Below are 115,343 nucleotides of genomic sequence, written 5' to 3' on the forward strand. Positions count from 1 at the left end.
GATATTTGATCACGACTATTCTCTCTCGAAAATGTTCGGATCGTTTTTTAATTTTGTATACGCTTTTCTTACCTTCAAATCAGATATTACATCTGATCCTACTGCTGTTCCTTATTTCAAATATCTTTAGTAACACTTTCGTTACCTTTTGCTAAACTCAGAGACTCGAACTCCTTCGTGCGCCGACCGCCGTTTCGTTGGGAGTGCAAAGGTAGATAACCTTTTTAAAACAACCAAATCTTTTTTGAAGTTTTTTTTATTCCCTTCAGCCCGTTTCCAAACCTCCAAAAATACCTCAAAGCCAATCCCAGTCTCACTTCCAATCCTATATTAAGAGCACCCCCCGTTTCCGTAAGGGAGTGCAAAGATAGAACCATTTAAAATCCTAAACAAATCTTTTTACTACTTTATCACAAATACACCTGATCACTTTTTATCATAAATCAATACCAGTACACATTACAGACCACACATATTCTTTAAAATATAAGTAAAATGCAAGAGCGGCACTATATAAATGCCGCTCTTGTACAGAAAATGGTGGTTTTATCAGTCTTACTTTTCTACATAATTAAGATCCAGGCTGAAGCTCTCTCTTATTTTATAGGTACAGAACAGGGACACTACAGCCAGTATGCACATAACTATATAACCTGCATTGATAATACCGAAGTGATTTACAAAGAATTCGAACAGGAATGTAACCGGAATCAGGAAGCCCCGGATAAAATTGGGTGCCGTAGTCGTAACGGTGGCTCTCAGATTGGTGCCAAACTGTTCTGATGCTACGGTAACAAATGTAGCCCAATACCCTACTGATAAGCCAAGGCAGAACGACAATACACCAAACTGTGCTTCTGTAATGCCTTTGCTGCCCAGGTATATAAATACAGTAATCAGTGAAGCGACATGAAATATGGCCAGCACCAGTCTGCGCGAACGGGTCATCTGTGCAATAAAACCTGCGATAACCTCCCCGATAGAAATACCAATATACGCCAGCATGATCCCTTTACCGGCACTCAGCACATCTGGACTGCCCAGCGCTTTGCCGAACTCTGGTGCCTGTGTAATGAGGATTCCGACTACAAACCAAAGTGGCAAACCGATACCGAGACAATATAAGTACCGGAACAGTCGCTCTTTTGAGGTCAGGATCATAGAGAATTTACCCCTTGCTACATGTTCGTCCGTAGCCTGCTGAAACATCGAAGATTCAAAAATGCCGACACGCAGCAGCAAGAGCAGTAAACCCATGCCACCGCCTACAAAATAAGCATTGCGCCAGTTAAAATGCTCTGCTACAAAATAGGCAGCAGCTGCACCCAGCACCCCTACTCCGGCTACGATCATGGTGCCATAACCTCTTTTATTTTTAGGCATACTCTCACTCACTAAAGTAATACCGGCACCCAGCTCTCCTGCCAGACCTATGCCTGCAATAAAACGAATGATGGCATAAGTGTTTACATCATTGACAAAGCCATTGATGATATTGGCCACCGAATACAACAGTATGGAACCGAACAATACTTTAAGCCTGCCGTACTTATCCCCTATAATACCCCAGATAAAACCACCCAGTAGTAGTCCGGCCATCTGTACATTGATCACAAACTCACCCTGCTTCCGCATCAGGTCTTCGTGTACACCAATGTCTTTGAAGCTCTGGATCCGTACTATGGAGAAGATCACCAGGTCATATATATCTACGAAATACCCCAGTGAAGCGACAAGGATGATCAGGGCTACATTTTTGGGTTTCTTAAATTGTTCTTGTGTCATAAATGTTTTTCGTTGGCTTATATTTTTTCGAAAGATACATTGTGTTCTTAAAAATACTGCATTCTCTACACAAAAAATGGGCGAGCAATACAGCTCACCCATAAAACACTAATGCTAGTGCATTATATAAACAACAGACAGATTACTTACATGCGCTTATTCAGCTGATACCAGTTTACTTTCCGGGTAAAGAACATGATGGCGGCAACCACCAGAAAAAGGGCGATACTGCCAAAGATCAGAGACATTTCTTCGAGCTGAATCAGGAAATAAATATAGGCATACAGTGCAGCAAGACCAATGGTGAAGGACAAGGCTACTGCGGGTTTATGGAAAATACTCCAGACATACATACCAATCAGTAAAATGGTGGCCAGGCTGGCTATAATATATGCAGTGTCAAAACCGGTGTATTCTGAGATGGATAACAGCAGTGTATAGAATATACATAATGCAATACCGACAAGTCCGTATTGGAGCGGGTGAATCTGTATGCGCTGCAATACTTCGATCAGGAAAAATACGGCAAAGGTGAGTGCGATAAACAGGATAGCATACTTGACTACCCTATCGGTTTTAATGTAGCTCTCATCTGAATTGGCAAAGCTTACACCGATTGTATTATTGCTCAGATTAGGTATAGATTGCTTCCACTGACGCGGATATGCCCTGGAGGCCTGGCTGAGGCTCCAGTGTGCCCGAAACCCTTTGGCATTAATCTCTGCAGTATCAGGCATACCGGTAAAGGATGGCGAGCTCCAGCTCGAACTCAGGCTTGCGTCGGTAGTGCCGGCCATAAGACTGAAATATAAATGACCGGAGCTTCGTACATTCATCGTGATATTAAAGTCCACCGTTCCTTCCGGGTTCACTTTTACAGGTGCACTCAAGCCTGAAGCACAGAGACCATTCTCCGGCACACCCGGTTGCAGGACCTGCTTTTCGGTGTTCCAGTCCAGCTGTGCTTCTTTGCTCAGGCCTTTGGTATCGCTGAGCCCGATAAGCAGCTTTGCTTCATTCCACAGCATTTTATCGGCACTCAGGCCCAAAGCCGCAAGCTGCAGGGGTTTGAAGGTTCCTTTAAGTTTAAGCTCAGACTTCATCAACTGCACTTTATATAAAGACCGTTTGCGCACCTCCGGCAGTATTTCACTGTTAACGGAGAGTTTATCTGCAATAAAATAAGCATTTGCTTTTTGTGTTATGGTACGGCCATCTTTTTGAACAATCTCATAATAAGGCACCATCAATACCGGCCCCAAAACCATTTGCTCTCCGGCCCATTGATTACTGATCTCCTGTATTACCTGCTCATGCCGCTCTGAGCGCTCTGCTACCAGCATTTTGATATAAGATACCGGCAGCAGCAAAGCCAGTACCAGTATGCTCACAATAACACCTTTCCACAAGGCACTGTTATCATTTTTTTTCGGCAGGGGATATTGTTCCGGCGTATATGTTTGTTGTGTTTCCATGATTTTGTATGATTAAACAGGTAAAATGATTATTTAATTAAGCAGCAGCTTTTGATTGTAATAAGGCTTTCTGCACGGTTTCTGTTGGTTGGGGAATGAGGTCAAACCAGTTAACAGATCCAAGCGATTGATTACTGCGTCCCCGTTTCCATGCTTGTTTAAATTTGGACCAGTACTCCGGCATGGTGAGCACACCGTATATGACGGCGATCAGTACGGGTATGGTACAGCGGCCATTGGCCAGCATAAAGCATTGCAGGCATACTTCGCCATCTTCCGTGGCATCATAGCCCAGCACTACATGTTTGATATCATGCTTTTCATAAAAGGGTAACAGATCCAGCTCATTGGCCTTAAAGAACTGGTGCAGCTGTTGTCCTACAGTACCCTCCGGTAAAGATGCCAGCTGCTCCCTTGTATAAGGAAAACTTGGTTTTCTGCGCACCAGCTTGAAATAAGGCAGCCCGATTTTATGGGCCATAAAGATGAGGATCTGCTCTCTGAGCTGATTAATTTTTGTCATAGTCCTGGTTGAATTGATATGGTGATTGATGGGTAACGTCCGTTGGCTCTGGCTCCGGGCTGAAGTAATGCTTGCGTATACTGGACAGGGAACAGAAGAAGCCTGTCAGTGCCGCTACATTAACGACCAGGAAATAAGGCAGGTCCAGATGACTGAAATCGGCACTGATCAGTAAAAGGAATAAACACAAGGTACCGTTGGAGGCAAAGAGTGTGAGCAGGAAAATAGCCTGCCATTTCTTATTACCCTCTTCCCAGATCATGTGTATGAGTTCGATACCGAAAGCCAGGGCCAGCATACCGGGAAAACCTCCTACAAGAGCGATGATAGCGACTATGGGTATCGCCTCAATACCTTTAAAGATAAAGGCGTAAATAAGACATTCCGTCAAAGCGGCGATGAGCCAGATACGTGCTGCTGTTTTCATTGTATAATGGATTAAATTTTAAATCAAAAAGCACTTTGTATTTCAAAGTAATCAGGGCAAAAAAAATCTACTGCAGATTTTTAATTATTTTTTCCAGGGCATTAATATGTGAACGGAAGGCCTTTTCTCCTTCAGCTGTAATGCTGTACATCGTATTGGTCTTTCTGCCGATAAAACCTTTTTCCACGCGGATAAATTCGTGTTCCTCCAACGTTTTAAGGTGAGAGGCAAGATTACCGTCCGTGGCATCCAGTAAGGCTTTGAGTTCATTAAAGTTCACCTCTTCGTTAACGATTAATGCACTCATGATACCTATACGGATACGGCTGTCGAAAATCTTATTCAGCTGGTCCAGTTCCTTTCTCATAATCTGTTTACCTTACGGTCATATTTAAACCACATTATAGTACCATACACGATATGCATGATACCAAATCCAAGCGCCCAAAGGTACAAACCCATATCCGGAATAAATAATGCGATGCAGCCGATAATAACTTCTGAAAGCCCCAGGTAGCGGATATCGGAAAAGGTATATTTACTGCTATTGATCAGGGTTAGTCCGTAAAACACCAGCGAAGCCGGCACAATGTAAGCGAAATGATGATTCAGTATAAAGAACAGGATAAAGCAGGCTGCTGCCCCCATAGGGATCATCATGCTCACGGCCAGTTTACGCGCGGCACCGGTAAAGGTTGCTTCTCCGGCTTTCTTGTTTTTACGCCAGGTAAAAAACAAAGCACCCAGTAAGGCAACCACAAAGGTCACTACGGCAAGAATCAGCAGTCGTTCAGACCACATGGCAGCAGCTTCCGAAAATTGCCCATTGGGCATGACGTCTACACCGGCATTAGTCACGAATGCACTCTGGTCTGTCAGCCAACCGTAGGCTACCCCACTCGCCACCAGGGCTGTAATACCGGCCCAGATACCGCTCCAGCCACTCAAAGAGAGGAAACGGGAAGACTTGTGCATAATACTGCGGATCTCGGTTAATACTTCCAGCGATTCTTGTTGGCGCTCATTCATAGTAAAGTACTTTGAAATACAAAGTTAGTTTTTAGCATTACAAAACCAAATATTTTTCAAATATTTTTTTCAGAAAAACAGGTTATCTCATCAGGACTAATTCGCCCTTCAGTTCTTTATACTCATGGGTATAGCGATCGGTATATTTGATCGTGTACATATAGACTCCACCTGGTGCAGGGGCATTCTTATAATAGCCATCCCAGCCCAGTTGCTCATGATTACTGTAGAAGACATATTGTCCGTAGCGGTTCACGATTCTCATCTCGTAAAACATGAAGTTGCAGCCCGGTGCTGTAGCAGGATAGAACACATCATTACGTCCGTCTCCGTTAGGTGTAAAGGCATTGGGTACCATAACCGTACAGATACAGTTATTGAGGGTAATGTATACAGAGTCTTTTATATCACCACAGACATTGGTATGTGTTACCACATATTTTCCGGTATAGGCCGGCAATGTTTCCGAACCGTATGCGCCATCGCTCCAGGTAAAGGTTCCGGGTACATTCGCAACCGCTGTAATCGGCGCTACACGGGACATACACATACTGGTATCATTATTAATGATGTCTACCTGGGGTTGCAGTAATGTTACGTTTACTGTATCGGAAAGGCTGCAGATACCATTGCTTGCAGTTACAGTATAGACGCCAGGCTCTTTGACCAGCTTCATACTGTTGTGCTCCCCGTCGTTCCATACATACTCCTCAATACCGGGATTACTGGCATCCAGTATAATGGACTGTCCGGGACATATGGTGGTATCTTCCGGAAGCGATAAATCGAACCGGATAAAATGTACGTGAAAGGAATCTATAAGGGTACGGCAATCATCGGTACTATATACCCAGTAGGTGCCGTCTTCATAGACGGTCTTTTGTTTACCGCTGCCGCCGGTATTCCAATGGTAACTACCGGCATACTGATCATATGCCTGCAGGACCAGGTCATGATCAAGACATACGATAGTGTCCTTCACGGAATTCATAATCGTATCCTTACCCGTACTGATCACTACATCTTCGCCCAGTCCCCAGAAAATATTTACAGAAGGTGACCAGGGCATATCCATGCTGAAAACATTGGCATTATACCCTACTGTATACTGATCCGGAGTATTCATCCGGTCTATATATTGTGTCACAGCATTATTGGCTGTATTTCTTTTAAGGATGTACAGCTTTCTGTCGGGACCGCTGCGCATATCGAGATATTGTGTGGTAATACCCGCCTGTGCTGCGGGTGATACTGCATGTACAGAATTGGCTACCGCATTGGCATCCGGCATAAGGTCCAGGTCATATTGTAAAATACCGGCTGTGGCATGAGACAGGTATAACTTGCTCTGATCGGGACTAAGGGCCAGATAGCCGGGTGTAGGTGCATTGATGGTGCGGAAATCATATACTGCTCCGGTAAGGCTGTTGAAGCGGGCGATAATAAGACCCTGCCCAAGGCTGTATAAGTGCCCGTCTTTGGCCAGCGCCATAGGTAAAGAATTGCCCAGTGCTGCTGCCGGTGCTGCGGATACGGTTGGTGTATTGCTGACCCCGTTTGCATCTATCCTGAAGGCAAGAAAATTACGGAGCAACACATCTCTGGAGCGCACAATGAGCCAATAGCTTCTGCAATCTGCTCCTTTGGCAATCGTCATGTATTCGGAAGCATCATCAGTCAGCAGTTGGTTTTTCATCCCACTCACGACTGCCCCCTTTCCATTATCCAGGGTCATATCTACTACAGAATAATAAATACGAAAGGAATTGTCTTCCAGTGCATCGCCTGAGAAAATAATATACCTGTTGGGATTGGACGGATGTCTTACCACCTGGGTACCGTAAGCGCTGGAACCGAAAGGATAACCGCCTACGATGGGACCATTGCCCTGCAAGCCATAGCTGTTGGCCATAGGCACACCATCTCTGTTCCATATACGGCTGCCCATGGTATAGAACAACAGGTGTCCGGCGGCATCGCTCACCGAAACGGATGACTCGTATGTAAGTATATTGCTCTCCTCCTGTACCGGAGGAGAGACATTGAAATTAATAGATTGTTTCTGGCCAAAATGCCAGCGATTATTTTCCTCCTGAGCACACACCCTCACCGCTGTTATACACAGCAGGATGAACAGACTAAAATAAAGGGTACGCTTCATGGTTTGCTAATGAACTACTACACAATGGGAGGTAATATACAAATTAGTTTTATGTAATGCAATAGTACTAACGTATCAATATTACATCTCCGCTTTCTATTTTTGTTTCATCGGTATAACGATTGGTGTATTTGATAGAATACATATATGCTCCGGCTTCTGCAGGCTGGTCTCTGAAAGTACCGTCCCACCCGCTCGCAGCATTGTTGGTATAATATATCTGCTGTCCGTAACGGTTATATACACGCATATCATAGAACATAAAATTGCAGCCGGGAGCGGTAACCGGAAGGAATACATCATTCCGGCCATCGCCGTTAGGAGTAAATACATTCGGGATCATAATCTTACAGATACAATCATTAATGGTTACCCTAACAGAATCTTTATACAATCCGCAGGCATTGAGGTGGCTGACTACGTATATACCACTGTGATCCGGTATCAGTACGCGGCCGGTATCACCCGTATTCCAGTAATAGCTGCCGGGTACATTAGCTTCGGCAGTTATCGGGCTGATGTTATTATTACACATCGAAAGATCGTCCTGCGGTATATCTACTTTTGGATGCGTGATACTTACGGTTATGGTGTCGGAAAGGCTGCACAGACCGCTGGAAGCCCTTACACTATACCGACCGGCCTGAGAGATGGTCTTAACGCCGTTTGCATCACCATCATTCCACAAATAGGCTTCAATAGCAGGATTGGTTACATCCAGCTGCAGGGTATTGTTTTCGCACATGGCGGTATCATCCGGCAGATCGAGAGAGAAGCGGGTAAAATGTACTTTAAAAGAGTCTATATAGGTCTGACAGTTATTGGTACTGTATACCCAATACAGCCCGTCTGCGCTAACCGATGCTGTGCTGCCATTCGCTCCGTTACTCCATTGATAATAGGCTGCATCAGCCTCCGGCGATTGCAGGTTTAAGGAAGAAGCAAAACACACTACTGTATCTTTTGTGGTGCGGGCTATCGTATCGACCTCCGGATTGACGATGAAATCGTCTCCGAAACGCCAGAAGGTATTGAGCCCCAGCGGAGGGCTCCAGGATGATACATAGTCAAATGCTGCAATATTATATCCAGCCGCCGTACCACTTAAATTAGGCTGTGGGATACAATCAATAGTTACATTATAATAAGAACTGCCAAACTCTTGTCGCAGCAGGTATATCTTGCCATCAGGCCCCCTGCGCATATCCTGAAAGGAGGTCATATAATTGGGATTCGGCGTGGGAGATACGATCTGTGCCGAGTTTTGTACGGCGGTAAGGTTAGGCATCAGCGTAAGGTCATACTGCTTCACACCGGCTGTGCCCTCTGCAGTATAGAGTTTAGTATTATCTGCACTGAGTGCGATAGGACCGAAACTGTAGGCCGGAAAAGACTGAAAACCCGATACAACACCCGTTACATTATTGAACTGTGCAAAAACTATACCACCGGTACCCATGCTATACATGGATGTACCATCGTTGCCGAAAATAAGCGGCAGAAATGCACCTATCATAAAAGCAGGCGGAGTGGTGATAACCGGTGTCGTATTGACACCATTGACGTCTATTTTAAATGCATAGTAATCTCTGACCCAGATAGCATTAGTACGAACGATAAGCCAATAACTTTTACAATCTGCCCCCTTGGTTACGGCCATGTATTCCGATCCATTGGTCATGATAGGAATGTTCTTCATTCCCGGCACAACATCACCATTACCACCATCCAGGGTCATATCTACAACAGAATAGTATACATTATAAGTATTATCCTCCTGGGCATCGCCCGAAAAAACGAAGTAGCGATTGGGATTACCGGGATGCTTGATTACCTGTGCGCCATATGCGCTGGAACCCGCTGGCTGTCCGCCGATAATCGGTCCGTTGCCCAGTAAGCCATTGCTATTGGGCATCTCTACCCCATTACGGTTCCAGATGCGGCTGCCTATAGTATAAAACTGCAATTGCCCCTGTGCATTACTGACGGCTACCGCCGCTTCGTACGACATTATATTACTCTCCTGCTGTAACGGCGGATTGACATTGAAATTGATAGACTGCTTCTTTCCGAAATGCCAGTTATTATTCTCGCCCTGGGCATATAAAAGCGGGTGACTGCAGCTGAGCAGGCACAGCAGCAGTAAGGAGTAAAGTTTATTCATGTCGATAGAGGGTTTGCAAAACAATAGGGAGTATGCTCTTAAAAGACATGTTTTCAATCATTTACGTTGGAGCTTAAAACTCATTTACCACAAAAGGGTCTGCATATATGCAGACCCTTTTGTGGTAAATGTAAATTTGTGCTTATCGTTATTTGCTTTTATCGTTTGGCTTTGCCGGCTCTTTGGGCAAGCGCCCCTGATCTTTAAGTGCTTTGTGCAGCAGGTATTCGATCTGCCCGTTGACACTGCGAAAATCATCTGCAGCCCATTTTTCCAATGCCTTATACATATCGGCATCCACTCTCAGCATAAAGTTCTTTTTATCCGGCATAGCATTCATTTTTTATTGATACAATGTTCCGGTGTTCAGTACCGGAGCCGCAGCTTTTTCACCACACAGTACAACCATCAGGTTGCTCACCATGGCCGCTTTCTTTTCATTGTCCAGCTCTACGATATCTTTTTCAGATAATTTTTGCAGCGCCATTTCTACCATACCCACAGCACCTTCTACGATTTTGGCACGTGCCGCTACGATAGCAGTAGCCTGCTGGCGTTGCAGCATGGCACCGGCAATCTCTGAAGCATAGGCCAGGTGACTGATACGGGCTTCTTTAATCACAATTCCGGCAGGAGCCAGGCGATCGGTCAGTTCCTGTTCCAGGATACGATTTACGGTATCACCACCCTCTCTCAGGGTAATGTCCGCACCTTCATCTTCCAGGTTATCGTAAGGGAAACTTCCGGCCAGGTGACGTACCGCAGCTTCACTTTGCGTACGCACATAAGAGGCATAATTGGTTACATCATAAGTAGCCTTATAAGTATCGCCAACCTGCCATACAATTACGGCACCAATCTCGATTGGGTTACCCATCTTATCGTTCACTTTCAGCGTTTGCCCCTGGAGGTTATCAGATCTCAGGCTCACCCTTACGGTGGAGAACAGTGGGTTTACAAAAAACAATCCGTTCTCTTTAACCGTACCTACATACTTACCGAAGAAGTTAAGTACACGGGAGTGGTTCGGGTTGATGATCATCAGACCCTTAAGCAGAAAGAAAAAAGCAATTACCAGTACGATGCCCAGGATTATGAACAAAGGGTTATTGGTCCCGTCGGCCCCTTCAACATTTACGAAGCAGATGACAGACAAGACGGCGCAGGCCAGGGCAGCAACAAGTGCGAGATAGCCCGAAAGAGGTTTAATAAGTTTTTCCATAATTAATTCAGTTTAATATCAATTTGATATCAAAGATAATTAACAAATTTAAAAATATAAGTTAAAGTTCTTTTAAGAATTATTTTTTCCTAGATTTGTGAAATCACAATCTAAATGTCATAACTATATGAAAATGAAAAACTTACCAACTATTAAGAGAACCCTTCTCGCCGGTTTCATTACCCTGGCCACACTACCGCTGAGCCAGACAGAATCTTATGCACAGGCTATTCCCTGCCTGAACACTGCAGTGAATAACTCGCACTACAACTACTCTATTGACAACAACCATTTCTATGACATCGGGCAAGATGGCACGGTATCTGTAGGTAGCATCAGCTTTGATAACTACTATCAGTATACTGTTTCGATCAATATCTTATACCAGACCGGCTCCAACACCGGTAGCCCGCAGGTAAACAGCTATTCGATCCAACTGCCATTCCGTTCTAAAATTGTAGGTATTACCGAATTCGGTGGCTACAAACTGGTTACAATGGTATCTCACAAGAACAATACTGAAGTACCCCTGTACCTGATCCTGAAATGTACTGAGTTTTATCAGCCACCAACCATTGAGAAGTGTTTCACACTGGACAACAACAATCCTCCGTACGGTATGTATCCACAGCATACAGTTACTGACGGACAGAACATCTATACAACAGGTTATTTTGTAGACAATAATGCCAATCCGTTGACACCTTTGCCACAGGATGATAAATCTGCTTTTGTATTGAAGTTTGACTATTATGGTGGTAACCTGATCTGTCGTCTGCACAATACTGCCAAAGTTCCAACCGGAGGATACAACTTAAGCGATATCCCGGATTATGATAATGGTATGCGCCTGCAACTGAAAGGCGATGCGCTGCTGGTAACCGCTACGGCCAATGGTAAATCCAGTGCTGATGTAGGTGGTTATGTTGATGCGATCAACTCTTCGTACGCCCGTAACCTGGTATTGAAGAAAAATACTCTGGATATTGCTGAAGATCATTCATTCGGATATAACTATTCCGGTACTTTGAGCCCGACTCAGTTTAACGGTCTGGTGAATGTGGATCTGGCTCCGTATAAAGATTATGCATACATCAACGTACTGACAGCATATCGTGACGGAGAACTGGCCATGCCTGCACTGGCTGCTGTGGATTACAACTCTCTGAAACTTATGGCATCTTCTAACAATGCCCTGGAGATCAAAACCGGCCCATATGTATATAATACAAAGACACAGCCGATGAACATCCACAATATCGGAAACCTGTCCAATACTTACTCCGTAACAGGTATCAGAAGTATGACGGATGATAAGGACTATGTTCCTTTCACCTTCGCCCTGGACGTTGATATTATGAATGGTGAATTGTACCCTGCCGGCGGTTTAAATTTCAACTACACTCCTAATGCCAGTGGTTGTGAGCCATTCTTCAACTTCAACGAAAACAGGCTGAACCCGAGTATTCCGCTCTGGACCAACCCTTACTCTTCTGTTTTACCAACTAACGGTGGCGATCTGTTACAGATGGATCTGCTGAAGTTCCAGGGCAATAATAAAGATGCCCGCTTCATCTACCAGAAATATACCGGTACACACTATTGTCACAATCCTTTGTCGGCAGATGCCAATAACGAAAGCTATGAGCAGCAATATATCCCGGTACAGGAGCAGGATATCTATCTGGACGCAACCAGCTATCCGGCAGTAGTCAATAACTACCCGGTACAGATCACTTCTTGTAATGTGAATCCGAGTATTTACTCCAAAATGCTGCAACTTGATGCTGCATTCAGCATTAAGGATGTATATCCTAATCCGAGCAGCACCGGAGACTTTACGCTTAACCTGAGCGACAACAGCGATCAGTTCCACATCCGTATCACCAATGTCATCGGTCAGGTGGTTATGGAAAAAGACCTGACAGGCTTTACGCACCAGTTACGTATCCCATCTACCGGACTGTACCTGATCGAGGTAACAAACGCCGCCGGAGCGAAACAACATACTAGAATCAGTATCAAATAGTTATACTATTTTCAGAAAAAAGCCCCCGATTTGGGGGCTTTTTATTTACTTTAGTGATTACGAAAATTTTGGATAAGATAAATTCTTATAACTTTGCAATCCTATTAAAGCATAACATGGCTAAAAACTTATTGATCGTGGAGTCGCCTGCAAAGGCGAAAACTATAGAAAAGATACTAGGAAAAGACTTTGAAGTAAAATCGAGTTTCGGACATATCAGAGACCTGGAGAAAGAAGGGATGGGTATTGATATTGAAAACGGGTTTCGACCAAAATATACTGTATCAGAAGATAAAGCGAGAGTGGTAAAGGAGCTTAAATCCCTGGCTAAGAAAGCCCAGGAGGTATGGCTCGCAACGGATGAGGACCGCGAAGGAGAAGCCATTTCATGGCACCTTTGCGAAGAACTCGGACTGAACCCACTGACCACTAAAAGAATTGTATTCCACGAGATTACCAAACCAGCCATTCAGAAAGCTGTACAGAATCCCAGAACCGTGAATATGGACCTCGTTAATGCACAACAGGCCCGTCGTGTACTGGACCGTATTGTGGGTTTTGAGATATCACCGGTACTCTGGCGTAAGCTTAGCGGAAAGAGCCTTTCTGCAGGCCGTGTACAATCGGTTGCGGTAAAGCTGATTGTAGAAAGAGAGCGTGAGATCAACCAATTCAGAACAGAAAGCAGTTACAAAATAGATGCTTTATTTGAAGCACAGGATATTAATAAAAGACTGGTTACCTTTAAAGCAGAAGGTGCCCGCATCAGCCGCCAGGAGGATGCACGTAATTTCCTGCAGAACTGTATCGGGGCTTCATTCGCAGTACAGAATGTAGAAGTAAAACCTGGCCGCAAGACACCCTCTGCACCATTTACCACTTCTACCCTGCAACAGGAAGCAAGCCGTAAACTGGGCTACTCGGTAAGCCGTACAATGAGGCTGGCACAGACACTATATGAAAACGGGTATATCACTTATATGCGTACGGATAGTGTGAACCTAAGTGAAACCGCTTTGGCCAATGCTGCACAGGCCATCGAAAGACAATTCGGCAAATCTTATCATAAAAGAAGACAATACCAGAACAAAAATGCATCCGCACAGGAAGCGCATGAGGCCATCCGTCCAACGGATATGATGATTTCGCAGATCAGCGACCAGGATGGACAACGTCTTTATGACCTGATCTGGAAGCGTACCATTGCCTGCCAGATGGAAGATGCTATTACTGAAAAAACAGTAGCGACTATCGATATTTCTACTTTACCGCAGGAAAAATTAACTGCAACCGGTGAGGTGATCAAGTTTGACGGATTCCTGAAAGTATATCTTGAAGGTAAGGATGATGAGGATGATGAAACACAGGAAGGCTTATTGCCGCCACTGAACAGGGGCCAGGTATTGCCGCTTGTAGAAATGAAGGCCACAGAGCGTTACAGCCGTCCGGCACCGCGATATACAGAGGCCAGCCTGGTTAAAAAACTGGAAGAGCTGGGTATCGGTCGCCCTTCTACTTATGCACCGACGATCAGTACGGTACAGCAGAGAAACTATGTCGAGAAGACCAGCAAAGATGGTGTCCGTCGTAATTTCAATGTCCTGACATTAGCTAAAGATGCCATTAAAGAACAGGTGTCCAGCGAGCTGACGGGTGCAGAAAAAAACAAATTATTCCCTACAGATCTGGGTATGGTCGTTACAGATTTCCTGAACGAGCATTTTCCGGACATTATGAACTATAGCTTTACGGCAAATATCGAAAGTGAATTTGACCAGATCGCTGCAGGTAAGAAGCAATGGAACCAGATGATCGGCAGCTTCTACCAGCCATTCCACGATAAGGTAGCTGATACTATGGAGCATGCCGGCAGAGCGGTTGGTGAGCGCGTACTGGGTACTGATCCGGAAAGCGGAAAGGTAATCATTGCCCGCCTGGGCCGTTTCGGTCCTATGGTACAGATCGGCGCCAGCGATGATGAGGAGAAGCCCCGATTTGCACCGTTGAAACGTACACAAAGCATCGAAACAATCAATATTGAAGACGCACTGGACCTGTTCAAACTACCATTCACCCTGGGCAACTATATGGATCAGGAGATAATGGTCGGTGTTGGTCGCTTCGGCCCTTATGTAAAATGGGGCGAGAGCTTTATCTCCATTCCTAAAGGAGAAGATCCGCTGATGGTAGATATGGATCGTGCGGTTGCGATCATTAAAGAAAAACAACAGGCAGATGCCCCTATCGGCATTTATAAAGGCATGCCGGTAACCAAGGGTACCGGTCGCTTTGGTCCGTTTATCAAATACCAGGACCTGTATATTAATGTGCCGAAAGCGTATAATTTTGAGGCTTTATCGCAAAAAGATATCGAAGAACTGATCTCTAAAAAGCTGGAAAAAGAAGCGAACCGCTTTATACAGCACTGGCCGGAAGAGAAAATTGCTATTGAAAACGGCAGATGGGGTCCATTCATCCGTTTCGGTAAAGAAATGCTGAAACTGGGCCGCAAGGCAGACGGAGAAAAATATGCTGCCGAAGACCTGCAGGATGTATCGCTGGAAGAGGTGAAGAAAATGATTGTGGCGATAAACCCACAGGCATTCGAAAAGAAAACCAAGAAAGCGGCTACAAAGAAAACAGCAACTGCCACTAAAAAGACAGCAACCAAGAAGACCGCTACTAAAAAAGCAGCTACTGGTAAAACCACAGCTCCGAAGAAAACGGCTCCTAAAAAATAATTCAATTGCTCCTTTACGGAGCAATTGTTCTGTTCACGAATACAACGAATCAGCACATGTCCATTATAAAAGTAGAAAACCTGGTGAAACAATACGGAGCCTTTACTGCGGTAAAAGGGATCAGTTTTGAAGTACAGCAGGGTACTATTTTCGGATTGCTGGGACCTAATGGTGCCGGCAAGACCACCACACTGGAGATTATCGAGACCTTAAGACCCAAAACCTCTGGTAAGGTATGGGTAGACGGTATGGACCTCGATACGCATCCGCAACAGATCAAGCAGATCATAGGCGTACAATTGCAGGCATCCGGCTTTTATCCCAACCTGAACCTTAAAGAACTGATAGAACTGTTTGCCGGCCTGTACAATGAAACAGTAGATCCGATGGAACTGCTGCGCAGTGTAAACCTGGAAGACAAGGCCCGCAATAAATTCAAGCAATTATCCGGCGGACAAAAGCAGCGTTTTTCCATTGCCACTACCCTGATCAATAAACCAAAAGTCATTTTCCTGGATGAGCCGACAACCGGCCTTGATCCGCAGGCAAGACGCAATCTCTGGGACCTGATCCGCCAACTGAAGCAGAACGGCACTACGATTGTGATCACTACCCATTATATGGATGAAGCAGAAGAGCTGTGTGACCGTGTCGCCATTGTTGATTCCGGTACCATTATTCGCGAAGATACTCCGGACCACCTGATAGACCAGTTGCTGGATTCCGGATTCCAGAGAACGAAGAAAACAAAAGAAGCAAACCTTGAAGATGTATTCCTCAACCTGACCGGCAAAGAGCTGCGCGAAGGCTGACACATACCTGAATAGCATATTATACATGAATATATTACTGGAACAGACATTTACCAGAACACAGCTGCCCGATATAGCCCTGGAAGTATTACGATTGGGCAAGGAGTACCCTGTATGGGCACTGAGCGGGCAGTTAGGTGCCGGCAAGACCACATTCACCCATGCGCTTTGTGATATACTGGGGGTAACCGATGCCGTAAGCAGCCCTACATTCTCTATTATCAATCAGTATGATTATACAGATGAGGGAGGTACAGCGCGTACGATGTACCATAGTGACTGGTACCGGCTGAATGATGAAGAAGAGGCTATAAATGCCGGTGTAGAAGACATGATCAGTCATGCAGATGGCTTATGTATTATCGAATGGTGGGAGAAAGCACCAGACCTGCTTCCGGCCCAGACCTTCTATATAAGCCTGGAAGTTTTAGACGAACAAACTCGGACAATAAAATGTTCGATAAAATGAAGAAAAAATTTGGATTTGTAAAAATCGAATCCTATCTTTGCAGTCCTTTCAGGAAAGGAATAGCGCCTTAAAACGCTTGAAAAATTTGAAACGGTATACGGGCATGGTGCAATGGTAGCATACGGGTCTCCAAAACCTTTGATCTGGGTTCGAATCCTAGTGCCCGTGCAAACACAAAAGCCCTCTGGGCTTTTTTAATTTATACATACTATGGCTAAATTTGGTTCATATATTCAGGAAGCTTACGACGAGCTGGTCCACAAAGTAAGCTGGCCATCTTGGAGTGATTTACAATCAACTACTGTTGTTGTATTGGTAGCATTGTTGGTAACGACACTGCTTATCTTCGGCTTAGACTCTGCATGTCAGGCCCTGATGAAGTTCGTATACAGTTTTGCATAATCGAAAACGTCAAGAATGAGCGATAGCGTACAAACCCAACCTGCACAAGATACCAAGTGGTATGTATTGCGCGTGGTAAGCGGTAAAGAAAGAAAAGTAAAAGAGCATCTGGATAAAGAAATCCGCATCAGCGGATGGAGCAATGCCATTATACAGGTATTATGTCCTGTTGAAAAGGTTTTTAAAGTAACCAATGGTAAAAAAGCCCTGAGAGAGAAAATCTTATTCCCGGGTTATCTGATGATCGAAGCAGTTGAAGGTAAATTCAACGATACTATGTTACAGACTATCGTTGCGGTTACTGGTGTGATCCATTTCTTAGGAAAAGAGAACCCTACCCCGCTGCGTAAATCTGAAGTGAACAAAATGTTTGGTAACCTGGATGAGGTTATGGAACAAGGCGTTCAGATGGCAGAACCATTCATCATGGGTGAAACCATTAAAGTTATCGACGGACCATTCAACGAGTTTAACGGTACAATTGAAGAAATCAGCGATGAGAAACGCAAGCTGAAAGTAAGCGTAAAGATCTTCGGCCGTGCCCAGATCGTAGAGCTGAACTTTACACAAGTAGAAAAAATAGTTTAATCTATTATATACGATATACAAAGAGCGCGCTATCCATGGATAGCGCGCTCTTTGTATATCGTATCATTTCAGTTATTATAGCTACAGATCGTTATATCGAATGGAGTGTAACGGAGTGCCATTTTACTGTTATACTATTACTGTGTTCGGTTAAAAGCGCTGTCCAACAGCTGGTACAGCTCGGGATGCATTTCCTGCAGGCGCTCCGGCCGTTGGAAGAAATACTCCGACACTACTGCAAAAAACTCTGCCTCATTCGTTGCTCCATAAGGATTAATGTCTGTGATCTCCCGCTCCCGTATTTCGCGTATGTACTCATGCATCAGGTGAATCCAGGGCTTTACATTTTCATGCTGCAGAATTTCTTCCGGGATCCCATCTGTAGCCCCATCCGATTTATCAAGCAGGTGTACAAACTCATGTATCGCCGTATTGCCCGTACTGTTTATTACAAAACCGGCCCTCAGGCTGGGAAGAGACAGAATCATGGTACGGTGCATCGCACCATCACCTACCATACCCAATACATTACGATCATCGCCATCGAGGCTATAATCCGCCGCAAAACGGTCGGGGTAGATCAATACCTCGTTCAGGTTATTATACATCCAGTTTTTGAACCGGAACAGGGGTATAATGCCTGCCGCAGCCACGAGCACCTTATCTGTTTTAGTGATCTTAAGATTACGTACCGGGGTGATGCGCACCAGTTGCAGAAAGTGATGTATCCGCTCCCGGAAGCTTTCCTGCTCGGCAGCATCCAGTTTCTGATAAAACAATACCTCCTCAAGCAGTATCCGGTGCAGCTCCTGCTCGTCCGGGATCTGCTGCGCTTTCTGCTTCTGACTTTTACGGTACACGATATTCAACCCCGTAAAGGTAGCTATAGCAATGGCCAGTACAATAATCTGATATTTTTCCATCATTTATCTATTAGGTAATGATCTGTGCCCCTTGTTTACGCACATACATGGTCTTGATCATAATAGTCTGTCCTTCGACCTTACCTTCGATATAGCCCGTATCATTAGGGTCCAGTTTAATATTCTTCACCACAGTACCCAGGCTGGCATTTACCGTAGAGCCCTTAACATCCAGCGATTTGATCAGCACCACACTATCACCATGTTCCAGCTGGTGGCCGTTGCAGTCGCGGTGCAGGTCTACACTGCCATCATTTTCATGATCGCCGGTAGCCTTAGCCCACTCCATATTATCCTCATCCAGGTACATCATATCCAGCAGGTCCGCAGCCCAGCTCTCCTGACGAAAGCGGTTCAGCATTCTCCAGGCCACTACCTGTACCGCCGGTGCTTCATTCCACATTGCCGTAGGCAAACATTGCTGCCAGTGAGCAAGCTCCAGTTCTGCTTTTTTCTCTACCTGGTTATGACAGGTTTCGCAAATATAGATCTCCCGGTCGGCACTGTTCAGCGCCGTCGGCGGCACCTCATAAACCATTAAATGATCCTTCGACTCACATAATTCACATTGATTCTGACTTCTTTCCTGTAGTTGTTGTACGTTCATTTCGTTCTATTGGTTTAAAATTTACATATCATTTTTGATCTTCTTATAGCTGGTCACAATACCCTTGATCAGCGAGGAGCTAAAGCCCTGGTGCTCCATTTCATTAAGCCCTGCTATGGTACAGCCTTTAGGCGTAGTCACCTTATCTATCTCTTGTTCGGGATGTGTATGTCGCTGCAACAGCAATTCTGCCGCACCTTTTACCGTCTGTGCCGCGATCAGTGCTGCCGTGCGGGCATCGAAGCCAATCTCTATACCGCCCTGAATATTGGCACGGATATAGCGCATTGCATAGGCTGTACCGCAAGCCCCCAGTACCGTAGCAGCATCCATCAGCTGATCTTCGATCATAATGGCAATGCCCAGCTGGTTAAAGAGGTGGGTCACAAAATCGGTCTGCTCTGTACTGGCATTGGCTGCCGACAGACAGGTTATACTTTCTTTGATGGCGATGGCCGTATTGGGCATAGCACGAAATACGGTGTATGCAGGATCTGTAAGACTTTGCAGGTCTTGCAGGCTGATGCCGGTCATGACGCTGATAATGGCATGTTGCTTAGGATCCAGCTGCGGTCGCAGGCTGTTCAGGATATCCTGTATCTGAAATGGTTTTACGGCAAACAACACCCATTGTGCATCTGCAACAGCAGTTGCGTTATCACTGGTAACAGTTATGCCGCGCTCCTGCAGGTGCGCAAGGGCAGCTGTATTTCTGCGGGTGATGGTGATCTGTTCCGGCTGCATAAAGCCGCTGGCGATAAGCCCTTCAGCTATAGCCTGACCCAGGTTGCCCCCTCCGATGATTGCAATACGATTCATGATGTGCAAAGAAACAAAAATTAAATAGCAATTTAAATTATATAGCCTGTCTGGGAATGCTTTCTCGCATTTTAGCCTAATTTTGCCAGACAAAAACAGATATATCTTGCCGCAAAAAAATGCTCCCGATCCACAACATGACGCTGACAATATGCGTCTGGCCAAAAGAATGGCTCATCTGGGCTTCTGCTCGCGCAGAGAGGCCGATGAATATATATTGAAAGGCTGGGTAAAGGTAAATGGGGTGATGACCAAGGAAAAGGGCATGCGTGTGCAGGAAAGTGATGTAATCACACTGAACGACCAGGGACAGCAGCAGCAATCTAACCGGGTTACCATTATACTGAACAAACCAGTGGGTTACGTAAGCGCGCAGCCCGAAAAAGGATACAAAGCCGCGGCCGAGCTCATCACGCCACAAAACCACTGGGCTGAAGATAAGAGCGGTATACGATACCACGAAAAGCAGGCTTATGGTCTGGCGCCTGCGGGCAGGCTAGATATAGACTCTGTAGGACTGCTGGTACTGACGCAGGATGGCCGCATAGCCAAGCAACTGATCGGTGAAAACAGCGGTGTAGAAAAGGAATACCTGGTACGTGTGGTAGGTAAGATTATACCTAAAGGACTGGAGCTGCTCAACCATGGGCTGAGCCTGGACGACGAGAAGCTGAGACCGGCCAAGGTGACCTGGCAGAACGAGGATCAGCTGCGCTTTATACTGAAACAGGGTAAGAAAAGACAGATACGCCGTATGTGTGAACTGGTGGGCCTTAAGGTGGTACACCTCAAGCGCATACGCATGGGTAACGTACGCCTGGGCACTTTACCGCCGGGCAAGTGGCGATACCTGGGTAAGGATGAAAAATTTTGACTTAAATAAAAAGGCTGCGTTTGCAGCCTTTTTATTTAAGTCAAAAGTAAAATATGATGTTTACAGTACCCTGAGGTACTCGAAGCATACTTTGGATACAACATTGTCATTTCGATATAACCGTAGAACAAGTGAAGCTCATGATGAAGTTTGTGCGCACTGAAGCAGTGTCGGGCAATCTACTTGTACTGCAACAAGAGGAGATGTCTCCATTCCGCTACGCTTCAGTCGACAGGACGAGATGGATGTGTACCCTGAGGTGCTCGAAGTGTACTGTGGATACAACATTGTCATTTCGAGGGCCTCAACAAACGGGTAATGACTCCATTCAGCGCTAGCGCACGCGCCCTCGCGTGTGCCCGCATGCGCTACATCTAGTCTTTATACTTTATAAAAAGAAAGGGCTGCACATGCAGCCCTTTCCACCTCTATAACATCCGGGTAACCGGTTCTAACTGTTCTAATTCATCGTCGGTAAACAACCGGTAGTGTACCTTAAAGGTTTTGCCCAGCGGGGTCTCGAGAGAGAAGCCTCCGGGACCAAAGCCCTCCAGTATATCGAGCGTAAAGTGAGAATACTGCCAGTATTCAAACAGGTCGCGATCTACCCAGAATTCTGCCCCATCGACATGGCCTATGAGTACATCATTCATACGCGGATAGAAGCCTCCCTTTTCGAAGCACTGGGGTTGTGTACCCTCGCAGCAGCCCCCGGCCTGGTAGAACATCAGCTCGCCGTACTGCTGCTCCAGCTGCCGTACCACCTCCATCGCCTTTTCCGTTACTGCTAGTCTTTGTACCATATCTGTTCATTTATATTATAGCATGCCACTAATCGTTGTAAACACCCACCTACAGCTGTTGTGGTGCATACAGGATAGGTGTTACATAAAGCATAATCAACCGTATAACCAATGGCTTAAAAGAAGCCGAGTTTGTTTTTGTTGTAAGAGATCAGCATGTTTTTGGCCTGGCGGTAGTGTGCCAGCATCATTTTATGATTCTCTCTGCCGATACCGGATTGCTTATATCCGCCAAACGGTGCACCTGCTGGATATGCATGGTACTGATTAACCCAGATGCGTCCGGCCTGGATCGCTCTTGGTACGCGGTACAGTTCATGCGCATCGCGCGTCCACACACCGGCACCTAAGCCGTACATAGTATCGTTGGCAATCTCAATAGCTTCTTCCTGCGTTTTGAAGGTGGTTACAGCCAGTACCGGTCCGAAGATCTCTTCCTGGAAGATGCGCATTTTATTATGTCCCTTAAACAGGGTTGGTTGAATGTAGTAGCCATTCTCCAGATCGCCACCCAGGTGATTTATATCACCGCCGGTCAGCACTTCTGCCCCTTCTTCCTTACCCAGTTTAATGTAAGAAGCAATTTTGTCTTTTTGTATCTGAGAGGCTTGTGCACCCATCATTACGGTTGGGTCCAGCGGGTTACCCACTTTAATCGCTTTTACGCGTTCGATCACTCTGGCAATAAAGGCTTCATAAATATCTTCCTGTATGAGCAGGCGCGAAGGGCAGGTACAGATCTCGCCCTGGTTCAGGGCAAACAGTACAGCTCCTTCAATGGCTTTGTCGAGGAATTCATCATCATGATCCATCACAGAGCTGAAGAAGATATTAGGAGATTTACCCCCCAGCTCCAGGGTAACAGGAATAATGTTTTCTGTAGCATACTGCATGACCAGTCGGCCGGTAGCGGTAGAGCCCGTAAAGGCCGCTTTGGACACCTTAGGATTGGTAACCAGTGCCCGGCCCAGCTCTCCGCCAAAGCCATTCACTACATTGACTACACCTGCAGGCAGCAGATCGCCGATCAGCTCCATCAGTACCATAATAGATACCGGCGTGCTCTCAGCTGGCTTCAGCACCACACAGTTACCCGCGGCCAGTGCCGGGGCCAGCTTCCATACGGCCATCAGGATAGGAAAGTTCCATGGAATGATCTGTGCCACTACACCCAGCGGCTCGTGTACGATCAGGGATACGGTATGCTCATCTAATTCGGTATGCGAACCTTCCTCTGCACGGATGACACCGGCAAAATAACGGAAGTGGTCTATAGCCAGTGGTATATCGGCTGCCAGCGTTTCTCTCACGGCCTTACCGTTGTCTATGGTCTCTACTGCGGCCAGTTGCTGCAGGTTGGCCTCCATACGGTCCGCAATTTTGTTGAGGATGATGCTGCGCTCGGTAGCGGAGGTCTTACCCCAGGTCTTAAAAGCCTCATGCGCTGCATTTACAGCCAGTTCCAGGTCTTCTTTAGAAGAGTGTGCCACTTTGGTAAATACATTGCCGTCTATCGGCGATATTACATCGAAATATTTTCCGTTGGCCGGCGGGGTCCACTGACCATTGATATAGTTGTCATATTGTTCCCAGAAGCTCGGACGATTAATAACTGTTGACATAATTTGTTGTTTTAATATTTGTCTAAGTTATCCATGTCCTTACGGAAAGGATAGCAAAATCGTATTTTAGGATAGTAAAATCGTCTAAGCACATGCTTCTGTTAAATTTTATTTCTATTATTACGTCTGGCTCAAATAATGCTTAAATTTGAGTATCACCCTATTCCCAATCTATTCATAATCAAACATATGGCACAACAACGTATTATACCGGATATTCCTGGCCTGCAATTACCGCAACAATTGAGCAGCCTGGTAGAGCACCGTACCACGTTTAATATGAATAGTTGTGAGTTCTCTATCTATGAGACGCACCAGTCTGCACGGGATGTAAAGCTGCACTTTCAGCACATGGCTTATACGGCTATGCTGCGGGGCAGAAAGGTGATGAAGCTGGAGGACAAAACGGATTACTTTGAATACCTGCCGGGAGAGAGTGTACTGGTGGCACCGGGAGAGACCATGTTGATTGACTTCCCCGATTCTGATGAGCAACCATCTCAATGTATATCGCTCAGTATCAGTCCCGAGTTTGTGGAGCATACCTTACAATACCTCAATCATCAGTATGGCAAGGTAGATGAGGAAAGCAGCTGGAATATAAGGGAGGAGGATTATTACCTGTTTAACAGCACTGCCCTGGCCTCTGCCACAAATAATATCATGCGCATTGCAATGGAAGATAATATGCAGAAGGATATTATGGCTGATCTAGCACTGAAGGAATTACTGATACGCCTGATGCAGACACAGGCACGTAAACTGGTTGAGAATAACCAGCAGCGCAAAAAAACGCCGGGCCGCCTGGCATTTGTGATAGAATACATCAAGAGTAACCTGCACCTGAAGTTGTCGATCGAAAATATTGCAAAGCTGGCTTATATCAGCAAATCCAATTTCTTCAAACTGTTCCGCCAGGAGCTGGGTATGTCTCCCAATGAATACATTCTCCAGGAGCGCATCAGCAAGGCAAAAAACCTGCTGCGCTTTAATACCAGTATTAAGGAAGTGGCCTACCAGACGGGGTTTTCAGATACCAATTACTTTATCAAATCCTTTAAGCAGGCAGAGGGCATGACGCCCAAAAGCTATCAGAATGCATTACTGATCGCGGGTTGATTCTTTAATTCAAAAATAAAAAGGTAAAGGTCAAATTGTACATAAGTACCTATGCTCAGAAAACGAATGCACATGTATTCTTTGGGCGCACATTTATAATTTATGCTACCTTTTGCCTTGATGAAAACAAAGGCATTTTGGACCCTTTTGTTGCCGGACAAAAGGACGAATAAGATATAAATAGAATGTACGACATGCGAATAGCTATATAATAATAAAGGCTACCGGATCGGTAGCCTTTATTATTATATAAACAGATGCTGTATTATTTCAACAGGTTTCTGCTGATTACGATTTTCTGCACTTCGCTCGTTCCTTCATAGATCTGAGTGATCTTCGCATCACGCATCAGGCGTTCAACGTGGAATTCTTTTACATAACCGTAACCACCGTGGATCTGAACCGCTTCGTTAGTTACTGTTTGTGCGATCTGAGAAGCAAACAGTTTAGCTGTAGCAGAAGCTACATCATAGTTCTCATGCTGATCTTTTAACCATGCTGCTTTCAGACATAACAGACGAGCTGCTTCTACGTCAGTAGCCATATCTGCCAGTTTGAAGGCGATAGCCTGGTGGTGCATGATCTCTTTACCAAATGCTTTACGCTCTTTAGAATATTTAGTAGCCAGTTCTAATGCACCGCTTGCAATACCTAATGCCTGAGAAGCGATACCGATACGGCCACCACTCAGTACTTTCATTGCAAAAGAGAATCCGAATCCGTCTTCACCGATACGGTTTGCTTTTGGTACTTTTACATCCTGGAACATGATAGTGTGTGTATCACTACCACGAATACCCATTTTATTTTCTTTAGCACCTACAGTAACACCGTCCCAAGCTTTTTCTACGATGAAAGCATTGATACCTTTGTGCCCTTTATCTGCATGTGTTTGTGCGATAACCAGGTAGTAAGAAGCTGAATTACCATTAGTGATCCAGTTTTTAACACCATTCAACAGGTAGTAATCACCCATATCTTCAGCAGTAGTGCGCTGAGAAGTGGCATCAGAACCCGCTTCCGGCTCGCTTAATAAGAAAGCACCGATTGCCTGACCACTAGCCAGAGGTACTAAGTATTGTTGTTTTTGTTCTTCTGATCCGAATTTTTCCAGACCCCAGCATACCAATGAGTTGTTTACGCTCATACATACAGAAGCTGAAGCATCTACTTTAGAAATTTCTTCCATTGCCAATACATAAGAAACGGTATCCATACCAGCTCCGCCGTATTTAGGATCTACCATCATTCCCATAAAGCCCAGCTCTCCTAATTTCTTAATTTGCTCTGCAGGAAATTTTTGCTGATCATCACGCTCAACTACACCCGGTAATAATTCTGTTTGAGCGAAATCACGAGCTGCCTTTTGGATCATCAGCTGCTCTTCTGTAAACTGGAAATTCATAAAGTAATTTTGTTTAAAAAATGTAAGCGTCTTTTTTGACGCGACAAAGATAATTCTTTTGTCTTAAAATCAAAGCAGATTCATATTACTTAATATGAATACCGCTGTATACAAAGGAAAAGGCCGCAAATATGCGGCCTTTTAATATTTTATATTGCAGGCAAAAATTATTGCTGTGCAGGAGCTTGCTGATTTTTAGCAGGAGCTTGTTGTTGTTGCTGTTGTTGCTCTTTAGCAGAAGGTTTGTTCTGTCCGATACCCAGAGAGAATGTAGATAAGATACACAGTAACATAATTGCTGTTGCAGTGTACCAGGTACCTTTTTCCATTACATCACCAGATTTCTGTACACCCATAACCTGGGTACCTACACTACCGAAAGAACCGGAAAGACCGCCTCCTTTAGGCTTCTGGATCAGAATGAAGAATGCTAATACAGCACATGCTACGATGATTAATATGATATAAAGGCTAGTCATTTTATTTTAATTCTTTTTGTAAATTTTCTATTTTCTGAGCAAAATAAACACTTTTATCTGGATTTTTCAAACATAATTTTTGATACATTTCGATCGATTCCCTGATCTTACCCTGTTTGGCATAAACAATAGCCATAGATTCGCTGACCACGCCATCTTCACGGGATATTGAATTGACCGCCATTTCGAATACTGAAGCCGGTATTTCATCACTTTCTTCTTCCAGTGCTTCGGCCAGTTTCTGTCTCTGCCACATGGCTTTCAATGCGCTCTTCTCCTGCTCTTCCTGTTGCTCGTGGCGGGTTTTATGCTGCAGGAACTGTAACCATTCTGCAAAACTCATTACCACCAATAAAGATTTATCTACATCTTCTTCATCATCTTCCTGTGCATCAATATGCGGAAAAGTCATTTCTTCCAGATCTTCTTTTTCGGGAAGGTCTGTAGATACATCAATACCCTGCTTGGCAAAATAATCTACAGCCGGGGCGTCAAAGGTCAGCTCATGCGTAAAGAAATCCTCCTCTGCAATAACATTATCTGCCACAAGAGGCTCTTCAATAACCGTTTCAGGCACAGCTTCCGGTGCATCTGCTACCTCCTGGCTGATGAGTGAGGCCCAGGTCTCTTCTTTATCTTTCCAGTAATGAAAAACCACGGGATTATAACCATATATCTCCAGCAGATCACGATTCACTACATTGCCCACTTGCTGGTAATGTGCCATTAAAGGTGCCAGGGAAAAATAAGGATAATCCTGCTCCAGTTTTCTCAAAGCAGTATTATCTTCCTGTAGCAGTAAATCGGGCTGTTGCAGCCAATGGTGTATTTGTGTTCCTGAGATCAAAATGAAAAATGTTTACCAGTTTACAAAAGCCTTATTAAAGATATCATCAGCCAGTTGGTTTCCGATGTCTTCTATAAGTTTGTTCTCTACCGATTGTAATTGTTGGTTCGCTCCAAAATCTGCAAAGCGGCTGAATGATTGCTTAAAGCTCGCTTTAGGATCCAGCTTGTTTTTAAACTCTATCTGTACCGTAATGGTCAGTCGGTTCTGTGAGGCCTGTGCCCGCTCGGCACTACCCAGACCGGAAATCGTTACATTGTAACCGGTTATCGCACCACTCAGCTCATAGTCAGCATTAAGGCCCTGAACCGGTGCCAGACCAGTCTGGGAGAGAATGCGACTCCTGATTTTGTCGGTCAGTGTAGGGCTCAGTGTAGGCACCACATTGGCCGAATTGTTCTGGAGATTCTGCACATTCATGGTCTTACCGGCAATACTGGCGCCGGTAAAAGAATATACTTTACACCCAAGCCAGAAAAAGCAGGCCATTAGAATCAGTGCAATGTTTTTGATGCAGTTCTTCATACGATTATGCAAAAGTATTTAATTTTTTCGGCATTGGCCGCAAAGCTTGTGCAGATTACACGCTGCTTACAAATGCCATTGTAAACTACCAAAGGGATAGGTATGCATACCATCCTCCTGCTCCAGGATCAGCGTACCATCGCCACTTACCGCAATTACCTTTGCCGTAAATACAGTCCCGTCCGGCATATGAGTAAAACGTACTTCTTCGCCTCTTTTGTACAGGAATTGATTGTATTGCTGTAAAGTATGTTTAAATAATTCTGGTTTATAATAGATCAGTTCATTGAGCAGGCCGCTGCGCAGATCATTAATGATCTCAAAAAGATCGTACTCCTTGCCCGATTCTGCTTTGAGGGAGGTTGCCCTGGTCAGCTCCGGGTTAAAGTCGGTCTGGTTTACATTGATGCCAATACCGATCACAGCATTGGTCCATTGCATTCCACGGAATGCATTTTCAATCAGAATCCCTACTGCCTTTTTGTCATTGACATAAATGTCATTGGGCCACTTAATATGTACTGTCCAGTTTTTACCGATGGCTTCAAAATAGCGCGCGATGGTTGCAGCCACCATCATATTGAGGTGAGCGGGTGAGCGGGTCAGTGCCCCTGTGGGCTGTACTATCAGGCTCATCATGACATTTTCTCCGGGCCGGGTATCCCATTGCTTGCCTCTTTGTCCCCTGCCCTGCGTCTGATCCAGTGCCCATACGACTTCGCCATGATGTGCCAATCCGTCCTCTGCCAGTCTTGTGGCATAGATATTGGTGCTATCTACTGTAGGTAAATAATGCAACCAATTTGGATAAGCTTTAACAGTGTTAATTGCCAAAAGATTTCTTAATTTTGGACGCAATATAAAATTAGATTTTTAATTTTCAATTTATAAACTAGTATTGGACAATAATCAATCAGGTGCGGCAGACAAAAAAGCTGTAGTAAGAAAAGCACAACAAAGAGTAACCCGGGACAGCGCCATTTTCAAAACTATCATTTCGGCCATTGAGGACAAGAAAGGAGAACGTATCGTTTCACTCGATCTGCGTAATATCGAAGAAGCGGTAGCGGACTTTTTCATTGTCTGTGATGCGCAAACACACATTCAGGTGAAAGCCATTGCGCAGCACATTGAGGAAGAAGTGCGCAAAGAATGCGGCGAAAAACCTTACCATGCAGAGCCTGGTCAGCAATGGACCCTGGTAGACTATGTAAATATTGTGGTACACGTATTCCAAACGGAAGAACGCAAATTCTACGATATCGAAAGTCTGTGGCTGGATGCTGAAAAGCAGGAGCACCCATAGCCATACGAAACACGTCATGGCCTCCCTATTACTAATACAAAACAGACAATGGACGAGCTTAATAATAAGAAGACCCCGCAACAGCCGGGGATGAATAATAACAATCAGGGCAAAAAACCAAAGACCTCTTTCTACTGGATTTATGGCATTATTTTAGCGATTATAATCGGTATGCAGTTTATCAGTCTTGGTGGCGGAAAGAATAAAGAAATTTCTTTCCTGCAATTCCAGAACGAATTTCTGCTGCAGAATAAAGTCGATAAAGTTGTTATTGTAAACAACCAGGTAGCGGAGGTTTTCCTGAAAGACTGGGCGAAAGAGAAACCGAAGCGCAATGATCGTTATGATATGCTGATGTCCAACAAGGACGGCGCATTTGATTTTGCCTTCAATATTGGTAAATACGAGGTCTTTAATGACAATTACCAGGAGGTTATGAAACAGCTGAAGGCTGAAAACAAACCTGAAGTACCGGTGTTCCTGGAAGACAGAGGTAATCCTTTTGCCTTCCTTACACAACTGATCCTGCCGGCAATCGTACTGATCGGTATACTGATCATGTTCCGCAAAATGAGCAGCGGTGGCGCAGGTCCTGCAGGTGGTGGTATCTTCAACATCGGTAAGTCTAAAGCACAGTTGTTTGAAAAAGGCACTATGGTTAATATCACCTTCAATGATGTTGCCGGACTTGACGAAGCAAAAGTGGAGATCATGGAGATTGTCGATTTCCTGAAAAATCCTAAAAAATATACTAATCTCGGCGGTAAAATCCCCAAAGGAGCCCTACTTGTAGGCCCTCCGGGAACGGGTAAAACCTTGCTGGCTAAAGCTGTTGCCGGTGAAGCACAGGTGCCGTTCTTCTCTATGTCGGGTTCCGATTTCGTAGAGATGTTCGTAGGTGTAGGTGCCAGCCGCGTAAGAGACTTATTTAAGCAGGCACGCGAAAAAGCACCATGTATCGTATTTATCGATGAGATTGATGCGATCGGCCGTGCAAGAGGCAAGAATGCGGTAATGAGTAATGATGAGCGTGAAAATACGCTGAACCAGATGCTGGTAGAAATGGATGGCTTTAGCGGAGATAGTGGTATCATTATCCTTGCAGCGACCAACAGACCAGATGTACTGGATGCGGCTTTATTACGTCCGGGTCGTTTCGACCGTCAGATCTCTATCGACCTGCCGGATGCTAAAGGAAGAGAAAAAATATTCCAGGTGCACCTTACCCCGATCAAGAAATCAGCTAACCTTGATGTGCAGAAACTGGCCATCCAGACACCTGGTTTTGCGGGTGCAGACATCGCGAATGTATGTAATGAAGCTGCCCTGATCGCTGCCCGTAACGGTAAGACAGAGGTAGATATGAAGGACTTCAATGATGCAATTGACCGTATCATCGGTGGTCTGGAAAAGAAAAACAAGATCATTCAACCAGAAGAGAAAAAAGTAATTGCTTACCACGAAGCGGGTCATGCCGTAGCAGGATGGTTCCTGGAGCACGCACACCCACTGGTAAAAGTTACTATCGTACCGAGAGGTACCGCTGCACTGGGCTTTGCACAATACCTGCCTAAAGAGAAATACCTGACCTTAACACAGGAACTGGAAGATGATATGTGTATGACCCTTGGTGGTCGTGCCAGCGAAGAAATCTTCTTTGGTAAGATCTCTACAGGTGCATTGAGCGATCTGCAACAAGTAACCCGTACTGCCTATGCTATGGTAAGCATATATGGTATGAATGACAAGATCGGTAACATTTCTTTCTATGATCCGCAAAGCGAAGGTAGCTTCCAGAAGCCTTATAGTGAAGAAACCGGCAAGATCATCGACCAGGAAGTAAAACTATTGTCAGACAAGGCATACCTGAGAGCAAAAGCATTACTTTCTGAAAAACGCAAAGAAGTAGAATTGGTTGCTGAAGAATTATTGAAAAAAGAAGTCTTATATAAAGATGACCTGGAGCGCCTGATCGGCCAGAGACCATTTGAAGATCCGCAGGACACACCGTTCTTCCCGGAAAATGGTAATACTGCCCCTCCGGCTATTGATCCGGTTACCTTTAATGCATAAGTAATCAATACATTATAAAAAAAGTTCAGGAAAAAAATCCTGAACTTTTTTTATTGCAATAAACTTTTATCTCCACCCGGTGTCTTAATATTGCAACCTGAATACTCAACCCCTAAATAATAACAGAAAATGATGAAAAGAGCCTTACTACCTCTTGCCGCCCTACTCTTATGGACAGGCACCATGAATGCACAGCAGAATAACCGCAACCAGAACCGCCCCGATTATGGCAATCAGAATCGTCCAGAATACGGTAGCCGCCCTAATCCGGATGTACAATACGGCAGACCATGTAACGGCAATTGTCTTTGTGGCGGACGTCCAGTTACTACCCGGTTTGCAATGAGCGATATGGATTTTGCCGATGCACTGACAGAGATCAATAAACAGGCATTTGATAAGGACAAACTGCGTATGGCCATATTCATCAGCAGCAATAATTACCTGTCTTCTGATCAGATTGCTGCCATCAGCAAGCGGTTCAGCTTTGAAGATGGTAAGGTAGATTTATTGAAAAGCGCTTATGCAAATTGTGTAGACAAGGGCATGTACTTTAAAGCCATTAATACCCTTACATTTTCCGCTAATAAGGATAAGGTATGGGATTATGTCAATGCGACCAATCCGAACCGCTAAGAAGGCATAACAGCACCGGTTCAGACAAGTGCTGCTATCATGATACTTACTTCAGTTATAAAAAATAAAGCGTGGTATATATACCACGCTTTATTTTTTGTTTAGGTTATTCGTTCTTATTAACCTAAATAAGATTTCAACGATCCACTGTAACGCGCTTTTTGCAGGCGTTTGATCGCTCTTTCTTTGATCTGGCGGATACGCTCTTTAGTAAGGTCGTATTTTTTACCGATTTCTTCGATTGTCGGGCCATTATCGCCTTCCAGACCGAAGTAAGAAGAGATGATTTCAGCTTCACGAACACTTAATGATTTCAGGATGCGCTGAATCTCTGCTTTCAGAGAATCTTTCATTACATCATCATCGGTATCGCTGCTGCCTTCCAGCAGGTCACCCATAGCCACATCTTCGGCTTCATGTACCGGCGCATCCAGTGAGGTGTGGCGGCTGTTGCTGCTGAAGATATTCGCAATCTCTGTTTCGCTCATTTCCAGGATGCTGGCCAGCTCTTCTGTGCTTGGCTCGCGCTCATGTTCCTGTTCGAAAGCAATATAGGCTTTGTTGGCTTTGTTATAAGTACCGATTTTATTTTGAGGCAGACGTACCAGACGTCCCTGCTCTGCTAATGCCTGCAGGATGCTCTGACGAATCCACCATACCGCATAAGAAATGAATTTAAAGCCCTTGGTCTCATCGAAACGTTGTGCCGCTTTAATCAAACCCAGGTTACCTTCATTGATCAGATCACTTAAAGAAAGACCCTGGTGTTGATATTGTTTCGCAACCGATACTACAAAACGTAAGTTGGCTTTCACCAGCTTCTCCAGAGCACGCTGATCCCCCATGTGGATCTTTTGGGCCAGTATAGTCTCTTCTTCCGGAGTGATCATCGAAATACGACTGATCTCCTGAAGATATTTCTCAACGGCCTGCGAATCTCTGTTCGTAATCTGGGTTGCAATCTTGAGTTGTCTCATATTATATAATAGATATTTTTAGAAGTAAAACGCCCGCACATTGTCTCCTGCAATTCCGGGATAAACATACAATCCTAACGATACATTTCAAAGCTTTCATATGAAATTAATATGTTAAATGTTTGTTTGTACATACATTTAATATACCGCAAAAATCGTACCGGAACGGCATCCGGCTGTCATGTTTACCTTGGCGGCGCAAAATTAACACAATTTGCAGACATTACCTTGTTAAAAAAGACTATAACTGCCACAAATAAGATTCTTTGAAAAATGAAGCGTAGATCAATCCAAAACGTTAACTTTGTCCGAATTTCAAAAAAATCTCAAAATCAATATGCAAGATCTGTATCAACATCCGGATTATTATTTATTAGACGAGTTTTTAACCGATGAACAAAAAGTAATTCGCGATTCGGTAAGGGCATTTGTAAAGAAAGATATCTCCCCAATAATTGAAGATTATGCGCAACGTGCTGCATTTCCAAGCCAGATCATTAAAGGCCTGGGAGAGCAAGGTTGTTTTGGTCCGTTTGTACCGGAAGAGTATGGTGGTCCGGGACTGGATTATATGACCTATGGTATTATGATGCAGGAGCTGGAACGCGGTGATTCCGGCGTTCGTTCTACTGCTTCTGTACAAGGGTCGCTGGTAATGTACCCGATCTACACGTACGGTTCTGAAGAGCAAAAGAAAAAATACTTACCTAAACTGGCTTCGGGTGAAATGATGGGCTGTTTCGGCCTTACCGAGCCTGATTTCGGTTCTAACCCTGCCGGTATGCTGACCAACTTTACCGATGCGGGCAGTCACGTGATCCTGAACGGTTCTAAAATGTGGATCTCCAATGCACCATTTGCAGATATCGCTGTAGTATGGGCAAGAAACCCGCAAGGCAAGATCCAGGGTCTGATTGTTGAGCGCGGTATGGAAGGCTTCACTACTCCGGAAACACATGGCAAATGGAGCTTACGTGCTTCTGCTACCGGAGAACTGGTGTTTGATAATGTAAAAGTTCCTAAAGAAAATATCCTGCCTGGCGTACAAGGGCTGAAAGGTCCTTTGGGCTGTCTGTCCAGCGCACGCTTTGGTATTGCCTGGGGTGCCCTGGGTGCCGGTATGGACTGTTATGATACAGCACTGCGTTATTCGCAGCAACGTATCCAATTTGACCGCCCTATCGGTGGCTTCCAACTGACACAAAAGAAACTGGCTGAAATGATTACTGAAATCACTAAAGGTCAGTTACTGGTATGGCGCTTAGGCCAGCTGAGAAATGAAGGTCGTGCAACACCGGCGCAAATCTCTATGGCTAAACGCAACAGCTGTGATGTTGCCATCAACATTGCACGCGAAGCACGCCAGATCTTAGGTGGTATGGGTATCACTGGTGAGTATAGCATTATGCGTCACTCAATGAACCTGGAGTCTGTAATTACTTATGAAGGTACACATGACATCCATCTGCTGATTACCGGACAAGATGTAACTGGTTTAAGCGCATTCAAATAAGCACAAACAAGTTTATAAAATTATAAAGGCCCGCAAAAATTTGCGGGCCTTTATAATTTTATAAAAATAGGCTTATCATCAGGCCTGGCCTGCATTCCCGCCAGTATAATGCATCTCATATCATGCAAAAGAAAATATTATATTTTTTTATTATTAGAAAATACACTACCTTTGCAATTCAATAGTAGGTTTCGGCCTTTACTTTAGCTGATTGTATCAATAATTTATTACTGCTCCCGCCTCAGTTCTCGCTTTAAACTACTACATTATCATTTCCGTCATTGGTCATTCAATACGATACTCTGGCGAAAGTTAAATAGTAAACAAATAAGGCCTGGCTCACAGGAGAACCAGCGTAATTCATTAATAAAAAAACAATTAATCTAAGCATGGCAGATACTTTTTCAAAAAAGGAAAGAGAGAAGAAAAAAGCAAAGAAAAAACAGGATAAGGCTGAAAAGAAAGAAGACAGAAAAACAAACAACGATAAGGGGAAAAGTCTAGAGGAAATGACTGTGTACCTGGACGAAAACGGTAACCTGACAGATGTTCCACCGGATCAGCAACAAATCAGGAAGCCAGCAGCACAGGATCACAGAAGAAATTTTGACGAAGCGCCAGACGATACAATTTATACAGGAATGGTTTCATTGCTGTTTACAGACAAAGACTACGGTTTCATCACTGAAGATAACAGCAGAAATACCGTTTTCGTACACGTAAGCAAATTCAAGGAGCCGATACAGGAAAAAGACAGAGTGTCCTTTTTCAAAAAGAAAACGCCAAACGGATACAGTGCCGTTAACGTAAAAAAAATTAAATAAGCAGTTTACAATTTAAATCAATATAACCATGCAAGAAGGTACAGTTAAGTTCTTCAACGAAACAAAGGGTTTCGGTTTCATTACACCATCTAACGGAAGCGAAGATATCTTCTTTCACTTTAGCGGATTAACCTCTGATGTAAAAGAAAATGACAAAGTAGTGTACGATACCCAAAACGGTAAAAAAGGATTAAATGCAGTTAATATAAAATTAGTTTAATATTAGTATTATTTATCCCAAAAAGGAGTAAAGCTTATGGCTTTACTCCTTTTTTATTATGTACCCTGTTAAGGGATTATGATCTGATCTTAATTACCCTCATGAATTGCAATGCTTTCATCGCCTGGAATCCCATATCCCACTCAAACCATTTAGAGGCATTATTGGGCTTATGAGGATGCTTATGATGATTATTATGATAAGCTTCACCCCAGAATACTAAATCGACAGGAAGGATGTTCTTAGAGGTATTGGTCATTTCAAAATTTTCGTAACCGAACTTATGTGCCCACCAGTTTACAATCATTCCCTGGAAGGAGCCCATTGCAATAGTAACCGGGAATAATAACCAGTACCACCATTCAGTAGCCAGCGACATATAGATTGCAAAATATATTGCTACCCAGCATAAGCGCGCAATACCACTGTGGGCGATTTTATCAAATGCCTGCCAGTCCGGAAGATTCTTTTTATACTTTTCTTCCACTACCCTTTTCCCGATATAGATATTAAAATAACTGGTTCTTGTCAGCCACATCATCATAAACGGATTAGGTTCATTATGTGGTGAGTGCGGATCTTCAGGCTTATCGGTATAGGCATGATGTAATCTGTGCATCAGCCCGTAAGTATAAGCACTGATATAGGAAGAACCCTGTGTGATGAAACAACCGAAGAAAAACAACCGCTCCCAGCCCTTTGACATCGTAAACATATTATGGGCTGCATAACGATGGTGGAATACGGATTGAAAAAATAAAGAGGTATACCAATGAATGGTAAAGAAGATCAAAAGCGCCATAAAAAATGTTGTTTTGATAGAATAGAAAACAACAGATAGATATGGTGTTTAATAGACTAAATTTTAAGTAATGAATTACAATATATTAACGCAATATAAGAAAAGGTTATTATAAATCAAATGTCATATGTCAGAAACTTATTGCGGTATGGATATATTAAGGCAATACTTTACCGGGAAACCAGTTATTCATAAGCGTAGCTGTCGATGATGCATGACGGTTTATGATCATGAGCCTTGTCTGATCTTCCAGTATACTTACATGTATAAACTCCTTTTTATAATTAAAAGCATGTTTCTGTAATACTGTATACTGCTGTCTCAATGCTGCCAGAATTTCTTTATGATTACGGGATATTATAAATACCTTGGTAACCGGCTCCTGTCTTACCCGATCGGCCTCTGCTATTGAAAAAGGAACGCCAGATCTTTTGTAGGAATAATAGCGATAGGTTTTGTTGATATAATTCAGATCCTGCTGATCGTCTGTAATAACATACCGGTAGGTCATCAGGTGATCCAGCTCTTTAGTCCAATTGGGAAACTGCCTGTCATAAATCGCTACATACTTACGTATAAACGCCTCATCTATGGGTTGCTTATCCCTGATATATGTTTTTAATACAGGATAGATTTCTTTTGCCATCGCAGTGATATACTTATTTGCATACCAGTCGTCTTCTTTTATAGTGCCATTCAGTGAATCCATAACATAAGCATTGCCCAGTGCAGTAGCCAGCACTTCGTTCAGGAGCAGTAAGGCATACTGACGGTTAGGCGAATTGGTTGCTGCAAACCAACCCTTGATATTCTGCTTCACTTCGAGCGATTGGTTATCATAAACGATATGATATATTTCATGCATAGCAACACTGAAAAAAGACTTATGATCTTTTAGTCCTACAGGTGGTTCACATACCGCAATATTGAGGAACGCACGGGCCCCAAGATGATCCGCTTCCATAGCGGGCTGCACGCATATTTCAAAGGGAACAGCAGGGTCCCATTTTGTATTGTAGAATGCAAGTCCCAGTGTAAGAAAATCAGCCAGTATTCCCTTATCAGCATAGGCCTGTAAAGATTGCTGCTGCAGCGCGAATTTATCTTTATATGGTAGCAGAATAAGTGATCTATAAACCGGAATAAACTGCTGCAATAGCTGTGCAAATATCATCAGATCATTAGCTGGCAATATACCTATCGAGCGATTCAGAAACGCCGGTACAGAGTCGCTCAACACCAGGTTTCGCTCCAGTATATCACGCGACATGAGGCCGGTTTTCATTGTTTTGGGGAATTGCGGGAAAGCGTAAGCATAGTCAATCGGCAATTGTTCAAAATGCCTGAGCCCTTCCCTGTTGGACGCGGTATTGTATGCAGACTGCTCAAAAATTGTCTTCAGTTCATTATCGGGATAATTGTCTGAGATCTTCATCATAAAATCATACGTGGCATATAATTCCGAAAAACGAACATTAAAATCAATATGTTGCTGACTGCAGGCACTATTCCCGATAAAGCCCGCACAAAACAGAATGGTAAAAATTATCCTCATATGCTGTATATAAATAAAGTCTCCAATTGGTGATAATAAATAGACAAAACGCAAAGTACTTATAAAAAAGTATACTTCTCCATAATGCTACTCCGGAAAAACACAAAACCGGTTGCAACTTAACGTTACAACCGGTTTTGATATATACTTACTTTAGGATTACATATTTCTTCTGTACTGACCACCTACTTCAAACAGTGCCTGGGTGATCTGGCCCAGGGAACAGTATTTAACTGTTTCCATCAGCTCACCGAAGATATTGCCATTTTTGATTGCAATCTCCTGCAGGCGTTTCAGGGCTTCTTCTCCATTGTTACCACTGCGTGTCCACAAGTTCTGAACATTGGTGATCTGGTATTCCTTCTCTTCTGTAGTAGAACGGATTACCTCAGCAGGGATTACCGTTGGTGAACCTTTAGAGCTCAGGAAGGTATTTACCCCGATAATAGGAAACTCACCTGTATGTTTCAGTGTCTCGTAGTACAGGCTTTCTTCCTGTATTTTACCACGCTGATACATGGTTTCCATTGCACCCAGTACCCCACCACGCTCTGTGATTTTATCAAACTCAGACAATACGGCTGCCTCTACCAGGTCCGTCAGTTCTTCGATAATGAATGAACCCTGTAATGGGTTTTCATTTTTAGCCAGACCTAACTCACGGTTGATGATCAATTGAATGGCCATAGCACGGCGTACCGACTCTTCGGTAGGCGTAGTGATTGCCTCATCATACGCATTTGTATGCAGGGAGTTACAGTTATCGTAGATCGCATACAGGGCCTGTAAGGTTGTACGGATATCATTAAAGTCGATCTCCTGTGCGTGCAGCGAACGGCCCGATGTCTGGATATGGTATTTCAGCATCTGAGAACGCTCGTTACCACCATATTTGAACTTCATTGCCTTAGACCATATTCTTCTGGCCACACGACCGATCACAGAATATTCCGGATCAATACCGTTGGAGAAGAAGAAAGATAAGTTTGGAGCAAAGTCATCGATATGCATACCGCGACTCAGGTAGTATTCTACAAACGTGAAGCCGTTAGACAGGGTAAAGGCCAGCTGCGAGATAGGATTGGCACCTGCTTCTGCAATGTGGTATCCAGAGATAGACACAGAGTAGAAGTTGCGCACACCTTTATCGATAAAGTACTGTTGTACATCACCCATTACGCGCAGAGAAAACTCGGTAGAGAAGATACAGGTATTCTGTGCCTGATCTTCTTTGAGGATATCTGCCTGAACAGTACCACGTACTGCTTTCAGCGTTCTTTCTTTAATATCATTATATACATCAGCCGGTAATACCTGGTCGCCGGTTACCCCCAGCAGCATCAGCCCCAGACCGTTATTACCTTCCGGTAATGCGCCTTGCTTACCTTCTGCTTCCTGGCCTACACCAACGTTGGCACTGTAGTATGGACGAGGCAAGCCTTTTGAAGCATAGATCTCGTCAATTTTAGCATGCACATCAGCTTCCAGGCCATTTTCTTTGATATACAGTTCACACTGCTGATCAATCGCTGCATTCATAAAGAAAGCGGTGATCGTCGGTGCCGGACCATTAATCGTCATAGACACAGAGGTCTTAGGATCAGCCAGGTTAAAGCCGGAATATAGTTTTTTCGCATCGTCCAGGGTTGGAATGCTCACACCGGAGTTACCGATTTTACCATAGATATCCGGACGATGATCCGGGTCCTGACCATACAAAGTAACGGAGTCGAATGCGGTACTCAGACGCGCAGCAGGCAGGCCTTTACTTACATAGTGGAAACGCTTGTTGGTACGCTCCGGTCCACCCTCTCCGGCAAACATACGGGTAGGATCTTCTCCTTCACGTTTGAACGGATAGATACCCGCTGCATAAGGAAATTCTCCAGGGAAGTTCTCCAGCAGAGACCATTTCAGGATTTCGCCCCAGGCTTCGAATCTTGGCACAGCCACTTTCGGAATCTGAGAGTGAGACAGGGATTCTGTATGTGTTTTAATTTTCAGTACTTTATCACGTACCTTAAATTCGTAGAATTCATTCTGGTAGTTAGCCTTTTTCGCTTCCCAGTTCTTCAGCAGTTCCATATGCTTAGGATCCAGGTCCAGGCTTACTTTATGATATACCTCCTGCAGTTCTTTGATCAGACGGTCTCTGTCTTCGATATCGGAAGACTGTAAGGTTTCGATGGTCTTACTGATACCAAACAGTTTCTGTGCTACTTCAGCCTGATCTTTTGCTTTTTTATCATAACCGCGGTTGTTCTCCGCAATCTCGCTCAGGTAGCGGGTACGGGATGGCGGAATGATAAAGATTTTCTCACTCAGTTCGCCAGAAGCAACGAAGTCAGATTTCAGATCAGCACCGGTTTTCGCTACTACAACATCCATCAGTGCACGATACATACTGTTCGTACCCGGATCGTTGAACTGAGATGCTATGGTACCATATATCGGCATAGACTCGATGTCTTTGTCGAACAGCTTATGGTTGCGCTGGTATTGCTTCTTCACATCTCTCAATGCATCGGCAGCACCACGTTTATCAAACTTATTTACCACTACGATGTCCGCAAAGTCCAGCATATCGATTTTCTCCAGCTGTGTTGCCGCACCATATTCCGGAGTCATGATATACATGCTCACATCACTGTAATCCGTGATCTGTGTATCACTCTGGCCAATACCGGATGTCTCCAGGATCACCAGGTCATACTTAGCAGCTTTCAGGATGTTTACTGCATCTTCGATGTATTTAGATACAGCCAGGTTGCTCTGGCGTGTAGCCATCGAGCGCATATATACTCTTTCGTTACGAATGGCATTCATACGAATACGGTCACCCAGTAAAGCACCGCCAGTCTTACGTTTAGACGGATCTACAGAGATGATACCGATCGTTTTTTCAGGGAAGTCCAGCAGGAAGCGACGCACGATCTCATCTACAGAAGATGACTTACCCGAACCACCGGTACCGGTAATACCCAGTACAGGCGTTTTACTTTCCGCAGCCAGGCTTTTTACTTTAGCCAGCATGGCCTGCGTTTCCGGCAGTTCGCCATAGTTCTCTGCAGCAGAAATCAGGCGGCCAATATCTTTAGGATTTCTGTCGGTAATATGTCCTACTTCACCGTTCAGCTGGTTACCGGTAGGATAATCAGATTTAGTCATCAGGTCGATGATCATACCCTCCAGACCCATAGCACGGCCATCATCAGGAGAGTAAATCTTATCAATACCGTATGCTTCCAGTTCTCTGATCTCTTCCGGCAGGATTACACCACCACCACCGGCAAATATTTTGATATGTCCGGCACCTTTTTCATTCAAAAGGTCGTACATGTATTTCAGGTATTCCACGTGACCACCCTGATAAGAGGTCATCGCAATCGCATTGGCATCTTCCTGTATCGCGCAATCTACTACCTCCTGTACACTTCTGTCATGGCCCAGGTGAATCACCTCAGTACCATTAGACTGCATCACGCGGCGCATGATATTAATAGAAGCATCATGACCGTCAAATAAAGATGCGGCAGTAACAATGCGGATTTTGTTTTTCGGAGTATACGACATAATTCCTTGTAATATATAAATTAAGGTTCCAAAAGTACGAAAAATGGCGCATATAGCGCCATTGGGATACCGAAAATCAGGTATTTGAGAATCAGGATGATCAGTTAGAAGTCATAACTCAATGTAAGACCGTAATTCTGTACCGGTGTAAGGCCAGCCCAAACCGTCCAGGGATCACGTTTCGTACCGTCGCCACCTTTACTGTAATCCTGACTAAACACAACACTAGCCAGGCCAATCCCGCACTCGGCCCCGATGCGGAAGGACTTACTTATGGCGAAGGAAATACGGTTATGCACCATACCCATAGTCCATAGATTCCTCCAGTAATATTTATTGTCACCCAGGTATGCTGATTCCGTAAAGTGATCTCTTACCCGCTCATGCCCCAGCATCACATGAAAGCTGACGCTGTAGGACACTTTACGATCTACCGCATAATATCGAAGTCCAGGATAAAACATTACCGCAGTAGAAGGAAAGGGACCTGCAAAATCTTTTTGTATGCTTAACGGAAGCACATACGCCCACTTACCAGCGGTATGCATACGCCGTTCAAACTCAATACCAGAGCCATAATACTGCCCATAATAGGTCATAGGGTCGCGAAAGAACAGATTCTGGTACTGCTGGTCTACAGGCTTAAAGGTTATACGGTTGCGTTTTGATTGGACTACTTTAGTGCTGTCCTGCGCGTGGGTAGTGACAGTGCTGCAACTACACAGCGCCAGCGCAAGTGTACTTAATTTCTGGGCGATAGTCATAATCGATCATTTCTGATAAAGACAGCCCAATAGATCACTAAGGTTGGATAGGTAAAAAAGTGTTGCGCGCCGGCATAGCCGGCGCGCAACACTAGAAATTATTATTCGTATAAAAAATTAATCCTGATTCTTCAGCTTCACCATAGTCAGGATAGTCGCTACCCCTACCAGTGGCTCATCTGTATCATCCAGCATCTCTACCAGCCATTTTACTACACCACGCTTGATCTTAGACTTAGGATTGTCTTCAGACGGTGTGGTATCATTTGGTAATTTCTGCTTACAGGTAAAGCGGATGTTGATCTTCGCACCCGGATAAACAGGTTTGGTGAAACGCAGGTCATCAATACCATAGTTGAGCAATACAGGATTCATTTCGTAGCTGTCTACAAACAAACCGGCTGCAATACTCATAATGAAGTATCCATGTGCTACCTGCTGGTCAAACATGGTACCTTCAAAATTGGTCTCTACTTTATGCGCGTAGAAGTTATCGCCACTCAGTGCTGCAAATTTATCGATATCCTCGCTGGTGATCTCGCGGCTTTCGGTGATCAGCTGATCACCTACTTTCAGTTCTTCGTAATGTTTTTTGAACGGATGAATACCGTCAATATTACCTTTAGCACCTTGCTGGTATACATTTGTAATAGCCGTAATAGTTGTAGGTGAGCCCTGGATTGCGGTACGCTGCATAAAGTGCAGGATACCTCTTACACCACCCATTTCTTCACCACCTCCGGCACGACCCGGACCACCGTGGATCAGCATAGGCATCGGAGAACCGTGACCCGTGCTTTCTTTGGCGCAATCGCGGTTCAGCACCAGGATACGGCCGTGCATCGTCGCTGCTTCCAGCGTATATGCTTTGGCGATCTGATCATCTGCCGTAATGATAGAGCTGACCAGGGAACCTTTACCCATCTGTGCCAGTGCAGCAGCTTCATCAATATCTTTATACGGCATAATAGTACTTACCGGACCAAACGCCTCGATATCGTGTACTGCCGTTTTATGGAACGGATTATCATTCAGGAATACGATCGGCGGCAGGAAGGCTCCTTTCGCTTTGTCAGCACCCTTCACTTCAAAGTTAGACAGATCACCGATAATGATGTCCTGGCTTTGTTTCAGCTGTGCAATTTTCTCCAGCACCTCTTCTCTCTGAGACTGACCGGCCAGTGAACCCATACGTACACCTTCTACAGAAGGATCGCCGATGGTAGAGCTCGCCAGGCGCTTGCCCAATGCGATCTGTACATCTTCCACCATATGTTCCGGCACCATGATACGGCGTACTGCCGTACATTTCTGACCTGCTTTTGTGGTGATCTCTCTTGCGATCTCTTTAATGAAGATGTCGAACTCCGGCATCTCAGTGGTAACATCTGTACCCAGTACCGAACAGTTCAGGGAGTCAGCCTCCATATTGAACGGAACGGCCTCATCGATCAGGCGCGGATGTGATTTCAGCATTTTACCGGTAGTCGCAGAACCTGTAAAGGTCACCGTATCTCCGTTCTGTACATGATCCAGGATACCTCTTGCAGAACCACAGATCAGCTGCAGTGCTCCATCGGGCAGGATACCGGATGCAATAATATCTTTTACAACAGCCTCGGTAAGGAAGGAAGTTATAGTAGCGGGTTTCACGATCGCCGGAACACCAGCCATCAGGTTAACCGCTATTTTTTCCAGCATACCCCATACCGGGAAGTTGAATGCATTGATATGAATAGCTACACCACGCTTCGGCACCATAATGTGGTGACCAATGAAGGTACCACCTTTGGAAAGCGGGGCTACATCACCATCTACATAAAACGGCTCGTCCGGAAACTGGCGGCGCAGGGACGCATTGGCAAACAGGTTACCAATACCACCTTCAATATCTACCCAGCTATCGGCACGCGTGGCACCGGTAAAGGCAGATATTTTATAATAGCTTTCTTTACGATCCAGCAGATACAAGGCCAGGGCCTTCAGCATTCTGCCACGCTCATGAAAGGTCATTTTTCTCAGCTTAGGACTACCTACCTTGCGGGCATAATCCATCATGGCGCCAAAATCCAGCTCTTTACTGTCTGCTACAAACAGTGCATCGCCGGTAATGGCATTATATAAAGTCTCTCCGCTATCGGTTGAGGGTACCCACTGACCGAGCGCGTAATTTTCTAATTTTATTAAAGACATATCCGGGTAATTTTCAATTATTGACCCGCAATTTACAATAAAAACAGCATAAGCAATAGTGCAGCATGCCAATAATTATATAACCTTTCTGAAAATCTGAAGCCGATAACAAATAAAAAATATCTTATCCCATGAAAGGAGTTTATTTTTGCGCCATGCTCAGAAAATCGCTGATCCAAACCTTTATCCTTGTATTCCTATCTACACTCAAGAGCCTGGCCGGATACTATTACGACTTTAACTCCCGTTGTCAGAAAGCCTATCAGGCCTATACTGCTTTTCGCATTACAGATGCCAACCAGCTCCTGGAAGCAGAATTAAAGGAGCATCCTAACAACCTGATTGCGGTATATCTGTATAGCTATGATGATGCGTTTACCCTATTGTTCCGCGGCGATCCGGCAGAGTTGAAGCGCAGGAGGAATAACCTGAGCATCCGTATGAATATCCTGGATAAAGGCGATAAAAGCTCACCCTGGTATGCCTATACCAAGGCCACATTATACTTTCACTGGGCAGCTATTAATATCCGGTTTAATGATATGACGGCGGCAGCTAATCTGTTCCGTAAATCATACAACAATCTGAAAGAGAATCAGGGGCGTTTTCCCAATTTCAAACAGAATAATATATTGCTGGGTGTAGCAGAGGGCATGATCGGTACCATACCGAATAACTATCGCTGGATGGTAAACCTGCTGGGGTTTAAAGGCTCTGTAAAAAGCGGAAATACCCGGATTGCCAACTATCTGAATGACAATAGCACAGACCTGCTTAAAGAAGAGACGATTGTTTATTACTGTTATTTCAAATCTATATTATTCAGTGAGCCGGGCATGGCTTTCGAGTACCTAGATGCCAACAAAATTGATGTCCGCAATAACCAGTTACTTGCCTTTACCAAAGCCAATATTGCATTAAACAATAACCGCTCCAAAGTGGCGATGAATGTGCTGAACAATATGAATAAAGGCAGCAGCTATATGGAGGTGCCGGCCTTCCAGTTCGAGCTGGGACAGGCAGCTTTATTCAGCCTGGATGATGATTGCATTATTTACTTCAGCAGGTTTCTGAATACAACGAAGAATAATTATTTTATAAAGGAGGCTTATCAGAAAATGAGCCAGTATTACTGGGTTACAGGCAATAAAGCTAAGGCAGATGAATATAAACGTTATTGTCTGCAGTACGGCACGGCCATCACGGATGGGGATAAGCAGGCCCTGCGCTATGCAAAAAACCCGGACTACCCCAATGCTACTTTATTGAAAATACACTTTCTCTGCGATGGGGGTAATTACCTGAGTGCCAGCCAGGTGATTAAGAATTATGACAAGGCTGATTTCAGTAACATTGCCGATCAGCTGGAGTTTACCTACCGCAATGCACAGATCTACCATGCCCTGGGGCAGCAGCAGCTGGCTATTGCCTATTTCCAGGAAACCATACAAATGGGCAGTGAACGCTCTGAGCACTATGCTGCAAGAGCCGCGCTGGAACTGGGTAATATTTATGAAGATATGGGCCAGAGTGCACTGGCTATAAAAAGGTATAACGAGTGTATCGACATGAAAAATCATGATTATGAAAACTCGCTGGAACAGAAAGCCAAAGCGGCCCTGAACCGTTTAAAATAACCCGGACAACACGGACAACATAGGGATAATAAAAATTGCGTGCATCGATGATATCAATGCACGCAATTTTTTATAAATAAATGTATGAGATCAGATTAATACAGATCGCAGGTCTCCGTTGTAATGATGCCCATTTCGGTAGTCACACGGGAAGCGGCCTTACATTTTGAAGCAGCACCACTGCCATTATCTTTAATAGAATATTCTTTTACAGTAGGCTCTGGCAATCCAGGCTTACCGGAATAAGAGATTTCACAACGACAGGTATAATCTTTAATGCAGGAGATAAAACCCAGGCTCAGCAGACCGATACCACAGACAGAGAAGGCAGCACGCAGTAAATGTTTATTCATCATGGCGATTGTTCAAATTTTCTCAAAGATAATATGCGAAATGCAGAAATCAAAATGCATTTATATGCTATTTTCGTACCCATGTACCTTTTCTTCGCCTCCATATCCGGAAAGCAGTTATAAAGAACCCGTATTATCAGCAATTACTATCAGATATTAGAAGTGCCGCCGCAGGCCGATACCGATACGATCAAAAAATCGTTTCGCAGGCTGGCGCACCAGTTTCATCCGGATAAGAATGCGGATAATGCTTTTGCTCATACGCATTTCAGCCTGATCAAGGAAGCCTATGAAGTGCTGACGGATGCCGTAAAAAGGAAGGAATATGATAAAGAATTATGGCTGCTGCAGCAGAATACAATCCGGTATACCCAGGCGATTACCCCGGAACTGATCCTGGACCGGGTACATCATGTGGCGGATGCTATTGTGTACAGGAAATCACATCATGTAATAGAAAATCACCTTACCGACTATCTCTGTTCCTTGCTGAATGACCATAACATTGCGGTGTTTCAGCAGAAAGCCGGCGAACAGCAATATACACAATGCTGTGCCGATGTGCTGGCCTTATGCACCGTGCTGCCAGAGCACCAGTGCAGGATGGTTACTGACCGGTTGGCTGCTTTATGCGCGCAGCAGGAAACGCAGCTGGAGCGCATACAAGCTTACCTCGATAGCCGTAAACATACGGATCGTTATCAGAAAAACATAGTCTGGATTATACTGGCGATTGCCATACTGTTATGTATTGCGATGTACTGGTACAGCCGTAAGGTGTAGTTACAGATCCATACGGATGCGGTAATGCTTGGGCAGGTAATTGTTCATACGGTTAGGCATCCATTTACCCCAGCCCAGCCCTACTCCTTCGTATGTAGCCACATGCCAGCCCTTGTATCCGTCACCGGTGCGTACCGATTCTTTCTTGAGGTAATGCAGCGCCTCATCACGGCTTAAGGCAATACGGGAGACACCTTCGGCAAGATGCACACTCAGTGCCAGGTCATGCTCCGGCACCAGTTCTTTGAGCATAGTACCCATTGCCGTGCCTGCTTTTTTAATATAAAATGCCCCACGCATAGATTCAACATAAGCCTTGTGTTCGGGATGCACCGCGTAGATCATATCCTGGTGCTGGAAGAGCTCGATATCTGTATTGAAATAAGCCTGCATCTGCTGCTGTAATACAGCATCCTGCTTCGCTTTGGTTTTCTGCTTAGTACTGCTCTGGTAAAGGCTATCCGTAACCAGCCCGTCATTCTTGCGCAGTACAGCCAGGAAGAAGCCCTCCCCTTTGGCCTTCCAGGGATAGAAGCGGTAACCCCAGGCTTTATGCTGCGGTGACTGCGTTTCTGTTACACCCCATTCTGCATCGCAATCTACGCGCAAGGCTGTCATATTCATTTCTGTAATGAGCCAGTCTACAATGCGCTCATTTTCTGCAACAGAATAAGAGCAGGTTGCATATATAAGTACCCCGTCTTTCTTTAATGCAGGTAAGGCATCGGCCAGGATGCGCTGCTGACGCTCAGAGCAAAGCTGTACATTACTTTCACTCCACTCATCAATAGCCTGTTCATCTTTCCGCCACAACCCGGAACCACTACAGGGTGCATCTACCAGCATTGCATCAAAGAATCCAGTAGCCCTGCCAAAATCTTTAGGATCATTATTGGTCACCCAGGTATTCATCTGCCCCCAGCGCGTCATATTCTCTACCAGTATAGATGCACGGGTTTGTATCACTTCATTCGACACCAGCAGATCATCTGCCCGGAGCAAAGCGGCCAGGAGTGTGCTTTTACCGCCCGGTGCCGCACAAAGATCTAACACTTTAAGCGGTTGGCTACGCGATACATGTTGCTGAAAAGCCTGCTCTACAAACATGGAAGAGGCTTCCTGCACGTAGTACGCCCCGCCATGAAACAAAGGGTCCAGCGTAAAAGAGGGTCTTTCCGGAAGATAAAGTCCGTTAGCACTCCAGGGCACCTGTTGTGCTGCTGAAAATGCTGATGAAGGCTTCAGTGGATTGAGGCGTACCGATACCGGCGGTGCCTGCTGATGGGCCATTACATAAGCATCCTCATTCCAGTCAGGAGCAGTATCAAAAACATGTTGCGGTAGTGATGTCATAAAATTCCGGGCAATTCATTAAAAGCAAACATTGCATGGCAAAACCATGCAATGTCCACAAAAATACGATTTAGACGGAAAATGACCGAAGCTTATACAAACAATTGCTGTCCGGGTGCCTCTTTGGCCTGCAGGCGTACCTCGTTGACCCACAGATGGGCTTTACGCGTAGGCTCCGGTATGCGATAACCCCGGAGACTATTACTGATAAGCTGTACGCTTTGCTCCATACTGATATGATGTCCCGGAGAAACAAATACCGGCTTACAGTTGCGCTTGGTGCGCAGTACTACGCCTATCTGCTCTCCCTGGTGCCAGAGCGGGCGCTGCGACAGCGGTTCATTGGCCGGTTCTTCAAACGTACCGGTGAGTCTGCTTTTGCCACAGCCCAGTGTGGGCACTCCGGCCACCAGGCCAAAGTGTGTGGCAATACCTAAACGACGTGGATGAGCAATCCCCTGCCCGTCCAGTACCAGCACATCGGGTTTGAGGTCTAGCTGCTGCCAGGCTTTCAGCAAAGAAGGCACCTCACGGAAAGCCAGTAAGCCCGATATGTATGGGAATGTTGCCTCCTCTACCACTGCAACACGCGAAACAACCTGCATCTCAGGATAAGACAACACCACGATCCCGGCATAAACGGTTGTTTCAAAACGGTTGAAAGAGATATCTGCACCACCAATATATTTAATGTCCCCTTCATAAGGACTCAGGTCGATCTGACTGCGCAGTTGTTTTTGCAGCTCCACGGCCTCGGAAGGGCTCATGCGGTCATATAAAGAAGTATGTTCCATAGCTATAATGTAATTTAAGATAAACAGATCTGATCTTTTATGCCGATCTCTTCCAGGAAATAGGCATCATGCGACACTACAATCAGCGTTCCCTTATATTCATTCAGCGCTGCTGTAAGTATGGCCATGTTCTGAATATCAAGGTTATTGGTAGGTTCATCCAGTACAATAATATCCGGCGTCTGCTGTTGTATGGTCAGGCAGCAGAGCAGCATACGCATCTGTTCTCCCCCGCTTAATACTGCACAAGATTTATGCCAATCCTCCGGGTCAAAGAGAAAACGTTTCAACCGGTTCTTGATTTCATGCTCCTGCAGTCCGGTACGATTATATTGCTGTGCCAGTTCATAAAGACTATCACTGGTTTGTACCAGGCTATACTCCTGGTCTATATAGAGCATGGTATGCGCTGCACGGTACAGCATGCCCTGCTGTGGCTCCAGCGTACCCATAATCATCCGTAACAATGTAGTTTTGCCAGAACCATTCGCACCCGCAATAGCCGTACGGGAACCGCTGACAATGGTAAAGGATAAAGGCTCCTTCCATAAAGGTTGGTCACCAAAACTATGATTGATCTCACCTGCTTTTAATAATATCTTACCCTGATGCAAATCGGTGGTGGCAAAGCCAATGCGCATCTGATCAGGATCGGGCAGATCATTGCGCAGTTCCTGCATATCCTGGCGTATAGACTGCACTTTGTCCGCATGTACATCGCCCATCTTTGCAGTACTCTTCTGTGCACTGTTGCGCAGGGTGTTCATCATAATGGTAGGCACTCCCGCTTTTTCCTGCTTTCGTTTACCCCGTGCATCCAGCTTCTGCCTTCTTTCTGCCGCCTGGCGTTCTATCTCTTTTGCCTTACGCAATTCTTTTTCTTTATGATGCACTGCTTGCTGCAGCGCTTCGAGGCCGGTTTGTTTTTGTATTTTATATTCTTCATAATTGCCACCATACAGGCTTATCCCTTTAGGACTCAGTTCTGCAACCGTATCCAGCAGGTTGAGCAAGGTACGGTCATGGCTTACCACCAGCAACGTATGACGGGTATTACGGATGTACTCATATAGCAGATTGCGACTTTCCTGATCCAGGTGGTTACTGGGCTCATCCATCAGCACAAAGGAGGCTTCATGTACGACAATACCGGCCAGGAAGACCTTCGTCTTCTGCCCGCCGCTCAGTTGTGACATAGGCGTATCCAGGCTAAATGCACCCAGCCCCCACTGCTCCAGCGCAGCGGTACATCGCTCTTCTATAGCCCAGTCATCCTGCAGCAGATCAAGGTTTCGCTCACTCATATCTCCGGCCAGTATGCTATGCAAGGCTGCAATACGATCGGCCACGCCCAGTGCCCGGGCTATGTTCAGCTCATTAAACTGACCATATACCTGTGGCACATAATAAGGCTGCTCCTGTAACTGTATGCTACCGGCCTGTGATTGCAGTCTGCCCGCAATCAATTGCAATAAGGTGGATTTGCCCACGCCGTTATTACCGACAAGGGCCACTTTCTGCTGTGTGCTGATGCTCATACTGAGCTCATCAAATAATATAGTTTTATCGGAATGCGCGTAAGTAAGTTGTTGTATAACCAACATATCTTTTCGTTTGAATGTGAACAATAGCCAGACTCCCGGCGGAAGCCGGCATTCGATATTGTAACCATAAGAAAAGATAAATTCTACATGTGTATCTGCGCTTGAAGAATAGCAAAGGTACGAATTACGGGCTAAGTCAAAAGTTAAAAAAGTTGGAGGGTATCGCTTCGCGATACCCTCCAACTGCACATGCTTGCATTATTGTTTTACTATTGTTTTATGTTGCAATTTGCCTGATCCGTTATCGATCGTCAGCATATAGTGGCCGCGCGTAAGACCCGGCGCCAGCTGCTGCAGGCGATTATTAATCTCTGCTGCCGCGCCGCGCATATCCGCTATTGATTGTCCCAGTACATTGGTTATGGTCAGGGTCCATATTCCGGTTTGTCCTGCATCCGGAACGTCAAAGTGAAGGACATCTGTAAATGGATTAGGATAAACACGCACATCAGTTCCCTGAGCGCCATTCAGCACTGTAGTTTGTTTCCAGGCCATAGGACTCATCCAGGGATGCCCTTTATGTACCAGGCTGAAATTGCCCATCTCATCTTCCTGCACAAAAGCAGTATACAGGTAATCACCGGTACTGTTCTTGCTGAGTGCCACCAGAGGCTTGCCGCTTGTAGGGGCGCTGCTATTAGGAACCTCAAGGTAGTCATTCATGGATACCAGTCCGCCTAAATCATTGATCTGACAGGCCACATAATCTTTCGGACCACCGGCAAAGCCAACAAAATACTGGCTACCCATAGGATGATAGGCTACAGAAGGATTGATTCCGGGAGTAAATCGAGGAGCAGGTCCGCCGATTATGCCGTTATTGACCGTCCAGCTGGGATCGGTAGGTAAACTCACCAGGTCTTTGTATGTACGCACATATACCCTATTATCCGTGCGTTCATTCCACGTATAGCTCCAGCCTGGTGCTGCAGATACATCCGGTGCATCCAGCACCAGGTGCGCTTCATCTACAATACCCGAAATGCCCGAGGGTTCTATATTGAGATCGGTAAGCCCGGAAAAAGATCCCGACATCAGGTCATTAAAAGTGGTCATGCCTTCTATAAAAGTGGCTTCTGACAATCCAAGATCAGTATCTCCTTCATATACCTCTTCACAGGAAGCACGAATCACCCTGCTGAGGTAGGCAAAATGCAGGTATTCTGTACCGCTGCCCGGGTCTTTACGGAAAGCGACATCGGCCAGGTTTCCTTTGGTGGAGATAATATTGGTTGGCCCTACGGTAAGGGTTCCCGTATTGAAGTTAAATGCTTTGGAAAACAAGGCAGTATTATTATGCCCCCATACCACAACCGCTTTAGTGGCATCGTGGTTTATATCAATACTAATGCGATCAAAGAAGGAACAACCGGTGGAGAGTGCTACCGGCGGGCCTGTAGGCGTAAGGGAGCTCGGATGCACCCAATGGTACATCTGGTAATAATATTGTGCATATGGCCGGCATTCGTCCAGAGAATCACCGCCGCAGGGCATAGCATATACAACCATAACATTCTCCTGACAATTGCCATGCATGGCTACTGCAGAGATATTGGCCGCATTGGGCATTGCCACCGCCAGGAGGCCGATATAGCTGCCTGCAGGCTCTATCAGTCCGAGCGAAAAGCCGCCACCATCGGCAGCACTGGCACCGGAAGGGGTCACATACATATCATGCGACCAGGAAGCTACAGAAGCCGTGCCGCTCATGTAAGGCGGTGCGTATAGCAATGTAGTGAAAACGGAGGAGGTAAAGAGGTATTTGATATTATTATCCAGGTAGTACATAGGCCCCAGTGGCGGAGCAGGAAAGGTCGTTTCGGTAGAGGTGGAACTGTTGAATACCTGTGCGTGTGCGGAGTGTTGCAGCATCATACTGCACATCAGAAGTGCATAACTACATATGCGGGCATAGTAGGTTTTCAGGGTGCCGGCGGCTACCCTGCGATGGGATGGGTGTGTCATAAACATAGTGTTTAAGGTGATTGATAAGGATTGAAGTATGCATAATCTTTATTAAACAGGTGTAGTAGCCGGAAAATATATGGTGTTGGTTTGTATCCGGACCGGTGAAACAATTCATTATTCACAAATATATGATAAATAAAAAATTAATACAATAGCACTATATGATTACACATATACCTCAATTTTCATTAGAAAAATTTACTTTTGTGCCCATCCTTTACGGCTATCCAATTCAATAAACAGACAGATGTATACGCAATCGAAAGTCAATACCGGAACCCGCATCGGGTCTATGCTTTTAGACCATTTTATCATGAGTGCGGCTGCTATGATCCTTACCCTGCCGGCTGTGTTTATGAATTTCTTTTCGGCCTTTAATGCTGCCCATCCCACACCAGGATTTGGTATTTCCGGCCCTTCATTTTACCTTTCCCTTATCGGCTTTGCCCTCTACCTTTGTAAAGATGTGTTTCAGGGAAGGAGTCCGGGTAAAAGAATAACCAAGCTGCAGATTGTACACTATAAAACCGGTGCGATTGCCAGTCCTCTGAGGACGGTTGTGCGCAACCTGTTTTGCATCATCTGGCCTGTAGAAGTGATCATCACTTTAATCAACCCGGGCCGAAGACTCGGTGATCTTGTTGCCGGAACCAGGGTGGTTAATTACGATCCGGCACAGCATCCCAAATCCAGAACGAAACTGTCTCAATTACTTATCTCTCTGTTACTGGCATATGGATTTATGCTGGCTATTGCTATGCCTTTCCGCACATTTATGAGCAATATCGGAAAAGCTCCTTATATCGAGCAGAGCTATAATGAACAAACCAGCAAAGCACTGGAAGCAGTGTTTACCGATAGTCTGGGCGACCGGATGAGCACAACGGTACGCATTTACGACAAAACTACGGGCAGTAACCTGAAGTATATTTATATTGTGCATAAGCTCAAACAAAATGAGCTTGAAGATGATGAACGCCTGCAGCAGCTCCGTGCGGTTACACATACTTTACTGAATACAGTGTATCCGGATAAAACATTTACCGGACAGGAAATGTTTCTGTATAAAGACAATTATTCTATGAAGAGTATAGCACAAAACATAGGCAATAACAGTAATTAAGATACCCTCAATTACCAAACAATATTTCAATAAACATATAATGACCGAAGCGCAAAGAATACACATCAAAGAAGAGAATATAGCCCGCATCCGTGACAAAGGTTATCGTTTTATAGAATGGCTGCCGGTGATGGAAGCACCTGCCATGCGTTCCCTGAGCGATATCAAAGGCAGAATGTCGGTGATGAATGCCCTGATCAATATCTCGTTCGAAGCACCGGTAAAAATCATTAAGGACTGGATCAGTCAATCGGGTCTGGATGCTCATTTGTCGGAATGGGAAAAAGCTGTGCTGGAAAAGAAAGAAGAAGAACTGAGCAATGTGGAGTTCAATACCCTGCGCTGGTACCTGGAAGGTTTATGGGCGCTGATGTGGGCTACACAGATGATCGACAGTCTGGAGGAAAAGGAATGGTGCGGTGATGAAATGGCTACCCTGCTGCCTAACCTGGAAGAAGGAGAAACCAATCAGAAGATAGAGGCCTTGTCAGCATTAAGAACGGAAGCCGAACTGTATACCATGCTGGATTATTACTATCGTATACACTGGTACTGTGTAGATGAGCGCATTAAAGAAAACGAGGCACCGGTGAATGAAGGTCTTGTCTACGAACGCCGCAAGGCGCTGGAATGGCTGATGAATAAGGATGTGGACTGGGATCATGTGGAGATGGGAACGTAGATAAGCCAGAAATGTGACTTACGCCCTTCAAGAGATCAAGTTTTTTTTGCCAATATAAAAAGAATAAAGCCGCGCTGCCATAGGCAGCGCGGCTTTATTCTTTTGGTAAATAATATCTTCCTAAAAGATCACCATTGTTGCATTAGCCGACAAGGATGCCTGTGCCCAGCTGAGGGTAATAAAACCATTTGGTACCGGACATGCAGGTGCCGGCGTACCTAAACTGTTCGTATTCGGAAACGTAATACCAGATACTAATTGTCTGTAGGTACCATTTACATCCAGAAACTCCATTTTCAGCGATTCCAGATCCTGGCCAATAGAGTTGATAGTTGTCGTACCGGGTGCCGCCATCACATCTCCGTACCAGGATACGCCGCAACGGAACGTACAGCCGGTCAGGTTAATAATCGTCAGGGTATTGGCCTTTGCCGTTACAAAAGCGCCGCAGGAAACTATTGCAGCCATTAAAAACTTTTTCATAAATTAAATTCAGAAGGGTTAAAATGATAGCCAAATATACAACAATTCACCTAAAAGTGATTTAAAGATTCTGTATACATGTATTTCCCAAAAAAGTGTTCTCAAATCCTCGGGTGAATGTAATTTTTCATTTCTTTTTCATTATCTTAACATTTTATCATAAAATACAATTTACTACTATGCATCATTATGGTATGAAACATATCCTACTCTCAGGGCTTTGCCTGTCTGCAGCAGCCTTGTTCCCTGCCCACGCTCAGAAAAAGCTGCTCAATTCCGGAGAATTGATCAATAGCGGTGTTACTGCGTACGAAGAAGGTGAGTATAAAAAAGCTATTGCGGCATTTGAACAGATCCAGGAAGGTGATACCAATTACTATGCTGCACAATATGAACTGGCACTCTCTTACCTGGTCGACAGCCAGTATGAAAAGTCAATAGCCTTAAATAAACAATTACTGAAATCTTACCCGCAGGAAGAGCGGCAGATTTTGCTCAATATTGGTGTAGGTTACTCGAACCTGGGTAATAAAGAAAAAGCGATTGCTTATTTCGACTCTACACATGTGCGCTACCCGAACGATCACAGACCTTTTTATGAAAAAGGGGTTGTATACATTCAGAACAAGGAATACGACAAAGCTATAGAGCAACTACAGACAGCCTTGCTCTATAATCCTATGCATCCGAAATCGCATCGCCTGCTGGGTACGATTTACGCCCTGCAGGGTCGCTTAACCGAAGCCATGATCGCGATGCAAGGTGCATTATCAAGTACCGGAGATGTGGACGAGGCTCGCTCCCCTATCCTGATACTGGGAACTATTGCCTCAATGAAGGATGATGCCGCAGGATATTACCGTGACAAAAAACCGGCATACCGCCACGAATTATTTGATGAGATTGACGAACTGATCTCTTCCAAACTTGCACTGGGCAAAGACTTCAAAGTATCTGGCAAAATAGATGATGCGATTATCCGCCAGATGCAGGTGATCTTTGAGAAACTGCAATATGATGAGCAGGATAATAACTTCGTGATGCAATACTATGTACCCTTTCTGCTGAATATCCGCGAGAAGGGCCTTTTTGATGATTATATGCTGTTCCTGTTTTCTGGTTATGGCATTGCATCTGTAGACAAACATGTTGACGGTAAGCGAGGCAAACAAAAGCTGGCATCTATTACTGATATAATAGATCCCTATCGCAGAATGATCCTGGGTACACGCGAACTGAACTACAAAAAACGTACGCTGGACAAGGTAAATTACCTGCTCATCGATGGCATGTTCGTAGAAGGCAAACCTGCCGACATTATGTTTACCAAATTAAAAGAAGGACATATGAAGGCCTATGAAGGCCATATGCTGCGTGCAGAAGGAAAATTCAATGCCAATACAAAAAAAGAAGGCCTCTGGAAATATTACCATCCGAATGGCCAATTGCGCATGGAGGAAACATATACAGACGGAAATGCCAAAAATGGTCAGTTCGTACAGTACTATACCAACGGTAATATGGAGTATAGTATTAACTACGACAAAAATCATTCATTCCATGACCGGACCGATTACTGGTACAACGGCCAGGTGGCCTCTACCCAGGTAAAAGATAAGGACGGGAATTTTAAAGTAACCTACCTGCATCCGAATGGAAGGGAACACTATACTATGGTTTATGATAAATCTGATGCGGATAAAGCTATAGACGGATCATACAAGGTATATTTCTCCAATGGCAAACTGGAGAAAGAATACTCCATCAGAAACAATAAACTGGACGGTATCTATAAAGAGTATTATGAAAACGGTAAGTTGAAACTCGATGCACAGTATGTACTCGGGAAGTTGAACGGAACGTATAAAAAGTTTTTCAAAAGCGGGCATCCGGATATGGTGTACGAATACACTAATGGTGAACGCGATGGTCTGTGCCAGGATTTCTACGATGAAAAAGAAAGCTATTTTACCCAGCAGTATAAAAACGGCGTACCTCATGGATTGCTGGAGCGCTACAATAAAAACAAGGTAAAATATGCAACGGTTAATTTTGATAACGGTTCACCCGTTGCTGCTGAATACAAAAACCTTGAAGGAAAGGTAGTCTATACAGCTGCGGATAAGAATGGCCTTACCTTACTGGAAGCCTACAATGAATATGGTGTTAAAATAAAATCGACACCACTGAACAAGAAGGGGCAGAATCATGGATTAATGAAGACATACCAGGAATTTGGTGGCATAGAATCAGAGATCCCGTATACCAATGGTGTTATAGACGGAACGAGTAAATATTATCATTCGACCGGGGCACTGGCTTATGAGAAGACTACCGTTAATGGAGTAGACGAAGGTCCCTATACCTCTTATTCAGATGCCTCAAAACTATCCCGCCAGGGTTATCTGCATGAAAATGAATTACAGGACGGGCTTCAAAACTATTTTTCAAACGGTAAAGTATCGAAAAGCAATTTCTTCAATGCCGGAGAACGCTCCGGTCCGGAGGTATCGTATTTCTATAATGAAAAAATTGATTTCATACAGTATTACGACAAGGACATGCTGCTGGGTGTAACCCAATACGACACCAGCGGCAAATCGGCTGCCAGAATAGATTTCCCGAAAGGACAAGGTGTTTATGTGCTTCGCTTCCCAAGCGGAAATACGCGCATCACGGTGCCGGTTAAGTATGGCAGCTTTAATGGCCAATACCTGAAATACCTGGATAATAAAACAGTAATCGAGCGCAGCAATTTTGAACAGGGGCAACTAGAGGGCTTATCAGAAAGATATCACCCCAATGGTAAACCATGGATTACTGCAATCTACCACAAAGGTGATCTGAACGGCACTTTAAAGAGATATGATGTTGCCGGAAATCTGATAGAAACAAACGAATATATAGATGATGAACAGAGCGGCCCGACTAAAGTTTATTGCGGAGAGCAATTGCGCTACCTCTTCAATACAGCGAATGGTGAGCGACATGGCGAATCGATTATTTTCGGAGAACAGGGTAAAATAGCAGGCTTGCTATACTATGACCGCGGCTTGCTTATCGGTTATGCTTATCTGAACAAGGATAATACAAAAGCACCCATGATTCCGATTACAAATGGTACGGCTATTGTAAAAACGTTTTATGCAGACGGAACTAAAGCAATGGAATTTAACTGGGCTAACAATTTGTATGAAGGTGTACAGAAACTTTATTTCAGTAATGGAAAACTTGCCGAAGAAAGAACCTTCAAAAAAGGAATGTGCGACGGCCTGTACAACAGATGGAATGAAGACGGTTCGAAACTCGAAGAATCATTCTACAAAGATGATATGCTGCAGGGAATGAGAAAGGAATACGATAAGAAAGGCAATCTTTTATGTACCACTAATTTCATCGATGGTCTGCAGCACGGCAAAATGCAGATCACAGATGGTACAGGTAAGATGAAAGAAGTGCTTTACTATTACGGCCTGGCCGTACAATAATTTTTATGGAATATAAGCCCTGGCTAGTCATTACATCAGCCAGCCAAGGCAAAACAATACACATATGAAACAAATACTGATCCTTTTACTATGCGCTGTAAGCAGTAACCTTTCTGCACAATCGACAGAAGAGCTGTTTCAGAAATATAATGGAGAGATAGGGGTTTACACAAAAGACTATCATCATGTAAACATATATTATGAAAAAGGTGCGCTAAAAGCCAGCATGGATGTGGAGCAAGAGATTATGCTGATTGATGAAACACGGGCAGCCGCGCTTTCGGTAGAAACAGTACATGACAGCTACTTCTCTACATTAGACAAGCTTGAAGCGGCTACTCTTATACCCACTGCAAAAGGATTTAAAAGCATCCCTACGACCAATATTAAAACAAGCCCCGGCACCTCGGGACATGTATTTTACGATGATACCAAGGAAAAGGAAATTTACTATAACAACCTCTCCAAGGGTAATAGAACCTCTTTAAAATATACACAGCACTTCCGCGACATCTTCCTGATGTCTAAAGTGTTTCTGCAGAACTACCTGCCTACTGAGCACGAGGTAGTCTCTGTTACCTTCCCCAAAAGTGTAAAGATCTCTGAGATCTTTAAGGGCACAGAAGCGCCATGGCTGCAAAAAACAGTAAAAGAAAACAAGCAAACGATCACTATAACCTGGGAGGGCAGACAGGTACCTAAAGCAAAGTTTTACGCTGATGCCCCAGCGGTGTACTATTACCTGCCGCATGTATTCTTCCTGGTGCAGGAGTATACGGCATCCAATAGCGACAAGCCTGTAAAGGTATTGAGCAATGCTGACGATCTGGGTCGCTTTCTGTTTGACAAAGTAAAAAACATAAACAAGACTACAGGCACCGATCTTAAGGCCAAGGTAAAAGAACTGACTACAGGCATTTCCAATGACAAAGACAAGGCCAGGGCTATATTTGAATGGGTACAGGAGCACATCCGGTATATCGCGTTTGAAGACAGCTTAGGCGGATTTGTGCCCAGGGAAGCCGATGTCGTATTCCAGCGCAAGTTTGGCGACTGTAAAGACAAGTCCAGCCTGCTGGTGATGATGTGCCGCGAAGCCGGGCTGGATGCGCGTTATGTCTGGATCGGCACAAGAGACCTGCCCTACTCGCTCAAACAAACTCCAATGCCCGGTGCATTTAATCATATGATCGGTGCGGTGAAGATTGAAGGCCAATGGGTGTTCCTGGATGCAACGGACAATGTTACCCCATACGGAAGTGTACCCTATTCATTGCAGGGCAAAGATGCTTTTATTGCTCATGATGGTACAGATTACGAGATCGTAACCATACCGGTGAAGAATGCTTCGGGAGGCATTATCCGCGACAGCAGTTATGTGCGTATCGAGAATAATATGCTGACTGGTGTAGTGCATTCAGACTTCAAAGGCTATGCTGCCTGGGAAGTACAGCAACACCTGATGTACATGAGCGAAAAAGACAAAGAGAAAGTCTTTTCGGCCATTACCTCAAGAGGCAATAATAAGTACGCTCAAAAATCATTTGACTATGTGCTGGAAAAAGACAAACAGAAGTCTCTGCACATTAATGCTTCTTTTGAATTGAAGGATTATATCAAAAGCGTTGGTGATGATTATTATATCAATATGCACCTGCTCAAGCCTTTTGTAGACGGAAAGATTGAAACCCAGACACGCAAGGCTCCGGTGAATTTTGATTTCAATCAAACACTGCAATACACGGTTGTGCTGGAGATCCCGAAGGGATACAAAGTATCTTACGTACCCGAAAATGAGGAGCACAATTTCAAAGGCTTGGGTGCCTATCGTGTCAGTTACCAGCAAAATGGAACATTGCTGACCCTGAAAAGTGAATTCACCTTCGAGAAACTGATGATTGAAGAAAGCCAGTTTAAGGAATATAATCTTATGATTGCCGCTTTGCAAAAAGCATATAAAGAAACTATAGAACTCAGTAAAATCAAATAAAACAAAAAACACATCTGAATATGAGGAAGATACTGCTGCACTGCGCATCCGCATTCCTGTTGTTACCGGCCTTTAGCTATGCTCAGTTATCGTGGACCGAAAAGCCTCCCATGCATGAGGTACCTAAAGAATTTGCACAAGAATCGCTGATTTTTATGGAAGATGCCCGGGAACTGAATTACAAATTTGACAGTAAAACCAAAGATTTCTTTCTGTACCGGACTATTCACCGTATCGTCAAACTACAGGACGAGAAAGGCTTAGAGGCTTTTAATAAAATGGTGATAGGACCATCGCGCTCGGGAGAGATTGTGGATCTTAAAGCCCGCACGATCAAGGCAAATGGGAAGGTTTATGAAATAAAAAAATCAGACACCAAGACATCTAAGGATGAATATGGCAATACCCAATACCACGTTGCTTTTGAAAATGTAGCGGTGGGCGATGAGATTGAATTCATCTACGAAGAAAAACGCGCCGTCAACTCGTTTGGCTCAGAACTGTTTCAGTTCGGTATACCGACCGTTTCCTCATCTTTTGTCCTGTCCACGCCCGACCATATTAAGTTTGACTGTAAAGGCTATAACGGCTTCCCTACCCCAGTCTTCAAGGAAGATGAGCAGGGGAAAACGGCTACATACAAGGCTTCATTCGCCAAGATTGATGCGCTTAAGGATGAAAAATATGCCGATCCTGATCCTAATGCCAAACGGATTGACTACAAAATAAGCTATATCAATGACGGGCAAAGGGCGAACACCTGGGCCGATTTAGCAAAAGGAATCTACACCCAATTGTACACTCCTACCGAGAAGGAGCAAAAGGCCCTGGAAAAATATATCAAATCGCTGAACATTACGGTTGATATGCCCGTAGACCAACGCATTATTAAGCTGGAGAAAGTGATCAAAGAACAGTTTGTCGTTAACGAAGAGCTGACTGATGAGGCTTATGAGCGGCTTGATTATATGATTGAGAAAAAGACGACTACAGAGCGTGGCATCGTTAAATTGTTTGCCAATGCATTTGACCTGCTGCAGGTAAAGCATGAGGCGGGCATTACCGCCAATCGGTTCAAATATGAACTGGATGAAGAAATGGAGCTGTGGAACTACCTGGATATATACATCTTCCACTTTCCGGAAACCAAAAAATTCCTGTTACCTACTGCCACCACTATGCGCTACCCTGCACTAGGTGCGTATGTAGAGGGCAATAAAGCCTTGTTCTGTAAGCGGGTATCTCTGGGTGGTGTTACCTCTTCGGTGCAGGTATTCAGAGAGGTCCCCTGCTCTAAAATAGAGGATAATATTACTGCTCTGGTGGCTACCGTTAACTTTAATGAGCAAGACCTCTCTCCGCAGATCAAGATGTCCCATTCCTTTACAGGTGCCTCATCTATAGGAATGAGGGAAAATGTAACCCTGGTACCTAAAGAGAAAGAAAAAGAACTGGTAAAGGCGCTGATGTTTGTTGCGGATGAAGAGAGTGATATATTAAGCTACCAGTTCAACAATAAAGGGCTGGAACACTATACAGACAATAAGCCTGTGGAGATTGTAGCAGAGATCAAGGCCGATAAACTTATCGAAAAAGCGGGCAGTAAATACCTGTTTAAGCTAGGCGATATTATAGGTCCGCAAATGGAAATGTACCGGGAGGAGAAACGTATTCTGCCGATTTCGATCGCATACCCGCATGTACTGAAACGGGAGATCATTGTGCATGTACCACAGGGCTACAAAGTCTCCAATCCCAATGCGGCAGACTTTAAAGTTACCTATGGTCAGCAAAAATATGGCTTCATCTCCTCGCACAGCATGAAAGGTAATGTACTGACCGTAGTGATCGAAGAATTCTATGCGCAACCGCGTTATGATGCAGCTGAGGTAGAAGATTTCCGTAAAGTGATCAATGCTTCTGCGGACTTCAACAAAGTAACACTGGTCCTGGAAAAGATTTAGGATTATATTTCATTGATATAACAATAAAGCCCTTCCGATCGGAAGGGCTTTATTGTTTATAATGTATCAGGATTAAGCTAAAGTGATGCTATCATCCAGGTATACGTCCTGGATTGCATTCAGCAGCTCAACGCCTACTTTCATATCTTTCTGGAATGCTTTACGGCCAGAGATCAGACCCATACCACCGGCACGTTTGTTGATCACTGCTGTAGTTACTGCTTCAGCCAGGTCAGATGCACCTTTAGACTCACCACCGGAGTTGATCAGGCCTGCACGACCCATGTAGCAGTTAGCCACCTGGTAACGAGCCAGATCGATCGGATGATCTGTAGTCAGTTTGCTGTAAACATCTTTATGTGTTTTACCCACTTTAATCGCGTTGTAACCGCCGTTCAGTGTAGGTAATTTTTGTTTGATGATATCTGCCTGAATGGTAACACCCAGGTGGTTAGCCTGTGCTGTTAAATCCGCTGCAGTGTGGTAATCAACGCCATCTACTTTGAATGCGTTGTTACGCAGGTAGCACCACAGTACTGTAGCCATACCCAGAGAGTGTGCATATTCAAATGCTTTAGCCACTTCTACGATCTGACGATTGCTCTCAGGAGAACCGAAATAGATAGTAGCACCAACCGCTACAGCACCCATTTCCCATGCGTTCTTGATAGAACCGAACATGATCTGATCAAAGTTATCAGGGTAAGAAAGGAATTCGTTGTGGTTGATCTTAACGATAAACGGAATTTTGTGCGCGTACTTACGGGCAACAGAACCCAGTACACCATATGTAGAAGCAACAGCGTTACAACCACCTTCGATAGCCAGTTTCACGATGTTTTCAGAATCAAAATAGATTGGGTTTGGTGCGAAAGATGCACCAGCGCTATGCTCAATACCTTGATCCACAGGCAGGATAGATACATATCCGGTATCTGCCAGACGGCCGTTACCTAAGATAGTTTGCAGGCTGCGTAAAGTCTGTACATTACGGTTAGACGGCATCCAGATATCCTCTACATGTGATGGTGATGGAGCGTGTAACATAGACTTATCAATAGTCTTACACTCGTGATTCAATAATGAATCGGCGTCGGCGCCTAATAACTCAACTATTTTGTTGTTTGCCATAATGATGTTGTATGGTTAAAATTGGTTTTCTAATTTGGCTGCAAAAGTAGTAAAATATGTTAATATTATCAAATAACAAAAATCAGAAGGAAATAATTCCCCCCTCATGACGTACTTTACCATCTGCTACTAATGTCCGCAAGGCCTGTATGACCTGTTCGCGGTGAATATGCCTTAGCTGCTGCAGTAAATCACTCAGCGGCAACGGTGCCTCCCGCTTCAGTACTTCAAGCAGGGTATTATTTATAGATGCATTGGTATGCACTTCCTCAGAGCGATGCTTCTGACAATTATCACATTGTCCGCAATCTGCTACATCTTCCTGTCCGAAATAGACAGACAATAATCGATTACGACAGGTCTCTTCATTCTGTATAAAATCAGCCATCTCCTGTACCTGGCGCGACAATGCTGCTTTCATTTTACGGATGGCCGGCTCGTTCAGGTTAAGGTATGGGAATGGAATACGGTTATGCAACCAAAGCATATAACTGCCTACAATTGCCGGCTTATACTCCAATACACCCAGGTCCTGCAGCTGCCAGAGCCTGTCTTCCAGTATGGTCTTATCGATATTCAGTGCTTTGGCCACTTTAAAAATGGGCACTGCTGTTTCGAAATTATAGATACTACCATAGTGGCGCAACAGGGTCTCCACTACAGGATATAAAGTTTTATAGTTTTTTTCGAGATAATTTATAGTATCCCTGTCAGTGGTAAACCTTATTGTATACTGGGTTTGCGCGTTTTCATTCCACTCCATAAACCCTTCCCGCTCCAGTATTTTTATGGAACTGACAGTGGTGACCATGTCCAGTTTGAAACGGGTTACAAACTCCGTAATATCAAATGCAAATACCTGTTCATTTCCGGTGTGCAGGTGTATGCCCAGGTAATCGGACAGGTGCTGGTATACCGCCTTTACCTGCGATATAGGCGGGAACTGTATTTCAGGCAGATCCAGCAGGTAATTGATATCGGTTGTATGATAAAATAACTGTCCTCTTGCTGCCTCTCCGTCACGACCGGCACGACCTACTTCCTGGTAATATTGTTCTATACTTGTAGGCAGGTCGTAATGCAGCACCAGCCTTACATCCGGCTTATCAATACCCATACCGAAGGCCGTTGTTGCGGTCATGACCGCATCTGTTTTTTCCAGCCATTGGTGGTAGGCAAAATCCTTTTCCATCTTGCGCATACCGGCATGATAATGGTAAGCAGGCAATCCAGTACGGTCCTTGACCATTTGCATACATTCTACGGTACGCTTGCGGGTTTTGCAATACACAATGCTGCTGCCGCCAGCCGTAACGAGTGCTTCGGTAAGGGCCACAGGTTTATTCTCTGTATAATCAATATGATAGGACAGGTTAGGCCGTATCACAGACTGGGTAAAGGTTTGCGGTTGATGCAATTTTAATTGCTTACAGATATCTTCCTGCACAGCAGCCGTAGCTGAAGCGGTAATGGCCAGCACGGGCACTCTGGGAAATAACTCCCTGAACTCTGCTATGTTGCGGTAGGCAGGACGAAAGTCATGGCCCCACTGAGAAATACAGTGTGCCTCATCTACTGCAATAAACTGTACCGGCAACTGTATCATCAATTCTCTGAACGTCTCGCTCTGCAAGCGTTCCGGAGCAACATATACCAGTTTATACCGCCCGTCTGCGACCTCATCCATCAGTTGCGCCAGCAGTAAGCGATCAAGCCCGGAGTGAATGCTCACTGCAGGAATATTACGCTTATTCAGCGCCTGTACCTGGTCTTCGATCAGGGCGATCAGTGGGCTGACCACTATAGTAATACCCTCAATATTCATTGCAGGCACCTGGTAACAAAGAGACTTGCCTGCACCGGTCGGCAACATGGCAAATACATCCCTGCCCGCTAATACGGACTGGATAATCTCTTCCTGCATGGGACGGAAACCGCTATACCCCCAATACTGCTGTAGCGTTGTCAATACATTCATAAAACACTTTTGCGCGCGCCTGGCGCTGCTTTGATCTCAAAATTCGGGGGCCGAATGTGCAAAAATATTATTATTTTTACCAATACAACGTATTCTGTATAAAACTTATTCTGTAACACCTCAAAGTTTATATGTTATTAATACGTTAACTATAAATAATTCACAAAGTGTCCTGTTTTATAATCGTAACTTAGAAGTGGAAATCAAATAGATGTGCGCCCAATCGGCCATTCCGCAGATCACGCCTCTTTTTTGATCCTCCACAGATTTGACCTGAATTTGACATTGTGAAGCTGTAAACCGAAGTGTTTCCCCATACTAAAGAGCCTCTGTTGATGAAGAGCAACATACTCTGGCTATCTTATGTAGCATTATTTTAGTGCCTTAAGTGTGAGCACACCCCAACGAGCTGTACTGATATTTTTCCATTCCCGGAGTATCTATTGTATGAAGAGCCGCAATACGCACTCCTTTCCAATTTGTTTGATATTGTTATATCCAACCTTAAAAACAATACAAACCGGCATAACCCATCATGCCGGGCGAGGACCAATTTTCAACACGTAATATAACATCTTAAAAAAAGACACGTTTTGGCATGGCGTATGCTGCCATCTGCTTTGCTCCTGCTTGCAGCAGGTAATGCTTTGTCTAAAACGAACACCTACACACTTATTTAATATGTTGTGGCATGATCTCTTGTGCATTATTTTAACCAATTCATCTTTTTTAAATGCCAAATCATGAAAAAATTTACAACATGGGCTTCCATCCTGGCTATATGTCTCTGGATGATCGTGCCCCAGTACAGCAATGCGCAAACCAGCGCCTGTACCTTCGTAAGCCCTGCAGTAGAGCTTAATTATACAAATACTGACATTAACGGTAACTGTGTGGTCAATGTGGACCTGAGTTTCACCATCAATATTAATAACGGTAATAAATATACGGTACTGCACTTATGGACAGAAGCCGGATACCCAAACCCTTCTTTCCCTTACGCAGTAAGTAACCCTCCTAAATCCAGTCAGGGCGGAGGTAATGGTGCCCTGGACAATGCCCTGGCCACTATTATTATCAATCGCAATACTAACCCTGCTACACTTTTAAGCACCTACGTTAATGACCCGACAATTGATGATAATATATTACCATGTATCAACCAGGTAAAAGACGGAGCCGATGGCCTGATCCTGAATGTAGCTGATGTAGGTAATGGTAACTACTTCTATCAGATCAAAAACCTGACCCTGTTGTATCCCGGAGGCTGTAACCAGGCGATTAAATTCAAAGGCGATGCCTGGTCTTCCAATGCGGCTTCTTTAAATGTACAATGTACGATGCTCGGATTTACCTACCTGTCTAATGTCCCTACTATGGATGCAGTACAATTATGTCAGAAAGGATCTCAACAGGCACAATACAAATTCACAGTATCTACCGCATTACCCGATTACTCTATAGACTATAGTGTGGATGTATATGCCGATGTGGACAGCAGCGGAGACTTTAACCCATTCATAGACAATGTGCTGATTCATTCTTATTCTGCAGCTTCCCTGCCGGATGTAACTATGACAGATGCCTATTCCGTTCCATTTACTGTATTCAACTGGTCTCCTACGAAAAACAATAATCCATTGTTCTTTATCCTGGGTAATATTAAGGTGACTAATACCATAACCAATACATTTACCACATACGGTAATACTATTATTACTACTACCGTGCCTGACTGTTCTATTGTATTACCGCTGGACAATGTAATCATTACCGGTAAACGCGATGGTAACTGGAACAGACTGTTCTGGAAAGTGCCCACTGACGATACCCGCTATGCCATCGAAAAAATGACCGAAGGCAGCAGCACCTGGAAACAGATCGGTATTGAAAAAGTGAAAGAAGGCACCGAAGTAGGAGGATATGAACAATATGCCTATACCGACATGGAACCTCAAACGGCTTTATACCGTGTAAGAGCATTTAACCCAGACGGACAATACGGATATTCAAATGTAATCAAACTGGAACGTAATGCAGCACCTATGGACCTGCATATATTCCCTAACCCGGCCCCATCTACATCTGTTCAGATGGTCGCAGACTTGCCGGAAGGAGAAACTGCCAATATTGCTGTAATAAATCCATTGGGCCAGGTTGTGCGCCAGTTCAATAACGTACATGGTGGTACCATTACGCTGGACGACCTGAGCAGTGGTCTCTATTATATCTTTATGTACAGTGCCAATAAAGAGAAAGTATGTAAAACCCTCGCCGTTAAGTAAACCGGAAACATAACACCTAAAGAAAAATAAAATCACATAAAAACAGATAATATATATAATACATTCTCTTACTTTGACATTGGGCTAGTGCTCACAATTAATGACCCGGACAAATTAATTTCTGTCCGGGTCATATATTATCATTATATTTACGGCCGTGCAAAATTGGAAATATCGCAAAAAAATCATAACTTTGCACACAATTTTTTAGCGTAATCGCGTAGATCAATCCATGAGTAATAAGTATCCGGAATATAAGCAGCTTAACATGCCTGCCATCGAGCAGGATCAGCACCAGAAGTGGGACGCAGGTCATTTTTTTCAAAAAAGTATGGATCTCAGAGCAGGAAGCCCTGCCTTTGTTTTTTATGAAGGGCCTCCGAGCGCTAATGGTATGCCGGGTATTCACCACGTCATTTCCCGCACACTGAAAGATCTGGTTTGTCGTTACAAAACCATGCAGGGATTCCAGGTAAAGCGTAAAGCTGGCTGGGATACACACGGTTTGCCCGTAGAACTGGGTGTGGAGAAAATGCTGGGTATTACAAAAGAAGATATTGGTAAAAAAATCTCTGTAGCAGACTATAACGCAGCCTGCCGCCGGGAGGTTATGAAATTTAAAGATAAGTGGGACGAGATTACCACTAAAATGGGTTACTGGGTAGACTTATCCGACCCTTATATCACGTTTGACAATAATTACATCGAGAGCCTTTGGTGGTGTCTGGGAGAATTATACAAGAAAGGATTGCTGTACAAAAGTGTGAGCATCCAGCCTTATTCTCCTGCAGCAGGTACGGGTTTAAGTTCGCATGAACTGAACCAGCCGGGTACTTACAAAGATGTAAAAGATACCAGTGCTACGGTGATGTTCCGCCTGACCGGCGAAGCCAGAACCCAACTCGGACTGGATGCTGCAGACGAGCAGGTATATTTTATGGCATGGACTACTACCCCATGGACCTTACCGTCCAATGCGGGTCTTACGGTAGGACCAAACATTGACTATGTACTGGTAAAAACCCTGAATCCTTATACCCATGCGGAGCAAAAGGTAATCCTGGCGCAGCCGCTGGTGGCTAAATATTTTAAAGCGGAAGGCGAGAACCAATCGTTAAGCGATTGGGACAGCAGTTCCAAAATCCTGCCCTGGACGATTGAAAAATCTTTCAAAGGTAAAGAGCTGGAAGGTCTGCGCTATGAGCAGTTACTGCCTTTCGAAAGCAATAAACCAGAACTGAGCGGCGGTGACCCGTTCCGCGTGATCCTGGGTGATTTCGTAACGACTGAAGATGGTACTGGTATCGTACATACCGCTCCTGCATTCGGTGCGGATGACTATAAAGTAGGTCAGAAAAACAATATCGGTATCTATAACCTGGTGGACCGCGAAGGTAAATTCGTGGAAGGTACCGGGGAATATGCAGGCCGTTTTGTCAAAAATTATAAAGACGATCCTTATTACGAGGATGTAAATGTTGATATCTCTGTATTCCTCAAACAACATGGCCAGGCCTTTAAAGTAGAGAAATACGAGCACAGTTACCCACACTGCTGGAGAACTGACAAGCCGATCATTTATTATCCGTTGGATGCATGGTTCATCAGAACTACTGCACTGAAAGATCAGATGGTGGCCCTGAACAAAACCATTAACTGGAAGCCTAAGGCTACCGGTGAAGGCCGTTTCGGCAACTGGTTGGAGAATATGGTAGACTGGAACCTGAGTCGCAGCCGCTACTGGGGTACTCCGCTGCCGATCTGGACAGGTACTGATGGTGCGCAGAAATGTATTGGCTCTGTTGCCGAACTGGAAGCAGAGATCCGCAAGGCACAAGCTGCCGGTTACAGCAAAGACATCGTACTGCCGCTGACCGACCTGCACAAGCCGGTTGTAGATGATATCGTGCTGATTGATGATAATAATGAGCCGATGTACCGTGAGCCGGACCTGATCGACGTTTGGTTCGATTCGGGTGCGATGCCTTATGCACAATGGCACTTCCCGTTTGAAAATAAAGAAATCTTTGCCCGTAACTACCCTGCCGACTTTATCGCGGAAGGTGTAGATCAGACCCGTGGCTGGTTCTATACCCTGCATGCACTGGGTGCATTACTGAAAGACAGTGTGCATGAAGAACTGCGCAAAGCGGGTATAGAGGTAACAGAAGATAAATATCCTGGTGTTGCTTATAAAACAGTTATTGCCAACGGTCTGGTTCTGGACAAGGATGGTAATAAAATGAGCAAGCGCCTGGGTAATGTTGTAGACCCGTTTGAGACAATTGAGAAATACAGTGCCGATGCTACACGCTGGTACCTGATCACCAATGCTTCTCCATGGGATAGTTTAAAATTTGATATTAAAGGTATTGAAGAAATTCAGCGTAAATTCTTCGGTACATTATATAATACCTATCAGTTCTTCGCATTATATGCCAATGTAGACGGCTTCGCCTTTAAAGAAGCCTACATTCCGGTAGCGGAGCGCCCTGAGATTGACAGATGGATCTTGTCCTCTCTAAATACCATGATTGCATCGGTAACCAAATCGATGAATGAGTATGAGCCTACTCAGGCCGGCAGAGCGATTGAGAACTTTGTGGATGAGCAGCTGAGTAACTGGTATGTACGTTTATGCCGCCGCCGTTTCTGGAAAGGTGAGTATGAACTGGATAAGATCAGCGCGTACCAGACCTTATTTGAGTGCCTGGAAAAACTGAGCTTACTGATTGCACCTATCTCTCCGTTCTTTGCAGACTGGCTGTTCCAGAATCTGAACAGTGTCAGCAACAGATTTACAGAAGAGTCAGTACACCATGCCCTGTTCCCGGTTTCTGATGTATCGGTAATCGATACTGATCTGGAAGAGCGTATGCAGCAAGCGCAGGATATCTGCTCCCTGGTATTATCTATCCGTAAGAAAGTAAACATTAAGGTGCGCCAGCCATTACAGAAAATCCTGGTACCTGCATTTAACCAGCATGACAAAGATCAGCTGAACCTGGTGAAGGACCTGATCCTTTCCGAGGTGAATGTTAAGGAACTGGAATTCCTGACGGATGACGGATTTATTAAAAAACGCATCAAACCTAATTTCAAAACCCTGGGTAAGAAAGTAGGTGCGAAAATGAAAGCAGTAGCCGCTTATATCAATGACCTGAGTGCTGATCAGATTGCTGCATTAGAGCATCACAAGCATATAGCAGTAAACATTGAGGGTACAGAAGTGATTGTGGATATAGAGGATGTAGAGATCATCGCAGAAGATATTCCGGGCTGGTCTGTTGCAAATAAAGAAAATATTACCGTAGCTTTGGATATTTCTCTGAACAATGAGTTAACCGAAGAAGGAAATGCACGTGAGATTGTTAACCGCATTCAGAAGATCAGAAAAGAAAGGGATTTTGCCCTGACCGATAGAATATTAGTACAAATTGAAGAAAACGAGGCTATTAATAGCGCCGTTAAAAATAATATAGCGTATATTTCGGAAGAAATACTTGCAGACAAAATTGAGTTAGTTAACAACATTGAAGATGGCATCAGCATTGAGGTCAACGATTTACTGCTAGCCGTTTCTATTACTAAAAATTCGTAATTATGGCCACCAAGAAAACAGCTCCCAAAAAACCAGTAAAGGCGGCGCCTGCGAAAAAAGCAGCTGCTTCACCGAAGAAAACTGTGGCTACGAAAAAAGCAGCAACACCTAAGAAAGCAGTAACTCCTGCGAAAAAAGCCGTGGCTCCTAAAAAGGCCGCACCAGCGAAAAAAACTGTTCCTGTGAAAAAAGCAGTAGCCGCTCCTAAGAAAGCCGCACCAGCAAAAAAAGCCGCGCCGGCTCCTAAGAAAGCAGCTCCGGCTAAAAAAGCAGTAGCCCCTAAAAAAGCGGTTCCTGCTTCAAAAGCAGCTCCGGCAAAAAAAGCCGTGGCTCCTAAAAAAGCTGCTCCTGTAGCAAAAGCTGCAGAAGCGCCTAAAAAGGCTGCTCCTGCAAAAAAAGTGGCTGAAGCCCCTAAAAAAGCAGCTCCGGCAAAAGTTGTCGCAGCGCCTAAAAAGGCTGTACCCGCTCCAAAAGCACCGGTAGCACCAGCGCCTAAAAAAGTAACTCCTGCGCCAGTGGCCAAATCGGCTCCTGTCGCTGAAGATAGACAATCAAGCAAATCAAGTGCCGCTGCAGAGCCTGCTTCCAGAAAAGCAGAGAGCAAACAGCCAGCACCAATTATTGCACATCGTAAAAAGGAAAAACCATCCGCAAAAATTACCGCTCCGAGCACGACCATGAAAGAATATAATCCACACACAAGATCTTTATTAGACATGCCAGAACAAAGCACAGGTCCAGTATATCGTTACAGTGACGAGGAATTAAATGAATTCAAAGAACTGATTTTAAAACGTTTAGATACAGCAAGAGAAAACTTCGCTTACTATCAGAACCTGATTACCCGTAAGGATGAAGCTGGTGATGATGCAGACAACAAGCTGAACAGCATGGAAGATGGCAGCGGAGCGATGGAGAAAGAGCAATTGTCTCTGATGGCAGCACGCCAGATCCAGTTCATCAACAACCTGGAGAAAGCACTGGTGCGTATCGAAAACAAAACATACGGTATCTGCCGTGAAACCGGTAAGCTGATCGATAAAGCTCGTCTGAGAGCGGTTCCACACGCTACCTTAAGTATTGAAGCTAAAAATTCAATGAAAAAATAGACTTTTACATTACTTATAATAAAAGCCTGTCTGTGACAGGCTTTTATTATATACCTCCATTGCACATATTGTGATTCATGAAGAAGAAGCATATTTATACCCTTATACAGATTATTATTTTTATAGGATTGGGCCTTGGCCTGATCTACTGGCGCTATACCGAGATGAGTAAAGAGAACAAAGACGCCATGCTCTCCTCTTTACAAAACATTCAGTGGTGGGTATTGATCCCTATTTTCTTTGTCGGCTTTCTCTCCCATTATTTCCGTGCGCTGAGGTGGAAGATCCTGCTGCGTACGGTAGATATTAATCCCAGTACTGCCAACACTACCTTTGCCGTACTGATCGGCTATATGGCCAATACTGTAGTGCCCCGTCTGGGAGAAGTGGCCAAATGCACCATACTGGCAAAATATGAAAAGACAGCTCCGGAAAAGGCAATCGGTACTATTATCGGTGAGCGTGCCTTCGACCTGGTTTCCCTGGTAATCGTTATGTTACTGACCCTGGTTATGGAACGTGCAATTGCGGCACAACTGATGGACAAATACCTGGGACGTTTTCTTTATGGTAACGGCACCGGATGGAACCGGATTATGATTATCACCGGTATCCTGATTATGAGTGTTATACTGCTGCGCTACCTTTTTAAACGTATTAAAGGGTCTAAACTGGGCCAGTTATTCAAAAATCTGGGTGAGGGTATTACGTCTGTATGGAGATTAAAAGAAAGAGGCAAATTCCTGCTGTATACGGTCCTGATCTGGCTGATGTATACTTTGATGGTGTATATCGGATACCAGGCGCTGGCTGCCACTACAGGGCTTAATATGACATCTGCACTGGCTATTATTGCCTTTGGCAGCATTGGCATGATTGTTACCCCCGGTGGAATCGGAACGTACCCGCTCATTGTCTCTGCTGTGTTATTGCTTTTTGGCATTAATGAAGGTGTGGGACAGGCTTTCGGATGGATTTGCTGGTCTGTGCAAACTGTCTTAGTTTTGGTACTGGGATTACTTTCCCTCATTCTTTTACCTGTTATCAATAAGCATAAAAAAGATGGACAAACTAGCACTCATACGGCATAAAATAGTAGACAAGACTACCCTTAAACGCATGTGCTCCGGCTGGCGGGTAAACAGTCATAAGATTGTATTTACCAATGGCTGTTTTGACATTATACATCAGGGACATATTGCCAGCATATGCCAGTCGGCCTCTCTGGGCAATAAGCTGGTTATAGGTGTTAACTCCGATGCTTCGGTGAAGCGCCTGAAAGGAGAGCAACGACCGATCAACGATGCCTACAGCAGGGCTATGATACTGGCTGCTATGGAATTTGTAGATGCAGTATGTATTTTCGAGGAAGATACTCCGCTGGAGCTGATCAAGGCAGTACGACCTGATGTACTGGCCAAAGGTGGCGATTATACACCTGAAACGGTAGTGGGCAATGATTATGTCACCTCTATCGGTGGAGAGACTATTATCCTCCCTATAGTTCCGGATTTCTCCACAACTATTATCATCTCCAGGAGTAAGGGGGAATAAGCACCATAATAAATTATAGCATATTTAAGGCAGTTTCGGAATCATTCCTTAGCTGCCTTAACTCATTTTACGGCGATACAGTACATAAGCCAGTACGGCAAAAATGACATTAGGAATCCATACGGCAATAGCAGGATGCAGGCCGCTGTTGGTGGCAAAGGTTGAGGTCAGCTGCATCATGAGGATATACAGGGCACTGATGCTGATACCGAGCGCAAGGTGCGCCCCGCTCCCACCCCGTACTTTACGGGAGGCAATACAGGCTGCTATAATGACCAGGATAAACCCGGCAAATGGTTGTGCCGTACGCTTGTATAATTCAATTTCAAAATCAGATACATTCTCAGTGCCACGTGCTTTCTCACGGTTGATGTAGCCCAGCAGTTGCGGTGTAGTCATTTCCATTTTCACATTACGATCGATGGACAGATCATCAGGGGTAAAGGCATATTTTTTCTTTAACTCCGGTATACGGGTAAGGGTCTCTTTTACCCCTTCATTCTTCAGGATGACCACATTACGCAGGGTCCACTCTTTGGTAGAATCGGTGTAGGAAATACGATCAGCAGTCAGCTTCTCTTTCAGGATAATGCCATCCATCGTCTCTACGGTAAACTGAGTACCTGTCTGAGAATCGTAGGTGAAGTTCTCTACATAAATGTAGGTATCATTGGCGATCTTAAGGTGTACGTGGCCCTCTGTAGACAGCTTTTTATCAAAGAAGTATTTTCTCAGGAAATCATTCATCACCACATTAGAACGGGGAATGAGGAAGTGATTGGTCACCAGTGCAAGTCCTCCGAGTAATATGCCCCCGGCGACATAGGCCCTAAGGAAACGCTTAAAGGAGGAACCTGTAGCCAGTATCGCAATGATCTCTGTACGGCTGGCCATCTTCGAGGTAAAGAAGATGGTGGGTAGAAAGGCAAACAGCGGGAAGAGAATGGTAATAAAGCTGGGTGCTGATACCAGGAAGTAGATAAACAGCTCTCCGGTCGGCGCCTTCTTGGTTACAAAATCTTCAATCTTCTGGCTGTAGTCAATTACACATATGATGACCGCCATCATAAGGATAAAGAAGAAAAATGTCGATAAGAATTTTCCTAAAATATACCGGTCGATCTTGGTCAAAAATCTCATATGAATCTATAAATGGCGTTACAATCTTGTTTTTACAATATCTAATGCGGTACGCTTCCAGGAAGCAAAGGTACCGGCCAGTATATGCTGGCGGGCTTCTTTTACCAGGTGCAGGTAGAACGACAGGTTTTGCAGACTAGCCAGCTGCAGCGCCAGGATCTCCTTGGCCTGGAAGAGATGCCTCAGGTATGCTTTGGTGTAGAAATTGCTGAAACGGTTTTCTATACCCGCATCTATCGGGCTAAAGTCTTTTTCCCATTTCTTATTCTTAATATTCACCACACCATGTGAGGTAAACAGCATACCATTACGACCATTACGGGTCGGCATTACGCAGTCAAACATATCTACACCCAAACCGATATTTTCGATAATATTCCATGGCGTACCTACTCCCATTAAATAACGGGGTTTGTCTTTCGGTAGTATACCACAAACAAGCTCGGCCATTTCATACATATCCTGCTCCGGCTCCCCTACCGACAGGCCACCGATGGCATTACCATCTGCACCTTTGGAGGCGATATATTCGGCTGATATTTTGCGCAGGTCCCTGTAGGTACTACCCTGTACAATGGGGAAAAGCGACTGGTTATAACCATATTTAGGTTCGGTCTCGCCCATGCGTTGCACACAGCGGTCGAGCCAGCGGTGTGTCATCTCCATAGATTTGCGGGCATACTCATAGTCGCAGGGATAAGGAGTACACTCGTCAAATGCCATGATGATATCGGCACCGATACTGCGTTGTATATCCATTACTCTTTCCGGGGAGAACAGGTGTCGGGAACCGTCGATATGCGACTGGAACATGGCTCCTTCTTCTTTCAGCTTACGGTTGCCCGAAAGGGAAAATACCTGGTAGCCGCCACTATCTGTAAGAATCGGTTTGTCCCAGCCGTTGAATTTATGCAGACCGCCTGCAGCCTCGATAATGTCTGTGCCTGGTCTCAGGTACAGGTGATAAGTATTACCCAGGATAATCTCGGCCTTAATATCATTCAGCAGTTGATCCTGCATTACCGCCTTTACACTGCCGGCTGTACCTACAGGCATAAAGATCGGCGTTTCGATCACACCATGATCGGTATGCAACAGGCCCGCACGGGCACCTGTATCGGGACAAACGGCTTGTAATTCAAACTTCATATTACAGATAAAAAAAGAATGGTATATCAATAAATATAGTGAGCCGCTGTTGCGGACTCACTATAGTATATAATGTTAATCGTATTAATTGTGTACAAACTCGCCCAGATAGCGCTCAGCATCCAGTGCAGCCATACAGCCGCTACCGGCAGCAGTTACTGCCTGACGATACATTTTATCCTGTACATCTCCACAGGCAAATACACCCTGGATATTGGTTTTGGAAGTACCCGGAGTGGTCATGATATAGCCCTGATCGTCCATATCGATCACACCTGCAAACAGATCACTGTTTGGCTGGTGGCCAATCGCAACGAAGAAGGCACTCAGAGGGATCTCTGTTTTTTCGTTGGTTTTATTGTTCAGCACGCGTACGGCTTCTACTTTCTTCTCACCCAGGATCTCGTCCGTTTCTGTATTCCAGTATACCTCGATATTACTTGTTTTCAGTACACGGTCCTGCATTACTTTAGATGCACGCATTTCTTCTTTACGGATGAACATGTGTACTTTGCTACAGATCTTAGACAGGTACAATGCCTCTTCACAAGCAGTATCACCGGCACCTACGATCGCTACTTCTTTGTCTTTAAAGAAGAAACCGTCACATACGGCACAAGCTGATACACCATAACCATTCAGGCGTTGCTCGCTCTCCAGGCCCAGCCATTTGGCAGAAGCACCGGTAGCGATAATGATACTGTTTGCCTCGATCCAGGAAGACTCATCTACCTCTACACGGAACGGACGCACACTCAGGTCTACTTTAGAGATCATACCCCAACGCAGATCGGCACCCATACGACGCGCCTGATTTTCAAAATCCTTCATCATCTGAGGGCCCATAATCCCTTCAGGATAACCCGGATAGTTTTCTACATCTGTAGTAATGGTCAGCTGTCCGCCTGGTTGCAGACCGCTGTATAATACAGGTTTCAGGTTGGCACGGGATGCGTAAATAGCGGCAGTATAACCTGCAGGTCCGGAACCGATGATTAAACAGTCGATCAGTTCTGTAGTATTTTCAGTAGACATATTTTATTATTTAAACTTGGCGAAGATAATTTTTTTAGGGCAAAACAAAAAATACCTGGGTATAGGAAAATATTAGCCTGGTGTGGATAAAATCTATACGTTAAAGAAGTCAAAAGGAAGAAAAGTCAAAAGTCAAAAATTAAGTAAATACAAACTTGTCTAATAAGGTTAATGTGAATAAAGCTTATATACAAAAGAAAGTTTACCCTTCTGCCACCTTAATCCCTTTACTGAATTTCAAATAATGGAATATCAGTATGAGTAGGAATACTGTGCCATTAACAATTATAAATGACTCTGTATGACGGTCGGCAGAGGCTATAATATATATTGCTGCACCCAAGGGCAGCAGAAAAAAAGATAAAAGACGTGACCATAGATGGGATCGTACAGCTTCTGACAGATTAAAGAAAACGGGCAGAATGGTGCCACATAACCACATTGTGGTAAAGAAACTGGCAAAAATAATCAAGGCAAATAACTGCCCGCCAATATGATCAGTAATATCTGGTCGCAGCATGAGCGATAGTATTACAATACTACATAAACAACTAAAAAGGCCCGTTTTAAACCATAATTTTAAAAGGTAGATGAACATAGGATATGATTACCGGATAAAGGTATGTAATAGAGGTAACTTATTATAACCTAAAAAGACTTCACAAAAGTAAATTCCATCTCCTAACACTTTCCCAATTAACAAGATTTAAGTATTGCAAGCTACTGATAATCCGCAATTTGTCTCTATTTTTATACCACATTTCGACTATGTATTTCCACATTACGAGATGATTCCCAAACCCAGATTTTCTTACGCCGGCACCGTACCGGTAAGGGCGGTTATTACCGTTACATCATATCAGAAGAAAGATTAAGGACTATATATTTAAAACCAATAAAATTTCATCTTATGAGTACAGAACATCTGAATAACGAAGAAGCGATCAGCAAATTAAAGGAAATGGCTACCAAGATCGATATTGGTATGCTATGTACCCACACTAAAGACAGCAAGCATGTACATGCCGTGCCTATGAGTACCCAGGAGGTTGATGATCAGGGCAATCTCTGGTTCTTGTTTTCTTCTGAAAGCGAAACATTCCGCCACCTGCAAGAGGACTCTTCCATCTGCCTGCTGTATTCCGATCCGGGCAATTACAGTTTCCTCAGCATCCATGCCGATACCGAGGTGAGCCAGGAGCAGGGCCATATTGACAAATACTGGAATAAGATGGTCGAGGGCTGGTTTGAAAAAGGAAAGGAAGACCCACGTATACGCGTCATGAAAGTAAAACCCCACGAAGCGCACTACTGGGATACGAAATCCAACAAACTGATCACCTTTATGAAGGTGGCCGTCAGCGGTATTACCGGTCAGAAAATGGATGTGGGCCGCTCCGGGGATCTGAATATTTAACCATAAACCATAACCTCAAAACACTACAATTATGTCTAAACACATTGCAATATTAGCCACACATGGCTTTGAAGAAAGTGAATTAAAATCGCCCAAAGAGCATTTGGAGCAACAGGGCTGGACGGTTGATATCGTGAGCCCGCAAGAAGGCACGATAAAAGCCTGGGCCAAAAAGGACTGGGGTCCTGAATACTGGGTAGATAAAACCCTGAGCAGCGCCTCGGCCAAAGATTACGATGCACTGGTACTGCCGGGCGGCGTGATCAATCCAGATCAGCTGCGTACCAACCAGGAAGCAATTGCATTTATACAGGATTTCTTTCAGCAGCAGAAGCCCGTTGGTGCCATCTGCCACGGACCGCAACTGCTGATCAATGCTGAAGTAGTACAGGGCCGCCAGATGACTTCTGTCCAGAACATCAGCAAAGACCTGATCAATGCCGGTGCCCAATGGACGGACAATGAAGTGGTCGTAGACTCCGGACTCGTGACGAGCCGTACACCCGCAGACTTACCGGCCTTTAATGCCAAACTGGTCGAAGAGATCAATGAAGGCAAGCATGAAGCCCAACATCCGTAAACGGAATTATATCCAAATTAAAAAGCCATCTGTACCTGCAGATGGCTTTTTAATTGATGTTCAATAATATACATTACTTACGTTTACCGGTTTCGATACCGATATACTCAAAGTAGTTGCCCTTGAGCTGGTATAAAAGGTTCCTATAGGTTACATTATCTTTAGTAACCAGTGGAATGTACAGTAGCTTATACCTGTAATCGTAGGTGATCAGATCTGTTGCCCATTTGCGGGTTTCATCCAGACTGGAGATATTAAAATATATATCTATTACTTTAAGCTTTTGTGTTTTTGCTCTAAATATTTTATCCGTATCAATCAGTTTATTACCGGCAATCCGATGTGCCATTACCATTTGGCCCCTGTGCATTGTCGAAAGAATCATGTTCTCCACAGACAGGTAATAGCGGTATTTACCTATATCTACCATATAGATCAGTGATGAGAAACTACCCGGATCACCTTCACTGTATTGCGGCATACGGCAGTATATTTGTCCGCCGTCTTTCCATTGATAGATGCTTTGAAAAAAGTGCATGCTCCCACCCGTCCAGGTATCCCAGCTATAGATTCTGAAATTTCCATCTGGAGAGGTTGCTATATGCACTCCGCTTTTTTGCAGTTTGGTAAAAGTATAACTCAGCGTAGCAGGATTTTCACGAATGAAATCACTCATTTGCCGTGCAAACATTTCTGCTTTATTATCGGAATTTGTACTATATCTGTTACCATCAATTTTACTATATAAAGCAGCCAGCTGCTTTTCTTTTGTCACCATATTGGTTTTCTGAGACCAGGCATGCGTATGCAATAAACAACAAAGCAAAAAAATGTAAGAATTCTTCATCAGGGATTCGTTATGAGCAATTGATTAACTACGCAGCCCTAAATTTCGCATAAGATAATCATAATACCAAGCAAAAAGATTGCTAAGAGCGTGGAAGCCTGATTTTATCGACGCAACTCAAACCTTTTAGTTAAACACAAAATGGCCGTAAATCAAGTATTAAGTATTATCATAAAGGAGACATGAATAGCATTGTAATTTAATAAAGCAACCCGCGCCAAGGCTTAAAGCCTCTAACAAATATCTTAAGCTAAATAATAAATTCAGCAATCAGTTTACAAAGGACCATTATAAGGCAATAATGTGCAAATCAAAGGCACTTAAGCCTTCCAGATGATCTTTTATTTTCTGTGGATATCTTTGCTTCAAGGCTTCAAAATCGGAATAAAAAAGTTAATGTTCTTCGTTAATCATACACCATTCAGGACACACAATCAACTCTGTAGCCCCAAGTACGCGAAATATTTGCTTTGCAATTTCAATATACCCACTACTGGCAACTTTATTTTCGGTGAATGAAGTCCAATTAGCAAAATGACTAAACAACCCAGTTAAGCATAGAAGATCATTACTAATAGATACATATATACCATGACTATAACTATTATCCCTCTTTAGTAATGGATAGTGTAAAGAAAGGTAGGGCGTGTTTACATAATTAATTGTTTTTTTCAACTGCCATAACTCAGGATTTAAATTTACCAGATTTGCTAGAGAGAAAAGTTAAACACCTTCTTATATGTCTTATATTATTCAGGCATTTTTGACGCCTATATATCCGACAGAATTAATCAAATTATTTTTCCAATAATCATGTTTTCTATAAAAACCACCGGATTTAGCGTTCCTTTTGCGCATTGTTTGTTTTGATCAAAATTGAACATTAGCGATTCTTTCTGATCAATCTCTTATAATTTTTGGAAATATAGGATAAGTGTGATATGAAAATATCCACTAGATTAAATCCCGAAAAATTGTTCAAATTCAGATCCATTACTGAATTGATACTAGCCTTCAATACAGAAGAGAAATGTATTGATTTCCTGGAGCAAATAATATGGAAAGACACTGTTGTTTCACCGTTTGACAAAGATTCCAAAGTTTATAAATGTGGCAATCGATATAAATGCAACAAGACAGGAAAGTATTTCAATGTTAAACATGGCACATTCATGCACGGCTCCAAAGTCAGCATGCAGAAATGGATTGCAGCTATTTGGTTCTTTGTAACACACAAAGGAGGTTTATCCTCAATGCAGCTTCATAGAGAGCTTGGTTTGACACAAAAGACAACTTGAGCGATGTTGCATAGAATTAGGAACTGTTCCAAATTTGAGAATATGCATAAAATGAAAGGAGTTGTTGAGGCTGACGAAACGTATGTTGGCGGAAAGAACAGGAATCGACACCATGACAAAAAATATAAAAAAGTACAAGGCCGTAGCTATAAAGATAAAGTTCCTGTATTTGGTTTGATTGAACGTGGCGGAAAGGTAATGGCACGTGTGGTACCTTCCGTTAAGGCTGAAGATTTACAACCTATTATATGTGGAACCGTAGAATTATTTAGTACTGTTTATACAGACGAATGGGGAGCATATCACGGTCTTGGATTGACTTTTGATCATTCAATAGTCAATCATGGCCGTAAGCAATTCGAGAATGGTGATGCTCATACAAATACTATCGAAAATTTCTGGGGAAACCTAAAGAGGGGCATCATAGGTGTATACCGTGTAACATCACGGAAACATTTACAAAAGTATTTGAACGAATTTGTCTTCAAATATAATACTCGAAAAAGCAAGCCAATGGAAAGCTTGTTGCATTTACTGTCTAACTTAAAAGGGACAAAGAAGACTTATCGAGAACTTGTTAATTGTTAAATTTTTATAATAATTGAATTGAAATTAGGATTTATAAAATAACAAAATAATAACCGTAGAAAAATTACGGCAATAAAATTTTGTTTATTTTTGGAAAATATAAATTTTAATAAAATGTTAACGAGATTTTCTGTTGCTAATTTTAAGAACTTTAATAAAAAATTTGAATTTGATCTTTCAGATACTAGTGGATATAATTTTAATACGGAATGCATAAAAAATAATATAGTTAATTGTGCATTAATTTATGGACATAATGGTGTTGGAAAATCTAATTTAGCATATGCAATCTTTGATATTATTGAACACTTAACCGATGGCGATGGTAGAGATTCGGAATATGAGAATTATTTAAATGCCTATAATGATTCTGATTTTGCAGAATTTCAGTTTGAATTTTTAATAAACTCAAATAAAGTAATTTACAATTATAGAAAGACCGACTATAAAAAAATTATTTACGAAAAATTAAGTATTGATGAAAAAGAGGTTGTTCTTTACGATAGAATAAAAGATAGTAATGCCATTATCAAATTAAAAGGTACAGAAACATTAAAAAGCGAGATTTCTAACGATGAATTGTCTATACTTAAGTATATAAAAAATAATGCGGAGTTAGATGATGATTCTATAAATCAAACATTCAAAGATTTCTTTTCTTTCGTTGAAAGTATGCTATACTTCAGATCATTAAGACAAACCTCTTATATGGGTCTTGAAAGTGGCAAAAGAGATATTTTTAATTATATAATAGAACAAGGAGAAAGTGAAGAATTTGAACTTTTTTTAAATGAAGCTGGAATTAGTTGTAAGCTAGTTGTAATGGAAAATATAGAGAAGAAGACATTATATTTTGATTTTGGCGATAAGTATATTCCATTTGTAAATGCTGCTTCGATGGGAACGATAGCTTTAGCTGTTTTTTATTATTGGTTTATAAGAGTTAAACAAACAGATAAAGTTTCATTCTTATTTATTGATGAGTTTGATGCATTTTATCATCATGCACTATCCAAATTAGTTGTCAATAAGTTAAAATCCACTAATATTCAATTTGTCTTAACAACACATAATACGTCAATTCTAAGTAATGATATTTTAAGACCTGATTGTTATTTTGTTATGGATAAAGAGAGTATTTCACCACTGAGTAAAAGAACAGAAAAGGAATTAAGAGAAGCTCATAATATTGAAAAAATGTATAAAGCGGGTTCATTTGATGTCGAATAATATATTGTTTGTTTTTGAAGGAGAAAAAACAGAAGATTTAATAATAAAAAGTTTAAAAAATTCATATTTAAGTGAAAAAATCATTATAACTTCTGCTTATTGTAATACTATTTATCAATTCTATAAATTAATTTCTGGAGACGAAGATCTTGATACTTTTAATTTGCTAAAAGAAATAGAAGTTAATAAGGCAACTCTGCAGGATTTTACAAGATCTGACTTTGCAGAAATATATATGTTCTTTGATTACGATGGACATGATACTAGTGCAAGCGATGATAATATTATAAATCTTCTAGGCTTTTTTAACAATGAAACAGAAAAAGGTAAATTGTATATCAGTTATCCAATGGTAGAAGCACTAAGGCATATTTCTGAACCTGAAACTAATTTCAAAGATTTAAAAGTCGAATGTAAAGTGAATATAAACTACAAAAAAGTTGTTCACGATACTTGTATGAAATGTTATAGTCAATATAAGAAATATGATGAGGAAACTTGGAATAGTGTTATATGTTTACATTTAATGAAAATGAATTATATTGTAAATGGCTCATATGAATATCCTAATGGTAATATTTCTCAGCTAGATTTGTTTTATAGTCAACAACAAAAGTATATTAATATTGATTCAACTATTGGAGTTTTAAGTTCATTTCCAGTCTTTCTTTTTGACTATTATGGAGAAAATTTAAAGGCATACCATTGGTTTACATCATTATCCTCAACCAAATTATTATAAATATTAAGGGACTCAAATTGAGTCCCTTAATATTTTGAAATGTAATAATGTATTATTGGATGTAGATGCCATAAATATTATACCCAGGCAGCAATCCATCCAATACACGCAGCTTTTTTACAGATTCATTTCCTTCCTGCGTCATGTAATATTCTTTATTACAATTACACAAAAAATCGAGATCCAAATTGATTTGCAGTATTCGTTCTCCAATCTCTTTCATGATATTCTCCAAATCTCCTGCAACTGTATGTTTCCCAAAAATCTGCATCCAGACCGCCATAACACTATTTTTTCTTAAAGGTATAGCAAACAATTGGTATGCAAAGACTACGATCGTAAAACGGGGTTTTCCCCGTTTTTTTGCTTTGTATGGAGTACTACCTTTATAGTCGATAAGGTAATCAAAAAGCTACTAACTGAAATGTACTTACTACAAAAAATCCCTTAACCACTCACTTCTAAAAAGTCATCCGATGAAAACAATTGCATTTTTGACGATACTACTCACCTGCACAGTCAGCTTTGCTTACGCGCAAAAAGCAAAGTCTAAAAACGAAGAAGTGCTCATTGAAAAAATTACATCAACACTCAGCCCTGTAAATGGCAAAGAAAGTGAAACGGATCGCTCCTATTCTGATCAATTGTTCAAGAAGTACAAGATCAGAAATTTTGAATTTCATAAAATCAATGTTTTAGATGGCAGTGACTGTAATTTTACTTATTCCGACGGAGAAGAGCCATTCCCCCAATCGCTTGATGTAGGCGACTTTTATATGAGTAGAGATATTTATAATGAAGACAAGACTATTTATGTTCGCCCACAGTACGTAAGATATTTAAAAAACGAAAAGAACCCGATTGCCAGTAAGGTAGTAGTCGTATTTTATGTATACAAACATAGATAAAGCCCTCCTTTTACCCACTTTCAATACTAACGTTATAAAATCCTGCAAATCTGCATCCTGTCTATTATACAAGCATTAATTAAAGGATAATTAATCTGCCCCTTCCTGGCCTTTACTACGCAAACTATTCAATGGCACATCGCATAATCATAATTGCAATGTGCTGACATGTACGATATTTTACCAAGCAAGTATTTCAAATTTTTAATCCTTAAAGAATAAAGACATGAAAAAATTAATCCTTGCAATAACAATATTATTATTGCTCGCTACGTCAGTGAAAGCACAAATATGGACAACACCACAGGGAGTAAGAGAAATACCTATAGCCAATCTTTCCGATCTCGCCATTGCCTCATTTGATCAAATTGGACCTGTTATTTACTTCAATCCTGCCGGTATGCAGCAAGTCGGGCCATTAGCAGCCGCATTTTGTATGGCTCATGAATATGGGCATCACAACCTGGGTCATATCATACAAAGACTGTGGAATGCCAATAACCCATACGTACAGGCATGGCTCAATCAGAATATGGAGAATGATGCAGATGCATATGCTGTAAGCTACTGGGTAAGTCAGGGTAATAAAGCCGTAATTCAAGCAGGAGCAACAATGATGTGGATATCCAATAACATAGGAGATCAAACACATCTACCGTCTCGGATAAGGGCAAATAATATAGCCAATCTCTTCTTTCAGTTAACCGGTACCCCCTTGTACCAATGACAGGAAGGGCTTAGTAATTGATTAAACAATCGCAATACGTCAAGTATCAGACTACCTGATGTCCAGGATTTAATTATCTCTTTTACACAATTTAGAAATGTGCTAAAAAAGAGATAAAATCAAAAATCTTTCAACTAGTATAAGTGTTTAAAGTTTAGCAATTGAGTTGGTGAGGTCAATTTCCCCAACAAATCGTAACGAAAAACTGCAAAACAACTCCATAATCCTAAAATTATGACAATCATTTCACACATTCCAGTATTTGGTGAGCATTCGCAAGAAGTCGCTTTGATACAAACATTATTAGAAGAAAACGGTTTCAACCCAAATGGTATAGACGGTATTTATGGAAAGGATACCAAAAGAGCTATCATTGATTTTCAAGATAGAAACGGGTTGACGAAAGATGGCATATTAGGTAAAATTACGTTAGGAGCTATGGGTCTCAAAATTAAAACTCCTGTAAATGCCGATGGCTATGCAGTCCTTTCCTGGGAAAAACATCATCCAGAGCGCACGGAATGGTCAAAAATAGTTATCGACAAAATCAGCATACTTTGGGATAAATTAGCCCAATGTCAGGATATTACAGATTTTCACCCCGACTTTGTAAGATTGACGGCTAAGCAACAAAAAAGCGTTTGGGCAGAATTGATCTGCAATATTTGTCTGCATGAAAGTAGTTGGCAAAGAACATGTTCAGTCCCGGAGAAAAATTTCGAGAACCTTGATTCCATAACTAACCAATTTGTAAGAAGCGAAGGATTGATGCAACTATCTTACCAAGATAAAAAATCATATGCTAGTTTACCATGTGATTTCAATTGGGAAGTAGATAAAAATTTAAAAGTTGACGATCCCAACAAAACTATTTTCAATCCAAAATCTAATTTAGAATTCGGTATAGAAATTTTAGCCAACCAAATCAAAAATCATAAAAAGATTGCTTTAAGTAAGGGCTACGGAAATTACTATTGGGCCGTTTTGATTCCCGATGGAAAGTACACAAAAATACCACAAATTAAAAGTATTTTAAAAGGCATGAGTTTCTAAAAAGCATATAAGAAAGAGCCAAAAAGCCATTGCGCTTTTGGCTCTTTCTTATATGCTTCAGGCTCTGGTTGGCCAAGGAATTCTTATGGCTCATTTTATACGGCTGTTGATATTTACTGATTGATCTGTTTAATAGGATTAATACAGATCATAAATACAATCACCGTAAAGTGATTAATAAAATCGATTTCTGAAAATATAGATCTTATAAACGTTGTTGCGGGGGGGGGGGGGGGGCGGCCCCCCCGTGTTGTTTTTTATAAAAAAAAACATTTAAAAACGGTGGGGCCCCCGGGCACGCCCCCCCGCAACAACGTTTATAAGATCTATAACATAACCTCATCAGCCTAGCGGCTACGGATTTCTTTTGGTATCTGTGACAGAACTCATTTTGATCCAATGAGTCTTTCATACTCATGGAATCATTTTATTATGGGTTAATTCAATGCTTTTGATCGTGCCCACAGGGGCTATCTTTATGATCTTGCTGTCTTTGCTTACATAAAAATAGTATACACTATTGCTGCCGATAAGGAATACCTGCTCGCGCTCTCCGGTAGTGAAATTTATGGTACGATCATACTTGGCCGTACCTTTTTTGATGTGCTCCGCCTGCTTCCGGCCACCACCATAGCCCATGCCAATAAAAAAAGAGAACAGAGAGGCCGCCAGTACCCCGGCAAAAAGAGAGGAAATTTTGTCTGCGATCTGGCCTTCGGTCAGGTGCTCCTTCCCTTCAAGTCCGGCCATTTTGCGTGCGATAGCCCTGTGCTTGTTCCTCGCCAGAAAGACAGGAAAAAAATAGGAAAACAACACCAGTATGGCCACAGCAATGAATACCACGGGATGCGAGGTCAGGTCTGCAACAGGACTAAGCAGTACATCCATAATAGTAGAGTAATTGAGGATATGGATGCCGAGCGGGTAATAAAATAAGCTTTCTTTCAGGATACCCAGTACAACCAGGAAAAGGTAGCCAAATGATAAAAATTTCTGAATGCCTGCTGAAAATTTCATGATGGAATGAACAAGAATGTGCTACAGATTACGAATATTCAATTAATAAGGTTGTAAATATAGTCACTAAAAAGTGAACAATAGCTGCCTTTCATAAAAAAACCTTCATCATGTATTGTTGCGCGCTGCTTTGCGGCGCGCAACAATACAGTACACAAAAGAGTCACCTCCTCAATATTATTGCTTCGGAAAAGCCGGATCGGCCTTCACTTCTTCAATCTGCAAAGTATGCCGGGCAGTATGCGCCGCCAGGAACAGGAAATTCTGATATCCGTCAGCCTTACCGGTAGGATAATCACTGATGTGATTACGCAGATTGTCCAGGCTGGCACTTTGTATATATCCCGTTATGGCTTGCCTTGTCGTCATAAAAGCAGCCAGTGCCTCGGCTGTGCTGGCATAGTTGCCCACAGGCTGCAGCTCTTTCGGTGCCTTATACTTAGCCGAACGGTCGGTAATCATCTTGATAATATCTGCATCGGTGCTTTTTATTTCTGCCTTCCGCGCAGGCTTGTCCATATCTTTCTTGATATCAGCAAACATCTTCTTCTCTGTAGTAATAATATGCTCCAGGCATTGCGCCACAGACCATTTACCGCCACCGGGGCTAAAACTCATCTGTGCTGCGCTCAGACCAGACACCGCTTTCTCCAGGTTTGCAGTTGTCTGCCTGTAATAGCTTTCCAGAAAAGCTTTGCTGCCATCGGCTGTAGTAGCCTGTGCTTCCAGGACTGTTTTTAATTTAGCCAGCCCTGTCTCCAGATCTTTACCAATCATTTCTTCCATATTCATAAACAGCATCATCAGGTTCATAGGATAGTTCATATGTCCGCTGAAGCCCCAGGTAACCTTAGTCTGCCCTTCCCCGGCATCTGCTACAGTCATATAGGCCGGTTCTGTCGCTTCAAAAGGTTTATAAAAGCGCAGCTCATAATCGATACGCTCCCCTTCAGTAATCTTTTTGATCTCCTGCTCGCCGGTACCTACATCTTTATGATCACTTTCCCAGCGGGAGACAAAACCTACGGTGCCATCTGTACCGCGATAAGACTTCTTCATCGCCGGGTCCATACTGGCCCACTTACTATAGTTATCCTGATTTTTGAGGTAACGTATATAATCAAATACAGCCGCTTTGGGCTTCTTAATCACGACTTCCCGTGATACAGCATAATCTTTCTTTACAAATAAAGCCACCACTAGGGGTATGGCAATGATAATCAGTAGTGCAATCAGCACCTTGCGAAGTGTTTTCATAATTTGTGATTTTATGTTGATAAATGAAATGACGGTATGAATGGCTAGTACATTACTATAACACGCTCCTGAAATCACATGCTAACACATAGTAAATATACACATTCGAACTGAAACAAAGGCGTGATATATAAAAAAGGAGCGCGCCGGCTATGCCGGCGCGCTCCTTTTTTATATATCTGAATTGATTACTCTTCTTCGTCAAATTCCAGAACCTCTCTGTTAGCCAGTAACAGTTCGTACTCTTCTTTAGAACCAACTACCATCTCATTCAGTTCACGCATACCAGTACCTGCAGGAATCAGACCACCAGTAATTACGTTCTCTTTCAGACCTGTCAGATCATCGGCTTTACCGTTGATCGCAGCAGTAGACAATACTTTAGTTGTCTCCTGGAAGGAAGCTGCTGAGATCCAGCTTGGTACACCCAGCGACGCTTTGGTGATACCTTGCAGCAGTGGAGATGAAGTTGCCGGTACCGCATCGCGGAATTCTACCAGTTTCTTATCTGCTCTGCGCATCATGCTGTTCTCTTCACGGATCTCACGCAGTGTAGTGATCTGACCAGCGCTGAATTTCTCAGAATCACCAGCATCAACAACTACTTTCTTATCAAAGATCCAGTCATTTTCATCCAGAATATCATTCTTATCTACAGTATCATCTTCCAGGAAGCGGGTATCTCCAGGATCCTGAACAGATACTTTACGCATCATCTGGCGTACGATTACCTCGATGTGTTTATCGTTGATTTTTACCCCTTGTAAACGGTAAACCTCTTGAATTTCATTTACCAGGTATTCCTGTACCGCATTAGGTCCTTTGATCGCCAGGATATCGCTCGGAGTGATGGCACCATCAGACAGCGGATTACCCGCTTTGATAAAGTCACCATCCTGAACAGTGATCTGACGTGTCAGCGGCACCAGGTATTTTTTAACCATACCCTCACGGCTTTCAACGATGATCTCACGGTTACCACGTTTGATGTTACCGAAGCTTACTACACCATCAATCTCTGCTACTACAGAAGGGTTAGACGGGTTACGTGCTTCGAACAATTCGGTAACACGAGGAAGACCCCCGGTGATATCTTTGGAACGACCCATTACACGTGGTATCTTTACAATTACCTGACCGCTCTTCACTCTGTCACCCATATTGATACCAATGTGTGAGCCAACCGGTAAGTTGTATGTTTTCACTTCTTTACCATTGATCAGGATAGAAGGAATTTTGTTTTTATCTTTAGTCTCGATAACCACTTTCTCACGGTGACCTGTTTGCTCATCCGCTTCTTCACGGAAAGTGATACCTTCAATTACGTTCTCGAAATCTACTGTACCGTCGATCTCAGAGATGATAACGGCATTGAACGGATCCCATGAACAGATAATATCACCTTTCTTGATTTTCTGACCGTTTTTAACTTTCAGAATAGAACCGTAAGGGATGTTATGTGTGTTCATCAGGCGATCTTCTTCCAGATCCATTACACGCAGCTCACCGGTACGACCGATTACTACTTGTCCTTCTTCGCCTTCTTCAGTAATTGTTTTAACCGTACGCAGACCATCGAACTGAACGGTACCTTCGAACTTAGCGATTAAGTTAGACTCGATCGCTGAAGAGTTCGCTGTACCACCCACGTGGAAGGTACGTAATGTCAGCTGTGTACCCGGCTCACCGATTGATTGTGCAGCGATAATACCTACTGCATCACCTTTCTGAGTCATATAACCTGTAGCCAGGTTTTTACCGTAACACTTAGCACATACACCACGCTTAGCCTCACAAGTCAGTACAGAACGGATTTCAACGATTTCGATACCTGCTTCTTCGATAGCATTAGCGATATCTTCGTCAATTTCAATACCTGCATTAACGATCAGCTCTTCTGTGTGCGGATGATAAACATCGTGCAGTGAAGTACGACCCAGGATACGATCGAACAATGGTTCTACGATCTCCTCGTTGTCTTTCAGTGCTGATGTAGCCAGACCACGTAATGTACCACAATCTTCACTGTTGATTACTACGTCCTGAGCAACGTCTACCAGACGACGGGTCAGATAACCCGCATCCGCCGTTTTCAGGGCCGTATCCGCAAGACCCTTACGGGCACCGTGCGTAGAGATGAAGTATTCTAATACCGACAGACCTGTTTTGAAGTTAGACAAGATCGGGTTCTCGATAATCTCAGAACCGCTTGAACCACTACGACGTGGTTTTGCCATCAGACCTCTCAGACCAGCCAGCTGTTTTACCTGTTGTTTAGAACCACGGGCTCCGGAATCCAGCATCATGTATACAGAGTTAAACCCTTGTTTATCATTAGCCATTTCGGTGATCAGTGTTTCAGTTACTCTCGTATCTACACGAGACCAGATATCGATGATCTGGTTGTAACGTTCGTTGTTTGTGATCAGACCCATGTTATAGTTATCCCAAACCTCATCAACTTCTACCTGTGCATTCTCAACCAGTTTCTCTTTGATATCCGGAATGGTCAGGTCATTGATGTTGAACGATAAACCACCACGGAAGGCCGTACGGTATCCGATTTGCTTAATATCGTCCAGGAATCGAACGGTTTTAGGAATATTTGTATTTTTCAGGATTGCACCGATGATCTCACGCAGTGATTTCTTCGTCAGCAGTGCATTTACATAACCGTTTTCTTTAGGTACAACCTGGTTGAACAGGACACGACCTACAGTTGTTTCGATCAGTTTACGCTCCAGCTGGCCATCTTTACCACGTACATCAGCTTTTACTCTGATCCACGCATGCAGGGCTACTCTACCTTCATTATGCGCGATGATTACTTCTTCAGCGCTATAGAAAGTCATGCCCTCACCTTTGATGGTCTCCTCTTCATTAGTCTTTTTACCTTTTGTCAAATAGTACAGACCTAATACCATGTCCTGAGAAGGCAGGGTGATTGGTGTACCATTCTGAGGGTTCAGGATGTTATGAGAAGCCAGCATCAGCATTTGTGCCTCGAGGATAGCCGCATTACTTAACGGTACGTGTACCGCCATCTGGTCACCATCGAAATCGGCATTGAACGCAGAACACACCAGAGGGTGTAACTGGATCGCTTTACCTTCGATCATACGTGGCTGGAAGGCCTGGATAGATAATCTGTGCAGCGTTGGGGCACGGTTTAACATTACCGGGTGACCTTTCAGTACGTTTTCAAGGATATCCCAAACTACCGCTTCTTTACGCTCAACCAGTTTCTTAGCTGATTTTACGGTTTTAACGATACCTCTTTCTATTAATTTACGGATAATGAACGGTTTGAATAACTCAGCCGCCATATCTTTAGGAATACCACACTCATGTAACTGCATTTCAGGTCCTACTACGATAACCGAACGACCAGAATAGTCAACACGTTTACCTAATAAGTTCTGACGGAAACGACCTTGTTTACCTTTCAGTACATCTGATAATGATTTCAGTGCACGGCCACCTTCTGCCTTAACCGCATTTGATTTACGGCTGTTATCGAACAGAGAGTCTACCGCTTCCTGTAACATACGTTTTTCGTTACGCAGGATTACTTCCGGTGCTTTGATCTCTAACAAACGTTTCAGACGATTGTTACGGATAATCACACGGCGATACAGGTCATTCAGGTCAGAAGACGCAAAACGGCCACCATCCAGAGGTACTAACGGACGCAGTTCCGGTGGAATGATCGGCAGATACTGCATTACCATCCACTCCGGTTTGTTTTCGATACGGGTATTAGCATCACGGAATGCTTCTACCACGCTCAGGCGTTTCAGCGCCTCTTGCTTACGTTGCTGAGAAGTTTCGTTCGCAGCGGCAGCACGCAGCTCGTAAGATAAAGAATCCAGATCCAGACGGCCCAACAGATCCTGAACTGCTTCAGCACCCATTTTAGCTACGAATTTATTAGGATCTTCATCCGGCAGGTATTGATTTTCTTTAGACAGTGCGTCCTGGATATCCAGGTACTCGTCTTCAGACAATAATTGCAGGTATGTTTTTTCGCTGTCTTTTAAGTTTAATTTCTGACGGATCATTTCTTCCGCCTCGCCTGCCTGAATTACTACATAACGTTCGTAGTAAACAATGCTTTCCAGTTTTTTAGAGCTGGAACCTAACAGGTAACCAATTTTATTCGGTAATGATTTGAAATACCAGATGTGCACGATAGGGACAACCAGTTTCAGGTGACCCATACGCTCACGACGTACTTTCTTTTCAGTAACTTCTACACCACAACGGTCACAAACGATACCCTTATAACGGATACGCTTGTACTTTCCACAATAACATTCGTAGTCTTTTACTGGTCCGAAAATCTTCTCACAGAACAGACCGTCGCGCTCAGGCTTATAAGTACGGTAGTTGATCGTTTCCGGTTTTAATACTTCACCGTAAGAGCGATCCAGGATAGCATCCGGAGAAGCAAGGCTAATCGTAATCTTGTCGAAACCCGATTTTGGGCGATTATCTTTCTTTATTGCCATTTTTTATTTGAATTGAAGCGTGGAACAGTTATTCCTTGCTTTAATTATTAAATATTTTTTGTTGTTAAAAGTAAGGGTATTAAGATACGGCGGATGCGGAATCGTACCCGCCGTATTTATAACTTAGTTCTTACTTTCATTGTTCTCGAAGGTCAGTTCCAGACCCAGACCTCTCAGCTCGTGTATCAATACGTTGAAGGATTCCGGAGTACCCGCTTTAGGGATATTATCTCCTTTCACAATCGCTTCGTACGTTTTCGCACGACCTACGATATCATCCGATTTGATCGTCAGTAACTCCTGCAGGATGTTAGATGCACCGTATGCTTCCAGTGCCCATACCTCCATCTCACCGAAACGCTGACCACCGAACTGGGCTTTACCACCCAATGGCTGCTGTGTGATGAGTGAGTATGGTCCGATAGAACGGGCGTGCATCTTATCATCAACCATGTGATGCAGTTTGATCATATAGATGATACCAACTGTAGCTTTCTGGTCAAAGCGCTCACCGGTTTCACCATCATACAGATAAGTGTGACCGAAGCTAGGTAAACCAGCTTCATCGATCAGGCCTTTGATTTCATCTACAGAAGCACCGTCAAAGATTGGAGTAGCGAAGTTCAGACCCAGTTTTTCACCTGCCCATCCTAAGATCGTTTCATAGATCTGGCCAAGGTTCATACGGGAAGGTACCCCCAGTGGGTTCAGAACGATATCTACCGGTGTACCATCTTCCAGGAACGGCATATCTTCTGCACGTACGATACGGGATACGATACCTTTGTTACCGTGACGACCCGCCATCTTATCACCTACTTTCAGCTTACGCTTGATCGCCATGTATACTTTCGCCAGTTTCAATACACCTGTTGGTAACTCATCACCGATAGACAGATTGAACTTCTCACGTTTGTAACGACCCAGCTCTTCGTTATATTTAATATTATAGTTGTGTAACAACTGGTTTACCAGATCATCTGTTTCTTCTTCGTTAGTCCATCCTAATGGATTTACGTTCTGGAAGTCAACAGAGTTCAGTACTTTAGAACTGAATTTACCACCTTTACTGATTACAGGCTCACCGTATGTATTGGTAACACCGGCAGAAGCTTTATCAGCCAGTAAGATCTGCAGTTTTTCCAGTAACAGTTTTTTCACGGCTTCAGCATTCTCTCCGTGTACTTTTTCAATTTTTTCCAGATCGCTCTTCTCTCTCAGTTTCTGAGATTTATCTTTCTTAGCTCTTTGGAATAATTGTTTTCCGATGATTACACCATCAGTGCTCGGAGGTGCTTTCAGAGAAGCATCTTTCGCATCACCGGCTTTATCACCGAAGATCGCACGTAACAGTTTCTCTTCAGGAGTAGGATCAGATTCTCCTTTAGGAGTGATCTTACCGATCATGATATCACCTTCTTTTACATGCGCACCGATACGGATAATACCATTTTCATCCAGGTCTTTAGTCGCATCTTCAGAGATGTTAGGGATATCTGAAGTCAGTTCTTCTTCACCTAATTTAGTCGCACGTACTTCCAGTTCATACTCATCAACGTGAATAGAAGTGAATAAGTCCTCACGAACTACTTTTTCATTAATTACGATCGCATCCTCGAAGTTGTACCCTTTCCAAGGCATGAATGCTACTTTCAGGTTGCGGCCCAGTGCCAGCTCACCTTTCTGTGTTGCATAACCTTCAGTCAGGAAGTCACCCGCTACCACTTTCTGATTTTTGCGTACAGCAGGCTTCAGGGTGATAGAAGTACTTTGGTTCGTTTTACGGTATTTGATCAGTTTATATACTTTCAGATCGTCTTCGAAAGATACCAGACGTTGTTTGTCTGTACGATCGTAACGAACGTGAATTTCGTTTGCATCTACATATTCTACCACACCGGTACCTTCTGCATGAATTTGCGTACGGGCATCGCGGGCAGCTTTTGCTTCCAGACCGGTACCAACGATAGGCGCCTGAGGGCGGATCAGTGGTACAGCCTGACGTTGCATGTTTGATCCCATCAACGCACGGTTGGCATCATCATGCTCCAGGAACGGAATCAGAGATGCTGACAGACCTACGATCTGGTTAGGAGCGACGTCCATGTACTGAACCTCTTCTCTTTCCAGGATAGGGAAGTCACCTGTTTCACGGGATTTGATTTTATCTTCAGCGAAGCTTCCTTTGTCATCCAGAGGAACGTTCGCCTGTGCAATTTTTTTATCATCTTCCTCTTCCGCACTCAGATAAATCTGGTGTTTCAGATCTACTTTACCATTATCAACTTTACGATAAGGTGTTTCGATGAAGCCCATATCATTGATCTTAGCATGCACACACAGTGTAGAGATCAGACCGATGTTTGGACCCTCTGGAGTTTCAATGGTACACAGACGGCCATAGTGAGAGTAGTGAACGTCACGTACCTCGAAGCCGGCTCTTTCACGAGACAGACCACCTGGTCCGAGTGCAGAGATACGACGCTTGTGCGTGATCTCAGACAGCGGGTTGGTCTGATCCAGGAACTGAGATAACTGAGATGTACCGAAGAAAGAGTTGATTACAGAAGACAGTGTTCTCGCATTGATCAGATCGATCGGAGTGAACACCTCATTATCACGAACATTCATACGCTCACGGATGGTACGTGCCATACGGCTCAGACCTACACCGAATTGTGCATATAATTGCTCACCTACTGTACGTACACGACGGTTGCTCAGGTGATCGATATCATCGATCTCTGCTTTACCGTTAGACAGGCGTACCAGGTATTTAATGATAGCAATGATATCTTCTTTGCTCAATACTTTTTTAGTATTGCTCTGATCCATCTCCAGTTTACGGTTGATCTTGTAGCGACCTACTTCACCCAGATCATAACGTTTGTCAGAGAAGAACAGTTTTTCGATGATACCGCGGGCGGTTTCATCATCCGGTGCATCACTACCACGTAACTGACGGTAGATATGTTGTACCGCTTCCAGCTCAGAGTTGGAAGTATCTTTATTTAAAGTGTTGTAGATGATAGAGTAATCACCGCTCAACTCTTCTTTTTGAATGTAGATAGAATCTACACCCATTTCCAGGATAGAATCGATATATTCTTCATCCAGAACGCTGTCACGCTCCAGGATAACTTCGTTACGCTCGATAGAAACAACTTCACCGGTATCTTCATCCACGAAGTCTTCTGTCCAGGTGCGCAGTACGCGCTCTGCCAGACGACGACCGATATTAGCCTGCAGTGATTTTCTGTCTGCTTTTACCTGATCAGCCATACCGAACAGGTTCAGGATGTCTTTATCATTTTCGAAACCGATAGAACGCAGTAAGGTAGTAACCGGGAATTTCTTCTTACGGTCGATGTACGCATACATTACGTTATTGATATCTGTTGCGAACTCCATCCATGCACCTTTAAACGGAATTACACGGGCAGAGTAAATTTTGGTACCATTAGGGTGTGTACTCTGACCAAAGAATACACCAGGAGAACGGTGCAGCTGAGATACGACAACGCGCTCAGCACCATTGATCACGAAAGTACCCTGTGGGGTCATGTATGGGATATTACCCAGGAACACATCCTGAACAATAGTTTCAAAATCTACGTGCTCCTCATCGTTACAACTCAGACGCAGCTTAGCTTTTAACGGCACGGAATACGTAAGTCCGCGATCCATACACTCTTCGATAGAGTAACGTGGCGGATCGATGAAGTAGTCCAGGAATTCCAGCACGAAGATGTTGCGGGTATCCGTAATCGGGAAGTTCTCCTTGAATACGCGGAACAAACCTTCGTTGTCACGCTTATCAGGCGTGGTTTCCAATTGGAAGAAATCCTGGAATGATTGCAGCTGAATGGCTAACAGATCGGGCGTCTCCGCTACATCGTGTATCTTTGCAAAGTTAACACGACCCGACTGTGTGCGTTTTAATTGTTTCGACATAAGTAATCTAAACCAATTTATTGGGTATAAACAGAAAAATCCCATCCAAAAAAGATGTCCTTTTTGAACAGGTTTAACAATAAAATTTAATAAGTATTTTGATCAAGTTGATATTGCACGTACGTTTTCCTCTGTTTAGAGAGGACTGCAAAGATACGACCATAAGATGAATTGACCAATTTTTCTAAAATATTTTTGGATTTTCGGAAATTTAACATTTTGTTTTGTTAATAGATTTATAAAAACACACGATTTAACTAGATTTTATATAATTATTTGTTAAAAATATTAGAATATGCTCCATTTCAGCACCGCGCAGCCCGAACATCTTCATTTCATAAACCGCGTTTATAACGACAGTATACCTGCCGGACTGGCCACTGCCGACACAGAACCACTACCCTTTTCTGCCCGTGAAGAGTGGTATGAAGCGCACCAGAAAAGTGACCGCCCCGTATGGATCTTACTCAATGAAGCCGGTGAGTCTGCTGGCTGGCTCAGCCTCAGCAATTTTTATGGACGCCCCGCTTACCGCAACACCGCCGAAGTGAGTATGTACATTGCAAATGAACACCAGGGCAAAGGATATGGCAAGATGGCGCTGAACCAGCTTATGGAAATGGCGCCGGAACTGGGCATTTCCAACCTGCTGGGCTTTATCTTTGCACATAACGAACCTAGCCTCAAACTCTTTACCAGGGCGGGCTTTGAAGAATGGGGCCGCCTGCCGGAAATAGCACATATGCCACAGGCTAAGCGCACACTGGTCATACTGGGTAAAAAGATATAAACCCATCACTTTTATCGCGTTTCAAATCAATATCTTACTATCTTTGTGCCCACATTATGGACAATTCAAGAAAAATGGTAGTACCCCTGCCCGAATCTGATCTCAATAAAAAAGAACAAGTTGCCGGCATGTTTGACCGTATCGCCGGTAAATATGACTTCCTGAACCACTTACTGTCTTTAGGCATTGATAAAGGCTGGAGAAAGAAAGCCATTCGCTCTATTGAACCGATACAGCCTAAACAGATCCTGGATGTGGCTACCGGTACCGGTGATTTTGCTATTGCCTGCCTGGCCATCAGTCCGGACAAAGTAACGGGCGTAGACATCTCTGAAGGGATGCTGGCTGTAGGTCGTACCAAAATGAAGGAGAAGCAGCTGGAAGATAAGATCAGCCTGATGTACGGAGATAGTGAGCAATTGCCTTTTGAAGATAGTAGTTTTGATGCCATTACCTGCGCCTACGGTGTACGTAATTTTGAAAACCTGGAGAAAGGTTTGAGCCAGATGCAGCGCGTACTGCGCTCCGGTGGACGCCTGGCCATACTGGAGTTTTCGCATCCGAAAAAATTCCCGTTCCGTCAGCTGTATAAGTTCTACTTCCGGTACATTTTACCGACCATCGGTAAAGCCGTATCCAAAGATGCTACAGCATACACTTATTTACCACAGAGCGTTGCGGCCTTCCCTGAAGGACAGGATTTCCTTAAGATCCTGACCAAATGCGGCTTTAAGCAAGTAAAAGCACGCCCGCTGACATTTGGCATTACCACGCTGTATACCGCTGAGAAATAAAAAGAAAACAGTATATTTACCCTGTTATAACAGATACTAAAGCCTCGTCGGCTTTCGTTTTTACCATACACTGAACGTATAATGAACATACGCAATTCTTATCTCACACATCTAAGCCGGTATATTATTGGTGCTGCGGTATTATTGTTTGCCGCAAAGCAAACTGCTACAGCACAGGAAAAAGTAATGAATATGGAGGAGCACGACAGTAAGTTATATTACTTCGGGCTGACCTTCGGTGCCAATGCTTCTGCATTCAAGATTAGCAATACCAACTATTTTGTGCAGCAGGATACCTTCCAGGTGATACAACCTAAATGGGGTCCCGGATTCCATATCGGGCTGATGGGCTCTTTAAGAATCAACAAATTCATTGACCTGCGTTTTATACCTGGCGTTGTATTTGCAGAGAAAGGGATACGCACAGTGAGCCGAAGCGGCATCGTCCAGGACAACAAGATTGAATCGATATACGGGCAATTGCCCTTGCAGTTAAAGTTCAAAAGTGACCGCATACACAATTTCCGTTTTTACGGACTGCTGGGTGGCCGCTTTGATTATGACATGGCCTCCAATGCCCGCTCCCGCAGATCTGACGAAGTATTGCGCATAAAGCCTAATGATCTTTCTGCCGAGGTAGGCTTCGGGCTGGAATTCATATACCCTAACTTTATTTTCTCTCCGGAGATCAAGATCAGCCAGGGTATGATGAACAATCACTTTCCTGATAATACCATTCCATTATCCAATGCGATTGAAAAAATAAACAGCCGCATGATTACTTTTTCGATACAGATACAGGGATAGTTTCCCTTAAAAAAATATCAAATTACGACCCGGTGTATATTTCTTCTTTGTACTATACACCGGGTTATTTATTTTTGTCCGGCAGAGACAGAACCGGTGTACACAGATATTTCCTTATTCTTAAAAAAATTTGCGCACAGCAAGTACGCAAGTATTGATCAATTATGTATCCTGACTTCCACTACCTCATCCGGGGACTCTTCGGTATCGACATCCCGGGACTGAGCATCCTGAAGACATTCGGCTTCTTTGTTGCACTCGGCTTCATTTTCGGCGCACTGGCACTGCAGAAAGAACTTAAGCGCAAAGCAAAAGCCGGTTTGATACAACCGGATATCCGCATCAATAAAAAGACCGGTCAGAGTGAAAAAATCTATCCGCACCAGAGAGTATCGGATATTATTTTCGTAGCTGCTATTGCAGGCTTTATCGGTGCCAAAGTATTTAATGCACTGGAGACCTGGAGCGATTTTATTCAGGATCCTATCGGCAGCTTATTTTCCCGCAGCGGGCTTACCTTCTACGGTGGTCTGATACTGGCTACTGTAGCTCTATATTATTTCGCCAGAAAAATAAAACTGGACTTCAGACATCTTTGTGATGCGGCAGCACCAGCATTGATCCTGGCTTATGGTATAGGCCGCCTGGGTTGTCACTTTGCCGGCGACGGAGACTGGGGTATCTACAACAGTGCTTATGTAAGCCAGGCCGATGGTACGGTAAAAACAGCCACTATTGAGGAATACAACCAGGTGGCTGCCGAAAAGGGACAATATATGCAACACTTCGAAGGTAAGATTCCGCATATCTACTACCCTGCCCCATCTGTACTGCCACGCTGGTTTGTAGCGATGAACTACAAGCATAATGTAAACAATGAAGGTATGCCGATTGCCGGCGGCCAGGAGGAATATAATTCCGTATTACCGGTTGCCGTATTTCCTACTTCTGTATGGGAGTTCCTGGCTTGTGTATTCATCATCTTCCCGATATTATGGAGCCTTAGAAAAAAACTTAATGAGCCCCTGCAGCTATTCGGTCTCTACCTGATCTTTAACGGGCTGGAACGCTTCCTGGTGGAGAAAGTAAGGGTCAATACAAGATATGACCTGGGCTTTATACACCCGACGCAGGCAGAAATCATTTCCTCCTTGCTGATCCTGGCCGGTATTATACTGCTGGTTCGGAAAACGAAACAGTCCAAAGCCATTCCTGCTTAATTCATTACTAATCCATATATACCAAAGCTGCCGGGCCTTTAACAAGCTCCGGCAGCTTTGTTCTTTTACAGACCGCAGATATTTCGTATATTAGCATAAACAACAACACCCTGTATATGAGGAATTATGAAACATTATCGCAGGCTACAGATGATCTTGCCAAAAGAGGTTATACGCTGGATTTCAACCTTACAGAAGAGGGACTGTTATGTGATGGTGTGCAATGCAGCATCGCTGATTTCGTGATCGTTGAGTTCTACCGATTCGAAGGATTTTCCAGCCCCGATGACCTGGCTGTTGTCTATGCACTGGAAAGATCAGATGGCGGCAAAGGTATACTGGTAACCGGTTACGGAATATCAGCAGACGGGCCCAGCGCGGCCCTGATCAAAGGCCTGAAGTTTAAAGACGGAATGCATCCGCAATAAATAAAAAAGGTGTGTAAGCTGAGCTTGCACACCTTTTTTCTATTCTATTACGCGGGTTATAAATTTCAATCTACGTACATGTACACCTTCCAGTTCGCTGATCATCACTTTTTTAGAGGCTGCGTGTATGAACCATACCCTGTCGCCGGACACCTTTGATACAATACCGATATGACCTATGGTTTTGTAATCATCATACAGGGAGAAGAGCAATAAATCGGCTGGCTTTACCTGTTTGATGCTGATACGCTTTCCAAAACCGGCATATTGTTTCGTCGTACGGGGCACCATGATTCCGAAATGATGATACACATATTGTACCAGTCCGGAACAGTCAAATCCGCGCTTCGGATCTGTACCGCCATATACATATCGGACACCTAAAAAGTTTTCGGCATAGTTCACAATTGCTGCGCGATCTTTATTGCGGGCGGGTTGTGTCGCTTCTGCACTGCGTTCCGGTACGTTACGGTTACGTTCAGCATGTTTACGGGTACCACAGGCAGTACCAACAATCAGCCACAAGGCTGCAATCCAGATCCAGGACAATCGTTTCATATATTCGGAAGAGACCAGTTTTTCAGTTTAGACATAATACGGATGACCACCACGACCAGTACACAAAACACCATGGACCAGTCTTTGGAGACATCTGCTCGTTGCAGTAAATAATAAAGTATGCCCCCGATAGCACAAACAGTGGCATACATCTCACCATTCTTCAGCAGGGCCGGAACACGGTTACATAAAATGTCGGACAGTAAACCTCCAAAAGTTGCCGAGATCACCCCCAGCAGAATAGCATATACACTATTGGCACCATAAGCCATGCTGCGCTCTATACCCAGTATGGTAAACATACCCAAACCTATGGCATCGGAGATAAAGATAGTTTGCTTGAATTTCTCAATATTTTTCTTCGACAGGAAAACGATAAAGCTGGCCGTGAGTACCAGTGCAAGGGAAAGATAATTATTGATCCAGTTTACAGGGCCTATACCCAGCAGTACATCACGCACCGTACCGCCGCCATAGGCCATTACAAATGCAATCACCAGACCACCCAGTATATCCATCTCATTGGTACGGGCCTTAAGCGCACCCGCTACCGCAAAAACGAAAATACCTATATAGGAAATGACATCAATTACATTCATATGGGGACAATTACCGGGCAAATCTAAAACAAAAAAGAAGAAAGGCCTGCTTAAGCGAGAATCTATTTGTAATTTGCGCCCAATTAAGAAACATCGTTTATTTTATATATGAATCGTCAACAACTCAGAGCGGCCATTGTAGCCAAAAAAAGTTTTTTATGTGTAGGTCTGGATACAGACATCACCAAACTACCGGAACACTTGCTGGAGACCGAAGATCCCGTTTTTGAGTTTAATAAAGCGATCATTGATGCGACTAAAGACTATACCGTATCGTATAAAATCAACACAGCTTTTTATGAGGCTATGGGCGTGAAAGGCTGGATCAGCCTGGAGAAGACCCTGAACTATATTCCTAAAGACATCTTCACTATTGCTGATGCCAAGCGCGGCGATATCGGAAATACGGCAGATCAGTATGCCAAAACATTCTTCCACACCTACCCATTCGACAGTGTAACGGTTGCACCTTATATGGGTCATGACAGCGTTACACCATTCCTGAAATATGAGGGCAAATGGGCTATTGTACTGGGATTGACGAGCAATGCAGGCAGTGCCGATTTCCAGCAGCAGCCATTCAAAGATGGTAAGTTGTATGAAGCGGTTTTACAAACTGTTGCATCCTGGGGCACACCGGAAAATACAATGTTTGTGATCGGTGCGACCCGTATCGAATACCTGGAGCGCGTACGCCAGCTGATTCCGGACCACTTCCTGCTGGTACCTGGTGTTGGGGCACAGGGTGGCGATTTGCAGACCGTAGCCAAAGTGGCTATGAATAACGATTGCGGCCTGCTGGTGAATGTATCTCGCGGCGTTATTTATGCCGGTAGCGGTACCGATTTTGCTGCTGCTGCTCATGATGCTGCCAAAGCCTACCAGGAAGAGATGGCCGGATTATTACAACCTATTCTTTAGTTTTTATTTTTTGCAGCATACCTTATGCATATAGATATTATTTCTGTTGTACCTAAATTATTAGACAGTCCATTTGCCCATTCTATCATGAAGCGGGCACAGGACAAAAACCTGCTGGAAGTGCACTGTCACGACCTGCGGACGCATACTCCTTACCGCCAGGGACAGGTAGATGATTATCAGTTCGGCGGTGGTGCCGGTATGGTGATCATGCCGGAACCACTGGCCATATTAATCGACAAATTACAGGCTGAGCGTACCTATGCCGAGATCATATTTATGACTCCGGATGGCAAGACGTTTAATCAGTCGATCGCCAACCGTTTATCGCTGGGCGGAGATCTGATGATCATCTGTGGCCATTACAAAGGTATTGACCAGCGCATCCGCGATAAGTATGTAACCATGGAGTTATCTATCGGGGATTATGTATTGAGTGGTGGAGAACTGGCCGCTGCTGTTGTGGTTGATGCCATCGGCCGATTGATACCGGGCGTACTGAACGATGAGACCTCTGCCCTCTCCGATTCGTTTCAGGACAATCTGCTGGCACCACCGGTATATACCCGTCCTCAGGACTTCCGCGGTATGCCGGTACCTGCCGAACTGATGAGCGGCAACCATAAAGTAATTGAAGAATGGCGATACAAACAGTCCGTACAGCGCACACTGGAGCGCAGACCAGATCTGATGGGAGATGAGGAACACGGACATTAATTATAAAAAGAAAAGGGAGCTGTATCAGCTCCCTTTTCTTTTTATAATATCACTATTCTATTGGTAGGTGTTGTCTTGTTTATCGAAGTCAAACTCATGCATTACATCCGGTTTGGAGCTGATGATTTTGTACAGGGTAAAACAGGCGATACCGGCACAAAGGTAAGCCAGCAGTATGATCACGATTGTATCCTGTTGTAATAATCCGGCAATAAAGCCCCCGGCAAACTCTCCCAGTATCCAGGCCATTACAGCATAAAAGCGCCACCAACCAACCGGCAGCCCTTTTTCCTGGGCTATGCTACCGATTTTGCGGGCGAAAAAGATAATTCCAATAATCTCTAACATAGATGATAAATATTTATATCACAATGATAATAGATATTTATTAAAATTCAAATAAACTTATCCTTAAATATCAATGACGAAGCATGCGGTCAATAATCCTTACCCGTTTTGACCCGGCTGATCACGCCGGCCAAGGATATAAACGACCAGGCCCGAACCAAAATTAATTATGGTCTGGACAAATATAAGAGAAAGACCCAGCAAGAACCACAACAAACCTGTTCCTCCTGCACTTTCATACCGGAGTAAGTAAAAAAACAAGACAGAATAAGCAATTTGCACAAGCACATTAACGATTACAATATTTCTGGGACTCATGTTTCTCCATCGCTTGCCGATATAGGCAAACGTAGCGATACCGAACCAGCTGAGCAGGTATGCCCCGATAATGATGATGATATCTTCTGTCATAAATCCTAATATCTCAGAAACACTTCTGTAGCCCCGAAGCCGTATTTACTACTGTACTTATTCTCAAAAAGCCTTACTTCCTTTTTCATTCTTTTCAGCAGGGCATGTACCTCTTCTTTCAGTTTACCCGACCCTACTCCATGAACGATAATGATGGACGGCTGCTGATGGTGTACCGCATCAAGAACAGCTTCTTCGCAGGCCTGTAATTGCGCACTCAGTTTTTCAAAATTGCCGAGACCGATATAGTCATCCAGTAAGTTCTCAATGTGCAGGTCTACGGTTGTAGATAGTTTAGGTCGTTTTTTAAACTGGTATATATTGGCCGGTTTGGCTTTCGGCACCCACAGGTCCTTTGTCAGCTCTTTAGTGTCAATTATGGGGAAGTCTGATGCAATACTCCAGTGAAAGAGCGGCTGATTCTGCTCCTGTATCTGCTGTATCTTCTGGAAGATCTGTTTTGGCTTTATTTTCAACTGGTGTTCCAGCAGTTTATACTCATGCTCCTTACCCATACCTCTGATCTCGAAATCGAAATGCAGTCGCTCGTTCACCAGATCGAACCGGATATGATGCAAGTATAAATGCTGATAAGGGTAAACGGTGGTACCGAAAGAAAATTCTTTGCCCAATGCGGTAACACAATCGTATTTAAGCTTGAGGGTATATTCTGTCTGGTTGATGAAATAGAGCTTTAGCTTGGCCAGCTCCTCTTCCTGTGCATCGAAATGGTATACCGGCAAGAAGGCCATATGAAATCCGGACTCCATACCGGAATGCATTTTAGCCCCCTCTGCAGCGGACACCTGGTGCTCTGCCGGGAAATCATCTAAACTAAGCGCTCTTTTCCGTGCATTCATCTTTTTTGAAGTAAACCAATCCAGGTAAGGATGCTCCAGTTCGTCGGTAAATGCCGGGAACCGGGTGTTCAGAACTTCTACTTCAACCATCTGATCATTAATCAGTTCTACAACCTTTCCATCCTCTTTTGTATGCTTCACAATAACCTTATCACCAACGGAAAATTTCATGCTACAGTCTTTATGTTAAATTATGCGGACAAAGATACTTTATATCAGCTACATAGGCTAAAAACCGCTAAAATACTATGAAAATCAATGGTTTGGCAAAATGCTAAAATATATATAACAAATTGAAATTAAACTGTTATATTTGCCCACTTGAATAAATTTTGTTAATTAAAGTCATAACATCACTATTGGTATGCAATTAAAAGGATTGGTAAAGTTTTTTACCGCGGCCCTGATAGTCTTTTCCCTATGGAGATTATCATTTACATTCGTCGCACACAACGTAGATGCGAAGTACACTGCAATGGCATCAAAGCAGATCAATCAACAGCATCCGGAAGCTACCGGCGCTGAGAAGCAAGAGTTGATCGATAGAGCTTTCGTGCACATTACAGATAGTCTTCGTGATGAGAAAGCATTCAGTTTCTTAGGGGCAGAATACTCTTACCAGGAGTTAAAATCAAGAGAGCTCGCCTTAGGTCTGGACTTACAGGGTGGTATGAGTGTAACACTTGAAGTTGGCTTAGACGGTCTGTTACAATCCATGGCGATCAACCCTAAAGATCCGGGTTTACTGAGCGCTATCGATATCGCTAATAAAAAATACGAGCAACAGCCTGAAAACTATATCACGTTATTCAGCAACGCTTATAACCAGGTTAATCCGGGTGGCAGACTGGCATCTTTATTTGCCAAGCCAAACCAGACTGCTATCAATAGCAACAGTTCTAACGAAGAAGTACTGGCGTACATCAGAAAAGCTGCCGGTGAAGCTACCGAAAGCACGTACAAAGTTCTGGAAACTCGTATTGACAAATTCGGTGCTACCCAACCTACTATCTCTTTAGATAAAGAAAAAGGTATCATCAATGTAGAACTGGCTGGTGTTAAGAATCCTGAATCGATCAGAAATACCCTGCAGGCAACTGCAAAACTGCAATTCTGGGAAGTTTACTCTAACCAGGAGCTGGTAGCTTCTGTATTTAAAGCTGACGAAACACTGAAAGGATACTTTGCCGGTGAAAAACCTGCTGCTGATACAACCAAGAAAGCAACTGATACTGCTAAAACGGTAGCCGCTAATGATACTACTGCTGCAAAAGACGGTAGTCTGACGAGCATCCTGGGCGATACAAGCAAAGCCGGTGCTAAAGCTGGTGCTGCAAATCAGTCTTTATTTACGTACATGACGCCAATGGTTGACCAGCAAGGTCAGGCTGCTGAATCCAGCATCATTGGTCTGGTTGACCGTAAAAACAAGGATAAAGTTTTAGAATTACTGAACATGGATGTGGTAAGAAAAGAATTCCCGTCTAATGTTAAGTTCTTACTGGGCGAAAATCCATATGCTAAAGCTGGTGATAAAAAAGACAAAAACCCTAAATTAGGTGTTTATGCCATCAAAACATTACCAGGTACAGAAGATGCTAAACTGGAAGGTGATCACGTAAAAGATGCCCGCTTTGACTATCAGCAAAACGGACAGGCTGAGATCTCCCTGGAGTTTGACCCACAAGGTTCTTCTATCTGGGCTAAAATGACGAAAGACAATGTTGGTCACCCGATCGCAATCACGCTGGATGACTATGTATATTCTGCTCCTAACGTAATCAATGAAATTTCTGGCGGTCGTTCTTCTATCACCGGTAACTTTGATGTTACTTCCGGTACAGAACTGGCTAACATCCTGAAAACCGGTAAACTGCCTGCTCCTGCGAAAATCGTTCAGGAACAAGTTGTAGGACCTACCCTGGGTGCTGAGTCTATTGATGGTGGTATCAAATCATTCGCAGTTGCCTTCCTGGTAATCTTCGTACTGATGGTACTGTACTACAATACTTCAGGTATCATTGCTAACATCGCATTATTATTAAACCTGTTATTCACTTTCGGTCTGCTGGCTGAGTTCGGTGCTACGTTAACTATGGCCGGTATCGCGGGTATCGTATTAGGTATCGGTATGGCTGTGGATGCGAACGTAATTATCTTTGAGCGTATTAAAGATGAACTGGCACTGGGTGATACTTATTCTGAAGCAGTAGACAAAGGGTACAAACGTTCTTATGCACCTATTCTGGATGGTCACGTTACCTCCCTGATCACTGCGGTTATCCTGTTGGTGTTCGGTATGGGTCCTATCCGTTTCTTCGCCCTGACGCAGATCATTGCCCTGGTACTGTCCCTGTTCACTGGTATCATGGTTTCCCGCCTGATCACAGATTCTTACACTAAGAAAGGTCGTCACTTCAAATATTTCACTAAGCTTTCTGAAAAAATCTTCCATAAAGCAAACTTCAAATTCATCGAGAAAAGAAAGATCACTTATGTTATCTCTGCTGTGATTATCAGCCTGGGTATCGCCTCTTTCTTCCACGGATTTGATTATGGTGTTGAATTTGACGGTGGTCGTAGCTATACCATCAAATTTGATCAGCATCTGAAAACAGAAGATGTTCGTGAAAAACTGACTGCTCACCTGGAGAAACACCCTGTTGTAAAAACAATCGGTACCGGTAACCAACTGAACATTACTACCGATTACCTGATCAACATGCAAGGTAAAGATGCTGAAACTAAAGTACTGACTAAATTATATGATGGTCTGAAAGCAGAGAAACTGATCCCGGCTAATGTAGACCTGGCTACCTTCTCTACAAGATATGTACAAAGTACTCAAGCGGTATCTCCTACTATCTCTGAAGACCTGAAGAAAGGTGCGATCAAAGCGTCTATCATTGCGATCGTTGCGATCTTCCTGTATATCTTCATCCGATTCAGAAAATGGCAGTACTCTTTCGGTACCATCATTTCCCTGATACACGATGCGGCACTGACTATCGCAGTATTCTCTTTCGCTAAGGACTTCGTACCATTCGCATTAGAGATTGACCAGCACTTTATCGCAGCCTTACTGACCGTAATCGGTTTCTCAATGAATGATACAGTTATCGTATTTGACCGTATCCGTGAGACGTTCCGTAAGACGCCAAATGCTGATAAAACAACTGTTATCAACCGTGCGATCAACGATACTTTATCCCGTACTGTAATGACATCTGTAACTGTATTCCTGACTGCAGTAATCCTGTTCATCTTCGGTGGTGAAGTACTGAGAGGTTTCGCATTTGCAATGTCTCTGGGTGTATTGATCGGTACTTATTCTTCTATCTTCCTGGCCGCTCCGGTTCTGGTAGATATGGATAAATCTGATTCTTTACGTGAAGAAGAAGACAAAGAAGAGCGTATCAAAAATCTGAAAGCACAAGCTTAATCAGATACACATAAAAAGAATGGGGCGTTGATCATATGATCAACGCCCCATTCTTTTTATGTGTCATTTAATGGAGTATCCGCATTCAGCACAGCGATAGTCATTTTGCTTGGTGCTCCGGGAACCTCAGCAACCGAAAGGTTCTTACCCTGAGGTCCCCGAAGGGTAACGATCTACATCAAGGTAGTCCTATTAAATGTCATATATTCTTATCTTATCAGGCTCTTCATAATGCCGATGCTTTCTGCCAGTTGCTCTTTTGTCGAAGAAGCAAAACCCAGCCGCACAGCATTTTCATTATAGCCGGGATACTGATGCATTGCTCCGGCCGAAAGGTATAAGCCCCTGGCATAAGCCTGCTCCGAAAGCTTTTGCAGATCAATCGATGGATCAAATTTTGTCCATACGGTCATTCCCCCTTCTGGTATAGAGAAGTCCACCAGCCCACCCAATTCCTGTTGCAAGGCATCACAGAAATAATTCCTTCTGTCCTCATATACCGCCAATGCTTTGCGCAGATAACGTTGAATAGTACCATCGTTCAACAACTCGGCCATAGCATTATCCAGCACATGATCGCCCTGCCTGTCCAGCAATATCCGTACATTAGCCAGGTGTTCAATTACATTTTCCGAGGCCACCAGGTAGCCCATACGGAAAGCCGGTGAGAAGCTTTTGCTAAAAGAGCCGCAGTATATAACCATACCGTTCTCATCGGCACTGGCCAGGGGCACTAAAGGCCTGTGCCGGTAATGAAAGTCAAAATCATAATCGTCTTCAAAAATGATAAAGCCGTATTCATTGGCCAGGCGTAACAATTCCAGTCGGCGATCTATGCGTAAGGATACCGTTGTAGGATAATGGTGATGCGGGGTTACATATACCATCCTTACTTTTTGTTGCTTACAGATCTGCTCCAGGGCTGCAACCACTATGCCATGCTCATCTACAGGTATACCAATATGTCTGGCACTGGCATGAAGGAAATTATGCTCTGCCCGCTGCCAGCCCGGAATGCCCGAAACCACAACATCGCCCGGCCTGATCAGTGCATTGCAGACCAGGTTGATACCCATTAAGGTACCCCGCACAGACAGAATATTGGCCGCTGTTGTTTTTAATGCCCTCGTCTCATTCAGGTATGAAGACAGCGCTTCCTTATAGATTGCAGAACCATCAGGGTTACTATAGCTACCAAATTTAGTGTACAATCCGCTGCGGGTCAGCTGAGCCCGGTATGCCCGGTACAGCTCTTTGATCGGCGCCAGTTTAGGATCTGGAAAACCATCGTCGAGATGGAGCGGAACGGAGGGTACAAAAAAGTCATTATCAGGATAGGCGCTGCGGTCTACAGAAAAGCCGGCAGTCTTTCGGGCACGGTTTAGGGCCCGGTTATCCCAGTGTTTGGGTTCAGACTCCGGGATGTGCATGGAAATGAATGTCCCGCGCCCTACAAAACGCTCCAGCCAGCCCTGCATCTGCAATTCCTCATATGCTTTTGAGACAGTAATCCTGTTCAGCCGCAGGAGTTGTGCAGCCGCTCTCGAACTCGGCAGTTGTAGTCCCGGCTTTAATTTCCCTTCTCTGATCAGTAAAAGTATGGCATCAGCAACCTGCAGATACACCGGTCTGTTATCGGTATCATTGAGCAGTATGTTGCTGAACAAACTCTCTAAAATTGGACTATCCATTTTATTAATATTGGACTACAAATATAATCCAATACTATTTTATTTTTGGGATGTTTAATTGAGTACCCTATAATACACATGATGACATCAATAGAGATCAGACCCATAACCGCAGCCGAAATCCCCCTGCTTCAAGAGATCAGTCGTAATACATTTTCAGAAACATTCTCTTCCGTTAATACAGCAGAAAACATGCAGCAGTACCTGGAGCAAAACCTCTCTATAGAAAAGCTGACTGAAGAGTGGCACAATGAGCATACCCGGTTCTATTTTGCGCTGCGGGATAATCAGTTACTGGGATACCTCAAACTCAATACAGGTACCGCACAGACAGAACTGAAGGATAACCTTGCGCTGGAGATAGAGCGGATCTATGTATTGCTGGCATATCATGGGCAACAGGTAGGACAAGTATTGTTTGAAAAGGCACTGGAAGTTGCCGCGCAGGAACAGGCACAGTACATATGGTTGGGCGTATGGGAGGAAAATAAAAGAGCACTGCGGTTTTATGAGAAGAACGGATTTACGGTCTTTGACAAACATATTTTCAGACTGGGTAATGATGAGCAAACCGATCTGATGATGAAGAAAATCTTAACCCCCAAATAGTTTACACACGAACATGCATTTTAATATTCAACCCTTACTGGAAAATGAACTTGCCGTACTGACGCCGCTCCGTGAGCAGGATTTTGATATGTTATATCCCGTTGCCGCCGATCCGGCCATCTGGGCGCAGCATCCCAACAAAGACCGCTGGAAGAAGGATGTATTCCGCACGTTCTTTGAGGGAGCTATGCAGAGCAAAGGTGCCTTTATCATTACTGATAAGCATAGTGGCAGAGTCATCGGTAGTACCCGCTTATACGATTATGATGAACAGGATGACAGTATCTTTATCGGCTATACCTTTTATGCGGTATCCTGCTGGGGCAAAGGCTATAACCAGTCTGTAAAACGCCTGATGCTGGATTATCTGTTCCGTTTTGTATCGAAGGTACATTTCCATATCGGGGCGCAAAATATCCGCTCGCAAATCGCTATTTCACGACTGGGTGCAGAAAAAATCGCAGAACAGGAAGTTACTTATTTCGGAGAGCAACCGAAGCTTAACTTTGTATATCAAATCACTAAAAGTAAATGGCATAATGAACTCGTTTGACCTGATCATAAATGATAAAGAAATTGTTTCGCTGGATGATACCGTACTGTCTGAAGAGAACAGGGCTAAAGTCCTGCAACTGATAAGGGAACATCGTTTCGCTACAGAACTGCATCAGCATGGCTCACCGCTGGACAATAAAATACTACTGTATGGCAGCTCCGGTTGTGGTAAAACCATGACTGCAAAGGCGCTGGCACAGGCATTAGGTAAAAAGATACTGATCCTGAACCTGAGTAATGTGGTCTGCTCCCGTATCGGGGAGACTTCACAGAATATCAAACAGGTATTTGACCGCGCCATAAGAGATAAGGCAGTACTCTTCCTGGACGAATTTGACCAGATCGGTAAAGCCCGCGGCAGTGAGGATAAAGATGTGGGCGAGATGCGCAGACTGGTCAATACGTTAATACAACTGATCGATTATTATCCTGATACAGCATTGCTGATCTGTGCAACCAATCACCCGGAAATTATTGACTCGGCCCTGATCCGCCGTTTTCAGCTGAAGCTGCCTTTTGAAATGCCCGCTGATGAGGCACTGGATACCTACTACACCCTATTATTATCCCGCTTCCCGGAACAGTTCCGAATCATTGAACGCAGATACGGTTGCTCTTTTGCCGAGGCCAAGGATTATGCACTGGGGGTTGTGAAAGCAAACCTGATCAACGAACTGGAAGCAAAAGCGGTAATGGAAACAGAACTATGTATAACGACATAAACCATAATATAGCGCAGATAGAGGCACGCATGGCAAAAGCCTGCCAGCAAAGCGGAAGAGCACGTGCAGAAGTTAAACTCTTACTGGCCACCAAGACAGTGCCACCGGAACGTATTGCTGTGGCGCTGCAACAGGGTTGTACCCTTATTGCGGAAAATAAGGTGCAGGAACTGAAAGAAAAGTATGAGGCCCTGAAAACGATACCACATACCAATCATTTCATTGGCCATCTGCAGAGCAATAAGATTAAAGACATCCTCAAATATGAAGTGAGCTGCCTGCAATCACTGGACCGGTGGGAACTTGCCGAAAAACTGCATCAGCGCTTAGCCACCGAAAACAGGAAAATGGAAGTGCTGATACAGGTCAATACTTCTGGAGAGGAAAGTAAGTTCGGCGTACATCCAGATCAGGCAATTGCCCTTATACAAGAGGTAGCCCAACTGGACACTTTACAGATAAAGGGTTTAATGACCATAGGCCTGTTCAGTGCAGATACCAAGCAGGTACGCAAGTGCTTTCAGCTACTCCGTTCCATACAGCAGGAAATCATTGCCCTGGATATTCCTGAAGTATCTATGGATGAATTATCGATGGGTATGAGCGGCGACCTGGAAACTGCTATAGAAGAAGGTGCAACCATCATCAGGGTGGGTACAGCTGTATTCGGGCAGCGAACTACTCCTGACCATTATTACTGGAACGAACATACAACACAGATATGAATGTACACTACCTGCAACACGCGCCCTTTGAAGGATTAGGCTATATCGAAACCTGGTTAGAGGAGCATCAGCACAAGATCTCTGCTACCCGGCTTTATGAGACAAATCATGTGCTGCCGGATGCTGCTGCAATTGATGCATTGATCATTCTCGGCGGCCCGATGAATGTGTATGAAGAAGACCGGTACAGCTGGTTGAGCCAGGAGAAAGCGCTGATAAAAGAGTGTATCCGCTCCGGCAAGAAAGTGCTGGGTATATGCCTGGGTGCACAACTGATCGCGCATTGTCTGGGCGCTAAAGTGGTCATGGCAGACCATAAAGAGATCGGATGGTGGCCCGTACTACCCGACTTTGACTGTAATCTGGTGCCCTGGTTTGACGATTTATTCCGCAGTAAGCCAACTGTATTTCACTGGCATGGCGACCAGTTTGTCATTCCGGACGGTGCACTGGATCTGTTACAATCAGAGGCCAACGGCCACCAGGCATTTATGTATAACGGTACACAAGTTATCGGCTTACAGTTTCACCTGGAGCTGACGAAGGAAAGCCTGGAGCAAGTGCTGGAGCACATTCCGACTGATGTTACGGACAATCCTTTTGTACAGGACAAGGAGACTATATTGAGTAAGATCGATCACATCGGGCGCTCGAACGCTATAATGGCGGTAATCCTGGAGCAGTGGTTACATACAGCTACACCCCTGCAAACCGACAATACGTAACGATTACAGCCATTAAAAAGACGATAAACAGCATGGGTAGCATTTTATATTCTTTCCTGCGCCCATGCATGAATATGCCGGCCAGCATAATGAGCCCGAAACCCAATGCAGATACTGGTGTCAGCACTCGCGCGATGCCGGTATACCAGGGCAGGATGATGCCGATGCAGCCCAACCATTCCAACACTCCCAGTACCCTTATCGGCCATACCTGGCCATCGGGTTTGATATGTTTATCTTCAATATGCTGCTGCCTGCTGCTGAACAGCTTGCCATAACCCGGCATGATAAAAAATAGCGCCAGCAGGATCTGTAGTACCCACAAAATGGTATTCATCATAAATTAAATCGCTGTATCACAGCTTTCGGCTGCAAAATTAAGCCGGTATATGCTTATAAAGCAAATCTAAGTACAAGAGTACTTACGCCCTTCCAGGCCTCTCTCATTACCATACTCTGCCATAACTCAACCGGCATTATAGTACTTCCCGAATACAAAACTTGAGCATCCCGAAAGATATCCGGCATCATACTGCAGAAACTACGGGGAAAATTGCGCCCCAGAATATTCTATTTCGTTCATCAACAAGACTCTACACTACTTTGTAGCATCCTGAATCCTATTGATTGGTTAAGACTATCGGAAATGTACGGAGAAACAGTAGCAGAAGCCGCAGTATAGTATTCAGGAGATACTATATTATTTATTATTCTATATCTCCTGGCTTTATTTTGCATGCAGAATTAATCGCAGAACAAATTAAATGATGAAGAGATTAATTCTCTCCATACTACACACCTT

The 115,343-nt window shown here is 43.8% G+C and carries 96 protein-coding genes and 1 tRNA gene; 48 read left to right on the top strand and 49 right to left on the bottom strand.

Annotated features, from left to right (window positions below):
• Nucleotides 1-555 precede the first annotated feature (555 nt).
• The 10 genes from FTD44_RS00005 to FTD44_RS00050 all read right to left on the bottom strand — a co-directional run bounded on the left by FTD44_RS00005 (nucleotide 556) and on the right by FTD44_RS00050 (nucleotide 10,786).
• Nucleotides 556-1,785 (bottom strand): MFS transporter, encoded by a 1,230-nt coding sequence (locus FTD44_RS00005; protein WP_222164588.1) that lies wholly within the window; start codon nucleotides 1,783-1,785, stop codon nucleotides 556-558.
• Between the two features lie 146 nt (nucleotides 1,786-1,931).
• Nucleotides 1,932-3,260, bottom strand: coding sequence for a cell envelope integrity protein CreD (gene creD / locus FTD44_RS00010; RefSeq protein ID WP_222164589.1), 1,329 nt, complete (start codon nucleotides 3,258-3,260; stop codon nucleotides 1,932-1,934).
• A gap of 37 nt (nucleotides 3,261-3,297) precedes the next feature.
• A complete protein-coding gene (locus tag FTD44_RS00015) occupies nucleotides 3,298-3,783 on the bottom strand; it encodes a Coq4 family protein (protein WP_222164590.1) in 486 nt (161 codons plus the stop codon).
• On the bottom strand, nucleotides 3,770-4,210 hold the full coding sequence (locus FTD44_RS00020) for a hypothetical protein (RefSeq protein WP_222164591.1): 441 nt from the start codon (nucleotides 4,208-4,210) through the stop codon (nucleotides 3,770-3,772). The genes FTD44_RS00015 and FTD44_RS00020 overlap by 14 nt, the downstream gene beginning before the upstream one ends.
• A 67-nt stretch (nucleotides 4,211-4,277) precedes the next feature.
• Nucleotides 4,278-4,577: a winged helix-turn-helix domain-containing protein gene (locus FTD44_RS00025; protein WP_222164592.1), complete on the bottom strand. Its 300-nt coding sequence runs from the start codon at nucleotides 4,575-4,577 to the stop codon at nucleotides 4,278-4,280.
• Nucleotides 4,574-5,239 (bottom strand): hypothetical protein, encoded by a 666-nt coding sequence (locus tag FTD44_RS00030; protein ID WP_222164593.1) that lies wholly within the window; start codon nucleotides 5,237-5,239, stop codon nucleotides 4,574-4,576. The genes FTD44_RS00025 and FTD44_RS00030 overlap by 4 nt, the downstream gene beginning before the upstream one ends.
• 82 nt (nucleotides 5,240-5,321) lie before the next feature.
• A complete protein-coding gene (locus FTD44_RS00035) occupies nucleotides 5,322-7,400 on the bottom strand; it encodes a T9SS type B sorting domain-containing protein (protein WP_222164594.1) in 2,079 nt (692 codons plus the stop codon).
• A 67-nt stretch (nucleotides 7,401-7,467) separates the two neighbouring features.
• Nucleotides 7,468-9,564 carry a T9SS type B sorting domain-containing protein gene (locus FTD44_RS00040; protein WP_222164595.1) on the bottom strand — a complete coding sequence of 699 codons (2,097 nt, stop codon included), beginning with the start codon at nucleotides 9,562-9,564 and terminating at the stop codon, nucleotides 7,468-7,470.
• Nucleotides 9,565-9,712: 148 nt separating this feature from the next.
• Nucleotides 9,713-9,895 carry an Arc family DNA binding domain-containing protein gene (locus FTD44_RS00045; RefSeq protein ID WP_129021271.1) on the bottom strand — a complete coding sequence of 61 codons (183 nt, stop codon included), beginning with the start codon at nucleotides 9,893-9,895 and terminating at the stop codon, nucleotides 9,713-9,715.
• Nucleotides 9,896-9,907: 12 nt separating this feature from the next.
• The gene (locus FTD44_RS00050; RefSeq protein WP_222164596.1) at nucleotides 9,908-10,786 is read right to left on the bottom strand and encodes an SPFH domain-containing protein; all 879 of its coding nucleotides are present in this window, start codon (nucleotides 10,784-10,786) and stop codon (nucleotides 9,908-9,910) included.
• A gap of 133 nt (nucleotides 10,787-10,919) precedes the next feature.
• Here FTD44_RS00050 and FTD44_RS00055 point away from each other — a divergent pair, with 133 nt between their 5' ends.
• The 7 genes from FTD44_RS00055 to nusG all read left to right on the top strand — a co-directional run bounded on the left by FTD44_RS00055 (nucleotide 10,920) and on the right by nusG (nucleotide 17,827).
• Nucleotides 10,920-12,815 (top strand): T9SS type A sorting domain-containing protein, encoded by a 1,896-nt coding sequence (locus FTD44_RS00055; protein WP_222164597.1) that lies wholly within the window; start codon nucleotides 10,920-10,922, stop codon nucleotides 12,813-12,815.
• Nucleotides 12,816-12,931: 116 nt separating this feature from the next.
• Nucleotides 12,932-15,556 (top strand): type I DNA topoisomerase, encoded by a 2,625-nt coding sequence (gene topA, locus FTD44_RS00060; RefSeq protein WP_222164598.1) that lies wholly within the window; start codon nucleotides 12,932-12,934, stop codon nucleotides 15,554-15,556.
• Between the two features lie 56 nt (nucleotides 15,557-15,612).
• Nucleotides 15,613-16,368, top strand: coding sequence for an ABC transporter ATP-binding protein (locus FTD44_RS00065; RefSeq protein WP_222164599.1), 756 nt, complete (start codon nucleotides 15,613-15,615; stop codon nucleotides 16,366-16,368).
• Nucleotides 16,369-16,393: 25 nt separating this feature from the next.
• Complete coding sequence (tsaE, locus tag FTD44_RS00070; protein ID WP_222164600.1) at nucleotides 16,394-16,837, top strand: tRNA (adenosine(37)-N6)-threonylcarbamoyltransferase complex ATPase subunit type 1 TsaE; 444 nt, start codon at nucleotides 16,394-16,396, stop codon at nucleotides 16,835-16,837.
• A 97-nt stretch (nucleotides 16,838-16,934) separates the two neighbouring features.
• Nucleotides 16,935-17,005, top strand: a tRNA-Trp gene (locus FTD44_RS00075).
• A 42-nt stretch (nucleotides 17,006-17,047) separates the two neighbouring features.
• A complete protein-coding gene (secE, locus tag FTD44_RS00080; protein WP_129021265.1) occupies nucleotides 17,048-17,239 on the top strand; it encodes a preprotein translocase subunit SecE in 192 nt (63 codons plus the stop codon).
• Nucleotides 17,240-17,254: 15 nt separating this feature from the next.
• Entirely contained in the window at nucleotides 17,255-17,827 is a 573-nt protein-coding gene (gene nusG, locus FTD44_RS00085) for a transcription termination/antitermination protein NusG (protein WP_129021264.1), read from the top strand.
• A gap of 137 nt (nucleotides 17,828-17,964) precedes the next feature.
• On the opposite strand, the gene FTD44_RS00090 is transcribed toward nusG, so the two are convergent.
• Genes FTD44_RS00090 through proC form a run of 3 tightly spaced genes read right to left on the bottom strand, consistent with a single transcriptional unit; the run spans nucleotide 17,965 to nucleotide 20,176 of the window.
• The gene (locus tag FTD44_RS00090) at nucleotides 17,965-18,753 is read right to left on the bottom strand and encodes a M90 family metallopeptidase (RefSeq protein WP_222164601.1); all 789 of its coding nucleotides are present in this window, start codon (nucleotides 18,751-18,753) and stop codon (nucleotides 17,965-17,967) included.
• Between the two features lie 7 nt (nucleotides 18,754-18,760).
• On the bottom strand, nucleotides 18,761-19,357 hold the full coding sequence (locus tag FTD44_RS00095; RefSeq protein ID WP_222164602.1) for a PhnA domain-containing protein: 597 nt from the start codon (nucleotides 19,355-19,357) through the stop codon (nucleotides 18,761-18,763).
• Between the two features lie 21 nt (nucleotides 19,358-19,378).
• Nucleotides 19,379-20,176, bottom strand: coding sequence for a pyrroline-5-carboxylate reductase (gene proC / locus FTD44_RS00100; protein WP_222164603.1), 798 nt, complete (start codon nucleotides 20,174-20,176; stop codon nucleotides 19,379-19,381).
• A gap of 106 nt (nucleotides 20,177-20,282) precedes the next feature.
• Between proC and FTD44_RS00105 the strand changes: the two genes are divergently transcribed.
• Nucleotides 20,283-21,050, top strand: a complete 768-nt coding sequence (locus tag FTD44_RS00105) for a pseudouridine synthase (protein WP_222164604.1) — start codon at nucleotides 20,283-20,285, stop codon at nucleotides 21,048-21,050.
• A gap of 428 nt (nucleotides 21,051-21,478) precedes the next feature.
• Here FTD44_RS00105 and FTD44_RS00110 read toward each other — a convergent pair whose 3' ends face one another.
• Together FTD44_RS00110 and FTD44_RS00115 are read right to left on the bottom strand one after the other, a co-directional pair.
• Nucleotides 21,479-21,853, bottom strand: a complete 375-nt coding sequence (locus tag FTD44_RS00110; protein WP_222164605.1) for a DUF779 domain-containing protein — start codon at nucleotides 21,851-21,853, stop codon at nucleotides 21,479-21,481.
• Between the two features lie 116 nt (nucleotides 21,854-21,969).
• Nucleotides 21,970-23,475 carry an aldehyde dehydrogenase family protein gene (locus FTD44_RS00115; RefSeq protein WP_222164606.1) on the bottom strand — a complete coding sequence of 502 codons (1,506 nt, stop codon included), beginning with the start codon at nucleotides 23,473-23,475 and terminating at the stop codon, nucleotides 21,970-21,972.
• 189 nt (nucleotides 23,476-23,664) lie between these two features.
• On the opposite strand from FTD44_RS00115, the gene FTD44_RS00120 reads away from it, so the two are divergent.
• Entirely contained in the window at nucleotides 23,665-24,594 is a 930-nt protein-coding gene (locus FTD44_RS00120) for a helix-turn-helix transcriptional regulator (RefSeq protein ID WP_222164607.1), read from the top strand.
• A 265-nt stretch (nucleotides 24,595-24,859) separates the two neighbouring features.
• Here the strand turns inward: FTD44_RS00120 and FTD44_RS00125 are convergent, their stop codons facing one another.
• From FTD44_RS00125 to FTD44_RS00145, 5 genes are all read right to left on the bottom strand, one after another.
• Nucleotides 24,860-25,999, bottom strand: coding sequence for an acyl-CoA dehydrogenase (locus tag FTD44_RS00125; RefSeq protein ID WP_129021258.1), 1,140 nt, complete (start codon nucleotides 25,997-25,999; stop codon nucleotides 24,860-24,862).
• Between the two features lie 167 nt (nucleotides 26,000-26,166).
• The gene (gene secG / locus FTD44_RS00130) at nucleotides 26,167-26,478 is read right to left on the bottom strand and encodes a preprotein translocase subunit SecG (RefSeq protein ID WP_222164608.1); all 312 of its coding nucleotides are present in this window, start codon (nucleotides 26,476-26,478) and stop codon (nucleotides 26,167-26,169) included.
• A 1-nt stretch (nucleotide 26,479) separates the two neighbouring features.
• Nucleotides 26,480-27,325, bottom strand: coding sequence for a hypothetical protein (locus FTD44_RS00135; RefSeq protein ID WP_222164609.1), 846 nt, complete (start codon nucleotides 27,323-27,325; stop codon nucleotides 26,480-26,482).
• A 12-nt stretch (nucleotides 27,326-27,337) separates the two neighbouring features.
• Entirely contained in the window at nucleotides 27,338-27,850 is a 513-nt protein-coding gene (locus FTD44_RS00140) for an LptE family protein (RefSeq protein ID WP_222164610.1), read from the bottom strand.
• A gap of 66 nt (nucleotides 27,851-27,916) precedes the next feature.
• On the bottom strand, nucleotides 27,917-28,684 hold the full coding sequence (locus tag FTD44_RS00145; protein WP_222164611.1) for a biotin--[acetyl-CoA-carboxylase] ligase: 768 nt from the start codon (nucleotides 28,682-28,684) through the stop codon (nucleotides 27,917-27,919).
• A 64-nt stretch (nucleotides 28,685-28,748) separates the two neighbouring features.
• Between FTD44_RS00145 and rsfS the strand changes: the two genes are divergently transcribed.
• From rsfS to FTD44_RS00160, 3 genes are all read left to right on the top strand, one after another.
• Nucleotides 28,749-29,156: a ribosome silencing factor gene (gene rsfS / locus FTD44_RS00150; RefSeq protein WP_129021253.1), complete on the top strand. Its 408-nt coding sequence runs from the start codon at nucleotides 28,749-28,751 to the stop codon at nucleotides 29,154-29,156.
• A gap of 48 nt (nucleotides 29,157-29,204) precedes the next feature.
• Entirely contained in the window at nucleotides 29,205-31,229 is a 2,025-nt protein-coding gene (ftsH, locus tag FTD44_RS00155) for an ATP-dependent zinc metalloprotease FtsH (RefSeq protein WP_246625299.1), read from the top strand.
• Nucleotides 31,230-31,358: 129 nt separating this feature from the next.
• Entirely contained in the window at nucleotides 31,359-31,865 is a 507-nt protein-coding gene (locus FTD44_RS00160) for a DUF4476 domain-containing protein (RefSeq protein ID WP_222164612.1), read from the top strand.
• A 119-nt stretch (nucleotides 31,866-31,984) separates the two neighbouring features.
• Here the strand turns inward: FTD44_RS00160 and FTD44_RS00165 are convergent, their stop codons facing one another.
• Nucleotides 31,985-32,842, bottom strand: coding sequence for a sigma-70 family RNA polymerase sigma factor (locus tag FTD44_RS00165; protein WP_124634262.1), 858 nt, complete (start codon nucleotides 32,840-32,842; stop codon nucleotides 31,985-31,987).
• A 337-nt stretch (nucleotides 32,843-33,179) separates the two neighbouring features.
• Here FTD44_RS00165 and FTD44_RS00170 point away from each other — a divergent pair, with 337 nt between their 5' ends.
• The 3 genes from FTD44_RS00170 (at nucleotide 33,180) to FTD44_RS00180 (ending at nucleotide 35,399) form a co-directional block, all read left to right on the top strand.
• A complete protein-coding gene (locus FTD44_RS00170) occupies nucleotides 33,180-34,355 on the top strand; it encodes an acyl-CoA dehydrogenase family protein (RefSeq protein WP_129021250.1) in 1,176 nt (391 codons plus the stop codon).
• A 389-nt stretch (nucleotides 34,356-34,744) separates the two neighbouring features.
• Nucleotides 34,745-35,179, top strand: a complete 435-nt coding sequence (locus FTD44_RS00175; RefSeq protein WP_129021249.1) for a cold-shock protein — start codon at nucleotides 34,745-34,747, stop codon at nucleotides 35,177-35,179.
• A gap of 28 nt (nucleotides 35,180-35,207) precedes the next feature.
• Nucleotides 35,208-35,399, top strand: a complete 192-nt coding sequence (locus tag FTD44_RS00180) for a cold-shock protein (protein WP_222164613.1) — start codon at nucleotides 35,208-35,210, stop codon at nucleotides 35,397-35,399.
• Between the two features lie 76 nt (nucleotides 35,400-35,475).
• Here FTD44_RS00180 and FTD44_RS00185 read toward each other — a convergent pair whose 3' ends face one another.
• From FTD44_RS00185 to paaZ, 5 genes are all read right to left on the bottom strand, one after another.
• Nucleotides 35,476-36,201 carry a fatty acid desaturase gene (locus FTD44_RS00185; RefSeq protein WP_222164614.1) on the bottom strand — a complete coding sequence of 242 codons (726 nt, stop codon included), beginning with the start codon at nucleotides 36,199-36,201 and terminating at the stop codon, nucleotides 35,476-35,478.
• A gap of 157 nt (nucleotides 36,202-36,358) precedes the next feature.
• Nucleotides 36,359-37,756: a hypothetical protein gene (locus FTD44_RS00190; protein ID WP_222164615.1), complete on the bottom strand. Its 1,398-nt coding sequence runs from the start codon at nucleotides 37,754-37,756 to the stop codon at nucleotides 36,359-36,361.
• A gap of 159 nt (nucleotides 37,757-37,915) precedes the next feature.
• Nucleotides 37,916-41,329 carry a methylmalonyl-CoA mutase family protein gene (locus tag FTD44_RS00195; RefSeq protein WP_222164616.1) on the bottom strand — a complete coding sequence of 1,138 codons (3,414 nt, stop codon included), beginning with the start codon at nucleotides 41,327-41,329 and terminating at the stop codon, nucleotides 37,916-37,918.
• A gap of 104 nt (nucleotides 41,330-41,433) precedes the next feature.
• Entirely contained in the window at nucleotides 41,434-42,093 is a 660-nt protein-coding gene (locus FTD44_RS00200) for a hypothetical protein (protein ID WP_222164617.1), read from the bottom strand.
• A gap of 117 nt (nucleotides 42,094-42,210) precedes the next feature.
• Nucleotides 42,211-44,286 (bottom strand): phenylacetic acid degradation bifunctional protein PaaZ, encoded by a 2,076-nt coding sequence (gene paaZ / locus FTD44_RS00205; protein ID WP_222164618.1) that lies wholly within the window; start codon nucleotides 44,284-44,286, stop codon nucleotides 42,211-42,213.
• Between the two features lie 131 nt (nucleotides 44,287-44,417).
• Here paaZ and FTD44_RS00210 point away from each other — a divergent pair, with 131 nt between their 5' ends.
• Complete coding sequence (locus tag FTD44_RS00210) at nucleotides 44,418-45,923, top strand: tetratricopeptide repeat protein (protein ID WP_222164619.1); 1,506 nt, start codon at nucleotides 44,418-44,420, stop codon at nucleotides 45,921-45,923.
• A gap of 95 nt (nucleotides 45,924-46,018) precedes the next feature.
• On the opposite strand, the gene FTD44_RS00215 is transcribed toward FTD44_RS00210, so the two are convergent.
• Nucleotides 46,019-46,279: a hypothetical protein gene (locus tag FTD44_RS00215; protein WP_222164620.1), complete on the bottom strand. Its 261-nt coding sequence runs from the start codon at nucleotides 46,277-46,279 to the stop codon at nucleotides 46,019-46,021.
• A gap of 150 nt (nucleotides 46,280-46,429) precedes the next feature.
• Here FTD44_RS00215 and FTD44_RS00220 point away from each other — a divergent pair, with 150 nt between their 5' ends.
• The gene (locus FTD44_RS00220; protein WP_317196826.1) at nucleotides 46,430-47,059 is read left to right on the top strand and encodes a J domain-containing protein; all 630 of its coding nucleotides are present in this window, start codon (nucleotides 46,430-46,432) and stop codon (nucleotides 47,057-47,059) included.
• On the opposite strand, the gene FTD44_RS00225 is transcribed toward FTD44_RS00220, so the two are convergent.
• The 4 genes from FTD44_RS00225 to FTD44_RS00240 form a co-directional block, all read right to left on the bottom strand.
• Nucleotides 47,060-48,412, bottom strand: coding sequence for a methyltransferase RsmF C-terminal domain-like protein (locus FTD44_RS00225; RefSeq protein ID WP_222164622.1), 1,353 nt, complete (start codon nucleotides 48,410-48,412; stop codon nucleotides 47,060-47,062).
• 92 nt (nucleotides 48,413-48,504) lie between these two features.
• Nucleotides 48,505-49,206: a deoxyribonuclease V gene (gene nfi, locus FTD44_RS00230; protein WP_222164623.1), complete on the bottom strand. Its 702-nt coding sequence runs from the start codon at nucleotides 49,204-49,206 to the stop codon at nucleotides 48,505-48,507.
• Nucleotides 49,207-49,220: 14 nt separating this feature from the next.
• The gene (abc-f, locus tag FTD44_RS00235; RefSeq protein ID WP_222164624.1) at nucleotides 49,221-50,810 is read right to left on the bottom strand and encodes a ribosomal protection-like ABC-F family protein; all 1,590 of its coding nucleotides are present in this window, start codon (nucleotides 50,808-50,810) and stop codon (nucleotides 49,221-49,223) included.
• Between the two features lie 198 nt (nucleotides 50,811-51,008).
• Complete coding sequence (locus tag FTD44_RS00240) at nucleotides 51,009-52,775, bottom strand: T9SS type A sorting domain-containing protein (RefSeq protein WP_222164625.1); 1,767 nt, start codon at nucleotides 52,773-52,775, stop codon at nucleotides 51,009-51,011.
• Nucleotides 52,776-53,025: 250 nt separating this feature from the next.
• On the opposite strand from FTD44_RS00240, the gene FTD44_RS00245 reads away from it, so the two are divergent.
• A complete protein-coding gene (locus FTD44_RS00245; RefSeq protein ID WP_222164626.1) occupies nucleotides 53,026-53,901 on the top strand; it encodes an RDD family protein in 876 nt (291 codons plus the stop codon).
• A gap of 40 nt (nucleotides 53,902-53,941) precedes the next feature.
• The gene (locus tag FTD44_RS00250) at nucleotides 53,942-54,583 is read left to right on the top strand and encodes a DUF4272 domain-containing protein (protein WP_222164627.1); all 642 of its coding nucleotides are present in this window, start codon (nucleotides 53,942-53,944) and stop codon (nucleotides 54,581-54,583) included.
• Nucleotides 54,584-54,703: 120 nt separating this feature from the next.
• On the opposite strand, the gene FTD44_RS00255 is transcribed toward FTD44_RS00250, so the two are convergent.
• A complete protein-coding gene (locus tag FTD44_RS00255) occupies nucleotides 54,704-55,066 on the bottom strand; it encodes a hypothetical protein (RefSeq protein WP_222164628.1) in 363 nt (120 codons plus the stop codon).
• A gap of 194 nt (nucleotides 55,067-55,260) precedes the next feature.
• Between FTD44_RS00255 and FTD44_RS00260 the strand changes: the two genes are divergently transcribed.
• The 3 genes from FTD44_RS00260 (at nucleotide 55,261) to FTD44_RS00270 (ending at nucleotide 62,508) form a co-directional block, all read left to right on the top strand.
• On the top strand, nucleotides 55,261-58,554 hold the full coding sequence (locus FTD44_RS00260) for a tetratricopeptide repeat protein (protein ID WP_222164629.1): 3,294 nt from the start codon (nucleotides 55,261-55,263) through the stop codon (nucleotides 58,552-58,554).
• Between the two features lie 64 nt (nucleotides 58,555-58,618).
• Complete coding sequence (locus FTD44_RS00265; protein WP_222164630.1) at nucleotides 58,619-60,544, top strand: transglutaminase-like domain-containing protein; 1,926 nt, start codon at nucleotides 58,619-58,621, stop codon at nucleotides 60,542-60,544.
• Nucleotides 60,545-60,564: 20 nt separating this feature from the next.
• Nucleotides 60,565-62,508 (top strand): DUF3857 domain-containing protein, encoded by a 1,944-nt coding sequence (locus FTD44_RS00270; protein WP_222164631.1) that lies wholly within the window; start codon nucleotides 60,565-60,567, stop codon nucleotides 62,506-62,508.
• Between the two features lie 72 nt (nucleotides 62,509-62,580).
• Here the strand turns inward: FTD44_RS00270 and FTD44_RS00275 are convergent, their stop codons facing one another.
• Nucleotides 62,581-63,639, bottom strand: a complete 1,059-nt coding sequence (locus FTD44_RS00275; protein WP_129021228.1) for a class I fructose-bisphosphate aldolase — start codon at nucleotides 63,637-63,639, stop codon at nucleotides 62,581-62,583.
• An 82-nt stretch (nucleotides 63,640-63,721) separates the two neighbouring features.
• Nucleotides 63,722-65,617 carry a RecQ family ATP-dependent DNA helicase gene (locus FTD44_RS00280; RefSeq protein WP_222164632.1) on the bottom strand — a complete coding sequence of 632 codons (1,896 nt, stop codon included), beginning with the start codon at nucleotides 65,615-65,617 and terminating at the stop codon, nucleotides 63,722-63,724.
• Nucleotides 65,618-66,360: 743 nt separating this feature from the next.
• On the opposite strand from FTD44_RS00280, the gene FTD44_RS00285 reads away from it, so the two are divergent.
• From FTD44_RS00285 to rfaE2, 5 genes are all read left to right on the top strand, one after another.
• Complete coding sequence (locus FTD44_RS00285; RefSeq protein ID WP_222164633.1) at nucleotides 66,361-67,902, top strand: T9SS type A sorting domain-containing protein; 1,542 nt, start codon at nucleotides 66,361-66,363, stop codon at nucleotides 67,900-67,902.
• A gap of 232 nt (nucleotides 67,903-68,134) precedes the next feature.
• Complete coding sequence (gene ileS, locus FTD44_RS00290) at nucleotides 68,135-71,503, top strand: isoleucine--tRNA ligase (RefSeq protein ID WP_222164634.1); 3,369 nt, start codon at nucleotides 68,135-68,137, stop codon at nucleotides 71,501-71,503.
• A gap of 2 nt (nucleotides 71,504-71,505) precedes the next feature.
• Complete coding sequence (locus tag FTD44_RS16025) at nucleotides 71,506-72,612, top strand: TraR/DksA family transcriptional regulator (RefSeq protein ID WP_246625300.1); 1,107 nt, start codon at nucleotides 71,506-71,508, stop codon at nucleotides 72,610-72,612.
• A 77-nt stretch (nucleotides 72,613-72,689) separates the two neighbouring features.
• Nucleotides 72,690-73,703 (top strand): lysylphosphatidylglycerol synthase transmembrane domain-containing protein, encoded by a 1,014-nt coding sequence (locus tag FTD44_RS00300; protein ID WP_222164635.1) that lies wholly within the window; start codon nucleotides 72,690-72,692, stop codon nucleotides 73,701-73,703.
• The gene (gene rfaE2 / locus FTD44_RS00305) at nucleotides 73,675-74,166 is read left to right on the top strand and encodes a D-glycero-beta-D-manno-heptose 1-phosphate adenylyltransferase (RefSeq protein WP_222164636.1); all 492 of its coding nucleotides are present in this window, start codon (nucleotides 73,675-73,677) and stop codon (nucleotides 74,164-74,166) included. Before FTD44_RS00300 ends, rfaE2 begins: the two co-directional genes overlap by 29 nt.
• Before the next feature lie 57 nt (nucleotides 74,167-74,223).
• Here rfaE2 and FTD44_RS00310 read toward each other — a convergent pair whose 3' ends face one another.
• The 3 genes from FTD44_RS00310 to trxB form a co-directional block, all read right to left on the bottom strand.
• Nucleotides 74,224-75,306 carry an LptF/LptG family permease gene (locus FTD44_RS00310; RefSeq protein ID WP_129021222.1) on the bottom strand — a complete coding sequence of 361 codons (1,083 nt, stop codon included), beginning with the start codon at nucleotides 75,304-75,306 and terminating at the stop codon, nucleotides 74,224-74,226.
• An 18-nt stretch (nucleotides 75,307-75,324) separates the two neighbouring features.
• A complete protein-coding gene (gene tgt / locus FTD44_RS00315; RefSeq protein ID WP_222164637.1) occupies nucleotides 75,325-76,455 on the bottom strand; it encodes a tRNA guanosine(34) transglycosylase Tgt in 1,131 nt (376 codons plus the stop codon).
• Between the two features lie 84 nt (nucleotides 76,456-76,539).
• Nucleotides 76,540-77,490, bottom strand: a complete 951-nt coding sequence (gene trxB, locus FTD44_RS00320; RefSeq protein ID WP_129021220.1) for a thioredoxin-disulfide reductase — start codon at nucleotides 77,488-77,490, stop codon at nucleotides 76,540-76,542.
• A gap of 910 nt (nucleotides 77,491-78,400) precedes the next feature.
• Here trxB and FTD44_RS00325 point away from each other — a divergent pair.
• Both FTD44_RS00325 and FTD44_RS00330 read left to right on the top strand, forming a co-directional pair.
• The gene (locus tag FTD44_RS00325) at nucleotides 78,401-78,907 is read left to right on the top strand and encodes a pyridoxamine 5'-phosphate oxidase family protein (protein WP_222164638.1); all 507 of its coding nucleotides are present in this window, start codon (nucleotides 78,401-78,403) and stop codon (nucleotides 78,905-78,907) included.
• Between the two features lie 31 nt (nucleotides 78,908-78,938).
• Nucleotides 78,939-79,487 (top strand): type 1 glutamine amidotransferase domain-containing protein, encoded by a 549-nt coding sequence (locus FTD44_RS00330; RefSeq protein ID WP_222164639.1) that lies wholly within the window; start codon nucleotides 78,939-78,941, stop codon nucleotides 79,485-79,487.
• A gap of 73 nt (nucleotides 79,488-79,560) precedes the next feature.
• On the opposite strand, the gene FTD44_RS00335 is transcribed toward FTD44_RS00330, so the two are convergent.
• Nucleotides 79,561-80,334, bottom strand: coding sequence for a hypothetical protein (locus FTD44_RS00335; RefSeq protein ID WP_222164640.1), 774 nt, complete (start codon nucleotides 80,332-80,334; stop codon nucleotides 79,561-79,563).
• A 1,301-nt stretch (nucleotides 80,335-81,635) separates the two neighbouring features.
• Between FTD44_RS00335 and FTD44_RS00340 the strand changes: the two genes are divergently transcribed.
• The 6 genes from FTD44_RS00340 (at nucleotide 81,636) to FTD44_RS00365 (ending at nucleotide 86,880) form a co-directional block, all read left to right on the top strand.
• On the top strand, nucleotides 81,636-82,220 hold the full coding sequence (locus tag FTD44_RS00340; protein ID WP_262901650.1) for an IS1595 family transposase: 585 nt from the start codon (nucleotides 81,636-81,638) through the stop codon (nucleotides 82,218-82,220).
• 114 nt (nucleotides 82,221-82,334) lie between these two features.
• Nucleotides 82,335-83,450, top strand: a complete 1,116-nt coding sequence (locus FTD44_RS00345) for an AAA family ATPase (RefSeq protein ID WP_222164642.1) — start codon at nucleotides 82,335-82,337, stop codon at nucleotides 83,448-83,450.
• Nucleotides 83,440-84,192: a hypothetical protein gene (locus FTD44_RS00350; protein ID WP_222164643.1), complete on the top strand. Its 753-nt coding sequence runs from the start codon at nucleotides 83,440-83,442 to the stop codon at nucleotides 84,190-84,192. The genes FTD44_RS00345 and FTD44_RS00350 overlap by 11 nt, the downstream gene beginning before the upstream one ends.
• Nucleotides 84,193-84,668: 476 nt before the next feature.
• Nucleotides 84,669-85,100, top strand: coding sequence for a hypothetical protein (locus FTD44_RS00355; RefSeq protein ID WP_222164644.1), 432 nt, complete (start codon nucleotides 84,669-84,671; stop codon nucleotides 85,098-85,100).
• Nucleotides 85,101-85,326: 226 nt separating this feature from the next.
• Nucleotides 85,327-85,827: a M48 family metalloprotease gene (locus FTD44_RS00360; protein WP_222164645.1), complete on the top strand. Its 501-nt coding sequence runs from the start codon at nucleotides 85,327-85,329 to the stop codon at nucleotides 85,825-85,827.
• Between the two features lie 234 nt (nucleotides 85,828-86,061).
• Nucleotides 86,062-86,880: a peptidoglycan-binding domain-containing protein gene (locus FTD44_RS00365; RefSeq protein ID WP_222164646.1), complete on the top strand. Its 819-nt coding sequence runs from the start codon at nucleotides 86,062-86,064 to the stop codon at nucleotides 86,878-86,880.
• 414 nt (nucleotides 86,881-87,294) lie between these two features.
• Here the strand turns inward: FTD44_RS00365 and FTD44_RS00370 are convergent, their stop codons facing one another.
• From FTD44_RS00370 to rpoB, 4 genes are all read right to left on the bottom strand, one after another.
• Nucleotides 87,295-87,897: a hypothetical protein gene (locus tag FTD44_RS00370; RefSeq protein ID WP_222164647.1), complete on the bottom strand. Its 603-nt coding sequence runs from the start codon at nucleotides 87,895-87,897 to the stop codon at nucleotides 87,295-87,297.
• 177 nt (nucleotides 87,898-88,074) lie between these two features.
• Nucleotides 88,075-89,154, bottom strand: a complete 1,080-nt coding sequence (locus FTD44_RS00375; RefSeq protein ID WP_222164648.1) for a DinB family protein — start codon at nucleotides 89,152-89,154, stop codon at nucleotides 88,075-88,077.
• Nucleotides 89,155-89,342: 188 nt separating this feature from the next.
• Nucleotides 89,343-93,665 (bottom strand): DNA-directed RNA polymerase subunit beta', encoded by a 4,323-nt coding sequence (rpoC, locus tag FTD44_RS00380; protein ID WP_222164649.1) that lies wholly within the window; start codon nucleotides 93,663-93,665, stop codon nucleotides 89,343-89,345.
• Between the two features lie 123 nt (nucleotides 93,666-93,788).
• The gene (gene rpoB, locus FTD44_RS00385) at nucleotides 93,789-97,619 is read right to left on the bottom strand and encodes a DNA-directed RNA polymerase subunit beta (RefSeq protein WP_222164650.1); all 3,831 of its coding nucleotides are present in this window, start codon (nucleotides 97,617-97,619) and stop codon (nucleotides 93,789-93,791) included.
• A gap of 295 nt (nucleotides 97,620-97,914) precedes the next feature.
• Between rpoB and FTD44_RS00390 the strand changes: the two genes are divergently transcribed.
• From FTD44_RS00390 to FTD44_RS00410, 5 genes are all read left to right on the top strand, one after another.
• Nucleotides 97,915-98,409, top strand: coding sequence for a GNAT family N-acetyltransferase (locus FTD44_RS00390; protein WP_222164651.1), 495 nt, complete (start codon nucleotides 97,915-97,917; stop codon nucleotides 98,407-98,409).
• Nucleotides 98,410-98,465: 56 nt separating this feature from the next.
• A complete protein-coding gene (ubiE, locus tag FTD44_RS00395; RefSeq protein WP_222164652.1) occupies nucleotides 98,466-99,203 on the top strand; it encodes a bifunctional demethylmenaquinone methyltransferase/2-methoxy-6-polyprenyl-1,4-benzoquinol methylase UbiE in 738 nt (245 codons plus the stop codon).
• 81 nt (nucleotides 99,204-99,284) lie between these two features.
• A complete protein-coding gene (gene porT / locus FTD44_RS00400; RefSeq protein ID WP_222164653.1) occupies nucleotides 99,285-100,010 on the top strand; it encodes a type IX secretion/gliding motility protein PorT/SprT in 726 nt (241 codons plus the stop codon).
• Between the two features lie 164 nt (nucleotides 100,011-100,174).
• Nucleotides 100,175-101,230 (top strand): prolipoprotein diacylglyceryl transferase, encoded by a 1,056-nt coding sequence (locus FTD44_RS00405; protein ID WP_222164654.1) that lies wholly within the window; start codon nucleotides 100,175-100,177, stop codon nucleotides 101,228-101,230.
• A 116-nt stretch (nucleotides 101,231-101,346) separates the two neighbouring features.
• Nucleotides 101,347-101,658, top strand: coding sequence for a phosphoribosylpyrophosphate synthetase (locus FTD44_RS00410; protein WP_222164655.1), 312 nt, complete (start codon nucleotides 101,347-101,349; stop codon nucleotides 101,656-101,658).
• 39 nt (nucleotides 101,659-101,697) lie between these two features.
• Here FTD44_RS00410 and FTD44_RS00415 read toward each other — a convergent pair whose 3' ends face one another.
• Both FTD44_RS00415 and FTD44_RS00420 read right to left on the bottom strand, forming a co-directional pair.
• Nucleotides 101,698-102,216: a C40 family peptidase gene (locus FTD44_RS00415; protein WP_222164656.1), complete on the bottom strand. Its 519-nt coding sequence runs from the start codon at nucleotides 102,214-102,216 to the stop codon at nucleotides 101,698-101,700.
• Nucleotides 102,213-102,815, bottom strand: coding sequence for a trimeric intracellular cation channel family protein (locus FTD44_RS00420; RefSeq protein WP_222164657.1), 603 nt, complete (start codon nucleotides 102,813-102,815; stop codon nucleotides 102,213-102,215). Before FTD44_RS00420 ends, FTD44_RS00415 begins: the two co-directional genes overlap by 4 nt.
• Before the next feature lie 108 nt (nucleotides 102,816-102,923).
• Here FTD44_RS00420 and pyrF point away from each other — a divergent pair, with 108 nt between their 5' ends.
• On the top strand, nucleotides 102,924-103,736 hold the full coding sequence (pyrF, locus tag FTD44_RS00425) for an orotidine-5'-phosphate decarboxylase (RefSeq protein ID WP_222164658.1): 813 nt from the start codon (nucleotides 102,924-102,926) through the stop codon (nucleotides 103,734-103,736).
• Between the two features lie 24 nt (nucleotides 103,737-103,760).
• Nucleotides 103,761-104,453: a tRNA (guanosine(37)-N1)-methyltransferase TrmD gene (trmD, locus tag FTD44_RS00430; protein WP_222164659.1), complete on the top strand. Its 693-nt coding sequence runs from the start codon at nucleotides 103,761-103,763 to the stop codon at nucleotides 104,451-104,453.
• A gap of 57 nt (nucleotides 104,454-104,510) precedes the next feature.
• Here the strand turns inward: trmD and FTD44_RS00435 are convergent, their stop codons facing one another.
• The 3 genes from FTD44_RS00435 to FTD44_RS00445 form a co-directional block, all read right to left on the bottom strand.
• Nucleotides 104,511-104,801, bottom strand: coding sequence for a hypothetical protein (locus FTD44_RS00435; RefSeq protein ID WP_129021204.1), 291 nt, complete (start codon nucleotides 104,799-104,801; stop codon nucleotides 104,511-104,513).
• 99 nt (nucleotides 104,802-104,900) lie between these two features.
• Entirely contained in the window at nucleotides 104,901-105,212 is a 312-nt protein-coding gene (locus tag FTD44_RS00440; protein ID WP_222164660.1) for a hypothetical protein, read from the bottom strand.
• Between the two features lie 5 nt (nucleotides 105,213-105,217).
• Nucleotides 105,218-106,243, bottom strand: coding sequence for a Smr/MutS family protein (locus FTD44_RS00445; protein WP_222164661.1), 1,026 nt, complete (start codon nucleotides 106,241-106,243; stop codon nucleotides 105,218-105,220).
• A gap of 193 nt (nucleotides 106,244-106,436) precedes the next feature.
• On the opposite strand from FTD44_RS00445, the gene secDF reads away from it, so the two are divergent.
• The gene (gene secDF / locus FTD44_RS00450; RefSeq protein ID WP_222164662.1) at nucleotides 106,437-109,514 is read left to right on the top strand and encodes a protein translocase subunit SecDF; all 3,078 of its coding nucleotides are present in this window, start codon (nucleotides 106,437-106,439) and stop codon (nucleotides 109,512-109,514) included.
• A gap of 209 nt (nucleotides 109,515-109,723) precedes the next feature.
• Here the strand turns inward: secDF and FTD44_RS00455 are convergent, their stop codons facing one another.
• Nucleotides 109,724-111,205, bottom strand: a complete 1,482-nt coding sequence (locus FTD44_RS00455; RefSeq protein WP_222164663.1) for an aminotransferase-like domain-containing protein — start codon at nucleotides 111,203-111,205, stop codon at nucleotides 109,724-109,726.
• Nucleotides 111,206-111,283: 78 nt separating this feature from the next.
• On the opposite strand from FTD44_RS00455, the gene FTD44_RS00460 reads away from it, so the two are divergent.
• Genes FTD44_RS00460 through FTD44_RS00480 form a run of 5 tightly spaced genes read left to right on the top strand, consistent with a single transcriptional unit; the run spans nucleotide 111,284 to nucleotide 114,541 of the window.
• Nucleotides 111,284-111,814, top strand: coding sequence for a GNAT family N-acetyltransferase (locus FTD44_RS00460; protein WP_246625301.1), 531 nt, complete (start codon nucleotides 111,284-111,286; stop codon nucleotides 111,812-111,814).
• Between the two features lie 13 nt (nucleotides 111,815-111,827).
• Complete coding sequence (locus tag FTD44_RS00465) at nucleotides 111,828-112,367, top strand: GNAT family N-acetyltransferase (RefSeq protein ID WP_222164664.1); 540 nt, start codon at nucleotides 111,828-111,830, stop codon at nucleotides 112,365-112,367.
• Nucleotides 112,354-113,091, top strand: a complete 738-nt coding sequence (locus tag FTD44_RS00470; RefSeq protein WP_222164665.1) for an AAA family ATPase — start codon at nucleotides 112,354-112,356, stop codon at nucleotides 113,089-113,091. Before FTD44_RS00465 ends, FTD44_RS00470 begins: the two co-directional genes overlap by 14 nt.
• Nucleotides 113,076-113,816, top strand: coding sequence for a YggS family pyridoxal phosphate-dependent enzyme (locus tag FTD44_RS00475; RefSeq protein WP_222164666.1), 741 nt, complete (start codon nucleotides 113,076-113,078; stop codon nucleotides 113,814-113,816). The genes FTD44_RS00470 and FTD44_RS00475 overlap by 16 nt, the downstream gene beginning before the upstream one ends.
• The gene (locus tag FTD44_RS00480) at nucleotides 113,813-114,541 is read left to right on the top strand and encodes a type 1 glutamine amidotransferase (RefSeq protein WP_222164667.1); all 729 of its coding nucleotides are present in this window, start codon (nucleotides 113,813-113,815) and stop codon (nucleotides 114,539-114,541) included. The genes FTD44_RS00475 and FTD44_RS00480 overlap by 4 nt, the downstream gene beginning before the upstream one ends.
• Here FTD44_RS00480 and FTD44_RS00485 read toward each other — a convergent pair.
• Nucleotides 114,513-114,881 carry a DoxX family protein gene (locus FTD44_RS00485; protein WP_222164668.1) on the bottom strand — a complete coding sequence of 123 codons (369 nt, stop codon included), beginning with the start codon at nucleotides 114,879-114,881 and terminating at the stop codon, nucleotides 114,513-114,515. The two genes, FTD44_RS00480 and FTD44_RS00485, sit on opposite strands and share 29 nt — an antisense overlap.
• Between the last annotated feature and the right edge of the window lie 462 nt (nucleotides 114,882-115,343).

The sequence above is a fragment of the Edaphocola aurantiacus genome, from assembly GCF_019797745.1.
GTDB lineage: Bacteria > Bacteroidota > Bacteroidia > Chitinophagales > Chitinophagaceae > Edaphocola > Edaphocola aurantiacus.

Excerpts from the sequence above, each read along its gene's own strand:
- FTD44_RS00005 (WP_222164588.1), bottom strand. The coding sequence starts at position 1,785 with ATGACACAAGAACAATTTAAGAAACCCAAAAATGTAGCCCTGATCATC.
- creD (WP_222164589.1), bottom strand. The coding sequence starts at position 3,260 with ATGGAAACACAACAAACATATACGCCGGAACAATATCCCCTGCCGAAA.
- FTD44_RS00015 (WP_222164590.1), bottom strand. The coding sequence starts at position 3,783 with ATGACAAAAATTAATCAGCTCAGAGAGCAGATCCTCATCTTTATGGCC.
- FTD44_RS00020 (WP_222164591.1), bottom strand. The coding sequence starts at position 4,210 with ATGAAAACAGCAGCACGTATCTGGCTCATCGCCGCTTTGACGGAATGT.
- FTD44_RS00025 (WP_222164592.1), bottom strand. The coding sequence starts at position 4,577 with ATGAGAAAGGAACTGGACCAGCTGAATAAGATTTTCGACAGCCGTATC.
- FTD44_RS00030 (WP_222164593.1), bottom strand. The coding sequence starts at position 5,239 with ATGAATGAGCGCCAACAAGAATCGCTGGAAGTATTAACCGAGATCCGC.
- FTD44_RS00035 (WP_222164594.1), bottom strand. The coding sequence starts at position 7,400 with ATGAAGCGTACCCTTTATTTTAGTCTGTTCATCCTGCTGTGTATAACA.
- FTD44_RS00040 (WP_222164595.1), bottom strand. The coding sequence starts at position 9,564 with ATGAATAAACTTTACTCCTTACTGCTGCTGTGCCTGCTCAGCTGCAGT.
- FTD44_RS00045 (WP_129021271.1), bottom strand. The coding sequence starts at position 9,895 with ATGCCGGATAAAAAGAACTTTATGCTGAGAGTGGATGCCGATATGTAT.
- FTD44_RS00050 (WP_222164596.1), bottom strand. The coding sequence starts at position 10,786 with ATGGAAAAACTTATTAAACCTCTTTCGGGCTATCTCGCACTTGTTGCT.
- FTD44_RS00055 (WP_222164597.1), top strand. The coding sequence starts at position 10,920 with ATGAAAAACTTACCAACTATTAAGAGAACCCTTCTCGCCGGTTTCATT.
- topA (WP_222164598.1), top strand. The coding sequence starts at position 12,932 with ATGGCTAAAAACTTATTGATCGTGGAGTCGCCTGCAAAGGCGAAAACT.
- FTD44_RS00065 (WP_222164599.1), top strand. The coding sequence starts at position 15,613 with ATGTCCATTATAAAAGTAGAAAACCTGGTGAAACAATACGGAGCCTTT.
- tsaE (WP_222164600.1), top strand. The coding sequence starts at position 16,394 with ATGAATATATTACTGGAACAGACATTTACCAGAACACAGCTGCCCGAT.
- secE (WP_129021265.1), top strand. The coding sequence starts at position 17,048 with ATGGCTAAATTTGGTTCATATATTCAGGAAGCTTACGACGAGCTGGTC.
- nusG (WP_129021264.1), top strand. The coding sequence starts at position 17,255 with ATGAGCGATAGCGTACAAACCCAACCTGCACAAGATACCAAGTGGTAT.
- FTD44_RS00090 (WP_222164601.1), bottom strand. The coding sequence starts at position 18,753 with ATGATGGAAAAATATCAGATTATTGTACTGGCCATTGCTATAGCTACC.
- FTD44_RS00095 (WP_222164602.1), bottom strand. The coding sequence starts at position 19,357 with ATGAACGTACAACAACTACAGGAAAGAAGTCAGAATCAATGTGAATTA.
- proC (WP_222164603.1), bottom strand. The coding sequence starts at position 20,176 with ATGAATCGTATTGCAATCATCGGAGGGGGCAACCTGGGTCAGGCTATA.
- FTD44_RS00110 (WP_222164605.1), bottom strand. The coding sequence starts at position 21,853 with ATGGTACAAAGACTAGCAGTAACGGAAAAGGCGATGGAGGTGGTACGG.
- FTD44_RS00115 (WP_222164606.1), bottom strand. The coding sequence starts at position 23,475 with ATGTCAACAGTTATTAATCGTCCGAGCTTCTGGGAACAATATGACAAC.
- FTD44_RS00120 (WP_222164607.1), top strand. The coding sequence starts at position 23,665 with ATGGCACAACAACGTATTATACCGGATATTCCTGGCCTGCAATTACCG.
- FTD44_RS00125 (WP_129021258.1), bottom strand. The coding sequence starts at position 25,999 with ATGAATTTCCAGTTTACAGAAGAGCAGCTGATGATCCAAAAGGCAGCT.
- secG (WP_222164608.1), bottom strand. The coding sequence starts at position 26,478 with ATGACTAGCCTTTATATCATATTAATCATCGTAGCATGTGCTGTATTA.
- FTD44_RS00140 (WP_222164610.1), bottom strand. The coding sequence starts at position 27,850 with ATGAAGAACTGCATCAAAAACATTGCACTGATTCTAATGGCCTGCTTT.
- ftsH (WP_246625299.1), top strand. The coding sequence starts at position 29,205 with ATGGACGAGCTTAATAATAAGAAGACCCCGCAACAGCCGGGGATGAAT.
- FTD44_RS00160 (WP_222164612.1), top strand. The coding sequence starts at position 31,359 with ATGATGAAAAGAGCCTTACTACCTCTTGCCGCCCTACTCTTATGGACA.
- FTD44_RS00165 (WP_124634262.1), bottom strand. The coding sequence starts at position 32,842 with ATGAGACAACTCAAGATTGCAACCCAGATTACGAACAGAGATTCGCAG.
- FTD44_RS00170 (WP_129021250.1), top strand. The coding sequence starts at position 33,180 with ATGCAAGATCTGTATCAACATCCGGATTATTATTTATTAGACGAGTTT.
- FTD44_RS00175 (WP_129021249.1), top strand. The coding sequence starts at position 34,745 with ATGGCAGATACTTTTTCAAAAAAGGAAAGAGAGAAGAAAAAAGCAAAG.
- FTD44_RS00180 (WP_222164613.1), top strand. The coding sequence starts at position 35,208 with ATGCAAGAAGGTACAGTTAAGTTCTTCAACGAAACAAAGGGTTTCGGT.
- FTD44_RS00185 (WP_222164614.1), bottom strand. The coding sequence starts at position 36,201 with ATGGCGCTTTTGATCTTCTTTACCATTCATTGGTATACCTCTTTATTT.
- FTD44_RS00190 (WP_222164615.1), bottom strand. The coding sequence starts at position 37,756 with ATGAGGATAATTTTTACCATTCTGTTTTGTGCGGGCTTTATCGGGAAT.
- FTD44_RS00195 (WP_222164616.1), bottom strand. The coding sequence starts at position 41,329 with ATGTCGTATACTCCGAAAAACAAAATCCGCATTGTTACTGCCGCATCT.
- FTD44_RS00200 (WP_222164617.1), bottom strand. The coding sequence starts at position 42,093 with ATGACTATCGCCCAGAAATTAAGTACACTTGCGCTGGCGCTGTGTAGT.
- paaZ (WP_222164618.1), bottom strand. The coding sequence starts at position 44,286 with ATGTCTTTAATAAAATTAGAAAATTACGCGCTCGGTCAGTGGGTACCC.
- FTD44_RS00210 (WP_222164619.1), top strand. The coding sequence starts at position 44,418 with ATGAAAGGAGTTTATTTTTGCGCCATGCTCAGAAAATCGCTGATCCAA.
- FTD44_RS00215 (WP_222164620.1), bottom strand. The coding sequence starts at position 46,279 with ATGATGAATAAACATTTACTGCGTGCTGCCTTCTCTGTCTGTGGTATC.
- FTD44_RS00225 (WP_222164622.1), bottom strand. The coding sequence starts at position 48,412 with ATGACATCACTACCGCAACATGTTTTTGATACTGCTCCTGACTGGAAT.
- nfi (WP_222164623.1), bottom strand. The coding sequence starts at position 49,206 with ATGGAACATACTTCTTTATATGACCGCATGAGCCCTTCCGAGGCCGTG.
- abc-f (WP_222164624.1), bottom strand. The coding sequence starts at position 50,810 with ATGTTGGTTATACAACAACTTACTTACGCGCATTCCGATAAAACTATA.
- FTD44_RS00240 (WP_222164625.1), bottom strand. The coding sequence starts at position 52,775 with ATGACACACCCATCCCATCGCAGGGTAGCCGCCGGCACCCTGAAAACC.
- FTD44_RS00245 (WP_222164626.1), top strand. The coding sequence starts at position 53,026 with ATGTATACGCAATCGAAAGTCAATACCGGAACCCGCATCGGGTCTATG.
- FTD44_RS00250 (WP_222164627.1), top strand. The coding sequence starts at position 53,942 with ATGACCGAAGCGCAAAGAATACACATCAAAGAAGAGAATATAGCCCGC.
- FTD44_RS00255 (WP_222164628.1), bottom strand. The coding sequence starts at position 55,066 with ATGAAAAAGTTTTTAATGGCTGCAATAGTTTCCTGCGGCGCTTTTGTA.
- FTD44_RS00260 (WP_222164629.1), top strand. The coding sequence starts at position 55,261 with ATGAAACATATCCTACTCTCAGGGCTTTGCCTGTCTGCAGCAGCCTTG.
- FTD44_RS00265 (WP_222164630.1), top strand. The coding sequence starts at position 58,619 with ATGAAACAAATACTGATCCTTTTACTATGCGCTGTAAGCAGTAACCTT.
- FTD44_RS00270 (WP_222164631.1), top strand. The coding sequence starts at position 60,565 with ATGAGGAAGATACTGCTGCACTGCGCATCCGCATTCCTGTTGTTACCG.
- FTD44_RS00275 (WP_129021228.1), bottom strand. The coding sequence starts at position 63,639 with ATGGCAAACAACAAAATAGTTGAGTTATTAGGCGCCGACGCCGATTCA.
- FTD44_RS00280 (WP_222164632.1), bottom strand. The coding sequence starts at position 65,617 with ATGAATGTATTGACAACGCTACAGCAGTATTGGGGGTATAGCGGTTTC.
- FTD44_RS00285 (WP_222164633.1), top strand. The coding sequence starts at position 66,361 with ATGAAAAAATTTACAACATGGGCTTCCATCCTGGCTATATGTCTCTGG.
- ileS (WP_222164634.1), top strand. The coding sequence starts at position 68,135 with ATGAGTAATAAGTATCCGGAATATAAGCAGCTTAACATGCCTGCCATC.
- FTD44_RS16025 (WP_246625300.1), top strand. The coding sequence starts at position 71,506 with ATGGCCACCAAGAAAACAGCTCCCAAAAAACCAGTAAAGGCGGCGCCT.
- FTD44_RS00300 (WP_222164635.1), top strand. The coding sequence starts at position 72,690 with ATGAAGAAGAAGCATATTTATACCCTTATACAGATTATTATTTTTATA.
- rfaE2 (WP_222164636.1), top strand. The coding sequence starts at position 73,675 with ATGGACAAACTAGCACTCATACGGCATAAAATAGTAGACAAGACTACC.
- FTD44_RS00310 (WP_129021222.1), bottom strand. The coding sequence starts at position 75,306 with ATGAGATTTTTGACCAAGATCGACCGGTATATTTTAGGAAAATTCTTA.
- tgt (WP_222164637.1), bottom strand. The coding sequence starts at position 76,455 with ATGAAGTTTGAATTACAAGCCGTTTGTCCCGATACAGGTGCCCGTGCG.
- trxB (WP_129021220.1), bottom strand. The coding sequence starts at position 77,490 with ATGTCTACTGAAAATACTACAGAACTGATCGACTGTTTAATCATCGGT.
- FTD44_RS00325 (WP_222164638.1), top strand. The coding sequence starts at position 78,401 with ATGAGTACAGAACATCTGAATAACGAAGAAGCGATCAGCAAATTAAAG.
- FTD44_RS00330 (WP_222164639.1), top strand. The coding sequence starts at position 78,939 with ATGTCTAAACACATTGCAATATTAGCCACACATGGCTTTGAAGAAAGT.
- FTD44_RS00335 (WP_222164640.1), bottom strand. The coding sequence starts at position 80,334 with ATGAAGAATTCTTACATTTTTTTGCTTTGTTGTTTATTGCATACGCAT.
- FTD44_RS00340 (WP_262901650.1), top strand. The coding sequence starts at position 81,636 with ATGTTGCATAGAATTAGGAACTGTTCCAAATTTGAGAATATGCATAAA.
- FTD44_RS00345 (WP_222164642.1), top strand. The coding sequence starts at position 82,335 with ATGTTAACGAGATTTTCTGTTGCTAATTTTAAGAACTTTAATAAAAAA.
- FTD44_RS00350 (WP_222164643.1), top strand. The coding sequence starts at position 83,440 with ATGTCGAATAATATATTGTTTGTTTTTGAAGGAGAAAAAACAGAAGAT.
- FTD44_RS00355 (WP_222164644.1), top strand. The coding sequence starts at position 84,669 with ATGAAAACAATTGCATTTTTGACGATACTACTCACCTGCACAGTCAGC.
- FTD44_RS00360 (WP_222164645.1), top strand. The coding sequence starts at position 85,327 with ATGAAAAAATTAATCCTTGCAATAACAATATTATTATTGCTCGCTACG.
- FTD44_RS00365 (WP_222164646.1), top strand. The coding sequence starts at position 86,062 with ATGACAATCATTTCACACATTCCAGTATTTGGTGAGCATTCGCAAGAA.
- FTD44_RS00370 (WP_222164647.1), bottom strand. The coding sequence starts at position 87,897 with ATGAAATTTTCAGCAGGCATTCAGAAATTTTTATCATTTGGCTACCTT.
- FTD44_RS00375 (WP_222164648.1), bottom strand. The coding sequence starts at position 89,154 with ATGAAAACACTTCGCAAGGTGCTGATTGCACTACTGATTATCATTGCC.
- rpoC (WP_222164649.1), bottom strand. The coding sequence starts at position 93,665 with ATGGCAATAAAGAAAGATAATCGCCCAAAATCGGGTTTCGACAAGATT.
- rpoB (WP_222164650.1), bottom strand. The coding sequence starts at position 97,619 with ATGTCGAAACAATTAAAACGCACACAGTCGGGTCGTGTTAACTTTGCA.
- FTD44_RS00390 (WP_222164651.1), top strand. The coding sequence starts at position 97,915 with ATGCTCCATTTCAGCACCGCGCAGCCCGAACATCTTCATTTCATAAAC.
- ubiE (WP_222164652.1), top strand. The coding sequence starts at position 98,466 with ATGGACAATTCAAGAAAAATGGTAGTACCCCTGCCCGAATCTGATCTC.
- porT (WP_222164653.1), top strand. The coding sequence starts at position 99,285 with ATGAACATACGCAATTCTTATCTCACACATCTAAGCCGGTATATTATT.
- FTD44_RS00405 (WP_222164654.1), top strand. The coding sequence starts at position 100,175 with ATGTATCCTGACTTCCACTACCTCATCCGGGGACTCTTCGGTATCGAC.
- FTD44_RS00410 (WP_222164655.1), top strand. The coding sequence starts at position 101,347 with ATGAGGAATTATGAAACATTATCGCAGGCTACAGATGATCTTGCCAAA.
- FTD44_RS00415 (WP_222164656.1), bottom strand. The coding sequence starts at position 102,216 with ATGAAACGATTGTCCTGGATCTGGATTGCAGCCTTGTGGCTGATTGTT.
- FTD44_RS00420 (WP_222164657.1), bottom strand. The coding sequence starts at position 102,815 with ATGAATGTAATTGATGTCATTTCCTATATAGGTATTTTCGTTTTTGCG.
- pyrF (WP_222164658.1), top strand. The coding sequence starts at position 102,924 with ATGAATCGTCAACAACTCAGAGCGGCCATTGTAGCCAAAAAAAGTTTT.
- trmD (WP_222164659.1), top strand. The coding sequence starts at position 103,761 with ATGCATATAGATATTATTTCTGTTGTACCTAAATTATTAGACAGTCCA.
- FTD44_RS00435 (WP_129021204.1), bottom strand. The coding sequence starts at position 104,801 with ATGTTAGAGATTATTGGAATTATCTTTTTCGCCCGCAAAATCGGTAGC.
- FTD44_RS00440 (WP_222164660.1), bottom strand. The coding sequence starts at position 105,212 with ATGACAGAAGATATCATCATCATTATCGGGGCATACCTGCTCAGCTGG.
- FTD44_RS00445 (WP_222164661.1), bottom strand. The coding sequence starts at position 106,243 with ATGAAATTTTCCGTTGGTGATAAGGTTATTGTGAAGCATACAAAAGAG.
- secDF (WP_222164662.1), top strand. The coding sequence starts at position 106,437 with ATGCAATTAAAAGGATTGGTAAAGTTTTTTACCGCGGCCCTGATAGTC.
- FTD44_RS00455 (WP_222164663.1), bottom strand. The coding sequence starts at position 111,205 with ATGGATAGTCCAATTTTAGAGAGTTTGTTCAGCAACATACTGCTCAAT.
- FTD44_RS00460 (WP_246625301.1), top strand. The coding sequence starts at position 111,284 with ATGATGACATCAATAGAGATCAGACCCATAACCGCAGCCGAAATCCCC.
- FTD44_RS00465 (WP_222164664.1), top strand. The coding sequence starts at position 111,828 with ATGCATTTTAATATTCAACCCTTACTGGAAAATGAACTTGCCGTACTG.
- FTD44_RS00470 (WP_222164665.1), top strand. The coding sequence starts at position 112,354 with ATGAACTCGTTTGACCTGATCATAAATGATAAAGAAATTGTTTCGCTG.
- FTD44_RS00475 (WP_222164666.1), top strand. The coding sequence starts at position 113,076 with ATGTATAACGACATAAACCATAATATAGCGCAGATAGAGGCACGCATG.
- FTD44_RS00480 (WP_222164667.1), top strand. The coding sequence starts at position 113,813 with ATGAATGTACACTACCTGCAACACGCGCCCTTTGAAGGATTAGGCTAT.
- FTD44_RS00485 (WP_222164668.1), bottom strand. The coding sequence starts at position 114,881 with ATGATGAATACCATTTTGTGGGTACTACAGATCCTGCTGGCGCTATTT.